The 115,343-nt window shown below is 43.3% G+C and carries 101 protein-coding genes (2 of these 101 cut by a window edge); 47 read left to right on the top strand and 54 right to left on the bottom strand.

Annotation, left to right across the window (positions count from 1 at the left end):
• From hflK to ACEN2L_RS02830, 3 genes are all read left to right on the top strand, one after another.
• Nucleotides 1–1,128, top strand: the 3' portion of a protein-coding gene (hflK, locus tag ACEN2L_RS02840) for an FtsH protease activity modulator HflK (RefSeq protein ID WP_306020350.1). It extends 24 nt beyond the left edge of the window; 1,128 of the gene's 1,152 nt are visible here — the last part of the coding sequence; its start codon lies off the left edge, out of view; the stop codon is at nucleotides 1,126–1,128.
• Nucleotides 1,129–1,131: 3 nt separating this feature from the next.
• Nucleotides 1,132–2,010 (top strand): protease modulator HflC, encoded by an 879-nt coding sequence (gene hflC, locus ACEN2L_RS02835; protein WP_441741623.1) that lies wholly within the window; start codon nucleotides 1,132–1,134, stop codon nucleotides 2,008–2,010.
• 85 nt (nucleotides 2,011–2,095) lie between these two features.
• Nucleotides 2,096–3,337, top strand: coding sequence for a leucine-rich repeat-containing protein kinase family protein (locus ACEN2L_RS02830; protein ID WP_441741622.1), 1,242 nt, complete (start codon nucleotides 2,096–2,098; stop codon nucleotides 3,335–3,337).
• Nucleotides 3,338–3,356: 19 nt separating this feature from the next.
• Here ACEN2L_RS02830 and ACEN2L_RS02825 read toward each other — a convergent pair whose 3' ends face one another.
• The gene (locus ACEN2L_RS02825) at nucleotides 3,357–4,547 is read right to left on the bottom strand and encodes a class I SAM-dependent methyltransferase (protein ID WP_441741621.1); all 1,191 of its coding nucleotides are present in this window, start codon (nucleotides 4,545–4,547) and stop codon (nucleotides 3,357–3,359) included.
• A 211-nt stretch (nucleotides 4,548–4,758) separates the two neighbouring features.
• Between ACEN2L_RS02825 and ACEN2L_RS02820 the strand changes: the two genes are divergently transcribed.
• Nucleotides 4,759–5,145, top strand: a complete 387-nt coding sequence (locus ACEN2L_RS02820; protein WP_306020343.1) for a DUF1304 domain-containing protein — start codon at nucleotides 4,759–4,761, stop codon at nucleotides 5,143–5,145.
• A 301-nt stretch (nucleotides 5,146–5,446) separates the two neighbouring features.
• Here the strand turns inward: ACEN2L_RS02820 and ACEN2L_RS02815 are convergent, their stop codons facing one another.
• The 4 genes from ACEN2L_RS02815 to ACEN2L_RS02800 are packed head-to-tail and all read right to left on the bottom strand — an operon-like array spanning nucleotide 5,447 to nucleotide 10,426.
• Nucleotides 5,447–7,600, bottom strand: a complete 2,154-nt coding sequence (locus tag ACEN2L_RS02815; protein WP_441741620.1) for an EAL domain-containing protein — start codon at nucleotides 7,598–7,600, stop codon at nucleotides 5,447–5,449.
• A gap of 1 nt (nucleotide 7,601) precedes the next feature.
• Nucleotides 7,602–8,093 (bottom strand): Rab family GTPase, encoded by a 492-nt coding sequence (locus ACEN2L_RS02810; RefSeq protein WP_306020340.1) that lies wholly within the window; start codon nucleotides 8,091–8,093, stop codon nucleotides 7,602–7,604.
• A 21-nt stretch (nucleotides 8,094–8,114) separates the two neighbouring features.
• Nucleotides 8,115–9,875, bottom strand: a complete 1,761-nt coding sequence (locus ACEN2L_RS02805; RefSeq protein WP_441741619.1) for an OmpA family protein — start codon at nucleotides 9,873–9,875, stop codon at nucleotides 8,115–8,117.
• 8 nt (nucleotides 9,876–9,883) lie between these two features.
• On the bottom strand, nucleotides 9,884–10,426 hold the full coding sequence (locus ACEN2L_RS02800; RefSeq protein ID WP_441741618.1) for a hypothetical protein: 543 nt from the start codon (nucleotides 10,424–10,426) through the stop codon (nucleotides 9,884–9,886).
• A 265-nt stretch (nucleotides 10,427–10,691) separates the two neighbouring features.
• Here ACEN2L_RS02800 and hemH point away from each other — a divergent pair, with 265 nt between their 5' ends.
• Together hemH and ACEN2L_RS02790 are read left to right on the top strand one after the other, a co-directional pair.
• Complete coding sequence (gene hemH / locus ACEN2L_RS02795) at nucleotides 10,692–11,771, top strand: ferrochelatase (protein WP_306020336.1); 1,080 nt, start codon at nucleotides 10,692–10,694, stop codon at nucleotides 11,769–11,771.
• The gene (locus tag ACEN2L_RS02790; protein WP_441741617.1) at nucleotides 11,771–12,187 is read left to right on the top strand and encodes a DUF4112 domain-containing protein; all 417 of its coding nucleotides are present in this window, start codon (nucleotides 11,771–11,773) and stop codon (nucleotides 12,185–12,187) included. The genes hemH and ACEN2L_RS02790 overlap by 1 nt, the downstream gene beginning before the upstream one ends.
• A 6-nt stretch (nucleotides 12,188–12,193) precedes the next feature.
• Here ACEN2L_RS02790 and ACEN2L_RS02785 read toward each other — a convergent pair whose 3' ends face one another.
• Nucleotides 12,194–12,562, bottom strand: coding sequence for a DUF2237 family protein (locus ACEN2L_RS02785; protein ID WP_306020334.1), 369 nt, complete (start codon nucleotides 12,560–12,562; stop codon nucleotides 12,194–12,196).
• 170 nt (nucleotides 12,563–12,732) lie between these two features.
• Between ACEN2L_RS02785 and ACEN2L_RS02780 the strand changes: the two genes are divergently transcribed.
• Nucleotides 12,733–13,341: a glutathione S-transferase family protein gene (locus ACEN2L_RS02780; protein WP_441741616.1), complete on the top strand. Its 609-nt coding sequence runs from the start codon at nucleotides 12,733–12,735 to the stop codon at nucleotides 13,339–13,341.
• A 322-nt stretch (nucleotides 13,342–13,663) separates the two neighbouring features.
• Nucleotides 13,664–14,095 (top strand): DUF3859 domain-containing protein, encoded by a 432-nt coding sequence (locus tag ACEN2L_RS02775; RefSeq protein WP_441741615.1) that lies wholly within the window; start codon nucleotides 13,664–13,666, stop codon nucleotides 14,093–14,095.
• Here the strand turns inward: ACEN2L_RS02775 and ACEN2L_RS02770 are convergent.
• The 4 genes from ACEN2L_RS02770 to ACEN2L_RS02755 all read right to left on the bottom strand — a co-directional run bounded on the left by ACEN2L_RS02770 (nucleotide 14,092) and on the right by ACEN2L_RS02755 (nucleotide 15,656).
• Entirely contained in the window at nucleotides 14,092–14,898 is an 807-nt protein-coding gene (locus ACEN2L_RS02770) for a substrate-binding periplasmic protein (RefSeq protein WP_441741614.1), read from the bottom strand. The genes ACEN2L_RS02775 and ACEN2L_RS02770 overlap by 4 nt on opposite strands.
• A gap of 88 nt (nucleotides 14,899–14,986) precedes the next feature.
• On the bottom strand, nucleotides 14,987–15,160 hold the full coding sequence (locus ACEN2L_RS02765) for a hypothetical protein (protein ID WP_441741613.1): 174 nt from the start codon (nucleotides 15,158–15,160) through the stop codon (nucleotides 14,987–14,989).
• Complete coding sequence (locus ACEN2L_RS02760; protein WP_441741612.1) at nucleotides 15,135–15,284, bottom strand: hypothetical protein; 150 nt, start codon at nucleotides 15,282–15,284, stop codon at nucleotides 15,135–15,137. The genes ACEN2L_RS02765 and ACEN2L_RS02760 overlap by 26 nt, the downstream gene beginning before the upstream one ends.
• Before the next feature lie 108 nt (nucleotides 15,285–15,392).
• Complete coding sequence (locus ACEN2L_RS02755; RefSeq protein WP_441741611.1) at nucleotides 15,393–15,656, bottom strand: MFS transporter; 264 nt, start codon at nucleotides 15,654–15,656, stop codon at nucleotides 15,393–15,395.
• A 226-nt stretch (nucleotides 15,657–15,882) separates the two neighbouring features.
• Between ACEN2L_RS02755 and ACEN2L_RS02750 the strand changes: the two genes are divergently transcribed.
• The 4 genes from ACEN2L_RS02750 (at nucleotide 15,883) to ACEN2L_RS02735 (ending at nucleotide 17,498) form a co-directional block, all read left to right on the top strand.
• Nucleotides 15,883–16,239: a DUF883 family protein gene (locus ACEN2L_RS02750; RefSeq protein WP_441741610.1), complete on the top strand. Its 357-nt coding sequence runs from the start codon at nucleotides 15,883–15,885 to the stop codon at nucleotides 16,237–16,239.
• Nucleotides 16,240–16,307: 68 nt separating this feature from the next.
• A complete protein-coding gene (locus ACEN2L_RS02745) occupies nucleotides 16,308–16,688 on the top strand; it encodes a phage holin family protein (protein WP_441741609.1) in 381 nt (126 codons plus the stop codon).
• Nucleotides 16,689–16,697: 9 nt separating this feature from the next.
• On the top strand, nucleotides 16,698–16,964 hold the full coding sequence (locus tag ACEN2L_RS02740; RefSeq protein WP_441741608.1) for a hypothetical protein: 267 nt from the start codon (nucleotides 16,698–16,700) through the stop codon (nucleotides 16,962–16,964).
• A gap of 147 nt (nucleotides 16,965–17,111) precedes the next feature.
• Entirely contained in the window at nucleotides 17,112–17,498 is a 387-nt protein-coding gene (locus ACEN2L_RS02735) for a DUF2306 domain-containing protein (protein ID WP_306021272.1), read from the top strand.
• 107 nt (nucleotides 17,499–17,605) lie between these two features.
• On the opposite strand, the gene ACEN2L_RS02730 is transcribed toward ACEN2L_RS02735, so the two are convergent.
• From ACEN2L_RS02730 to ACEN2L_RS02720, 3 genes are all read right to left on the bottom strand, one after another.
• A complete protein-coding gene (locus ACEN2L_RS02730) occupies nucleotides 17,606–18,514 on the bottom strand; it encodes a carbon-nitrogen hydrolase (RefSeq protein ID WP_306021273.1) in 909 nt (302 codons plus the stop codon).
• A complete protein-coding gene (locus ACEN2L_RS02725) occupies nucleotides 18,511–19,551 on the bottom strand; it encodes an agmatine deiminase family protein (RefSeq protein WP_441741607.1) in 1,041 nt (346 codons plus the stop codon). The genes ACEN2L_RS02730 and ACEN2L_RS02725 overlap by 4 nt, the downstream gene beginning before the upstream one ends.
• Before the next feature lie 157 nt (nucleotides 19,552–19,708).
• Nucleotides 19,709–21,739, bottom strand: a complete 2,031-nt coding sequence (locus ACEN2L_RS02720; RefSeq protein WP_441741606.1) for a TonB-dependent receptor — start codon at nucleotides 21,737–21,739, stop codon at nucleotides 19,709–19,711.
• A gap of 381 nt (nucleotides 21,740–22,120) precedes the next feature.
• Here ACEN2L_RS02720 and ACEN2L_RS02715 point away from each other — a divergent pair, with 381 nt between their 5' ends.
• Nucleotides 22,121–22,435 (top strand): hypothetical protein, encoded by a 315-nt coding sequence (locus tag ACEN2L_RS02715; RefSeq protein WP_306021276.1) that lies wholly within the window; start codon nucleotides 22,121–22,123, stop codon nucleotides 22,433–22,435.
• Between the two features lie 77 nt (nucleotides 22,436–22,512).
• Here the strand turns inward: ACEN2L_RS02715 and ACEN2L_RS02710 are convergent, their stop codons facing one another.
• The 3 genes from ACEN2L_RS02710 to ACEN2L_RS02700 form a co-directional block, all read right to left on the bottom strand.
• Nucleotides 22,513–22,917 (bottom strand): hypothetical protein, encoded by a 405-nt coding sequence (locus ACEN2L_RS02710; RefSeq protein WP_306021277.1) that lies wholly within the window; start codon nucleotides 22,915–22,917, stop codon nucleotides 22,513–22,515.
• Nucleotides 22,910–25,837 (bottom strand): reprolysin-like metallopeptidase, encoded by a 2,928-nt coding sequence (locus ACEN2L_RS02705; protein ID WP_441741605.1) that lies wholly within the window; start codon nucleotides 25,835–25,837, stop codon nucleotides 22,910–22,912. The genes ACEN2L_RS02710 and ACEN2L_RS02705 overlap by 8 nt, the downstream gene beginning before the upstream one ends.
• A gap of 134 nt (nucleotides 25,838–25,971) precedes the next feature.
• Nucleotides 25,972–26,607 carry a TetR/AcrR family transcriptional regulator gene (locus ACEN2L_RS02700; protein ID WP_441741604.1) on the bottom strand — a complete coding sequence of 212 codons (636 nt, stop codon included), beginning with the start codon at nucleotides 26,605–26,607 and terminating at the stop codon, nucleotides 25,972–25,974.
• Between the two features lie 123 nt (nucleotides 26,608–26,730).
• On the opposite strand from ACEN2L_RS02700, the gene ACEN2L_RS02695 reads away from it, so the two are divergent.
• The 4 genes from ACEN2L_RS02695 to ACEN2L_RS02680 all read left to right on the top strand — a co-directional run bounded on the left by ACEN2L_RS02695 (nucleotide 26,731) and on the right by ACEN2L_RS02680 (nucleotide 34,779).
• Nucleotides 26,731–27,888: an efflux RND transporter periplasmic adaptor subunit gene (locus ACEN2L_RS02695; RefSeq protein ID WP_441741603.1), complete on the top strand. Its 1,158-nt coding sequence runs from the start codon at nucleotides 26,731–26,733 to the stop codon at nucleotides 27,886–27,888.
• A complete protein-coding gene (locus ACEN2L_RS02690) occupies nucleotides 27,885–31,019 on the top strand; it encodes an efflux RND transporter permease subunit (protein ID WP_441741602.1) in 3,135 nt (1,044 codons plus the stop codon). The genes ACEN2L_RS02695 and ACEN2L_RS02690 overlap by 4 nt, the downstream gene beginning before the upstream one ends.
• A 156-nt stretch (nucleotides 31,020–31,175) precedes the next feature.
• Nucleotides 31,176–31,868, top strand: a complete 693-nt coding sequence (locus ACEN2L_RS02685; RefSeq protein WP_441741601.1) for a DUF2982 domain-containing protein — start codon at nucleotides 31,176–31,178, stop codon at nucleotides 31,866–31,868.
• 232 nt (nucleotides 31,869–32,100) lie between these two features.
• Nucleotides 32,101–34,779, top strand: coding sequence for a CHASE domain-containing protein (locus ACEN2L_RS02680; RefSeq protein WP_441741600.1), 2,679 nt, complete (start codon nucleotides 32,101–32,103; stop codon nucleotides 34,777–34,779).
• A gap of 36 nt (nucleotides 34,780–34,815) precedes the next feature.
• Here ACEN2L_RS02680 and ACEN2L_RS02675 read toward each other — a convergent pair whose 3' ends face one another.
• Nucleotides 34,816–37,938, bottom strand: coding sequence for a 7TM diverse intracellular signaling domain-containing protein (locus tag ACEN2L_RS02675; RefSeq protein WP_441741599.1), 3,123 nt, complete (start codon nucleotides 37,936–37,938; stop codon nucleotides 34,816–34,818).
• Between the two features lie 129 nt (nucleotides 37,939–38,067).
• On the opposite strand from ACEN2L_RS02675, the gene ACEN2L_RS02670 reads away from it, so the two are divergent.
• The 3 genes from ACEN2L_RS02670 to ACEN2L_RS02660 all read left to right on the top strand — a co-directional run bounded on the left by ACEN2L_RS02670 (nucleotide 38,068) and on the right by ACEN2L_RS02660 (nucleotide 43,330).
• Complete coding sequence (locus ACEN2L_RS02670; protein WP_441741598.1) at nucleotides 38,068–39,201, top strand: PQQ-dependent sugar dehydrogenase; 1,134 nt, start codon at nucleotides 38,068–38,070, stop codon at nucleotides 39,199–39,201.
• A 151-nt stretch (nucleotides 39,202–39,352) separates the two neighbouring features.
• Nucleotides 39,353–41,674, top strand: coding sequence for a DNA topoisomerase IV subunit A (gene parC / locus ACEN2L_RS02665; RefSeq protein WP_306021285.1), 2,322 nt, complete (start codon nucleotides 39,353–39,355; stop codon nucleotides 41,672–41,674).
• 72 nt (nucleotides 41,675–41,746) lie between these two features.
• Complete coding sequence (locus ACEN2L_RS02660) at nucleotides 41,747–43,330, top strand: carboxylesterase/lipase family protein (protein WP_441741597.1); 1,584 nt, start codon at nucleotides 41,747–41,749, stop codon at nucleotides 43,328–43,330.
• A gap of 16 nt (nucleotides 43,331–43,346) precedes the next feature.
• Here ACEN2L_RS02660 and ftsX read toward each other — a convergent pair whose 3' ends face one another.
• Genes ftsX through ftsY form a run of 3 tightly spaced genes read right to left on the bottom strand, consistent with a single transcriptional unit; the run spans nucleotide 43,347 to nucleotide 46,288 of the window.
• A complete protein-coding gene (ftsX, locus tag ACEN2L_RS02655; protein ID WP_306021287.1) occupies nucleotides 43,347–44,327 on the bottom strand; it encodes a permease-like cell division protein FtsX in 981 nt (326 codons plus the stop codon).
• Nucleotides 44,328–44,369: 42 nt separating this feature from the next.
• A complete protein-coding gene (gene ftsE, locus ACEN2L_RS02650; protein WP_306021288.1) occupies nucleotides 44,370–45,065 on the bottom strand; it encodes a cell division ATP-binding protein FtsE in 696 nt (231 codons plus the stop codon).
• A 5-nt stretch (nucleotides 45,066–45,070) separates the two neighbouring features.
• A complete protein-coding gene (gene ftsY / locus ACEN2L_RS02645) occupies nucleotides 45,071–46,288 on the bottom strand; it encodes a signal recognition particle-docking protein FtsY (protein WP_441741596.1) in 1,218 nt (405 codons plus the stop codon).
• 85 nt (nucleotides 46,289–46,373) lie between these two features.
• Here ftsY and rsmD point away from each other — a divergent pair, with 85 nt between their 5' ends.
• Nucleotides 46,374–46,958, top strand: coding sequence for a 16S rRNA (guanine(966)-N(2))-methyltransferase RsmD (rsmD, locus tag ACEN2L_RS02640; RefSeq protein ID WP_441741595.1), 585 nt, complete (start codon nucleotides 46,374–46,376; stop codon nucleotides 46,956–46,958).
• A 39-nt stretch (nucleotides 46,959–46,997) separates the two neighbouring features.
• On the opposite strand, the gene ACEN2L_RS02635 is transcribed toward rsmD, so the two are convergent.
• Together ACEN2L_RS02635 and ACEN2L_RS02630 are read right to left on the bottom strand one after the other, a co-directional pair.
• On the bottom strand, nucleotides 46,998–47,582 hold the full coding sequence (locus tag ACEN2L_RS02635; RefSeq protein WP_441741594.1) for a YjaG family protein: 585 nt from the start codon (nucleotides 47,580–47,582) through the stop codon (nucleotides 46,998–47,000).
• Between the two features lie 15 nt (nucleotides 47,583–47,597).
• Nucleotides 47,598–48,188, bottom strand: coding sequence for a YhgN family NAAT transporter (locus ACEN2L_RS02630; RefSeq protein WP_306021292.1), 591 nt, complete (start codon nucleotides 48,186–48,188; stop codon nucleotides 47,598–47,600).
• A 245-nt stretch (nucleotides 48,189–48,433) separates the two neighbouring features.
• Here ACEN2L_RS02630 and ACEN2L_RS02625 point away from each other — a divergent pair, with 245 nt between their 5' ends.
• Entirely contained in the window at nucleotides 48,434–48,616 is a 183-nt protein-coding gene (locus tag ACEN2L_RS02625) for a helix-turn-helix domain-containing protein (protein ID WP_306021293.1), read from the top strand.
• 48 nt (nucleotides 48,617–48,664) lie between these two features.
• Here ACEN2L_RS02625 and pepB read toward each other — a convergent pair whose 3' ends face one another.
• Nucleotides 48,665–49,948: an aminopeptidase PepB gene (pepB, locus tag ACEN2L_RS02620; protein ID WP_441741593.1), complete on the bottom strand. Its 1,284-nt coding sequence runs from the start codon at nucleotides 49,946–49,948 to the stop codon at nucleotides 48,665–48,667.
• Nucleotides 49,949–49,999: 51 nt separating this feature from the next.
• Between pepB and sfsA the strand changes: the two genes are divergently transcribed.
• The 7 genes from sfsA (at nucleotide 50,000) to panC (ending at nucleotide 56,005) form a co-directional block, all read left to right on the top strand.
• A complete protein-coding gene (sfsA, locus tag ACEN2L_RS02615) occupies nucleotides 50,000–50,719 on the top strand; it encodes a DNA/RNA nuclease SfsA (protein WP_306021295.1) in 720 nt (239 codons plus the stop codon).
• A 167-nt stretch (nucleotides 50,720–50,886) separates the two neighbouring features.
• Nucleotides 50,887–51,336, top strand: a complete 450-nt coding sequence (dksA, locus tag ACEN2L_RS02610) for an RNA polymerase-binding protein DksA (RefSeq protein ID WP_306021296.1) — start codon at nucleotides 50,887–50,889, stop codon at nucleotides 51,334–51,336.
• Between the two features lie 72 nt (nucleotides 51,337–51,408).
• Nucleotides 51,409–52,323 (top strand): tRNA glutamyl-Q(34) synthetase GluQRS, encoded by a 915-nt coding sequence (gluQRS, locus tag ACEN2L_RS02605; RefSeq protein ID WP_441741592.1) that lies wholly within the window; start codon nucleotides 51,409–51,411, stop codon nucleotides 52,321–52,323.
• 80 nt (nucleotides 52,324–52,403) lie between these two features.
• Nucleotides 52,404–53,774, top strand: a complete 1,371-nt coding sequence (gene pcnB, locus ACEN2L_RS02600) for a polynucleotide adenylyltransferase PcnB (RefSeq protein ID WP_441741591.1) — start codon at nucleotides 52,404–52,406, stop codon at nucleotides 53,772–53,774.
• Entirely contained in the window at nucleotides 53,771–54,268 is a 498-nt protein-coding gene (gene folK / locus ACEN2L_RS02595) for a 2-amino-4-hydroxy-6-hydroxymethyldihydropteridine diphosphokinase (RefSeq protein WP_441741590.1), read from the top strand. Before pcnB ends, folK begins: the two co-directional genes overlap by 4 nt.
• Nucleotides 54,269–54,352: 84 nt before the next feature.
• A complete protein-coding gene (gene panB, locus ACEN2L_RS02590; protein ID WP_306021299.1) occupies nucleotides 54,353–55,147 on the top strand; it encodes a 3-methyl-2-oxobutanoate hydroxymethyltransferase in 795 nt (264 codons plus the stop codon).
• A gap of 9 nt (nucleotides 55,148–55,156) precedes the next feature.
• A complete protein-coding gene (gene panC, locus ACEN2L_RS02585; RefSeq protein ID WP_441741589.1) occupies nucleotides 55,157–56,005 on the top strand; it encodes a pantoate--beta-alanine ligase in 849 nt (282 codons plus the stop codon).
• Nucleotides 56,006–56,035: 30 nt separating this feature from the next.
• On the opposite strand, the gene panP is transcribed toward panC, so the two are convergent.
• Entirely contained in the window at nucleotides 56,036–57,655 is a 1,620-nt protein-coding gene (gene panP, locus ACEN2L_RS02580; RefSeq protein WP_306021301.1) for a pyridoxal-dependent aspartate 1-decarboxylase PanP, read from the bottom strand.
• Nucleotides 57,656–57,797: 142 nt separating this feature from the next.
• Between panP and ACEN2L_RS02575 the strand changes: the two genes are divergently transcribed.
• The gene (locus ACEN2L_RS02575) at nucleotides 57,798–58,511 is read left to right on the top strand and encodes an EAL domain-containing protein (RefSeq protein ID WP_441741588.1); all 714 of its coding nucleotides are present in this window, start codon (nucleotides 57,798–57,800) and stop codon (nucleotides 58,509–58,511) included.
• Here the strand turns inward: ACEN2L_RS02575 and trmB are convergent, their stop codons facing one another.
• The 5 genes from trmB to putP form a co-directional block, all read right to left on the bottom strand.
• Nucleotides 58,512–59,177 carry a tRNA (guanine(46)-N(7))-methyltransferase TrmB gene (gene trmB / locus ACEN2L_RS02570; RefSeq protein ID WP_441741587.1) on the bottom strand — a complete coding sequence of 222 codons (666 nt, stop codon included), beginning with the start codon at nucleotides 59,175–59,177 and terminating at the stop codon, nucleotides 58,512–58,514.
• A gap of 30 nt (nucleotides 59,178–59,207) precedes the next feature.
• Nucleotides 59,208–59,978: an ABC transporter permease gene (locus ACEN2L_RS02565; protein ID WP_441741586.1), complete on the bottom strand. Its 771-nt coding sequence runs from the start codon at nucleotides 59,976–59,978 to the stop codon at nucleotides 59,208–59,210.
• Nucleotides 59,971–60,912 carry an ABC transporter ATP-binding protein gene (locus tag ACEN2L_RS02560; RefSeq protein ID WP_441741585.1) on the bottom strand — a complete coding sequence of 314 codons (942 nt, stop codon included), beginning with the start codon at nucleotides 60,910–60,912 and terminating at the stop codon, nucleotides 59,971–59,973. The genes ACEN2L_RS02565 and ACEN2L_RS02560 overlap by 8 nt, the downstream gene beginning before the upstream one ends.
• A gap of 302 nt (nucleotides 60,913–61,214) precedes the next feature.
• The gene (gene proB / locus ACEN2L_RS02555; RefSeq protein ID WP_306021306.1) at nucleotides 61,215–62,342 is read right to left on the bottom strand and encodes a glutamate 5-kinase; all 1,128 of its coding nucleotides are present in this window, start codon (nucleotides 62,340–62,342) and stop codon (nucleotides 61,215–61,217) included.
• Nucleotides 62,342–63,838, bottom strand: a complete 1,497-nt coding sequence (gene putP / locus ACEN2L_RS02550) for a sodium/proline symporter PutP (protein ID WP_441741584.1) — start codon at nucleotides 63,836–63,838, stop codon at nucleotides 62,342–62,344. Before putP ends, proB begins: the two co-directional genes overlap by 1 nt.
• A 370-nt stretch (nucleotides 63,839–64,208) precedes the next feature.
• Between putP and ACEN2L_RS02545 the strand changes: the two genes are divergently transcribed.
• Nucleotides 64,209–64,691, top strand: a complete 483-nt coding sequence (locus ACEN2L_RS02545; protein WP_306021308.1) for a MarR family winged helix-turn-helix transcriptional regulator — start codon at nucleotides 64,209–64,211, stop codon at nucleotides 64,689–64,691.
• A gap of 60 nt (nucleotides 64,692–64,751) precedes the next feature.
• A complete protein-coding gene (locus ACEN2L_RS02540; RefSeq protein WP_441741583.1) occupies nucleotides 64,752–65,357 on the top strand; it encodes a DNA-3-methyladenine glycosylase I in 606 nt (201 codons plus the stop codon).
• A 103-nt stretch (nucleotides 65,358–65,460) separates the two neighbouring features.
• Here the strand turns inward: ACEN2L_RS02540 and ACEN2L_RS02535 are convergent, their stop codons facing one another.
• From ACEN2L_RS02535 to pdsO, 4 genes are all read right to left on the bottom strand, one after another.
• Nucleotides 65,461–65,829 (bottom strand): hypothetical protein, encoded by a 369-nt coding sequence (locus tag ACEN2L_RS02535; RefSeq protein ID WP_441741582.1) that lies wholly within the window; start codon nucleotides 65,827–65,829, stop codon nucleotides 65,461–65,463.
• 240 nt (nucleotides 65,830–66,069) lie between these two features.
• Nucleotides 66,070–66,681, bottom strand: a complete 612-nt coding sequence (locus ACEN2L_RS02530) for a class GN sortase (protein ID WP_441741581.1) — start codon at nucleotides 66,679–66,681, stop codon at nucleotides 66,070–66,072.
• A complete protein-coding gene (locus ACEN2L_RS02525; RefSeq protein WP_441741580.1) occupies nucleotides 66,648–68,780 on the bottom strand; it encodes a marine proteobacterial sortase target protein in 2,133 nt (710 codons plus the stop codon). The genes ACEN2L_RS02530 and ACEN2L_RS02525 overlap by 34 nt, the downstream gene beginning before the upstream one ends.
• A 37-nt stretch (nucleotides 68,781–68,817) precedes the next feature.
• Nucleotides 68,818–69,540: a sortase-associated OmpA-like protein PdsO gene (pdsO, locus tag ACEN2L_RS02520; protein WP_441741579.1), complete on the bottom strand. Its 723-nt coding sequence runs from the start codon at nucleotides 69,538–69,540 to the stop codon at nucleotides 68,818–68,820.
• Nucleotides 69,541–69,734: 194 nt separating this feature from the next.
• On the opposite strand from pdsO, the gene pdsR reads away from it, so the two are divergent.
• Together pdsR and pdsS are read left to right on the top strand one after the other, a co-directional pair.
• Nucleotides 69,735–70,424 carry a proteobacterial dedicated sortase system response regulator gene (gene pdsR, locus ACEN2L_RS02515; protein WP_306021314.1) on the top strand — a complete coding sequence of 230 codons (690 nt, stop codon included), beginning with the start codon at nucleotides 69,735–69,737 and terminating at the stop codon, nucleotides 70,422–70,424.
• A gap of 18 nt (nucleotides 70,425–70,442) precedes the next feature.
• Nucleotides 70,443–72,617, top strand: coding sequence for a proteobacterial dedicated sortase system histidine kinase (gene pdsS / locus ACEN2L_RS02510; RefSeq protein ID WP_441741578.1), 2,175 nt, complete (start codon nucleotides 70,443–70,445; stop codon nucleotides 72,615–72,617).
• A 17-nt stretch (nucleotides 72,618–72,634) separates the two neighbouring features.
• On the opposite strand, the gene ACEN2L_RS02505 is transcribed toward pdsS, so the two are convergent.
• On the bottom strand, nucleotides 72,635–74,911 hold the full coding sequence (locus ACEN2L_RS02505; RefSeq protein WP_441741577.1) for an EAL domain-containing protein: 2,277 nt from the start codon (nucleotides 74,909–74,911) through the stop codon (nucleotides 72,635–72,637).
• A 430-nt stretch (nucleotides 74,912–75,341) separates the two neighbouring features.
• Nucleotides 75,342–75,893, bottom strand: coding sequence for an inosine/xanthosine triphosphatase (yjjX, locus tag ACEN2L_RS02500; RefSeq protein WP_441741576.1), 552 nt, complete (start codon nucleotides 75,891–75,893; stop codon nucleotides 75,342–75,344).
• Between the two features lie 165 nt (nucleotides 75,894–76,058).
• Here yjjX and ACEN2L_RS02495 point away from each other — a divergent pair, with 165 nt between their 5' ends.
• On the top strand, nucleotides 76,059–76,232 hold the full coding sequence (locus ACEN2L_RS02495; protein ID WP_306021318.1) for a hypothetical protein: 174 nt from the start codon (nucleotides 76,059–76,061) through the stop codon (nucleotides 76,230–76,232).
• A 6-nt stretch (nucleotides 76,233–76,238) separates the two neighbouring features.
• Nucleotides 76,239–76,991, top strand: a complete 753-nt coding sequence (locus tag ACEN2L_RS02490; protein WP_441741575.1) for an MBL fold metallo-hydrolase — start codon at nucleotides 76,239–76,241, stop codon at nucleotides 76,989–76,991.
• 43 nt (nucleotides 76,992–77,034) lie between these two features.
• On the opposite strand, the gene ACEN2L_RS02485 is transcribed toward ACEN2L_RS02490, so the two are convergent.
• From ACEN2L_RS02485 to ACEN2L_RS02455, 7 genes are read right to left on the bottom strand one after another with little or no spacing between them, the layout of a single operon-like run.
• Nucleotides 77,035–77,793, bottom strand: a complete 759-nt coding sequence (locus tag ACEN2L_RS02485) for a 3-keto-disaccharide hydrolase (RefSeq protein WP_441741574.1) — start codon at nucleotides 77,791–77,793, stop codon at nucleotides 77,035–77,037.
• A gap of 52 nt (nucleotides 77,794–77,845) precedes the next feature.
• Nucleotides 77,846–78,457: a gluconate 2-dehydrogenase subunit 3 family protein gene (locus tag ACEN2L_RS02480; protein ID WP_441741573.1), complete on the bottom strand. Its 612-nt coding sequence runs from the start codon at nucleotides 78,455–78,457 to the stop codon at nucleotides 77,846–77,848.
• Nucleotides 78,457–80,142 (bottom strand): GMC oxidoreductase, encoded by a 1,686-nt coding sequence (locus tag ACEN2L_RS02475; protein ID WP_441741572.1) that lies wholly within the window; start codon nucleotides 80,140–80,142, stop codon nucleotides 78,457–78,459. The genes ACEN2L_RS02480 and ACEN2L_RS02475 overlap by 1 nt, the downstream gene beginning before the upstream one ends.
• Before the next feature lie 56 nt (nucleotides 80,143–80,198).
• Nucleotides 80,199–81,137, bottom strand: a complete 939-nt coding sequence (locus ACEN2L_RS02470) for a hydroxypyruvate isomerase family protein (protein WP_441741571.1) — start codon at nucleotides 81,135–81,137, stop codon at nucleotides 80,199–80,201.
• 10 nt (nucleotides 81,138–81,147) lie between these two features.
• A complete protein-coding gene (locus tag ACEN2L_RS02465; protein WP_306021323.1) occupies nucleotides 81,148–82,383 on the bottom strand; it encodes an MFS transporter in 1,236 nt (411 codons plus the stop codon).
• Nucleotides 82,384–82,399: 16 nt separating this feature from the next.
• Nucleotides 82,400–83,452: a sugar phosphate isomerase/epimerase family protein gene (locus ACEN2L_RS02460; protein WP_441741570.1), complete on the bottom strand. Its 1,053-nt coding sequence runs from the start codon at nucleotides 83,450–83,452 to the stop codon at nucleotides 82,400–82,402.
• Between the two features lie 11 nt (nucleotides 83,453–83,463).
• Entirely contained in the window at nucleotides 83,464–84,633 is a 1,170-nt protein-coding gene (locus ACEN2L_RS02455) for a Gfo/Idh/MocA family protein (protein WP_306021325.1), read from the bottom strand.
• Between the two features lie 293 nt (nucleotides 84,634–84,926).
• Between ACEN2L_RS02455 and ACEN2L_RS02450 the strand changes: the two genes are divergently transcribed.
• The gene (locus tag ACEN2L_RS02450; RefSeq protein WP_441741569.1) at nucleotides 84,927–85,982 is read left to right on the top strand and encodes a GGDEF domain-containing protein; all 1,056 of its coding nucleotides are present in this window, start codon (nucleotides 84,927–84,929) and stop codon (nucleotides 85,980–85,982) included.
• Nucleotides 85,983–86,035: 53 nt separating this feature from the next.
• Here ACEN2L_RS02450 and ACEN2L_RS02445 read toward each other — a convergent pair whose 3' ends face one another.
• Nucleotides 86,036–87,202, bottom strand: a complete 1,167-nt coding sequence (locus tag ACEN2L_RS02445; protein WP_306021327.1) for a DcaP family trimeric outer membrane transporter — start codon at nucleotides 87,200–87,202, stop codon at nucleotides 86,036–86,038.
• Nucleotides 87,203–87,424: 222 nt separating this feature from the next.
• On the opposite strand from ACEN2L_RS02445, the gene acs reads away from it, so the two are divergent.
• A complete protein-coding gene (gene acs / locus ACEN2L_RS02440; protein WP_441741568.1) occupies nucleotides 87,425–89,365 on the top strand; it encodes an acetate--CoA ligase in 1,941 nt (646 codons plus the stop codon).
• A 133-nt stretch (nucleotides 89,366–89,498) separates the two neighbouring features.
• On the top strand, nucleotides 89,499–90,152 hold the full coding sequence (locus tag ACEN2L_RS02435) for a response regulator transcription factor (protein WP_306021329.1): 654 nt from the start codon (nucleotides 89,499–89,501) through the stop codon (nucleotides 90,150–90,152).
• Between the two features lie 9 nt (nucleotides 90,153–90,161).
• On the opposite strand, the gene ACEN2L_RS02430 is transcribed toward ACEN2L_RS02435, so the two are convergent.
• Entirely contained in the window at nucleotides 90,162–93,584 is a 3,423-nt protein-coding gene (locus ACEN2L_RS02430; RefSeq protein ID WP_441741567.1) for a hybrid sensor histidine kinase/response regulator, read from the bottom strand.
• A gap of 222 nt (nucleotides 93,585–93,806) precedes the next feature.
• Here ACEN2L_RS02430 and ACEN2L_RS02425 point away from each other — a divergent pair, with 222 nt between their 5' ends.
• The 6 genes from ACEN2L_RS02425 (at nucleotide 93,807) to ACEN2L_RS02400 (ending at nucleotide 100,507) form a co-directional block, all read left to right on the top strand.
• Entirely contained in the window at nucleotides 93,807–94,067 is a 261-nt protein-coding gene (locus ACEN2L_RS02425; RefSeq protein ID WP_306021331.1) for a DUF4212 domain-containing protein, read from the top strand.
• A 10-nt stretch (nucleotides 94,068–94,077) separates the two neighbouring features.
• Nucleotides 94,078–95,886, top strand: a complete 1,809-nt coding sequence (locus ACEN2L_RS02420) for a sodium:solute symporter family protein (RefSeq protein ID WP_441741566.1) — start codon at nucleotides 94,078–94,080, stop codon at nucleotides 95,884–95,886.
• 143 nt (nucleotides 95,887–96,029) lie between these two features.
• Nucleotides 96,030–96,395, top strand: a complete 366-nt coding sequence (locus ACEN2L_RS02415) for a hypothetical protein (protein ID WP_441741565.1) — start codon at nucleotides 96,030–96,032, stop codon at nucleotides 96,393–96,395.
• 214 nt (nucleotides 96,396–96,609) lie between these two features.
• Nucleotides 96,610–98,451, top strand: a complete 1,842-nt coding sequence (locus ACEN2L_RS02410; RefSeq protein WP_441741564.1) for a DUF294 nucleotidyltransferase-like domain-containing protein — start codon at nucleotides 96,610–96,612, stop codon at nucleotides 98,449–98,451.
• Complete coding sequence (locus tag ACEN2L_RS02405; protein WP_441741563.1) at nucleotides 98,452–99,117, top strand: 3'-5' exonuclease; 666 nt, start codon at nucleotides 98,452–98,454, stop codon at nucleotides 99,115–99,117.
• A gap of 100 nt (nucleotides 99,118–99,217) precedes the next feature.
• Nucleotides 99,218–100,507 (top strand): NAD(P)/FAD-dependent oxidoreductase, encoded by a 1,290-nt coding sequence (locus tag ACEN2L_RS02400; RefSeq protein WP_306021336.1) that lies wholly within the window; start codon nucleotides 99,218–99,220, stop codon nucleotides 100,505–100,507.
• Between the two features lie 18 nt (nucleotides 100,508–100,525).
• Here ACEN2L_RS02400 and ACEN2L_RS02395 read toward each other — a convergent pair whose 3' ends face one another.
• The 7 genes from ACEN2L_RS02395 to glmU form a co-directional block, all read right to left on the bottom strand.
• Entirely contained in the window at nucleotides 100,526–102,127 is a 1,602-nt protein-coding gene (locus tag ACEN2L_RS02395) for a diguanylate cyclase domain-containing protein (protein WP_441741562.1), read from the bottom strand.
• A complete protein-coding gene (locus ACEN2L_RS02390) occupies nucleotides 102,117–102,545 on the bottom strand; it encodes a hypothetical protein (RefSeq protein WP_306021338.1) in 429 nt (142 codons plus the stop codon). Before ACEN2L_RS02390 ends, ACEN2L_RS02395 begins: the two co-directional genes overlap by 11 nt.
• Nucleotides 102,546–102,547: 2 nt before the next feature.
• On the bottom strand, nucleotides 102,548–103,765 hold the full coding sequence (locus tag ACEN2L_RS02385) for a hypothetical protein (protein ID WP_441741561.1): 1,218 nt from the start codon (nucleotides 103,763–103,765) through the stop codon (nucleotides 102,548–102,550).
• A gap of 342 nt (nucleotides 103,766–104,107) precedes the next feature.
• Nucleotides 104,108–104,941, bottom strand: a complete 834-nt coding sequence (locus ACEN2L_RS02380) for a DUF2989 domain-containing protein (RefSeq protein ID WP_441741560.1) — start codon at nucleotides 104,939–104,941, stop codon at nucleotides 104,108–104,110.
• 560 nt (nucleotides 104,942–105,501) lie between these two features.
• Entirely contained in the window at nucleotides 105,502–107,334 is a 1,833-nt protein-coding gene (gene glmS, locus ACEN2L_RS02375; RefSeq protein ID WP_441741559.1) for a glutamine--fructose-6-phosphate transaminase (isomerizing), read from the bottom strand.
• 1 nt (nucleotide 107,335) lies between these two features.
• The gene (locus ACEN2L_RS02370) at nucleotides 107,336–108,115 is read right to left on the bottom strand and encodes a DeoR/GlpR family DNA-binding transcription regulator (RefSeq protein WP_441741558.1); all 780 of its coding nucleotides are present in this window, start codon (nucleotides 108,113–108,115) and stop codon (nucleotides 107,336–107,338) included.
• Nucleotides 108,116–108,233: 118 nt separating this feature from the next.
• Nucleotides 108,234–109,592 (bottom strand): bifunctional UDP-N-acetylglucosamine diphosphorylase/glucosamine-1-phosphate N-acetyltransferase GlmU, encoded by a 1,359-nt coding sequence (glmU, locus tag ACEN2L_RS02365; RefSeq protein ID WP_441741557.1) that lies wholly within the window; start codon nucleotides 109,590–109,592, stop codon nucleotides 108,234–108,236.
• Nucleotides 109,593–109,981: 389 nt separating this feature from the next.
• On the opposite strand from glmU, the gene ACEN2L_RS02360 reads away from it, so the two are divergent.
• The gene (locus ACEN2L_RS02360; RefSeq protein WP_441741556.1) at nucleotides 109,982–111,400 is read left to right on the top strand and encodes a sensor domain-containing diguanylate cyclase; all 1,419 of its coding nucleotides are present in this window, start codon (nucleotides 109,982–109,984) and stop codon (nucleotides 111,398–111,400) included.
• Between the two features lie 47 nt (nucleotides 111,401–111,447).
• Here ACEN2L_RS02360 and ACEN2L_RS02355 read toward each other — a convergent pair whose 3' ends face one another.
• The 3 genes from ACEN2L_RS02355 to ACEN2L_RS02345 are packed head-to-tail and all read right to left on the bottom strand — an operon-like array spanning nucleotide 111,448 to nucleotide 114,182.
• Entirely contained in the window at nucleotides 111,448–112,341 is an 894-nt protein-coding gene (locus ACEN2L_RS02355) for a DMT family transporter (RefSeq protein ID WP_441741555.1), read from the bottom strand.
• Between the two features lie 12 nt (nucleotides 112,342–112,353).
• Nucleotides 112,354–112,836: a methylated-DNA--[protein]-cysteine S-methyltransferase gene (locus ACEN2L_RS02350; protein ID WP_441741554.1), complete on the bottom strand. Its 483-nt coding sequence runs from the start codon at nucleotides 112,834–112,836 to the stop codon at nucleotides 112,354–112,356.
• Nucleotides 112,833–114,182 (bottom strand): AlkA N-terminal domain-containing protein, encoded by a 1,350-nt coding sequence (locus tag ACEN2L_RS02345; RefSeq protein ID WP_441741553.1) that lies wholly within the window; start codon nucleotides 114,180–114,182, stop codon nucleotides 112,833–112,835. The genes ACEN2L_RS02350 and ACEN2L_RS02345 overlap by 4 nt, the downstream gene beginning before the upstream one ends.
• Before the next feature lie 253 nt (nucleotides 114,183–114,435).
• Here ACEN2L_RS02345 and ACEN2L_RS02340 point away from each other — a divergent pair, with 253 nt between their 5' ends.
• A protein-coding gene (locus ACEN2L_RS02340; RefSeq protein WP_441741552.1) for a serine hydrolase domain-containing protein crosses the window boundary here: on the top strand, nucleotides 114,436–115,343 show its 5' portion. Its footprint extends 265 nt past the window's final position; 908 of the gene's 1,173 nt are visible here — the first part of the coding sequence; it begins with the start codon at nucleotides 114,436–114,438; its stop codon lies off the right edge, out of view.

Below are 115,343 nucleotides of genomic sequence, written 5' to 3'. Positions count from 1 at the left end.
AATAACAATGACCCTTGGAAAAACAAGGGTGGTAAAGATCAAGGTCCACCAGATCTAGATGAGGTGTTTAAAAACCTCATGAATAAATTTGGTAAGTTTGGCGGCGGAAAAGGCGGCTCAAGCTCTAATGGAAAAGGCTTTGGTGGTATTGGTCTAAGTGTTGTTGCGGCAATACTTGTGGCAGTTTGGGTGCTAAGCGGTTTTTACACTATTCGTGAAGCAGAACGGGGTGTTGTGCTACGTTTTGGCGAGTTTAGCCATTTTGTAGAACCTGGTTTACGTTGGAAACCCACTTTTATCGATAAAGTGGTTCCTGTTGACGTGCAAACGGTACGTTCTATGGCGTCTTCAGGCTCTATGCTAACAGAAGACGAAAACGTTGTCCGGGTTGAAATGGAAGTTCAATATCGCATTCTTGAACCTTATAAATATCAGTTTGCTGTGACCATACCTGAAGAAAGTCTAAGTCAGGCGTTCGACAGTGCGATTCGCTATGTGGTGGGGCATTCTAAAATGGACGACGTGCTAACCAGTGGTCGTGAAGTTGCCCGCCAAAGCGTGCGCGATGAACTTCAAGGTATTATCGAATCTTACGACATGGGTATTGCCATTGTTGATATGAACTTTAAAGATGCCCGTCCACCGGAAGAAGTAAAGGCCGCGTTTGATGATGCAATTGCAGCTCAAGAGGATGAACAACGTTTTATTAACGAAGCTGATGCATACGCCCGTGAAATTGAACCTCGTGCTCGTGGTCAAGTAAACCGGATGGCCCAAGAAGCACAAGCTTATAAAGAGCAAGTGACCCTTGAAGCACAAGGTGAAATTGCTCGTTTCGAAGAGCTATTACCTCAGTACAAAGCAGCACCTGATGTAACACGCAGCCGTATTTACATTGAAACCATGCAAGAAGTATATAGCTCAACCAGTAAAATTTTGGTGGATACCAAAGGCTCAGGCAACATGTTGTATTTGCCCTTGGACAAGATACTTGAACGTCAAGGGACTACGACGTCTCCTTCGACTAACCGCAGCACCTTAGAAGGTCTTCGTAACCAAGATGGCGGTGTATCTACTGAAAATTCAACAGTTACTTCTCGTAGTAACAGTCGCACTGGGAGGAACTAAGTCATGAAAAATTTTATTGCTGTTATTGTTATTTTACTTGGTTTCTTAGCCTATGGGTCGTTGTTTGTAGTCAGCGAAGGTAACAAAGCCATCGTTATCCAGTTTGGTAAAGTGCAGCGTGATGCTGAGAATCAAACCGTAGTTTTTGAACCAGGTTTGCATTTTAAATTACCAATTTTTGATCGCGTAGTGGTCCTAGACGCTCGTATTCAAACCTTGGATGAAGTGCCTAGCCGTTTTGTGACCTCAGAGAAAAAAGACTTAATAGTTGATCTGTACGTGAAATGGAAAATCAAAGACTTTGCTAAATATTATTTAGCAACAGGTGCAATTAAAGCTAACGCTGAGATTCTATTGCAACAAAAGGTCAATAATGGTTTACGTTCAGAATTTGGTACGCGAACTATTTCACAAATCGTGTCCGGTGAGCGCTCTGAATTGATGGATGAAGCCATGAATCAGGCAGCAACCAGTTCTGATGAACTGGGTATCGAAATCGTTGATGTGCGTGTAAAACAAATCAACTTACCACCTGAAGTGCGTAACTTTATCTTCGAACGTATGCGTACTGAGCGTGAAGCGGTAGCAAGAGAACACCGTTCAGAAGGTAAGAAAAAAGCGGACTTTATTAAGGCTGACGTTGATGCGCGTGTAACGGTTATGTTGGCTGATGCACAACGTAATGCACGTAAGTTAAAAGGTGAAGGGGATGCAATGGCCGCTAAAATTTATGCCGACACCTACACCAAAGATGCTGAGTTCTATCAGTTCTTACGTAGTATGGATGCCTACAAAGCCAGCTTTAACGATAAGAGTGACGTATTGGTTCTTGAGCCTGATAGCGATTTCTTCCGCTACATGAACGGCCAGAAAGGTAAATAAACCTTTTCTGATTTATTAAAAAAATCAAAAAGCGCCTTAGGGCGCTTTTTGTTGTTTAGTCTCAGTCACAATTAGGATATCTAGCATGCACACACTTGCGCAACTGCAAGCCGGCGATTTAACAGGCACAAGCCGTTTGGCCTTAGCCGCTAATCTAAGCCAATTTCCAATGGAGATTCTATCCTTGGCGGATACCTTAGAAGTGCTTGATTTATCGGACAATAATCTCAGTTCACTGCCTTGTGAGTTGGCGCAACTAACTAAATTGAAAATTATATTTGCCTCTAACAATCAGTTTACAGCCTTGCCAGAAGTATTAGGCCGGTGTCCCAATCTGGAAATGATCGGCTTTAAAGCGAATCAGATCAAAACCGTCAGTGGTGCTGCGTTGCCAGCTAAATTAAGGTGGTTAATACTCACCGATAATCTGCTTGAGACCTTACCTGATGCGCTTGGCGAACGGCCCCGTTTACAAAAGTTAGCCTTGGCGGGCAATAGGCTTACCGCATTGCCTCTGACATTAGCACAGGCCCATAATCTTGAATTGATTCGAATATCGGCTAACAACTTAGCACAATGTCCTGAGCAACTGTTAAGTCTACCTAAATTGGCGTGGTTTGCTTTCGCGGGCAACCCTTTTAGTCGTTCAACGCAAAATGTAACACAAGTTCCTTGTATTGCTCCTGATACCTACTCCTTGGGGGAAGTATTGGGCCAAGGCGCCTCTGGTGTAATTTATCGAGGCACTTGGCATCAACCAAGCCTGTCGTTCTCTGAAAATATTGCAGTTAAAGTATTCAAAGGAGAGATGACTAGTGATGGTTTTCCGCAGGATGAGCTTGAGGCCTGTTTACAAGTGGGTATACATCCATCTCTCGTAAAGCCAATTGCACAAGTGAATACACCTGAGCAACTTGCGCTAATCATGGAGTTGATCCCGTCCAATTTCACTAATCTCGGTTTGCCACCTTCATTAGATACCTGTACCCGAGACACTTTTGCCGACGGCTTTAGTTTGTCTATTCAACACATTCATAAAATAGTGATGCAAATGCAAGATGTGTTTGAGCATATGCACGATAAGAAGGTGTGTCATGGTGATCTTTATGCCCACAACACCTTGTTTGACAAAGATGCGAATATCATCTTTGGTGATTTTGGGGCCGCCAGTCAATACCATATGTTAACTGAGCCGCAACAGGCAAAAATTAAGATGATAGAGCGCCGCGCGTTTAATTACTTTATTGACGATTTATTAGGTATTTGTCAGCCACAAGACCATGAGCATTCGATGTTTAAACAATTAAGTATGATGAGCCAAGGGTAGGCTGGCTTCGTATCTTGGTCTACTGGCCCAACAAGGTTTGCAAGCAATGCTCTTTGATCCCATAAAACTGTTTGATTGCGTCGACTTGTTTTAAGACCTGAGTATTGTCTACTACTTGTTTGCGCTTGGTGGCTAAAATCATTTTATTTTTGTTGGTATGCTCTAAACTGATAAACTCAAACACCTTAGTTTGATAACCATGAGCCTCTAGCAATAAGGCCCGAAGCGAATCGGTTACCATTTCTGCTTGTTGACCCAAGTGCACACCAAACTGCAACATAGGCTGAAGTAAATCAGGACTGTGCATTTGCGGCCTAATTTGTTTGTGACAACAAGGTGAGCACATAATGATAGAAGCATTAGCCCGTATACCGTAGTGAATGGCGTAGTCGGTCGCTACATCACAGGCATGTAAGGCAATCATCACGTCAGTGTGTTGTGGGGCATGGGTTTTCACGTCGCCACACACAAAGTTTAAGCCCTTGTGTTCGAGATTTTGTGCTGCTTGTTGGCATAGTTCAGCCAATTGTGCGCGTAACTCTACCCCTGTAACCTGAGAATCTGTTGCCAAGTGATGGTGTAAGTAATCGTGAATTGCGAAGGTTAAATATCCCTTGCCCGACCCAAAATCAACAACTTGCATGGCTTTATCAACAGCCAAAGGGGATTGACTTAGCGCTTGGCTGAAAACCTCGATGAACTTATTAATTTGTTTCCACTTACGGGACATTGAAGGGATAACACGATGTTCGTTATCCGTCACACCAAGAGCCTGCAGATAGGGACGAGATAATTCTACAAAGCGATGTTTTTGTTTATTGTGCTCTTCATTAATTGGCGCGGCTCGTGGTGTTTTAACCTGATGAATGCGTATGCTGGCTTTGCCTTTTTTACTCAACTCTAATTGTATCTCTTCTTCGTTGGTATACACGTGGGCGGCTCTAAAGTCATTTTCAAGGTAAGCATGTACGACCGCCAACCCGTCACTAACGGTATAATTTTTAGTGATATCTCGCGAATTAAAACTTAGCACAAATGACAGCATGGCCTGTTCTCGAAGCAACACTGGGCGCACCACTATACGTTGCAAATCTTTATCGCTACCGCGATTTTTACTTAGCAAGAGCTTACTGACTTTCTTGTCTTCAAAAAGCTGGGTTAACGAGGTAAAAAATGCTTCTTTGCTACGAATAGGGCTATGTTGGGGCATGAGTATATTGTTTAACTGTAAAAGTGAACTTATGGGCTATTGTAACGCCTAAAGGCCGACGTGTAACAAGATCATCATGAATAAAAAACCTGAGCTAGAAAATGTACAGTATGGTATTTAGCTAGATAACCATGCAAAAAAATCAGCGTTGCAAGTTGTTACCAAATCGCCCACTATGTTTATTATCTAATTATAAAAAAAAGGACCCTGAATGAAGTTTTTTGCTGGTTTATTTACACTACTTGTTGCGCTTTTACATTTTGCCATTATGGCCGTAGAAATGTTTTTTTGGGACGCACCAATCGGTTTACGAGTGTTTAATATGACGGCAGAAGCGGCAGCAAGTTCACAAGTAATGGCTTTTAATCAAGGTTTTTACAACGGAATTCTCGCAGTAGGCCTTATGTGGGGATTATTGGCTTCTAACCATGGAGTGAAAATTTTCTTTTTACTCGCCATTATTGGAGCCGGTATTGTGGGTGGTTTGAGCGTAAAAATGACTATTGTGTATGTTCAGGCATTACCTGCTTTCATCGCCCTTATTTTTGTAATGAAAAGTAAGGGACGCAAGGCTGGCGAGCAAAGATTGTTTTCATAAACACGTTATAAATTAAACCGAAAAAGCATCTTGAGTGTAATGCCAGTCAGTTAAGCTGACTGGCATTATTGTTTTTGTTCAAAGGGAATGTCGATGGTTTTGTATTTACCCATCTACCATAAGCCCTGTCTTGGCGTCGCTGGGGCAAGTTAACATAGCCTAGTTGTACTTCAGCAATTGGAAGTGCTTGGAAAGATTCCCGGCTTACAATTTTGATCTCATTTTACCGATCATCAATAAATTTTTCTTAACTGCTCGGCTTTTCATCTTGAATGCTCTTTTTTTCACATGAATCAGGCGTTTAGATCGTTTTTTGTTGGCTGAGTAAATGTGCTAACTGCGCAAATGGCAGCGGATGACTGAACAAATAACCTTGTGCAGTATTACAATGATGCAATTGTAAAAAGTCTTTTTGTTGTTCTGTTTCAACGCCTTCTGCTATGACATCAAGATTGAGGCTATGGGCCATGGCAATCACGGCCAGAACTAGGGCTTTGTCGTTCTCATTGTTATTTAAATCTCTGACAAATGAGCGGTCAATTTTTAGATGGTCGATGGGCAATTTCTGCAGGTAACTCAACGAGCTATAGCCCGTACCGAAATCATCAATAGAGACACTTATGCCTAGTTTGCGTACTTCATTGAGTAAATGTTGCACCTTCACAAAGTTATCAACCAAAACGCCCTCAGTTAACTCGAGTTCTAACTGCTGCGCTGAAATAGCAAAGGTATCAATACAAGTGACGATGTAATCGAGTAACTGCCTGTCATTAACTTGGCGAGGCGATAGATTAATCGATAATTTAATCGCGATATTTTTGGCTTGTAACTGCGCCAATTTAGCGCAGGTTTCTTTAATGACCCATTTACCTATGGGAACAATAAGGCCGGTTTGTTCTGCTAGGGGAATAAATTCATCTGGCGGGATGATACCAAAAAGAGGTCTATTCCAGCGAATAAGGGCTTCTGCCTTAGTGATAGCGCCACTGGTTAAATCAAACATGGGTTGAAAATAAAGTTCAAATTCCTGTTTATCTAAGGCATTGCGCAAAGCGCTTTCAAGTTCAATGCGCTTATGAGACGCATCTTTGAGCGCCTTTGAATAAAACTGCAAGTTACTTTTTTGCTGTTTCTTCACCTCAAACATGGCTAAATCGGCGTATTTCATTAAATCTTCTGAGTGGTCTGCATCCATAGGATAAGCTGCTGCACCAATATTTAAACCCACTTCGCATTGATGGCCGTGTTCTGTATAGAAGGGCAAGCTGACCGCTTGAATTAACTCACTGGCCAGCTGCTGACAACGACTGCGTTCAAGTGTCGTGATGGGGCCAAAGGCGTTGTCGTTGTGCATGATTAATGCGAATTCAGTTCCCCCTATGCGTGCTATAGTATCTTCGCTACTGATGGTGGCCCTGAGGCGCAACGCAAGGTCTTTAATGACGACATCACCCACTAAGTGCCCGTGTAGTTCATTGATTCGCTTAAACTGTTTGATTTCTATGTACAGCAAATAAAACGGTCGCGCTTTTTTAATCTGCTGGTTGAGTTGCTGCCAAAAATACTGACGATTAGGCAGTTCGGTTAGCACATCAAATTGTGACAGCTTTTGATTACGTTTAAGTAAGTATTTTAACTGACTAATATCGCTGATGCTTAGCATCCAATACGTCAGTTGCTTTTCACTATGGCAAATTGGGTGAATGGACACTTTAAACCATTTACTGCCATTTGCTGCATTTAACCAATACAACTCTCCTGACCACGGACTATTGGTCGAAAATACTCGTTGATATTCAGGATACTGGCTTTCAAATAGTTGCAACAAGGTGATTTCTGGCGCTTGTTTTTGTTTTTTGTCGCCTGAGTCAAACATATGAACCAAGGCTGCGTTGCTATTTAGAAGATTGAGGTGTTCGTCTAAAATCGCCACGCCTAATTCTGTTTGTTGTAAGAGTTTCTTTAAGGGAGCCGCTGCTTGTGACGAGTCACCTGAATTAGCCACGAGAGAGGCAATTCGCTCAAAAGCATGATCATGTTGCGCAACAAGTTTATCGTTGGTAAATAAGGTTTCTCGAGCTATTTGCAAGGTTTGCTGCTGTCGTTGATATTCTTTTTCAACATTGCAAATCACCAGATAAGATACGCCCTTTACAACGGCGGCATAGGCTTCTAAATAAAGGAGTTGCTGGGCAACTTGCTCTCGCCAAATACCAGATTTAATTTTACCGGGTTGGCCATTAGCCCAAAATTTTTCTGCGTCCAGCAAAAAATCATCCAAATAAGCACAGCCATGTTGATAGGTAAATGTAGCGTTGTTACTCGCTTCAGGCATCAGTTTAGCTAACCATGTGACACCAACGAAACGCGCTTTTAATTGGCCACTTTTCAGGCGTTCAAAGACCGCACAATCAATTAAACCTAATGCGTGTAATATTGAGGGCTCGATATCCATATTAATCCACCAATAAGGCCGCTAAACTGGCAAACATGCTTTCTATACCTTCGCCAGTTTTGGCACTCGTTATACATGATAAAGCGAACTGTGACTTTATATGATCGATTTCATTCTCACTCCAATGCCAGGTAGCGGGCAGATCAGCCTTGTTGATGGCTAATACACCTGGAATGTCAGCCACTTCTTTAATCAAGGCTTGAATTTCTAAGCCTTCTGTCATGGACTGAGAGCGAGTTTGGTCAGTGACCAATATATAAGCAGATGCGCCCCGTAAATACTTAGCTTGAAAACCGCAGTATCGGTCAATGCCTTCAATGTCCCACAACATAAGTTGTACGATTTGCTCAACTACCTCGACTTCTTTTTTATCAATCTTAACCCCAATTGAAGTGAGGTATTTTTCAGAAAAAATGCCTTCTACATATTGTTTTACCAAGCTTGTTTTTCCCACTCCTGTGGCACCAAGCAGACATATTTTTTTCTGAATCATGATCGTCCTACGTTATTCAGGTTAATTGGCATCGAAATACACCACATTAAATAATACTTTTCTAGCGCCATCACCAGATGTTTTTAATTCGATAACGCCCAGTCCTATCGCATTGAGTCGGTTGCGAGCAATACCTAATTCTTGAAGCTTGTTTTGTACTGCATCCGCTCTTTTTTGACTAAGGGCTTTATTAAATGTGTTGCTACCACTTGGGTCACTGGCGCCCATTATGATCAAACCAAGAGAGAGACCTTGGCCTTGAGCAAGAGAAAGCAGGTTATTAAACTCATCCTTAAGCACAAGCAGTTTTTCTATGGCTTGTTCAGAAAGTGTACTCTGACCTTGCTCAAAGGTAATGAAATTATGTTCTAATTTTGCGATATTCAGATCTAATATCGCGCGAATGATGGTGGGATCATCTGCCGCATTCGATTCACCCCCCTTCAATCTTATCGGCTCTAGCCATTGCGGCTGAAAATTCAAGCCAACCACTTTACTGAGCTCTGTTTGCAATCTTAATTTAGCTAAATTGGTACTGGTACCACTAAAAATAGCGATCTGGCTTTGCCAATCGACTTCGATTCCTACAAAATCGCTGACTATATTGTTTACTTTTTGTTGAATAATGGCCTGATCTAACGATGCATAGGCCCGTTCACTGTGATCAATAAGGTTTTCAGGGAGCTGGTTTTGGCTTAACCACTTATCGATTGTGATAGCGCTTGGGTCGCGTAATATCGAAAATTTAACCCTCGAAAAATCATGAATATAAGCATCAAGTAATACAATGCCTGGCTGCTGATCAATTTCTTTAATGGCAGCTAGTAATTCATGTGCTTGCCAGCGTTTTACGCACAGGTAAGTAGTAAATAACGTCAGGAATATCAACAAGCCCCAAGCTAACCAAGGACGCTTCTTGGCTTGTTGGGTTTGAGGCTTTAGTTCAGCTAATAAACAGGCCCTAAGTTGGTGCTCAGTATCAATGAATACGCTTGCATCACCTTTAAACTGTGTTAACTGACGGCCAAATAAACGGTGAATTTCCTCTAAACTGAGCTGCATTTGATTCGCCACTTTTTGCGGCACATTACCGCTAATGGCTGCTACTAATATTGCGCTCGGACCTTGGGTTAACAGCAACGTAAAGTCATCGGTTTTCACTACATCGAGTTGTTGTTCACCCTTATCCGATCGTGGTGTAAAGGAGTCAGCTACAAAGTCGTTGATCGCGGTGAGCATAGCAGACACTAAATCAGCGTCTGCGGTTGCCTGTAAACCGGATGAGATAGTGTTGAGGAGTAAGCCGGTCTCACGGTGGATTAAAAATACCTGCTCAACCCGAAAAGCAAAAGTTTGGCTAGCGACGTATTGTGAAAAACTAACACCCGCTTGGCGTGCTTTAAAGCGCCACTTGATGCCTTTGAGCGTAAAACTGTTTTCAATTAAAGAGTTAGTTTTTTCGAGTAAGTCAGTGATAAATGCCGTGACTGATTTACGTACCAAGCTACCTACTAAGGGGTATAAGGCGCCCACCATTTGTTCACTATGATTGGCAACTGAATGTTCAACTGACTTTTCAACCAGTGGAAGAATGACGTTGTTGACGGAACCGTCTCGTTGCTGGCGATCATACAATGCTTCAGAAAATACATCGCTGACGACTTCGCGAGCGTTAGCTTTTAACGCTTGTTTGACGTAGTGATCGCCAAGCAACAAATCACGTAATACCCGCATTTGTTGTTCGTCGTCAGATAGGTCCTTATCATCAGATGCGTTGGACATTTGAAACCTTATTCACCTTCATCCGCTTCTAAATTAGTTGCCACGGTATTAAGCAGTTTTGCTAAGGTTTTACGGTCGGTTTTGCTCGTATTGAGTTCACTGGATACTTGGTTGAGTTTAGTTAATGCTTGCTGCAACTGCTCATTAAAGTTACTACTCAACAAGGCCATTTCCTTATCGAGTCGTTGATGTAATTCATCGTTTTCTTGTTTACTATTGGCTTCTGCCATTTCTAATTCAGAGGAGATTTTATCGGCATAGGCGTTCAATTCGTCTGAACGCTTGTCTTGGTTTTGATCCGCTACTGCAAGCTGTTGTTCTAGTCGGTGCAGGCCGTCTTCCATAGTCGTTTGCAATTGTTGCATCTGCTGAGACATTTGCTGTTCTAACTTTTGAAAATGCAGGCTGGTGAGTTCACTTAATTCACTCAAACCTCGTTCTAAGTCTGCCTTAGCGGCACCAAAAATGATGTGCCTTAATGTATCCAATTCACTTGCTGGGGCGTGAGTATTCTCTTGGTCTTGCGATTGGCTACTGTGCTTGTTTGCCATGCGGCATTCCTCTGCTGACAATGGGTAGAATTCAATTTCTGAAGTTTGGTTATCATTTCACAGAATCGGTTGAGATTTAAGCGCTTTGTGATGCTTGTGGTGTTTTATTGTATATAAACCATGCTGAAGTCAGTCATGAGCTTGCAATTGATTGGCACGCTGGGCACCATTTCTATACAGAAAATCGAAGTGTTTGTAATTCGCTAGTCTAAAAGTCAAAAAATCGCGTACCATATCAACTAGTTAATTTTGTTAGAGTTCAATTATGAAATATCGCGGCAGCCCTAATTTCACCCACCATCAAGAAGATAAAATTGGTGTCATTATTACCAACTTAGGTACGCCTGATGCGCCCAATAAAGTGGCTTTAAAACGCTATCTAAAAGAGTTTTTGTCAGACCCAAGAGTGGTAGAAGTACCGCGACTCATTTGGTGGATGATCCTTAATTTAGTGATTTTGAATATTCGCCCTAAACGTTCAGCAAAAGCCTATTCGACGGTGTGGACCGAACAAGGCTCGCCGTTATTAGTGCATACTAAAAACCAAGCTGCAGCCTTAGCAGAGACCATTTTGCAACAATACGGCGGCAAAGTGATTGTTGATTATGCCATGCGGTACGGCTCTCCATCCGTTGAGGGTTGCGTAGACAAGCTTTTACAGGCGGGCGTGAGAAAATTACTGGTGTTACCGCTTTATCCGCAATATTGCGCGTCTACGACGGGGTCAACTTTTGATGCACTAAGCCAAAGCATGGTAAACAGAAGATGGTTGCCAGATATACGTTTTGTCAGCCACTACCATGACGACGCCGACTATATTCAAGCCGTGGCAGATAAAATTCGGGCTCATTGGCAGTTGCATGGCAAGGCGGACAAGTTACTGTTTTCATATCATGGTATTCCAAAGCGATATTTATTGAATGGCGACCCCTACCATTGTGAGTGTTATAAAACGTCTCGATTAATCGCTGAAAACTTGGGACTCACGAAAGATGAATGTTTAACGACTTTTCAGTCTCGCTTTGGCCGTGAAGAGTGGTTAAAACCTTATACAGACGAAACCTTAAAAAGCTTGCCTCAACAAGGCGTAAAGTCTATTCAAGTGGTATGTCCGGGATTTTCTTCAGATTGTTTAGAAACAATTGAAGAAATAGGCGAAGAAAATCGTGAGTACTTTATGCATGCCGGCGGTGAGCGCTATGAATATATCGAAGCCTTAAACAGTGATCCCCAGCACATTGCTTTGCTGGCAAAACTAGTGGCGCAAAATATTCAGGGATGGTCAGTAGATGAAGATACCTTGCAACGAGAGCAATTAGCCCAACGTTTAGGGGCGCAACGATAATGAGTCTGTCTTCGATAAAGGCGCCAGCTAGTTTACTCAAAGCACAAAAGTTAGCTAACTTACTGGATAATGCCATTACCATACCCTTTACCAAATTTAAATTTGGTCTGGACTTTTTAATCGGCCTGCTACCTTTCGCAGGAGACCTTGTTTCTTTGTTGTTGTCGTTAAAAATAGTGCATTACGCCAAGCAGTTGGGTTTACCAAGGCTGGTGCAGGCACAGATGCTTAAAAATGTCGCCTTAGACTTCATCATTGGTTTGATTCCGTTTTTAGGCGACATTGCCGATGTGTTTTATCGGGCCAATCAGAAAAATGTCAGAATAATGGAACGTTGGTGGGTGAGCCAGCAACATGGAGCTATTAAAGCCAATAGCCAACAACAGTTACAAGATTGGCAAGATAAACAACTGTAAGGCTGATTAATTGGTTTCAATAACGCCATGGGCTTGCAAATCAGCAAGTTTGACGGTGTTTAAACACGCTTGATTAGTGGCTGACAATATCACTTGAGGCGCCTTGCCCGCATTAAAGGCTTCTTGCCAACGCGCGGCACACAAACACCACTTATCACCAGCCTTTAGGCCTGCAAATTGGTACTGTGGTATTGGCGTACTTAAATCATTCCCTCGACTTTTTGAAAAAAGAAGAAAGTCATCCGTCATAATTGCGCAGACGCTGTGGTTTCCATGATCACTTGCCGGTACATAACAAAACCCTTCTCGGGTAAAACCACCATTACCACAACAGAGTTTAAGTGGCCCACCTAATACGTTTTTCTCATTAGCCATGATTGTTGCTCACTGTGATTTCAAGGGGCGTACTAAATCAGGTTGTTTGGCTCGAGTCAATTCTCTCTTGTTTTGCAAAGGCTAAATCATTGGTTGGCAAAGCGCATTGCTATGGATAGAGTATTGTTTAAAATCAAAGCAAAACCTTGACCAGTTATTTAGGACGCATAATGAAAATTTATGAAACCCACACTGCACCCTCACCTAGAAGAGTAAGAATATTTCTCGCTGAAAAAAATATTCCAATGGAATACGTCCAAGTGGATATAGCAAAAGGTGAAAACTTATCTGCTCAGATGCGCGCTAAAAATCCCATGGTTAAGATTCCGATTCTTGAACTGGATGATGGTACGTGTATCAGTGAAACCCATTCCATTTGCCGTTATTTTGAAGAAGTACAGCCTGAGCCACCGCTGCTGGGACGTACGGCGCTAGAAAAAGCGCAGATTGACATGTGGCAGCGCTTTGTTGAGTTACATCTATTTATGCAGGTTGGCATGTGTTTTCAGCACACTACCGGGTATTTCAAAGACAGGATGAATCCCATCAACGAGTATGGCGTTGAGGCGGGTAAGCAAGCACAGTCGTTTTTAGCCGTGTTAGAAGAACGATTAGCCATCCATACCTATATTGCCGGAGACCACTTTAGTGTGGCGGATATTACCGCAGTGTGTGCAATTGATTTTGCGCGGGTAGTCAAAATAAAAGTCCTTGATGAACAAATTCATATAAAGCGTTGGTACGCCTTAGTGAATGAGCGCCCCAGTATGCAAGCCTAATTCTTACTTTAGCGAGTGTTGAACAAGGCGCCACCTAAGTGTTTTTGAAACCTTCGGTCTCATTACCTTAGCGCTGGGTGTTTTCAAGTCTATTCAAGCCCTCATATGCTGGTAAAGTAGTGTTTTGTTGGTTGAGTGGTTGTTGCATACCGCTGTGCTTGATGTGTTGAAACGCATTCACACTGAGACAGACAAAACACGCAATAAAGCCATAAAAACACCCTTACGTTTCAATGAGGAATTTTGAGGATTGAAAATAAGTTTTTTTCTACCTTATATGGTCATAGCTTGCTTAAATTTTTTATCGAAGGCGGGTGACTAAATGTCAAAATTAAAAGCAAGCTTCAGTGTGAGTAGTTTTGGAATTTACAAAGAATGGAACGAAAAATCCAAACAACTACCAGTGATTAAAGACTTTACCCTTAAAATTCCAGCAGTGCTTAATATTGAGTTCGGCTTTATTTTAAGGGTGATGAAAGGTAAGGGCTTAAAGCTCGATTACACCATTTATCATCCTGATATTCCTGATAAAAAAGGGCAAGTCATGGCGCCTTTTACGGGGGATGTTTATGTACGAAATAATGATTGGGAGTTTTACTTAGGCGACACCTTGTGGGAGCCCATTGAAGATAAAACAGGCGATTGGCACATGGTTATTGAATGTGATGGCAAGGTGATTGCTGAGCACACTTTCAGTGTTTTGGCAGAGTATGCCGATGGTGAAATTCAATTTTGGAAAAGACGCGGCTATTAATCATTTTCTAAATCAAAAATCCGTCGTTTGTTCAAAAGTGCTAAGGCTTCAATATGGCCAGGGTAGTCTTTGAAATACGCATCAAAGCAGCCATCTTGCATAATTTTGTGCAGTCCAAGGGTCATTCTTTGCGCTAATACGGTATTGTCTTTACTGACAAAAAAATAATTCAGCAAGTCATATTTTAAAAGCAGATCAGCTTCGATGCTCAGCTGTGGATTATTCAGCGCCTTTAATTCATCACTTACCTCTAATACCGAACGTGGGTAATAATCCACAATACCGTCACTCACTAGTTTATGTAAGTTAGGCTGCCAATCCATGGTTTCAACGGTTAATCCGGCATGCCGCATTTTGGCCACGTCGGGCCAGCCCGTGCCTTGAATGGCTGTTAGCTTGGCTAATTCGTGTAGATCTTTTATGGAAGAAAAACGGCTTTGATCCTGTCTGCGAATAACGAAAACCCGTTTACCTAACATGCCTTTTAGTAGAGGGACTTTAATGGCTAATGCTTGCGCTTCTCGGGCTGGCGTTGTGGTGGTCCACATGATGTCTGTTAAGCCGGATGTCAAGCTAGCAAACTTGCGATCGGTTGACATTGAAACAGGTAAAGTAACAAAGGTAACACTGCCATACTCATCAACGGTGTGTTCAATCACCAGTTTGAGTAAGCCTACAAAATAAGGTGAATAAGACTTAACCGATTGTGAATTGTCTTGGTAACGGATAAGCGTCTCGGCCTGAGCGACAGGAAGCGTTACGACCAATATGTATAAGAGCGCTGACAACAAATTAATTAGCACAGGTTTTCCTATTTAAGACAAAACAGCAGCAAAGTGCTTAGCCTGACTGCTATTTGAGTGTTAAGTAATCACAATCACTATAGTCGTTTTATCGCTGACTGAACATATCAGCACAGGGCATTGCACTTCTTTTTTGAGCTTGCACCTTAAACAGAAAAATAAGTGGTAATGCAGCTAAGGTAAAACACAGCATAATACGAGAGTCTTGCAGATAAACGAGGGTGGCGGCTTGTTGATTAACCAAGGTGTTTATAGTTTGCATACCAGCTGGGGTGCATACCAGCTGGGCTATCCGTATTTAAACCGCCTACTCCCCACATGTCCATGGCAGAACCGTGTTTTTCTTTCGGGTACGTATCCAGTAAAACCGATCGTGGTAAAGGCACTTAACTGGCGCCAAACTCCCCTTGTAATATACGAAATAGTACAATTTCTGTCAGATTTTGTGCGGCACCACACATCATCGATGCAACGGGAAACCCCACCACCGACCATTAAAACAGGCGTTTACGACCAAAGCGCGCCGATAAAAAAACGGTCAAAGGCATAATAATAGCTGCAGTAGCGATGTAAGAAGTCAGCACCCACGATATTGGCACTTGAGTAGCACCCATTGAACCCTGCATGTGGGGCAGGGCTACATTGGCAATGGTGGTATCAAGGGGCTGCATGTTGTTGGAGAGCACCACTGATACCGTGATTAAACTGCGGTTTGCTGGTGTTTCATTTGATAAGTTAGCGCTGTGTGCATGACTCATAAACTAGCGTTTGAAAGCAAAGCGTTCTCGTTGAATGCCCGTATTGATTTCGGTTTCGACACTTCATCGGGGCTGAGGTATTAGCGCAAAATGACGACATCAGATGTTCGTTGCCGAACAGATGAAGCAGCTTTAGCGCGCTAAGCTATAAATGAAACGCGTGTTCTGCCGATGTGTTTAGCATTGTCGGCCTGACAATTCATTTAACCTCCTTAAAGGATCTATTATGCAAAGCGCACCCAGTAACGTAAGTCAAAATGGCAAAGATCTTGATTCAGCAGCTGACACAGTGAAGTCAAACCTTTCACAAGAGTTTCATCGCTTTATTGCCGATGTTGAAGATTTAGTTAAAGCAACCACGGGTCTTAAAGGGGACGAATTACACCAAGCAAAGCAAAAAATGCAGCAGCGAATAGTCAGCGCAAAAGAGTCAATGGAACAAGCGGGAGAAAGTATTTCAACCCGCACTCGCAAAGCCGCTGAGACCACTAATCATTACGTACATGAACGGCCATGGAATGCCATTGGTGCAAGTGCCGCTATTGGTTTGCTAATGGGGTTTTTATTAGCTCGTCGTCACTAACATGAACGTGACTAACGACGCGATAGTTCAGTTAAAACAGGCCCTGCATAAACCTCAATTTTGTGTTTATGCTTGATGTATTAGGCCTTGTCGAGCGCCTTGGCGGGCTGGCAAAGGCCACGTTTAGTCAACTCGAATTGCATAGCCGCTTGGCCAAGATTGAGTGGGCCGAAGAAAAGAGTCGCCTACAAAGAATGTGTGTTTTTATCCTTGTTGCTGTGATTTTGTTGCTGTGCTTTTTATTGCTGACAAGTACGCTGATCATCGTATTGGTATGGAACACAGAGTATCGCCTTGGGATCATAGCAGGCTTATGTGTGTGTTACGCTCTAGGCTTTTTAATTTGTCTTTACGGGTTTATCAAATTGAGCGCCCAAAGCTCCAAAAGATTTGCTGCAACTCGACAAGAAATTGCTGCAGATATTGCCCTTATTGAGCGATATTTATGAGGGCCCGCTATGCGAAACACTGAACACATCTCTCTCGCCATGCAGCGTCAGTTGATACAACAAAAATTGCAGCGCAAACGTGCCGATATTGTTAATTTAATTGCCCCTCGGTCTTCACAACCTAGTCATTTTCCGCGAAGTTTCACCCTGTCTGTATTGAGTGGTAAAGCAGATGTTGGTTTAGTAGGAAGGTTTGCACAACAGCAATTGGCTGCGCAGTGTCCGCGTCTTATGGCGCTCAGTCACAGCCTATTCAGGCTGTTATTTCGCTACTGAAGACCCCGCGGTAAATGTTTAGCAACGCTACGCGGTTTAATTAACGGTTAAAGGTCGGAAAAATTAATACTTTGTTTTTAATCCGCTTTGTGGAAGTATCCGTCACACTTTTTAATGCCTCTGTGACTCAATTCGGATACATAAGCAATGAGCTATTTGCAACTCAGCTATTTACACTTAATCACTATCTTTCCAGCATTTATACTAGGTACGTATTTACTAATAAGCCGCAAGGGGAGTGCTCTTCATAAACAGTTAGGCAAAATATACATGTCGCTGATGTTGATTAGTGCAGTGATTACCTTATTTATGACCGCCACAATTGGGCCTTTATTTTTAGGGCACTTTGGTTACATCCACCTATTTAGTGTTTTGGTTTTGTATAGCGTACCTAGCGCATATTTTGCGGTGCGCAGCGGCAACATTAAACGTCATAAAATTAATATGATAGCTCTCTACGTAGGGGGCTTATTGATTGCGGGAAGTTTTACCTTTGCGCCAGGTCGGATGCTTCATACGTGGTTGTTTGCCTAAAAGAGCTTATAGGGAAAAGCGTTTTGCACCTTAAATCGTCGCCCAGTGATCAGGTCGTTCAACGAGTATAAAAAAGGGCAGCTATGCTGCCCTAAAAAGACGAGTATTTAATCTCTCCAGCGTTTGGTTAAGTCTTCGTAAGCGTCTATGCGGCGATCACGAAAATAAGGCCAAATGCGTTTGATTTTTTCCGTGCGTGCCAAATCTACATCAACCACCAGGTTCTCTTCTTTATCACTGCTGGCTTGCGCCAGTATCTCGCCTTGTGGGCCAGCGATAAAGCTTTGCCCCCAAAATTGAATACCTGCATCACCTTCAATCGGCGAGGCTTCAAAGCCGGTGCGGTTAGCCACTATAACCGGCACTGAGTTAGCAACTGCATGGGCGCGCTGAATAGTTTGCCATGCGCCATGTTGACGTTCTTGTTCTTCTTTAGTATCGAGCGGATCCCAACCAATGGCGGTAGGATAAAACAGCATGTCAGCCCCTTTCATGGCCATTAATCGAGCGGCTTCTGGATACCATTGATCCCAACATACAAGAACGCCTAGTTTACCAACACTAGTTTGAATAGGTTCGAAGCCTAAATCGCCAGGGGTAAAGTAAAACTTCTCGTAAAACGCAGGATCGTCCGGAATATGCATTTTTCGGTATTTGCCTACCATGCCCTCTTTACGGTCAAACACCACGGCGGTGTTGTGATACAAACCAGATCCACGCTTTTCAAATAAAGAGGTTACTAACACAATATTTAGTTCTGCCGCCAATGCAGCAAAAAAGTCAGTGGCAGGGCCTGGGATAGGTTCAGCTAAGTCAAAAAAATCGGTATTTTCGATTTGGCAAAAATACAAGGTACTGTGCAGCTCTTGCAGCATGACAAGCTCACAACCTTGCTCTGCCAGTGCTGTAATTTGCTCTTTACTGCGTTGCCAACTTAGCTGTTTATCGTTATTGGCGACGGCTTGCTGAACTAAACCAACTCGTAAGGTGGTTTTTTTATCGGTACCTCTGCTCATAGTTGGCTTACTCCCTCATTTAAGCGACTGATAATCTCAGGTTTTAACGTGTTAACGGGCACTTGCATGCTGATGCAATGCAAACTGCCAAATTGTTGCACTAAGGGCAAACAGTTAATCGGCACAATCTTAAAATCTGGGTAAGCTTGCTGCATAATGGTCATGGCAAGCGTATCTTCAGGCTGTTGATAGACCGGACACAGCACATGTTGATTGCAAATCAGATAATTTGCGTACGAAGCGGGTAAGCGGTCCCCCTCAGCGTTGTATATTGCCGGTAAGGGTAATTCAAATACCTGATGCTGGGGGAGTGCCGCTTTGCATTCATCTACTAAGGCCGCTAAACCAGCAAAATGTCCGTCATCAGGACGATTAAATGCTGATTGAATTACAAGCCCTTGCTGTAAGGTAAAGCGCACCAAGGTATCGATGTGGCCATCCGTATCATCACCTTCTAAATGCCCATGTTCAAAAATACTGACTTTCGTTGCGCCAAGTGCTTGTTTGAAAATGTCAGTATAACGCTCGAAAGATAGATCGCCATTGCGCTTCGGATTGCTTAAACAAAATTGTGTGGACAACAAATGGCCATTGTCATCTATTTCTAATGCACCACCTTCTGCGATGAGATCCACTGAAATTAAAGGCAGCCGGCACAAAGGCGCTAACGTTGTTCGGTTCACTTCATTGTCTTTGCGCGCATCGAACTTTTGTCCCCAGCCGTTGAAGTGAAACTCTACCGGTTGCATGCCTTGTTCACTTTGACAGCTCAGAAAACCGTAATCACGGACCCAGGTATCATTGTATTCAGTGGCAATAAGCAATACTTTGCCATCTTGGGGTAATAAGGCTTTACACGCCGCCAGTTCATGTTCTTTTACCAACAACAGCACACCAGTATTTGCGGCGTTTAACGCTGCGATAATATTGATGTAAACCTCGCGAACTGTGCTGAGCCAAGGGTGCCAATCAGTATCTGCGTCAGGCCACGCAAGTATGACTGCCTCTTGTTTTGCCCACTCTGGTAATAATCGCATTGCACTAGTCATTAAATGTTAATCCATCCAATTCAAAAAAATAGGGTTTGTGTCTTTAGTATAAAGTTTTGCAATGTAAAGTGACACTGCGATCACCCTATTGGTTCAAAACAATGACGATCTCAATTAGCTTGCTCGCTTTGTGGTTATCCGCTGCTTATTCAAATAAATAGGCAAGGGATACGAAAACACTGCGCGGCTCGCCTACAAAGTAGCGATAGTTTCCAAAGGCAATATCAGCCCTCTCGGCATAATATGTATTGGTTAGATTTAATAAGCGTAAGCTGAGTTTGAGTTCTGGGCTCAAGTAGGTACTCGCCCTAAGGTTAAGCAGTTTATGGCCCGCATAGGTGGCGGTGTTTTCAGGATCTAAGTAATACTTACCCATCGTTAGCCATTCTAGTTCTATTTGGGTTTGCTCCGATTGCCAGCCAAGCTGGGCACTGTCAAGTTGTTTGGGGGCGGTATCGATATCATTCCCTGCAATGTCTTCGCGACTGATGGTCATAGCTGTATCATAACGATGTCGTGCATAGGTACCCGCAGCCGCGATATACCACATAGGGCTCAATTGTTGGCGAAAAGTCAGTTCGATACCACGGTGGGAGGTACTGCCATTATTGATCACCTGTCTTTGGGTATCTTGCAAGATGACCTGGTCTTTTTCTAAATAAAATGCCCGTAAATCCAAATAGGTAGTGGCAGTGACAACGCGACCTCCCACCTCGAATGACTGACTTTCTTCAATGTCTAGGTCGGCGAGTTGTTGGTCATTTTGCAAGCGAAACAGTTCACTGGTTTGCGGGACTCGATGGCCTTCATTCCATTGGCTATATAAAGTGAAATCAGCATTTAATTGGTGTTGGATCGCCACTTTATGTGACCAATTGTTGTAACTCAAGTCCTGGTCGGCAGGGCGCACAAATCGGCAGTTTGTAATCGCCTCAGCACAGACACTTCCATCGCTTAATTGGTTGTTGTAATTCATACTCGTATGCTCAAAACGTAAGCCAGCAGTAAGGTGTGTGCGTGTACTCATTTGCCAACTTAATTCAGCATAAGGCGAATAAACGCCACTATTGACCTGATACTGGTAATGCATACCTTGTGGAATTGCGTCTGAAAATGGCTCTGCTTGGTACTCTGATGATTTTCCCCAAGTTTGGTCCCAATCAAAACCACTGAGTAGGCTAAAGTGATCATACTGTTGAATAAATTGACTGTGCAAGCCAACACTGTTATGAGAATTATCCTCTAAGGCTTGCCAGGGCAGGTAATGCTGTAAAAAAGCCATTTGATTACCACGAATATAGGGCGTGATGCTAAATTGGCTGTTGCTATCTACTTCATAGGTCCACCGACTATATGCTCTTAAAGAACGTGCATTCCTAAATGCTTCGGGGTTGGCATTTATGCGTCGAAGACTTGGGTCTTTATACACCTCAAACCCTTCAACAAAACCGGCAGTTTGCTGATTTAAATTACTCAGGGCGAGAACAGACTTCACTTGCCATTTTTCAAACTGACTTTGCTGGACCACATTTACTTTTTGTTGCTCATAGCCGCTCTCGTTCTGGTAGCCTCCATCTGTTGTGGCATTTCCATATACGAGCCACGCCTGATGATTGTTTTGGGTGCCCAGCTTAAACTTACCGCGGTAGTAATCGTGGGGACCTACTTCAAGGGATAATAAATTAGCGGTGATGTTAAAGGCATCAGGGCTGATGACATTGATTACGCCATGAACGGCATTACTGCCGTATAGCGCACTGTTTGAGCCAAGGACCACTTCAATCTGAGCTGCTTGTTCGCTATTGACATCGAATAATTGATTGGCGTTACAAAAGCCTGGAGCACGCAAAGCTATACCATCCTCAGCCATAAAAAAAGCACCACAACTTCCGGATCCTGTTAGTACCGGAGAGCGCAGGGCGGTCAGATGTTCTTGGCCATTACCGCGACTTATCCAAGCGCCGGCAACTCTAGCAAGCGCCTGTTGAATATGCTGTGGTTCAAGCAGGGCTAATTCATTTTCATCTAGCCACGCGATATTACCACTGAGTTGACCAAGCGTTTGGCTTTGCCGATTGGCTGTAACTGTAATGGTATCGATGTTTTGAGTCTCTGCTAAGGCGGGAGGAAGGATCCCGGCGCAAGCGAATAACATCAGCAATGAGTTGATTTTCATGTCGGTTAATTACGGCCAGTAACAAAAACGCGATCATACACAAGGCGCAGGCTTTACCCAATAAGCATTCACAACATGATGTTACTGCTTGTTAATGGCCCACTAATCAACAGCCGCAAACGACTGGTTTAGCGCTGGTTAACAGAATAGTTCGAAATATAAACAAGCAAAATTAGATTGATTACTTATAGGGCCTTTCTAAAACAGCTTGCGTTTCAAACGCTTAGCGCCTTCACAAAACTGCAACTTATTGTTTTACATGGTTTTTACTGATTTAGCACAATAAAAATACAGAAAGTTTGAGCAAACTACGTCATTACTATATTGCGGTTCAGCCCTTGAGGCGCCGTAAATGAATGTCATTAATCTGGAGATGCGAAAATGAAAAAACTGGTATTTATGGTATTTGCGTTAAGTGCGTTTGCAGCTAATGCAGGGATGAAAGGGTCTGAAGGTTATAAATTTGCAGGTGAAATCGCCTACGCAGATTTTTGTAAAGCAGTCGTGACCGATGATCTCAATTTACTGAAGCGAACTATCCGCAGTAAAGTGGGTGAAATTGCCCACTCAAGTAACCATGTATTGCGCAAGCTCATGTCAGAGGATGGCATGAAATGTAACAATACTGACTTACTTGAATTTTCAAAACAGCGTGAGGCAAAAGATGTTCAAGCATTCCTCAGTAGGGCTTTATAGTTTGCTTATGCCTCCTTATAAAATAGCCTGTCGAGCAGGCTATTTTTTTCTACCTACATTAGGGTAGTAATGCTGCCTTATTTATCTTGCTGTAAACAAGCAGGCAGCAGCGTTTTATTATAAATTAAGGCATAAGCAAATTGCTCTTGGCGCAGCGTTAGCTCGCTTTGATTCAACACTACATCCCCACTGTTTTGCATAAATATTAATCCGCACTGTTGTTCTATTAGGCTTAACTCATCGCGTTGTAAATCAATGCCTGGCAGTGTTGTGCCTTTGTTGCGTAAGGCAAGTAAGCGAAAATCTTGTCGCTTGATTGCTAACAGTGCGTCTGCTTTGGCCTCAGATTGAGTTTGCTGTTTGCGATTTTGCGAAGAATTTATGCTTACCTCATCGCCCTTCGGCGAAACAGAGCTTTGCTCACAAGCAGTAAGCCCTAAGCACAATAATACCGCTGCTACATCTATTCGCCCTTTACACACTCGATTTAACCTGCCTTGATATTCTAAAAAATACCAAACTGCTCAGTAAAGCAAGTAGCTGCCAATGCACGCTACCGCCACCGCTGCTGGATGTCGGTGTAATTGGAGTGGTCACTGGCAGAGGCGTAACGGTAACAGTTAGGTTGGCACTGCTGCTTAATTCACCATCACTGATGGTGTAGTTGATACTTTCCGTGCCAGAAAACCCATTCGCCGCTTGGTAACTGATTTGCTGATTACTGATACTTACCACGCCTTGACCACTGTAGCTAATATTTGTGATTATCAGAGGGGCATCCTCGATGTCAGAGTCATTTGCCAGCACATCAATCAAACTCGCCGTTGAATTTTGACTAACACTTACACTGTCGTTCTGCGCCACTGGTGCATCATTTACCGGCGTAACATTGATGCTCAGTGCAAAGTTTGCACTACTCGCGCTTCCATCACTCACGCTCACCGGAACAGTCAGTTCCCCGTTAAAGTTAAGATCAGGAATAAGCGAATTTCCATTTAAAGAATAGTTATTCCCGTTATTGACGGTCAAGCTGAAATCAGAGGGAAAGTTGGAATCTGGGTCGGATACCACGATATTGCTCAGACTTAACACGACGGTTGTATCTTCAGCGGTGCTAATACTCGATTGAGCCACTATTTCGGGCGCGTCATTCACTGGGATAACGGTTAACAGCAAAGCAAAGACTTCACTGTTACTACTACCATCATTGACTGTAAGGGGAACAGTGAGTTGCCCATTAAAGTCAGGATCTGGTATCACTTGGTTATCAACTAAAGAATAATCATTCCCGTTTTGTAAACTGAGTCTGAAGTCATCAGGATAAACAGAATCCGTATCTTCAACACTCAGGTCGGCAAGGGTTATCGTGCGACTTTCATCTTCATTTACGCTGAGGGCGTTTTGCCCTATCACAATTGGCGGTGAATTCGCTTCTACGGCGCTAATACTTAGATTGGCATTATTAACGGTGTAAAACACATTATCACTGCACTTAAGCATTAGCCTTGCACTGTTAGTTGATACATTAGGCACGGTAATCATTTGCTCGCCGCTGTTAGCCACCTCTACCGCAAGGGGGATATCAAAGTCACTATTGCTGCTGGTCCTCATTAAGATATCTACTGAAGTACAGCTAAAAGGGCTTAGGTGAGTGTCAGCAACATTCCAACGTAAGGTTTGCTGCGATAAGCCAAGCCAGGATTCACCAATATCGGGGGAGGTGATGGCAAAGCGTTGTGAGTTGTTCACCACATTTACCGTTACATCACTGCTGTTCACACCGCCTTTATTGTCTTTCACAGTAAGACGTAGAGTGAGAGTGCGATCAGTGCTTGGGTAGACTTCACCGGTGACCAATTGGTTATTCACCACGCTATTTAATTGCGGAAAGTAACGAGCAGAGCTCGTTGAATCAGGAAAAGAGCGAAATAAGGGATTGGTGCCATTGTCGGTGCGCATTGCTGTGCCATTAACTGTGCCACCATCCGCCCCGCCAGGGTTGACTTGGTCCCAATTAAAAAGCAGCGCATCGTTGTCGTCGTCAGATGCTTGGGCATCAAGCATAAAAGGGGTATTTGCCGGTATAGTGTAACTGCTTGGCCCCGTTGTAATTTGTGGGATAGCATTGTCTTGTGTCACAACAGTTCCACAGGAACGTCCGTTAAAGCCGTCCACATAATCTCGAATTTCTTCGATGGAGCCTCCGTGAAAATACGGGTCGGTGTCATTTTGGATATTTTGACCGCTACACAATCCCGCGTAAGACATGATGGTAGATCCACTGCCAGGTTCAAAAGCACTTTGGTCAGCACGTTGGCTTGCGTCACAGTTACTTTGATCTAGGGCATTAAACGTGTGCCTGGCGCCTAATTGATGGCCCATCTCATGAATAACTAAGTCAATATAAAAGCGTTCACCAGTGGGGTTATTAGAGCCCGTTGTGCCCCACGCTTTAAAGCTACTTTTGCACACCACACCTATTCCAGCCAAGCCACCACCAGTGGTGGTGAGTAAATGGCCAATGTCATAGTTACTTGAGCCAATTAAATTGTCGAGGGTGGTTTGGTTACTTTCAATATCACTAGCGGCGTTATTATTGGTATAAGGGTCGGTACTTGCATTGGTAAAAATTACCGCTTCGCTGTCGACTAATTCAAACTGCACAGCCAAATCGGTAAGTAAAATTTGGTTAATTCGATTCACTAAAATCATCGATTCGGCCACCACATTAGCGACACTACCGCCAAACTTTTGGGTGTATTCACCTGTGGCACTGATGGCTAGTCGGTAGGTGCGAATTTGGTCGCCGGTTGGCGCGGCTTTTTGCGCTAGTTCGGGGGCATCATTGGTTTGCTCAAGGCTTAAAAAGTCAGCACCCTTTTGAGCCAGTTCGCTGGCAGATTCATCAATGGCGTCCTTGTAGGCATACACCATATAGTCGTCAGTTGAGCTTTTTAATTGTGGCGATAGCAACAGCCACTCATTATCAACGCGGTAAAAGCCAAAAAAACCTTGTGGACTGAGACTGAAGCGGCCGTAATTATTCGCATTGTCGACTTGCTGGCCGCTATAAGTCATTAGCTCGGGGTATTTATTGGCCAAAGTCGTAGACAAAATAGGCGAGGGGCTTAATGAAAATTCGACCGATTCGCCATTGGGTAAAGGGACAGACAAGGTATGATTTTTATTGAGACTGGTGCGCATCTGCGTCAAGTTTTCGCGATTAATAATAAGATAGCGAGCGTTAAGTGCGGTGGCTCGTAACTCAGAAACGTGATGATCGATTTGACGATTGTTAGCCGATTGATCATGCCAAAGGGTATTCTGTGCTGTGGCTAACTGGCTCGAACACAAGGCGTAAATTGATAAAAAAGTAGCAATAGGCTGGGTTAATCTCATCATAAACTCATTTTAATTTGCCAAAACACTGTTTATTTATACTTGGCACAAGGTGAAATGTATTACATGTTCGCTTTACACCCGGTTAATATGAGTGTTGCTCTGCATGTATTTGGCTGGTAAAAGCTCAATAAGTTTCACTGCATCAGCCTTTTTATAAAATCTTGCAATGCGGCGATGGCTTCCTCAACATGTTGCTGCTGCTGTTCTTGATTAAGCGCAAAATCTAGTCCCAAAACGCTTTTGGTATGAAACTCGCCTTTTAATGCGTTAAAAAATACCAGTGCACTTTGCATGGCTTGTGATTCAGTAAGTGCGCCTTGGTGAAAACGTAAAAAGCATTGGGCTAACATTGTCATATTGTGTTGAGGGCCCGCTTGATAAAATAATTCAGCGGCTCGTGGGTTGCTGCTCACTTCACCAATGACAATGCGATACAATGCAATCACTTGACTGTCGTGTAATAAGCGAATGATTTGCAAGCCAATTTGTTGCAAGATGTCTTCAAAACGTCCGCTTTCATGTTCTAGCTGTTGACTATCTAATTGATAATCTTTGCACTTGGCATTAATCACGGCCGTAAACAGGGCTTCTTTATTGCTAAAGTGAGAATATACCGTTTGTTTTGACACCGCTGAGTGTTTGGCTACCATGTCCATGGAACAGCCGCTAAATCCCTGCTCTAAAAATAGCTCACCCGCAGCCACTAAAATCTGCTTACGTTTTTGGACACTTTTAGGGCGTCCAGCCTTACCGACAACAAGCTCTGTCAAAATCTTCTCCATCTGCTTAAAAAACTTCTTCGCAGTTTTATGATTAATCTGTATTCTATTATCAAACTAGACGGTCTAGTATTTATTTTGCTTTTACTATACTTGCTTTGACATGAGAATTTTATGAATTCGTTTTACAGCACACCACTTAAGACCAATAAATTGGTTTTTTTACTCATCGTTAGCGCGTTTTTTATCGCACTGATTATTCTCTTATGGTTCTCAGGTAGAGGCCAGGTTGCGGTAATGCCAAGCTCATATTCCGTGCCTGTGGTAGATGTTATGTCAATCCCTCTCACGCAACAATACTCAGAACGTCGAATTGCGGTGGGTCAGGTTGAGGCAAATCAGCTTTCAGCCTTGGGTTTTGATCGTGGCGGTAAACTTGTGCAAGCCCTAGTGGATGAGGGGCAAAGAGTTGAATCCGGCCAGTTAATGGCCCAATTAGACGATAAACGAATGGGGGTCAACCTAAGTGAAATCAATGCCACTTTGGCCAGAGTGGAGGCAGATTTACGCCTAGCGAAGTTGTCTGAAAATCGAGTAGCAGACTTGGTCAGTAAGAAGTTGGAGTCTAGCCAGCGGCTCGACGAGGTACGTGAAGCAACAGCCGCAGCATCGGCTTTGGTGAAAGAAGTGCAAGCACGTAAATCGACGGTAAAACTAGAGCTAGATAAAACCCGCTTGTATGCCCCTTTTACTGGTGTTGTTATCAGCCGTGTTGCAGACATTGGCACGGTGGTCAATGCCAGTCAGCCAGTTTTTATGCTCCAGCAAGAAAACCAATTACAGGTTCGCTTTGCGTTGCCAAGCACTGATGTCCAGGACTATTCCATTGGGCAAAATGTCGAATTATTTTGGGGTGACGTAACACTGCAGGCCCAAGTTAAAGCGATTGGGTCTCAACGTCACTCACGTACCCGAACTGTTGATGTGTTGTTTACGCTACAAAACGAACACCGGCTATTAAAGGGTGATTTAGTAAGCTTGATACAGCAAAGGCAGGTTAAACAACGTGGCAGTTGGGTCCCCAGAACCGCTTTAATCAGCGGTGTTCGAGGCCTATGGAGTCTTTTTGTGGTAGAGACTAATGCTCAGGGTCTCAGCGTGTTGGTGTCAAAGCTGGTGGAAGTACATTACACCGATGAGCAAAAAGCCTATGTTAGCGGCGCGCTAACTCAGCCTGCCCAAGTTGTTGTTGATGGTGTGCACAAATTGGTGCCTGGTCAACAGGTTCAGATCCAAGATTTCATGCAGCAAAGCCATGAGGCTGCGTTATGAGTGTGCCAAAAACCGCACCTTGGTACAGCTTGTTTTATCGCAATAAACATTTATTAGTGCTGAGTATTTTGGTGTTGTTAGTGGCAGGTTTGTCTGCCGTTATGAATTTACCACGTTTAGAAGATCCGCGCATCGATACGCGTAACGCCTTAGTCATCACGGCTTATCCTGGGGCTTCAGCAGAACGCGTTGAAGCCTTGGTAACTGATGTCATTGAAGATGAACTGCGTCAGCTTTTTGAAATCCATGAGATCAAATCCACGTCGCGAGCGGGTATTTCAATTATTGTTCTAGAACTACAGGCATGGGTTGACAACTCGTCAAATGAGCAGATTTTTTCAAAAATACGCCAGGCGCTAAGCGACGCCCAAAAAGCGTTTCCGGCAGGGGTATCAGAGCCAGTTTTAGATGAGCGCCGCGGTGCTACCTCATTTACCTTGTTGCTGGGGTTAAAACCTACGGCAGACCTTGCAACATCAATGACGATTGTCAGTCGTATGGCTGATGAACTCGCCGATCGTCTACGCAATGTTAGTGGCACTGAGTTAGTCAGGACTTATGGCGAATTAAATGAAGAAATTAAGGTCATGATCGATCCCCATGAATTACATGCTGCCGGTTTGACTATAGCGCAGGCTAGCAACGCGGTAAGTCATGCCGATCCAAAGGTGCCCGCAGGTGTGTTGCGGGGCAGTGTGCAAGACGTGCGCTTACAAATTGCCGATGAACTCGACAGCGTAGAAAGAATAAGGCAGCTTCCACTTAAGGCAAATCCACAGGGAGGGTTGTTGCGTGTGGGAGATATTGCCACCGTGGAGCGCGGGTGGCGTACCCCAGTTGACGACATTGGCCTCGTCAATGGCGAAAAAGTGGTGTTTGTCGCGGTGCGCATGCAAACCACCGTAAGGGTGGATACATGGACGAAAAATGCCAAGGCAGCAGTCGAGGAGTTTAATCAACAATTTGGCGCAACGGTGAGCGCAGATATTGTTTTTGAACAAAACATCTATACCGATGCCCGCTTGTCGCAATTAGTGCAAAACTTGCTGATGGGCTGTGTGGTAGTGATGGTCGTGGTGTTATTTTTTATGGGCGTACGCGCTTCTTGGATCGTCGGCTTATCGTTGCCATTGTGTGCCAGTTTTGTGCTGTTTTCATTGAGTTTTTTTGACGAACAAATTCACCAGATGTCTATTTTTGGGATCATCATCGCTATCGGCTTATTGATTGACAATGCCATTGTTATTACCGATGAGATCCGAGCAAAATTGGCCCATAATAATGTGTCGCGGCTTGAAGCCTTAGTCAGCAGCATTCGCCATTTGTTTGTTCCCTTATTGGCTTCTACACTGACTACCATTTTGGGTTTTATGCCTATTTTTCTCTTGCCGGGCAATATCGGAGATTTTATCGGCTCTATTGCTATTAGCGTAGTCATGGCGTTGCTAGGCTCGCTATTTATTTCATTGACTATTATTGCCGCGCTGGCAGCCAGATTGTTACCCAAAGGAAAAGTCAGCACAAGTCGCCATTGGTACCACCAAGGCGCGCAATTGCCTCATGTAAGCCAACGTTTTAGACAAATTTTAGAAAAAGCCCTAAGACGTCCTTTACTAGGGATTAGTCTTAGCACCCTGATTGCGGTATCAGGCTTTGTTTTAGCAAGCCAGCTGGGCAACGTGTTTTTTCCTAGCGCTGATCGTGATCAGTTTGAAGTGTATTTGTGGATGCCTGAGGGCACGGCCATTGAACAAACCGAAAAGCTGGCCTTGCAAGCTGATGAATTTATCAGACGTCAAAGCGGGGTGCGGCAAGTCACGTGGTTGGTGGGTGGCTCAAGCCCATCTGTGTATTATAACCAAGTGATGAATCGTGATAATTCTCCCCACTTTGCCAATGCGGTCGTGACGGTTGAGAGTGTTGGGCGCGCTAAAAGGTTAATAGGCGAATTGCAACACTTGTTGGACGAGCAGTTTACAGAGGTGAAATTTGTGGTGCGGGCCTTTGGCCAAGGCCCTCCCATCAGCGCGCCGGTGGGCTTTAAAATTCTGGGGCCAGATCTTGATATGCTTAATCAACTAGGCGAGCAAGTCCGTTTTGCGATGTCTCAGGTCCCGGGTATCAATCAAACTATCGCCTCTATTACCCTCGGTGAGTCTGAATTAGTGCTTGATACTAATCGAGATACCAGCCAACTTGCTGGTTTGTCTTTAGTCAATATCGCTGAGCAGTTACAAATGGCCCTTGATGGTAAACTCGGTGGCTCAATTTTAGAGGGCACCGAAGAAGTGCCTATTCGGATTAGGGTCGCTCAGCAGCACCGTAATACAGTGTCTGCTATTCAAGCCCTGCCTCTGTATCAAGGTAATCAAGCGGAGTCTGAGACATATGCACGTTTGACCGTCGCCGCTTTGGGGGAGTTTACCTTACGCCCCAGTGTTGCTGCAATAACGCGCTTAAATGGAGTTCGAGTCAATAATGTTGAAGCGTTTCTACTGCCAGGCGCCACTGCAATTGATGTAAGTCGCAAGGTGCAACAAAAACTTGTTGAATTAAATTTCACCTTACCTAAGGGCTACGAATTTAAATTGGCGGGTGATGCCGATAAACAAAAAGAGGCCTTAGGGCAGTTAGCGACCTATGCTCCTGTTCTTCTTGTATTGATGATAACAACGTTAATTCTGTCCTTCAGTAGCGTGCGTTTAGCATTGTTAATTGGCGTCGTGGCGGTGTTGTCAGTTGGTTTAGGTATGCTAAGTCTTTGGCTGTCTGGTTTACCGCTGGGGTTTAATCCGCTTTTAGCTTGTGCAGGTCTGATTGGTGTGGCCATTAATGGTTCAATTGTAGTGATTGCCGCGATCAATGCTAATCCCCTTGCTAAAGCGGGCAATGTGCAGCACATTGTGCAAGAAGTGATGGGCTGTAGTCGGCATATTCTATCAACGACAGTTACCACAGTGGGTGGCTTTGTTCCTTTATTATTGTTTAGTGACGGGACGTTTTGGCCGCCTTTAGCGGTGGTGTTGGCTGGCGGGGTAGGGTTTTCTATTATATTGTCACTCATTTTCACACCACTTGTGGTGGCAGTGATGTACCGAGCAAAGCAAACCAAGATGCCACTTGCTGCGTAACCCTTATTGATAGGTTAGCTAGGCCTAATGTTAGACAAACATAAACATAAAAAACCGTGGTGGCAGACAGACTGTAGATACTGTCAACGCTGGCGCATGGTCATCCTATGGGGCATTATTATGTACTTTGTATTCACCTACTTTTGGCTGTAAACAATGCAAGAGCTAATAGAAATTCGCCGTGCAGCTAAACGCAATGTGTTCACGACCACAATAATCGGTGTGTTTGGTTTGTTGGTCGCTAGCCAGTTGCTTATTTGGTTGCCCAAGAGCGCCTATTTAATTGGTATATTGTTAACCAGTTTTTCTATTGTTACTTTACTGGTGGCTTTTTTTAAATTTCGCGAACCCTTGCACAGTTTTGTTTTATCACGAAAAACGTTGTACTTTCAGCATAAAAGTGGCCGATGGCAACTAGACTGGAATAATGTACAGCGCATGGGCGTCCCCCGTGTTACTAAAGGTTTAGACTACCAAGAGTTGTCTATGGTGGGCATTAAACTGAAGTCTTATCAGCCGTTTCTAGCCCATATCTCTCCTCGTTTGATAAGCCATATTTTGATGGAACAGCGACCATTGCTGCTTTACGGTCAAGACCGTGAGCAATGTAATACAGGCAACTGCTACGGGGCTGATTTATTAGAGGATGATTATTACAAAGACGCCGAAGGTAACACTTACAAAGGTATTCAAGCGATGTTGGCTAATCGGATGCAAAAGTTACGCATGCGTTTGGGTTTTGATATTTTTATCGCGGCAGGTGAGTTAGATCGCAGTGAACATGAATTTGTTAAACTGCTCAAACAATGTCAGCAACATGTTTTGGTAGACCATACAAGCCATATCTGAGCGCATTAGTTGGGTAACATAATGGGCTTTGCATGCACCTTATTAAACACGGCTAAGCCATAGGTTGTGCAACAAGCTACCACCTCAGAGTGAATTAACTTAATATGGTTAGCAGAGCTAAGATGGCTATCCTTTGGTTAGGTAAGTTAATTCAATCAAGGGTTTGCGGCCATGCATATGCAAAATCCTGTAGCTTGGAATAAAGTGAACTATGCAAAGCCAAGAGTCGCCAATGACAAGACGCATTAAAATAAATCAAAAGTTACTCTATTTGCTTTTGAGTATTTTTATTGTTGGGCTATTGGTTGCTGGTTATGCCGATAAACGTCAATCAGCGGATAATCAGCAGCACATACAGCAACAGTTACAATCACGCCTTGAGCTTCTTAGTGAAACAGTCAGTGATTGGATAACGCTGTATCAGTATGGATTACGTGGCTTGCGAGGAGCCGTGGTAACCACTGGCATGGAGCAATTTAACTACGCGAATATGCAAGCCTACAGTGCTTCTCGGGATGTTGGCAAAGAGTTTCCTGGTGCCAATGGCTTTGGGGTGATTCGCTATATTGACCCCAGTGAGCAAGAAAATTTTATTGCTTTTGCCAGACAAGACCGCCCCGACGGTATCTTCAACATACGGCAATTGCAACGTCATACCGACACGCTATTTATCGTTCAATATATAGAGCCTGAGGCAAAGAATAAAGCGGCTTTGGGCTTGGATATTGGCTCAGAATCCAACCGTCGCCATGCTGCGCTGCAAGCCGCCATTCATAATGACGTTCGGCTAACTGCCCCAATCAAATTGGTACAGGCAAATGACGAAACCGCCTATGGTTTTTTAATTTTAATGCCTATTTACGCAGCAAATGCCGGAGAGCTCACTGAATCACAGCGTTTGGCGAATATTCAGGGGTGGTCTTATGCCCCCATTTTTGCTGATGATGTATTAAACAGTTATATCGCCACTCAAAATGATGTTGCCCTGAGCATTAAAGACATCACGGATGGCGAATCAAAGCTGTTTTATCAATTTGGCAAGATGGATGATGAGACTGCGCAGGCCGCTTTAGTGACTCAAACCATTGGGCTTTATGGGCGTCAGTGGCTATTAGAACTGAGAGCTCAACCCGAATTTGTTGAATCTTTACTTTTGCCAGCCCCACATCAGGCGTTTTTTACGGTCATGGGGTTAAGCATTTTAGTGATTTTGCTGGTGTTAACCTTGTATTTAGTTACTGCTCGTATCAGGCAATCTGCTGAGCATAAAACCGAACTCTCTCGGGTAAAACAACATACCTTGCAAGAAGCTAATATTGCGCTTGAAAAAGAAGTAGCCAATAGAATGAGGGAGATTTCTCAGGCTAACGTTTTGCAGCGCAGTATTCTCGAAAGTGCCGCTTACGCTATCATCACCACTGATGTAGATGGGCTTATTACCGGGTTTAATCCTGCAGCAGAGTCCTTGTTGGGGTATGCAGCACAAGAGTTAGTCAATACCCATACCGCCGCTCTGCTTCATATTAGTGAAGAAGTCGTTACTAAGGCGCAACAGTTAAGTGAAGAATTTGGCTATCCAGTTGAACCAGGCTTTGAAGTCTTCGTAACTAAAGCCCGTCGTGGCGGGCCAGATGTGAACAAATGGACTTATGTTCATAAAAGTGGTCGCCATATTCCCGTGCGCTTAACAGTGACAAGTTTATTTGACCACCAACAACAATTATTTGGCTTTTTGGGCATTGCGTATGACCTGACAGAGCAATTAGAACATGAGCGAGTGTTGGCTCAAGCAAGGGAGCAAGCTGAGCAAGCTAATCAAGCAAAATCGAAATTTTTAGCCAATATGAGCCATGAAATTCGTACGCCTCTGAACGGTATTTATGGCACTTTGCAAGTTCTTAATAAAGATGTTGTTAGTCTTCAAGGTAAAGCCTTACTAAAAAAGGCCATGTATTCCATTAAGGGACTCAACATTATAATTAATGACATTCTCGATTTTTCTAAAATAGAGGCGAATAAGTTGGTGTTGGAACAAGGTGGGTTTGATCTGCACGAACTGCTTGAATATCTTCAATCCGACTTATCTATGCTGGCAAATACAAAGCATATCGAGTTTGCGATTTTGAACCAAGTTGATCATCCCTATTGGTTAGGCGACCCCACGCGAATAAAACAAATATTATTAAACTTAGCGGCGAATGCGATTAAATTTACTGAGGCGGGCAAGGTGCAATTAAGTGTTTGTCACGATGCCGTTAAAGCAACACTGGTGTTTGAAATTCGCGATACGGGTATCGGGATTAATGCAGAACAATTACAGCGATTATTTCAACGTTTTGAGCAAGCCGATAGCTCAACCACCCGTAAATTTGGTGGGACAGGGCTAGGTTTGTCGATTACCTACTCCTTAGTCAATTTGATGGGGGGAACGATAACGGTTGCAAGTGAAGTTGGCAGGGGCTCTGTATTTACTGTGACTTTACCGTTACAGCAGGTTTTAGAGCCTGTTGCACAGCCTCAGGATATTGAGGCTGAAGCCTTTGATTTCAGCGGTAAGATCATACTCGTTGCTGAGGATAATGAAATAAATCAGATGGTTGTTCAAGCTATGTTGGAGCCTACTCAAGCGACGTTAATCTTTGTTGGCAACGGGCTTGAGGCTATCAACATAGTACAAAAGCAGCACATTGATATGGTGTTGATGGATATCCACATGCCGCTGATGGACGGAAGGGAAGCCTGTAGAGCAATTAAAGTGGAGTATCCGGCCTTACCGATTATTGCGCTCACTGCCAATGCGATGAGTGAAGACATTGATGCGTATGAGCAACTAGGCTTTGATGGTTACCTTGCCAAGCCTGTCGAGCTAAGGCTGTTACTCATAAAGTTACAACAAATTTTATTCCCTTAGGCTAAATGAATTCGCTAATGTTTGTTAGCTTGAGTATTAACGCAAATAATGGCCCTGCTCGACGCTGTGTAAAATGCCGTCGCAGGCCCCTGCAAATAAGGGCATTTTTTTAATTACTTTATCAAATTGCCCTAATTTTAAAGCACTTTCTAGCTCTTCACACAGCTTGTGCAGTTTGGGCACACCGGTGTAACAGCATGCACCGTGTAACTGATGCACAAAAGCTTGCATTTCCATAAAATTTTGGCTTTTAAAACATTGTTCTATATTGGACTGTAGGCCGGGTAACTGTTTAACAAATTGCTCAAGAATTTCTACTGCTGCTTCTTCATTGTGATTGGTGCGTTTTAATGCCGATGTCCATTCAAAATGAGCCAACTCTGGTGGTGTTTCTTCAACTTGCTGGCACCACCTTATGATTAAGTCGACTAAGTCAGAGATATTGATGGGTTTAGGTAAATAGTCGTCCATACCTGAAGCAAGTAGACGATCTTGCTCTTCTTTAAAGGCATGAGCCGTGACCGCGATAATAGGCGTGCCAAAATTCAACTCTGTTTGACGAATGCGTTTGGTGGTTGCAATACCATCCATATTCGGCATTTGCACATCCATTAATATGAGGTCAAATTCATTTTCATAGCATTGTTTTACGGCTTCTTTACCGCTATAGGCTAAGGTCAATTGCAGGTCAGTATTTCTGAACCAAGTGGCGAGCAGACGCAAATTAATTTCCATGTCATCAACGGCTAACACGCGTGCCTTGGGCAAGTTTATTAGTCTTTGCTGAACTTGGTCTGCGGCGCTGACTGGGGGTAAGTGCAATAGGTTGCCTAAACGGCTGAAGGTCAGAGGTAAACGGAGTTTATGATCAAAAGACTCAATGAGATCACTATGTTGAATTAATGAATCGATTCCTGAGTACAGTAAGATTGATTGGTCAAAGGAGAGCTGCCGACTGATGGCAAAAATAGCCGGCAAGTCATTTTCTCTGTGACTCGGCACTGAGATAAAAATCATATCGTAATGATGGGTTAACTCACTAAGCACATTTAAGGATTCGACTCCTGTTACCGAAGCTCCAACATTTTTTAGTAACTTTACTGCACTATAGCGTGAGTAAGGAACAGGGTCGAAGTACAGGATATTTTTGCCTTGCCACTCACTGTCTTTGCGTAAACTTAATTTTTTATTTAGTAGATTGGTTCTAAGGGTAACAGTAAAGGTACTTCCCAAGCCTGGCGTGCTTTGGAGAGTGAGTTCGCCGCGCATTAAATTTACCAGCTCTTGGCAAATGACCAATCCGAGCCCCGTTCCTTGATATGAGCGGCTGAGGGCGTCATCTACTTGAGAAAAGGCTGCAAACAGTTTTCGTCTGTCTTCGCGACTAATGCCTATTCCGGTATCTTCTATCTTAAACTCCAACTCGTATATGCCATGGTCTAAAAACGAGCCTTTTACTGCTAAGCCAATGTGACCTTGATCGGTAAATTTAAGAGCATTACCCAATAGGTTATTCAAAATTTGCTTTATGCGGTAACTGTCGCCAATCAGTTTTTCAGGTAAAGGCGACAAATCATAATTAAACCCTAAGTGTTTTAAATGGGCAGACTTAGCCATCACACTTACTAAATCTTCGATCATTTGGGTAGGTGAAAACGGGTTATTGTTTATTCGTAGCTTGCCGGCTTCAATTTTAGAAAAATCCAATACGTCATTGACGATAGTCAGTAAATTATCGGCAGCGGCATTAATAATACTGACCTGTTCTTGTTTTTCCGGGCTCAAATCTGATGAATGCAGTTCTTTACTAAAACCCAATATGGCATTGAGTGGGGTACGTATCTCGTGGCTCATATTAGCCAGAAACTGTGATTTTACGTTACTGGCATTGATAGCTTCTTTGCGGGCGATATCTAAACGGGCATTTTGCTCTTCAACTAATTCGATATTATTGCGCAAGTCATTAGTGGCTTGTGCTATCTCTAATTCTAGTTGATGGCGACTTTTATCCATTAAGGCGAGTGAAAACAAGCCTGCTTCTAAAAATACGCCGAATTGAAAGCAATAAGTGGTAAAGAAATTTGAGGGAAATATTCCTGCTAAGCTAAGCATGCCAATAATGGCTGCAGTGGCCAGAATACTCCAAGCGAAGATAAAGTAACGTGCTGCATAAAACTGATTGCTGTAGCTTTCAAAACCCGCAACGGTGTAACTGGTAATGGCTATTAGACTGACCAAATACACTAAACTTGATTGCCACAATGGTGGGAACAGATTAATGACAGAGCAAAAACCAAGGACAATAAGTAAGATAAGGCTCGATCGCACTACAACAAAGGTTTTTGGCGCTGTTACTTTGATATCCAAAAATACGCAGGTAAATAGGCCAGAAAAAACGCCAATAATGATGAAGATAAGATCGGTGTGTTCATTTTCCCAGCGTGAAAACGCCTCTGGCATAATTAAATGCGAGTGCCCGCTCCAAACAAACTGCCACACAATGACAGCAGCAATATATCCCACATATGCAATTAGACTTTTTTCTTTAATTCCTATAAACAAAATGAGATTGTAAATCGCTAAAATCAGCAGGCCGCCATAAAACAAACCCCATAATAGATTGTCGTAAAAGTTTGTTCTTTCATGGGAGGCGTGGGTTTGAATATCAACCGGCGCAATTAGGCTAGCGTGAGGGCTTTGAATGCGAATAAATAAAGATAGAGTTTGGGCATAGGGCAGTTCAGTTTTAAGGGTAGGTAAACGATAGTGTTGGCCAAAGCGCGCCTTACCTTGTTGCGCTTGGGCGATGACTTTGTCATCCATCAATAAGTAGATGTCCACTTTTTCTAACTGACTAAATGCTACATCTATGACCCAGTCTTCAACATCAGTGACGTTACTTATGGTGGTATATAACCAAGCGCCTTTGTCAGTTAAACCGTAATTAGGATTATCGCCAGATTGCCAGTTAAATTTATCGATTAATTGTGCCGCTTGTTGAACGGTCAATTGCTGCTCTTCTTCAAACATTATCTTGAGCTGGCCAGACAAACGAATGGTGTTTTCCGTTTCAAGCAATTGGATGGTGCTTTGAGAATAAGCAAGACTCGGAATGAGTAGCAGTAAAATAACAATGAAACGACGAATAGGCAGTGGCATGTCAAATCTAACTGGGAAAAGTCTATAGCCTATTTAACCATTTGCAGCTTGCCTTAGGCAATCTCTACCGCTCGACTCTTAGATAACGTATGATAAAAATAGAAAATTTCATTAAAAATAGAAGCTTATATGTTAACTACAAGATCTTTAATTACTCTGACAGCAATGTTTATATGCCATGTGAGTAGTGCCGCACAAACGTCATTACCAATAGAAAAACTCACTTTACCCGAAGGTTATCACATCAGTATTTTTGCCAATGAAGTGAAAAATGCACGGCAAATGGCGATCAGTGAAAGCGGCATTGTGTTTGTTGGAAGCCGTGAAGCGGGTGTGGTGCATGCCGTTATTGATAGCGATAAAGACGGTGTAGCAGATAGGGTGATTAACATTGCTCAGAATCTGAACATGCCCTCTGGTTTAGCCATACGAGATGGCGATTTATATGTGGCAGAGGTGGATCGTATTCTAAAATATACAGACATCGAGGCCCACTATACTCACTTACCTGCACCTGAAGTTGTGGTGAGCGGCTTACCAACAGAAAAGCACCATGGCTGGAAATATATTGATTTTGGTCCAGATGGTTGGCTATACGTGCCTATTGGTGCTCCTTGTAATATATGCGAAACCACCGGCACAGCGCGTTTTGATGATCCTAGATTTGCATCGATTTTACGCTTTAACCTCAGCACCGGTGAAAAACAATGGGTAGCTAAAGGCGTGCGTAACAGTGTCGGTTTTGACTGGCATCCACAAACGCAACAGTTTTGGTTTAGCGACAATGGTCGGGATATGTTAGGTGATGATATCCCTCCTTGTGAGATAAATGCAGTAGAGACGCTAGGAGAGCATTTTGGCTATCCGTATTTTCATGGTGGCAGTATTGCTGACCCTGAGTTTGGAGAAAATAAAAATATGGCTGACTATACTGTGCCTAAGCTAAATTTGATGGCGCACGTTGCCCCACTTGGTGTGCACTTTTATGCTGGCTCAATGTTTGAAAATACCATGAATAATCGCCTGTTTGTGGCAGAACATGGTTCATGGAATCGCACTCAAAAGTCAGGTTATCGGGTGATGATGGCGTCCGTAAAAGCGGGCCAGGTCATAGCTTATGAGCCTTTTGTACAAGGATGGTTAAATGATGATAATACAGCGTGGGGCCGCCCCGCTGCTATTACCACAATGGCTGACGGTAGTATGTTAATCGCAGATGATTTCGCCAATGTGATTTATAGGGTAACCTACCAAAAGCCTTAAAACAGGTTGTAGCGGTGTAAGGCTTGTATTAGATTTTCATTATGGCGTATTGTGCAACACGAAGGTGAGCACAAATATGCGACAAACGGCTGAAAAAAGCCTACGACCCTACTCAATAGAAAATAACAATACATAGCGAACCCAGTTTTATATGAGTCAAGATACGATAATCAACAAAGACGGCATCGAACAGTTGGCGATGCGTCACTTCACTGAGCAGTCTTACCTAAACTACTCAATGTACGTCATTATGGACCGAGCGTTACCGCATATCGGTGACGGTTTGAAACCTGTGCAGCGCCGTATTGTTTATGCCATGTCTGAGCTTGGTTTAAGTAATAACGCCAAATACAAAAAGTCTGCCCGTACTGTGGGTGACGTATTAGGTAAGTTTCATCCTCATGGTGACTCAGCGTGTTACGAAGCCATGGTTTTAATGGCACAACCTTTTTCTTATCGATATCCTTTGGTTGATGGACAAGGAAACTGGGGAGCACCTGACGATCCAAAATCTTTTGCAGCCATGCGTTATACCGAATCTCGCTTGTCTAAATTCAGTGAAGTGCTGCTGACTGAACTCGGCCAAGGTACAGTCGATTGGCAACCAAACTTTGATGGCACCCTTGACGAACCCAAAGTATTACCTGCACGTTTACCTCATATATTGTTAAATGGTATTACCGGTATCGCAGTTGGTATGGCTACCGATATACCACCGCACAACGTGCGTGAAGTGGCCAATGCTTGTGCCTTGTTATTGGACAACAGTAAAGCTGAGTTGAGTGAGTTATTAGCCTTTGTACAAGGGCCAGATTACCCCACTGAAGCAGAAATCATCACGCCAAAAGACGAAATTGCTAAGATTTATGAAACGGGTCGCGGCTCTATTAAAATGCGTGCGGTATATCATGAGGACAATGGCGATATTATTATTACTTCTTTGCCCCATCAAGCGTCCGGCGGGAAAATTTTAGAGCAAATAGCGGCGCAGATGCAGGCTAAAAAATTGCCAATGGTCAGTGACTTACGTGATGAGTCCGACCATGAAAACCCGACTCGTTTGCTGATTACCCCACGCTCGAATCGCATCGATGTAGAGCAATTGATGCAACACTTGTTTGCCACCACTGATTTAGAAAAAAGCTATCGCGTTAATATCAATATGATTGGCTTGGATGGCCGTCCTCAAGTGAAAAACTTGCGGCAAATATTAAGTGAATGGTTGGTGTTTAGAAAAGACACTGTGGTGCGCCGCTTACAGTACCGTTTAGATAAAGTACTAGCAAGACTGCATATTCTTGAAGGTTTAATGATTGCCTTTTTGAATATTGACGAAGTTATTCGAATTATTCGTTACGAAGAGCACCCCAAACAAGAGTTGATGAGTCATTTTGCTTTATCTGATATTCAGGCCGAAGCAATCCTTGATCTTAAATTACGCCATTTGGCCAAATTAGAAGAGATGAAAATAAAAGGCGAGCAGGATGAACTCGCCTTAGAACGCGATCAATTACAACTATTACTGGGTTCTGATCAGCGTTTGAAAACCCTTATCAAAAAAGAAATTCTTGCTGCAGCTGAACTGTACGGGGATGATCGACGTTCACCTATTGTGGCCCGTGGTGAATCCAAAGCCTTAAGTGAAAAAGAGCTCATGCCTTCAGAGTCAGTGACCGTGGTGTTATCTGAAAAAGGCTGGGCACGCTGTGCTAAAGGGCATGATGTGGATGTGAAAGGCTTAAGTTACAAAGCCGGTGACAGTTATTTAACCAGCGCTAAAGGTCGAAGTAATCAACAAGCCGTATTTGTTGATTCATCTGGTCGTACTTTTTCTTGTGACGCTCACAGTTTGGCGTCAGCCAGAAGTCAAGGAGAGCCATTAACGGGACGTTTCAACATTGTAGGCGGTGAAACCGTTGAACATGTGGTGATGGGCAAAGATGAGCAGCAATATTTAATGGCTTCAGATGCGGGTTATGGTTTTGTGGGTCAATTCAGTGACATGGTAAGCAAAAACAAAGCGGGTAAAGCGTATTTGTCTTTGTCTAGTGGCGCGAAGGTGATAACGCCACAAGCCCTTCACAACTTAGAATCCGATTGGTGTTTGGCTATTTCCAGCGAAGGACGCATGTTGATGTTTCCCCTTCGCGATCTTCCCATCCTAGGCAAAGGGAAGGGCAATAAATTGATCAGTATCCCCTCGGCTAGAGCTGCTTCGCGAGAAGAGTATGTCAAGGTGCTGACTGTGGTACCTGACGGTGCCAGTATTAAAATATTGTCTGGTAAACGGGGTATGAGTTTATCTGCCGCTGATTTAAGTCACTATCAAGGCGAGCGAGGGCGTCGAGGAAATAAGCTTCCACGAGGTTTACAGCGAGTGGATGGGGTTGAAGTTGAATTAAGTAAAACAGCGCCAAACCCAGCAGATATGTCTGAAGAACATTCGGTATCAAGGGGTGATAACACTGAATAAGTGTTTTGACTTTACGGTTTATCACGTTTTAGAACGCCTACGTGTTAAGACCGATTAATAGGGAAAACAGGTATGCGTCAAGTTGCTAGAATTTTTATTATGTTAGCTGCGGTGTGTTTATCCGCCTGCGAACAGAGCCATAACGAAGTTGAAGTCAACTTTATCGAAATCAATCAAGGACGAGTGAAAGGGCATTTCATTCCTCAACTGGAAGTGGTGTCTTTTAAAGGGATCCCTTATGCACAAGCGCCAGTTGGTGACAGGCGGTGGCAAGCCCCTCTCCCCGCTACGAAGTGGCGGGGTGTGCTAAACGCTGACGACTTCGCTCACAAATGTATGCAAAACCCCCTGTTTAGCGATATGCAATTTCGTGCGTCGGGTATGAGTGAAGATTGCTTATTCTTGAATATTTGGGCGCCTCAGGAGCGCACAGAGCAAAAATTCCCTGTGTTGGTGTACTTTTATGGCGGTGGTTTTATTGCCGGTGATGGCTCTGAAAATCGTTATGACGGCGCAGATATGGCATCAAATGGCATTCTCACAGTAACAGTCAATTATCGTCTTGGTGTGTTTGGTTTTATGGCTCATCCACAGCTGAGCAGCGAAAGTGCTTATGCTGGCTCAGGCAATTATGGTTTACTCGATCAACAAGCGGCCCTCATCTGGGTCGCACAGAATATTGCGGCGTTTGGCGGCGATCCGAAACGGATTACCATTGCAGGCGAGTCTGCGGGTTCAATTTCTGCTAGCGCTCAAACCCTTTCTGCAAAGTCTATCCCGCATATTCATGGTGTCATCGGAGAAAGTGGCTCTATTATGGGGCGTTTTGTGTCATCTTTAGCCCAAAGTGAAAGTCAAGGTTTAGCGCTTGCGGAAGCGGTACTCGAGGGTGAGGATCTGAGTATTGCCGCGTTGCGCGCCTTGCCCGCAGATGAGTTATTAAAGCGCGCAACTCAAGCCGGATATCAACAGTTGCTGCCCACAATAGACGGTAAATTCCTCACTGATACCCCACAAAAATTGTTCGAAACCAAAAAATTTGCTGATGTGCCAGTGTTGGCTGGGGTCAATTCTCAAGAAGGTAGTTATCAACAATTATTTGGCGAAGAAGAAGTGACTCAAGAAAACTACCTGCTGGCCTTACAAAAACTTTATCCCGATAATTTTAGGAAGATTGCCGCCTTGTATTCAGGTGAAAGCACAGAAGAGCTTAAACGGGCAGCGCAAGACTTGATGAGTGATCGCTTCATCAGCGAGTCTACGTGGAAGTGGATTAATGCAGCAACCACTTATGGCTCTGCTGACTCGTACTACTACCTTTATGACCATATACGACCGGCCATGAAATCAATTTACAATAGAGGTCAGCGTCAGGAAATATCTGATATGGGGGCGGTGCATTCTGCTGAAATTGAGTACGTATTAGGAAACTTAGATACCAACCCCATTTACGAGTGGGAAAAAGAAGACTTTGAGGTATCTACTATGGCGCAGCAGTATTTCATTAATTTTATTAAATCCGGTAATCCCAACGGAGAACATTTACTCCCTTGGCCCAAATTTAATACTCAGCAACAGCTTGTTATCAAATTAGAGCCCTTTATTACTGATCTGAAAAAAGTAGAAGAGCGCTATTTGGGCTTATCGGGTCTATAAATAACATTCTTATGCTTTATTTGGGCTCAATAGCACTTACATACCGTTTAACTGAGAGCAATGAGCCGCTTAGACCTAAGAAAACCGAAACAGACAACATAATTAACAAGGTGCCACCGTCTATGCCGGTCAGATTAAAGTTTTTCTGATAGAGTTCACTCACTGCTGAAATGCTGCTGCTCATCCACCATAATAAGAGTATCACTGCCATCCAAGCCAATACGCCCCCCAATAATCCGTACCAAAATCCAGTATATAAGAAAGGACGCTGAATAAATGCATCCGTTGCGCCGACTAATTTCATAACTAAAATCTCGTCTTTTTTATTAAGAATATTCAATCTTATTGTATTGCCAATGATTAATACCACTGCTAAAAACAGTAAGATGGCAATGACTGTAACAAGTTCTTGTGCCACGTTTAGTAGGGCGTGCAGACGTTCTAGCCATTCGATATCGAGTTTGCCAATATCGACTTCTCTTTCTTTGCGAAGTTTTTCTAGCAGCAAACGGGCCGCCGTAGGGCCCGCATGTCTTTCAGTCGGTATGACTAAAACAACATTAGGTAAAGGGTTTTTATCTAAATACGCAATGGCATCTCCAAAGCCTGATAGCTGCTTAAATTCCTGTAAAGCCTCATCGGCCGGAATAAAATGAATGGTGTCTATTTCGGGCCAAAGCTGAATGCGCTTCAATAATTGGTTGATATCACTTTGATTAATATCTTGCTTTAAAAACAAAGATATTTCAGAGGCTTGTTGCCAGCCAGAGCTGATATTTTCGGCATTCTTTACCATCACATAGAGCGTGCTAGGTAGGGTAATGCTCAGGCCTAACACGCCTATTGTCATGATTGACGAAATTCTTGAACGCCATAACTCACCCAAGCTACCTAAGGCTTGGCGCAGATGACTCACAAAAAACATTAAAAACCGTTGTATGGCAGAAACGTGTGATATTTGAGCACCTTGAGCGCGTCCTTTGAATAAGATACTCATGGTTAGCTTCTCTCCTGTTTTAATCTGTTGTGTTGCTGACACTTAGCCATAAAAATCATTTTCAGGCATCTCTTCAGTCAACCCGTCGGTAATCATCTGACCATTTTTCAGGGTCAATGTGCGGTATTTCATGCGTGCTATGAGGCCCAAGTCATGGGTAGCAATAAATACGGATACACCCGCCTGATTAAAATTTTCAAACAGTTTAATGATCTCCATTGATAGCTTAGGATCTAAGTTACCAGTAGGCTCATCCGCTAATAATAGAGGGGGTTTATTGACAATGGCACGGGCTATTCCAACTCTTTGTTGTTCACCGCCGGACAAGGTGATGGGAATATTCTTAATCTTGTCTCGCAAACCGACTAATTCCAAAGAGGCATGCACACGTTTGGTGATTTCTTTGTGTGAATAACCTTCGATGACCAATGGCAAGGCAACGTTATCGTAAACCGACTTATCCATCAAAAGTTGGTGGCTTTGAAATATCATCCCAATGTCGCGTCTGATGTAGGCAATTTGCTTGCGGGAAATATTGCTCAGGTCGTGGCCATTAATTAGCACCTTGCCCACAGTTGGACGTTCCATAATGCTAATTAATTTCAGGATAGTACTTTTACCTGCGCCAGAGTGACCCGTTAAAAAAGCCATTTCTCCAGGCTCAATATGAAAGTCAACTTTGCGTAAGGCTTGCTGACCCCCAGCGTATGTTTTGCTAACCTGCTCAAATTTAATCATAGTGTTTAATGGTGTTTCTGTTTTGATTGTGTTTTTTCATTACCTGAAAAAAGTGCTTCAACAAACTCTTTACTGTTGAAGGGGCGCAGATCTTCTATACCTTCACCCACACCAATGTAACGAATGGGTATTGGAAACTGATCAGCAATCGCAAAAATGACTCCGCCCTTTGCTGTGCCATCAAGTTTTGTTAGTGTCAAACCGCTTAAGCCAACCGCTTCATTGAAAAGCTTGGTTTGACTGAGTGCATTTTGCCCTGTACCAGCATCTAAGGTCAGCATGATTTCATGAGGCGCTTGTGGATCAATTTTCTTCATGACACGAACCACTTTTTTGAGCTCTTCCATTAAGTGGTCTTTATTTTGAAGACGGCCGGCGGTGTCGGCAATAAGCACATCAATATTTTTGGCCTTTGCTGATTGAAAAGCATCAAAGATAACAGATGCACTGTCTGCGCCGCTTTGCTGCGCAACCACAGGGATATTATTGCGCTCCCCCCATACTTGCAATTGCTCTACGGCCGCTGCACGAAAGGTATCCCCAGCGGCAAGCATGACCTTTTTGCCTTGCTGTTGAAATTGTTTAGCCATTTTGCCTATAGTCGTTGTTTTACCTACACCGTTTACACCTACCATTAAAATGACATAAGGCTTTTTATCGGCATCAATAGTGAGTGGGTTATCAACCGCGCTTAAAATGTCGACCATTTGCTGTTTGAGCAATTGAAACAAGGCATCGGCATCTTTAAGTTGTTTGCGGTCCGCGCTCTCTGTTAATTTGGCGACCATTTTACGTGTGGTGGTTATGCCAACGTCAGCGATAAGCAGTTGAGTTTCTAATTCTTCAAACAGCTCGTCATCAATGGTTTTACCGCGAAATAAATTAGCCAAGCCACTACCAATACTTTCAGTAGTGCGTGATAAACCCTTTTTTAAACGCGCAAATAAACTTAATTCCTCAGGGGCTTTTGCTACAACCTCAGTTTTTATCACGCCCTCAGTCGACTCTGGCGGCATCTCTTCAACCACTGGCAGGGTTCTTTCACTGCTGCCTATCACTGGATCATCGGAAACTTGCGCCGCAGCCTTTTGAATTTCAGCTAGCTCAGGGGCTTCTTCAGGTTCATTTTTTGTCGCCGTATCGTCGGTGGAAATTGGCTCGACGGGCTGTGACGTCTCTTCTTTCTTTTTGTCTTTACTTAGCCAGCTAAAAAACTTTGACATATTTTTACTAAATCCTTGGGAAATTCGTGGGTTATTTGAGATAAACTACTACTCAGTGTGGGCAATAATAGCATTTCAAAGACCAATGAAGCGAGGCGTAAAACCATCAAAGCAGCCATCAGGCTCAATCCGGATTATTAGCGGCCGGTGGCGCGGCAGTAAATTACCTGTTGCAAACGTGCAAGGACTCAGACCTACAACGGATCGTAACAAAGAGACCTTATTCAATTGGCTAATGCCTTATGTGCAAAATGCCAGGTGCCTTGATGTTTTTGCGGGCAGTGGCGGCCTAGGATTTGAAGCTTTGTCTCGTTATGCAAAACATGTGGATTTTATAGAGTTAGACAAGGCGGCGGTGACCAACATTCAGCAAAACTTAGTCAAATTAAAAGTGGAAAACGAGCTTGCAAAGGTCATAACAGGCAATGCCTTGCAAGTGTTACCAGGTCTAAAACAGCAATTTGATATTATTTTTCTTGATCCGCCTTTTTACCAAAATTTACTTCCTGAAACTTTGCGCCTCATTCATGAGCATCAAGTATTAGCGCCTTCTGGCATTATTTACATCGAGTGCGAGCAACAAGCTGCCGACTATGTAGTGCCCGTTCACTGGCTGCTCCTTAAAGAGCGGCAGGGCGGTCAGCTTTGCGCCCGGCTTTATCAAAACTAACGTTTTTTAAATACAACTAGTTATGCTTATATTGACTAACTAATTGATTTCAATGCCAATATTACTTATTCCTGGTTCGGTTGCAAAGGTTTTTAAAAGTTTGCATGTTGAGGCATTATGCGGATGTTTTTTTATCAAGACTAGAAGTTCTTTTTGAACTTCAATTTCCCACTGCATCAGAGGATGGGCTTTAATTTCAGCATCTGATATTTCGCCATCAGCGGTTGCCTCGATAAATGCTTCAACGCCACCTTGAGACAGTTTACTCACGACGACAGCCCCTTGTGGATCCTCACCTTGAATCAATAAAATAATAGCTGTCATCGACATGGCGACATCGAGTGCGGGGTATACACCATAGTTATCAAAATCAGCGGTATCAGGAACGGCAGTTTCGATTTTTTCTAATTGTGCTGTAAAGTTTATTTTAGCCTTTGGTGATGCCAGCCAATCCCAAATGGCATCTAAGCTATTACGGTAGAGACTTGGATCGGCAAATTCGGTTACTTCACAAAATAGCGTATAGTTAGGCAGCATTCTTTCAAGTAAGGTTGCAGCATAAGCAACCGCTTGCCATCCCTCCAAATCTCTGACTTCTTGAAATACGGTTAATTTTTTTAACAAGGGTGAATCCTTCATTTAGGGTAGTTGGTAATATTGGCCAACGCCATCGAGTAACATTTGAATCGAAATCATGATTAATATCATGCCCATCAAACGCTCAATCGCGGTTAAACCGCGTTCTCCAAGTAATTTATGAAACAATCCAGAGAACATCAAAATAGTAGCAGATATAAACCAAGCCAGACCAAGAGCAATCGTCCAGTCCATCATGCGATTGTGATCTTGATTGGCCAATAAAATCAGTGCAGCAAGTATAGAAGGGCCTGCAATCATTGGGATAGCCAATGGAACGATGAATGGCTCTTCTCCCGGTGGCAAACCGGTAACACCTCCTGGCTGAGGAAATATCATTTTCAGGGCAATCAGAAACAAAATGATCCCTCCGGCAATACTAACCGTTTCTTGTTTAACGCTTAAAAAATTAAGCACTGCCTGCCCACTGTACAAGAATATCATCATGATAATGAGGGAAAATATAAGCTCTCGAACTAATACAATTCGCCTTCTTTTTGGCTCAATGGATTTCAATACAGACATAAAAATAGGGAGATTACCCAAAGGATCCATAATAAGAAATAATGTGATGGCAGCCGACCATGTATCCATTTTTTTTACCCTAAGTGTGTGTAGAACAGCCGTAGTTTAACGTATCTCAAGATCACTACCCAGTTATTCATAAAAAATAGTTTTAATTTCAAAGGCTTGATGCTTTAATTCAATTTACATTGCGTTTCGTCATCAGACATTATTCTACTTCGCAATAATCTTCACTAGCAAAACTAAACATTTACGCTTTAATTGTTTAGATTACTTTGCTGAAAATAACTAAAAAGAGATAGAGGAAAACAAAGATGAGTCTAATGACCGTGGCGCAAGTAGCAGAATTTCTTGGTGTGCAAGAAGTGCGAGTTGAACGTCTTGAACGTGAAAGTTTGTTAATTGCCCAAGAAAAAGACGCAGATGGAAAACCATTATTTGATTCTACTGCCGTTGAACGTTACAAAGTGTTGGCTGAACGTTTGGGCGGTTTATAAAACACAGCGAATGAAGTGGCATACACACCACTCACTGTGTTGTTTCATTTAGCAGTCAGTTAGTGCTCGGGCAATGGTTCTGAAGCCCTGTGCACTGGCTCCTGCAGGCATTTGGTTACTCCCGTTTGAATGATATGCTGCCGCTAAATCTATGTGTAACCAACCTGTGCCATCCTCATTAACAAACCGTGATAAAAAACCCGCGGCGTTTGAAGCACCACCTGCGCCTCCCCCTTTTTGTACCCGACTGTTCGCCGTATCGGCAAAATTAGAAGGGCATTTTTCGCGATGCCATTTTTCTAGTGGAAGACTCCAAGCTAATTCTTTCTCTTGTTCTGACCACGCTAATGCCCGTTGTAGCAGTGTTTTGTCTAAAGCAAAAAGCGCATTATATTCATTGCCTAATGCGACCTGAGCTGCGCCGGTCAAAGTTGCAGCGTCGATAATTAAGGGCGCTGAGGTTTCACTGGCAGCAATCAACCCATCCGCTAGCACTAAACGGCCCTCTGCATCTGTATTAACGATTTCTACCGACGTTCCATTTTTATAGGTTATAACGTCGCCGAGTTTAAAAGCATGGCCACTGACTAAGTTTTCTGCACAACACAAAAATACCTTAACCCGTTTACTGAGCCCGCGCATGATGGCTAAACCTAAGCCGCCTATTACGGTTGCTGCGCCGCCCATGTCGCACTTCATATGTAACATGCCTTCACTTGATTTCAGGCTGTAACCACCGCTGTCAAAGGTAATACCCTTGCCAACCAGACAGGCTGCGACGGGTAAACTGCTATCACCACTGGGATTAAAGTCGATTTCAGCTAATACCGGAGGACGGGAGCTACCTCGGCCTACTTGATAAATGCCATGCCATCCTTGTTGATGAAGTTCTTCACCCACAACAAGACGACTACTGATTGCATGGGGGGCAATGGAGCTTAACCAAGCAATACTTTGTTCGGCTAATAGCACCGGAGAAAGTGCCTCTGGGGTGGCATTGATTATTGCACGGGTAAACTGCATGGCGTCAAACCGGTTTTGTAATTCGACTTTATCTGCATTACTTAACCATTCAATCTGGGTTGGCTTTTTCGCCGAGGCAAAGCTTTGAGCAAAGGCCCACTGTTGTTCTATATACCAGTTACCAACAAATTTTACCTGTAATATGCCCATTGCATCGATAAGGCGTGCGGCCCTTTGAATTAAACCACAATCAGCCAATGGGTTTTGTAGATGAATTTTTACCTGATTACTTGCTGTTGAAACCAGGGCGCCAGGGGCATAATAGGCAGGAATAGGATCGGTAGTTAAAGAGATGTCACAGAACGTCATATTAGCTCCAGTAGAGTCAGAGGGCTAAATACTATCAGGTCTTTAGTCACTGTGGAGAAAAGCTTAGTGTTGTACGGTAAAAAATTAATCAAAGGTAGGTTAGTCAAACGGTATAAACGTTTTTTAGCGGATGTGAAGTTAGATGACGGGAGCGTGGTCACTGCTCACTGCGCCAATACGGGTGCAATGACCGGATGTGCAGAGCCTGGTTGGCAAGTGTGGCTATCGCATAGTGATAATCCAAAACGAAAACTGGCTTACAGTTGGGAACTAGTCAAGACCGATCAAGCGCATTGGATTGGTATTAATACACATAAGGCTAATGATCTCGTCGCTGAGGCCTTGGCAGACAATAGAATACCTGAGCTTAAGGGTTATACCCATATAAAAAGAGAAGCAAAATATGGCGTAGAAAACAGCCGAGCTGATTTTTTGTTATACGATGAGCAGCGGCAAGATTGCTATGTCGAAGTCAAGTCAGTCACATTATTGCAAGATCAACAAGGGTATTTTCCTGACACTGTGACAGTGCGTGGTCAAAAGCATTTACGTGAATTAGCCCAATTAGTCAGTGAAGGTAAACGCTCAGTTTTACTCTTTTGTGTGCAACATAGTGGCATTGATTCAGTAAAAGTCGCGCGCCATATTGATGCTGCCTATGCAAGGGAATTTATTAAGGCTAAAGCAAAAGGAGTAGAAATATTGGTTTATAGCGTCAGTATGTCGCCAGAAAAAATCTTTATAAATCAATCCATCCCCTTTAAATGTTAAATTAGCGGTTGATTTTTCTCGCCGGATCGCCATATTGCGCAGCTTACTTTGATTTTCGCGTGTGTTGCTTAAGGTAAAAGCGCAAAAAATTGCCTGTGCAAGGGCTTTCTGATATACATAGCCGCCTGCATATTTCAACTCGTGCAGTAGTTTAGGAGAATTGGCAAATGCCAACAGAAAAAACAACAAAAACACTTGGTTTACTCGCGCTTGCAGGTCTTACTCCTTATATAGAGAAAGACGGCGAAGAGTATATGAACGATAAGCAAATGGAGCATTTTCGTTTATTGTTGAAAGCTTGGCGTGATCAACTACGTCAGGAAGTCGACCGTACTGTTCATCATATGCAAGATGAAGCGGCTAATTTCCCCGATCCTGTGGATAGAGCAGCACAAGAAGAAGAATTCAGCTTAGAACTACGCACCCGTGATAGAGAGCGTAAGTTGATTAAAAAAATCGAAAAAACCTTAAAACGTATTGAAGAAGACGATTTTGGTTTTTGCGATGCTTGCGGAATCGAAATCGGCGTACGCCGCTTAGAAGCGAGACCTACAGCTGATTTATGCATCGATTGCAAAACAATGGCTGAAATTAAAGAAAAACAGCTGCAAGGTTAATCCTGCCGCCGGTAGTGTCCGTGTTGCAAGACGGCAGCACGGCCACCACTACATAACTTCTGTGCATCTTATATGCCTACTTTGCCCCATCAACACACGTCTAATTATGTAGGACGTTTTGCGCCTTCGCCATCCGGCCCATTACACTTTGGTTCTTTAGTTACCGCCTTAGGCAGTTATTTACAGGCTAAACAATCACAAGGTAAATGGCTTGTTCGTATAGAAGATATTGACCCACCCAGAGAAGTCGCTGGTGCCAGTGAGCAAATTCTAAATACCTTGGCGCAACACGGTCTGAATTGGGACGATGAGCCTGTTTTTCAAAGTCAGCGTTCGGCGTTATATCGCCAAAAAATCGCCTGGTTGCTTGAGCATAACTATACCTACTTTTGTGATTGTACTCGTGCTGAGTTGGCAGCGCTTGCACCAAAAACCTTGTGCTGTTGTGCGACACAGTCAAATTTTAAAAAGCATGCCGCTATACGCTTCAAAAATAGTAAGCATATTAAGACCTACTTTGATGAAATACAGCAAGAGGTAAGCCATCGCGATAGCGAGGTGCAATTTGCCATTAAACGCAAGGACGGTTTATTTGCCTATCAACTAGCAGTCGTAGCAGATGATATTGCTCAGGGCATCACCCAGGTCGTACGTGGTGCTGACTTATTGCACGCCACCTTTTATCAACTTGCCTTGTACCAGGCGTTTGGTCATAAGCCACCGTCATTTGCCCATTTACCCCTTGTACTAAGCCCAAATGGTAGCAAGCTCAGCAAGCAAAATCATGCGCCCGCTATTGATAACCAGCAAGTTGAGTTGAATCTATTTCATGCTATGTGCTTTTTGGGTTTATCACCGCCAAAATCTTTGCAAACTACAACAGTTAAAGAGATCTTAAATTGGGGCATAAACGCGTGGCAACTCAGTGCAGTACCGCCTGAAGTTGCCTGCAATGACAATAGAATTAAGGCGTTATACAGTATATGATTAGCGCCGATTTTTCGACTTAACTCAGTCAAGGAGTACAGATCATTATTTCTCGAGTCATCGACAAGGTAAAAGATGCTTTGCGCGGCAAAGCTGTGGTTCAACCAGCCAAGCTAAGTGTTGCGATAGTGCCTCGTGCCGATCACCCCATTTCCCGCGACGATATTAGCGAAAACGCACTTAAAGTATTGTATCGCCTGCACAACGCTGGATATCAGGCTTATCTGGTGGGGGGGTGTGTGAGAGATTTACTTTTAGGTAAAGAGCCAAAAGATTTTGATGTCACCACTAATGCTACGCCCGAACAGATCAAAGGTTTGTTTCGTAATTGTCGTTTAATCGGCCGCCGTTTTCGTTTGGCACACATTGTTTATGGTAGAGAAGTGATAGAGGTTGCGACATTTCGTGGCCATCATCAAGACAGCGACGATACAAATGATGAAGACAGTGCCGACACTTCTGATTTGAGTAAACAAAGTGACCATGGTCAGTTATTACGTGATAACGTTTTTGGTAGCATTGAAGAAGATGCCCAGCGCCGAGATTTCACTATAAACGCCATGTATTACAACATTGCTGACTTCTCGATCAGCGATTTTGCAGGTGGTATGGCGGCGATAAAAGCCAAAGAAATTGCTCTCATTGGTGACCCAGAAACCCGTTACCGTGAAGACCCAGTGCGCATGCTGCGTGCAGTGCGATTTGCAGTTAAATTGAATATGCGTATCAGTGATAAGAGCGCCAAGCCTATTAAAGAGCTCGCGCCCTTATTAGGCAATATTCCAGCAGCACGACTGTTTGAAGAAGTGCTGAAGTTATTGCTTTCAGGCCAAGGTTTGGCGACCTATCGTTTGCTGGACACTTATGATCTATTTGAGCCTTTGTTTCCGCAACTTGGCCCACTGCTAAGTGATAAAAATAGCCGAGAAGTGCGCTTTGTTGAACAAGTGCTGACCAACACGGATAATCGAATTAACACCGGCCAACGGGTCACCCCTGCGTTTATTTTTGCCGCTTTTTTATGGTATCCCCTAGAAGAACGTTGTCAGCAGTTGATGGTTGAAGGGGGCTTAACTCATTTTGATGCCTTCAACTTGGCATTAAATGACGTACTGCATAAACAAATTCAGCGCATCATGATTCCTAAACGGTTTAGCATGCCCATTCGCGAAATTTGGCAGTTGCAGCTCCGATTATCCAAACGTTTTGGTCGTCGTGCTTATCAGATGCTCGAAAATCCTAAGTTTCGTGCGGCCTATGACTTTTTGTTGTTACGGGCTGATGTAGAAGGCGGCGCCTTACTTGAACTAGCTGAATGGTGGACAGAATTTCAATCTGCCGACGAACAAGGGCGTAAAAATTTACTGGCAGACTTACGGAAAGCGGAAGGTTCAGCCCCAGCAACTAAACGTAAACGTCGCTATCGCGCAAAGCCGAAGAAAGCTGAATGATAGACGTATACCTTGGCTTAGGCAGTAATCTTGCTGAGCCTAGTCTGCAAATTAGTCGTGCTTTAGAAGCTTTGGCGCATCTTGGTCAAACTACGGTTCTGCGCTGTTCTAGTTTGTACGCCAGTCGTCCCATGGGGCCGTCAGATCAACCAGATTATGTGAATGCTGTTGTGCACCTACAAACTTTGTTGACGCCAGTGAGCCTATTGGCGGCTACGCAGAAGATTGAATTACAGCAAGGTAGAGTGCGTAAAAATGAGCAATGGGGGCCGCGCACACTGGACATTGATATATTATTGTACGGCAATGAAATTATTAATTTACCGCAATTGGTGGTGCCACACTATGGTATGAAAGTACGAGAGTTCGTGCTTTATCCTTTGCTTGAGATTAGCCCAAATCTGCGATTGCCTGATGGCGAAAATGTCACAGATGTCATTAAAAACTGTTCTCTTAACGGTCTCTGTGTTTTGTCTTGTGCCCCCCCTTTCTAGATATTCACAGAAAAGTCAGTATAGTTTCATGCATAAATTTCTTATAAAACCCAGATTGTACGCCCTAAGATTGGAGCAAATTTTATGAAAAAGGTCACGACTTCAAGCTTATTGAAGATGAAGCAAGATAAGCAACGTATCAGTGCCTTGACGGCTTATGATGCAAGCTTTGCTAAATTGTTTGATGAGCAAGGTATAGACATTATGTTAATCGGTGACTCCTTGGGCATGGTCTTGCAAGGTGGTGATGATACCTTAGGCGTTACTATCGCTGATATTGCTTATCACACAAAAGCGGTGCGCCAAGGCACGCAGCGCGCCTTTGTTATTGCAGATATGCCTTTTATGTCTTATGCCTGTGCCGAGCAAACTTATATGAATGCAGCACAGTTAATGGCAGCAGGTGCAAGCATGGTTAAGCTTGAAGGTGGAACGTGGTTACTTGACACCATCAAAGGTTTGGTTGAGCGTGGTGTTCCTGTCTGTGGTCATCTGGGTTTAACGCCGCAGTCAGTGCACGTTTTTGGTGGTTTTAAAGTGCAGGGCCGTGAAGACTTACAAGCTGAAAAAATATGTGATCAAGCCAAAGAATTAGAGCGAGCTGGTATACAATTATTAGTCCTTGAATGTGTGCCATCAAGTTTGGCTGAACTTATTGCTAGCAGTCTTAGTATACCTGTTATTGGCATAGGTGCTGGCAACCTAACTGATGGGCAGATACTGGTTATGCATGACATGCTAGGGATCAGCGCCAATTACATGCCTAAGTTTTCAAAAAATTATTTACAGTCAAGCGGGGATATTCGCCAAGCTGTCAGTGATTATATACGTGAAGTACAGGAGGGTGTTTTCCCCTCTAGCGAGCATAGTTTTAATTAGGAAAGGTTGATGCAGATTATTAGTGATATTCCGGTTTTAAGAGAACAACGAAGGGAATGGCAAGCCAGTGCTAAAGTCATTGCCTTTGTACCCACCATGGGAAACTTACACCAGGGGCATCTAAATTTAGTACGAGAAGCTAAAAAACACGCTGATATCGTTGTGGTTTCAATCTTTGTTAATCCCATGCAGTTTGGACCTGATGAGGACTTAGATGCATACCCGCGGACACTCAATGATGATGCGGCAAAGCTAGAAGCCTTAGACGTCAGTGTTTTGTTTGTACCAAAGGTCAGTGATATTTATGCCCGAGGACTAGAGCAACAAACCTTTGTTGAAGTACCGGGTATTTCATACATGATCTGTGGGGCAAGCCGTCCTGGACATTTTCGTGGTGTGGCTACCATCGTGTGTAAATTATTTAATATGGTGCAACCGAACTTGGCCTTTTTCGGTGAAAAAGACTTTCAACAATTGCAAGTTATCAAAGCCATGGTCACTGACTTATCAATGAACCTACAAGTGATTGGTGTGGCTACCACCAGAGAATCAGATGGTTTAGCGATGAGCTCAAGAAATCAATATCTAAATGCCGAGCAACGTGCTTTAGCACCAATATTGTACGAGCAACTAACTATGATTGCTTCTGCAATTGAACAGGGCCGTAGAGATTTTTCAATGCTGGTTAGTCTGGGTAAACAACATCTTGCTGAGCTGGGTTTTAATCCTGACTATATTGAAATTCGCAATGCAGAAAACCTACTGCCACCTGGGCATGAAGACACTCAATTAGTGATTTTGGCCGCGGCATTTTTAGGCAAAACCCGTCTTATCGATAACATCCAAATCCAACTATAAAGCCCATTCATCAAGTAAAAAAGCAGGTAATTAACCTGCTTTTTGATGTTTAGCGCAAAGCTTATTCCAAATTTTAGTTTTGCTGGCTAAGGCGAGTTGCTCATCCAAGATATTTTGTAAATCTAGCTCGGTGGTTAAAGGGTTGGCAATCACAACCCTAAATACCGTAATCGCTTGAGTATTGTATTTTTCTGTTTGCAAACGGGTGCGTGATACAAAGGATTTACCTGCCTCACGCTGCTGTTTTTGAATCACAACGTTGAGTTGATCAAGTTCAAGATTTACGGCGCTGGCCAATTGCGGCATACGATTTAACTTATCTTGTAGCGCTTCTGGATTCAGACGATAGGTTAATAAAGACAGGGTGGGAGCAGTGATAAGCTCAAAATCAGGATTTGATTGGATCATGCGAGCAAAGGTTTTAGCTTTTTCAATACTCTGGTCAATTAATAACTCGTAGCCTTTACGTCCAAAAATATGCAAAGAAGCGTAAACCATCATTGCCATACCATTGCGTGACCCTTCAAGGGTTGTTGCCCCTAAGTCTTTCGAACCCGCACGAAGAATGTACTGGGCATGATGGCGCACAGCATTGCTATCGTTTGGATCTTTAAATAACACCATGCCGGCGCCCATAGGCACATACATTTGTTTATGCGCGTCTATCGTAACTGAATCAGCGCGCTCAATCCCTTTTAATAAGGTGCGATAGGTGCGAGAGAACAGTGTTGCGCCACCCCAGGCGGCGTCTACATGAAAGTGACAACCTAATTCGGCAGCGACATCGGCTAATTCGTCTAATGGATCAATGTGACCTGTTTCAGTAGTGCCTGCAATACCGACAATAGATAATATTTTATTGCCTTCAGCTTGATACTGTTTGCCCACCGCTAATGCTTTTTCAGCGGATAAGCGCTGGGTAGGACAATCTATAGTCAGTAATTGTTCACGACCTAAACCAAGCAAATCAACAGACTTAGACAGCGAGTAGTGGCCCCGTCTTGATGACAATACGCCCATCTTTTTAATGCCGTAATGTTGCAAGCCTGCTGCTAAGCCTTCATAAGCGACACCACGAAATTGCGGAGTAGCGGGTAGCGCTTTGTTTCTAGCCACCCAAAGTGCAGTAACGTTTGCAATCGTGCCGCCAGAACAAAAGGCGCCTAAAGCGTGATTAGCACTGTGTAAATAAGTTCGATAAAAGTCACTCGATTGGCCATAAACCAACTCATGCATCATGCCCAAGACTTGACGTTCAAGAGGCGTAAAGGCTTTAGAGGTTTCAATTTTTACGAGGTTTTGATTAAGGCCCACCAGTAACTTTGCCAATGGCAGATGAAAATAAGGTAGGGCGGAGGTCATATGGCCAATGAAGGTCGGAGAGTAAGTATTAACAGAATTAGCCACCAATTTATCTAACAAATTGGCCGCATGCTCAGATACAAATTCTGGTTGTTCAGGTACCGCATATTCGGCAAAGTTTTTTTCTATTTGCTCTAGCGATTTTACTGATGTAACAACGTGCTGAGACAAAAAACCGGCAAGGTTGTCTGACAGATGCTGTTCAATTTGGGCTAACTTAGAACTCTTACCTTCAGGCATAGTAAAAACCTTGTAAAGGTGTTCTAAACTGACTTCGGCTTCACCCACACTTGTAACCCTAACTGAAAATTTTCAAGGGGCGAACTTTACCTCAAAATCCTTCACAGACCAATAGTCCGCCCGCCAAATAGACGCTTGGCTAATCAGGAAGTCCTGCTATATTGTAGGAAAAACAACAATTAAGGTCAGTATGCAAGTATCTCATGTTATTAGAGATTTTAGTTTGGAGCAGGTCGTTCCGTATTTTCAGCCCATTCTTGACTTACATAACAATACCGTGTGGCGCTATGAATGTTTAGCCCGCTTTATCAACATAGAACAGCAATCTTTTGTGCCTACTGAGCTTTTATACTTGGTCGAGCGTCGTCATTCAAAAGCAAAATTGACCTATAACATTTTTAATGGCAGTGCTAATTACTTTCGTTACATCAACATGGCGTGGAGCATTAATCTTAGCTTGCAGGATATGCTCGACCCTGAGATGGCTGAGTTTGTTCAAAATCAATTACAGGACTATCCCAATCCTACGCGCATTTCGATTGAAATAGCCGCCAAAAACGCAGTTGAAAACCCAAATTTGTTCAATGAATTTGCGGGCTTATTTAAAGCCTTAAATATTAGCCTTACCTTGGATCAGCTAGATCCTTTTGATGTAGATCTGACGCACTTACTCAATTTACCTGTAGAGGCCATTAAAATTTCAGTGAGAGACATTAAAAAATCACAGACGGATGGTGGGCTATCACAGGCCTTGCAGGCTTTTATTTTGCTGGCGGAACAAAAACAGATTACTTTAATTGCTGAACATCTTGAGCAACAAAATGAGCTCGAGTTAATTCAGCAATGGGGTTTTCAGTACGCTCAAGGGTTTTATATCAGCCTCCCCAAATCTGAAATAGAATAGTTAATCTTGTATTAAATTGGCGACTAATTGCCAACTAGATTGACCACTGTGCCAATACTTTCGTTCGAAAGGGGTCATTGGGGTGTCAGCTTTATATGCTTGGGCGGATGCTTTGATTCCTGCGACTTTTAGGGCCAATCTAAACTCTTCAATGTATAGCTGCCAATTACTTCGTACTTCAAGTTGACCTGCTAATTTAAGGATGTCAGGAAAAGCTGAGGAAGCATACCAACGATTCTGCAATTGGGAGGATTTAGGGTAGGGATTAGGGTACAAAATAAAGTGTTTGGATAACTGCCAACCTTCAAGAACCGCTAGTCTCCAAAAATCATGTAAATCCGCTCTCACTAATAAATAATTACTGCTATCTCCGGCATAGGAGTGATGTTTGTCGATTCTGGCGGCGGATTTATCTATGCCGATAATTTTTGCATGAGGGTGGGCGCTAGCGATCAGACTCGTACTTTCACCTACACCACAGCAAGAATCAAATATCAAATCGCCTTGCCACGGGCCCAACCACTCTTTGGTAGTCATAAACGCTGTCTGCGTATGAGCAGACAGCGGCTTGAGTGAGTGGCTATTTAAATATTTCTCTACTACTTTTTGCAGATTTTGGTGCACACCTTCTTGATTGGTGTCGATACTGCGAGCTAGTTTTTGCATAACTACAACTATTGTGACCGTAAAATGATATTAACTGCGAATGCCCACACCGCGATTGATTAATGAATAAGCGACACTTAGTAGTATGACATTAAAGCCTATTAGTAAACCCAGCGACACGTATTGATTCACGTCAGATACGCCTAAAAATCCGTATCTAAAACCATTCACCATATACACAATGGGATTGGCTTTACTTACCCATTGCCAAAATTCAGGCAACATAGACAACGAATAAAACACGCCGCCAAGGTAGGTGAGCGGGGTTAAAATAAAGGTTGGTATAATACTAATGTCGTCAAAGCTATTGGCAAAAATCGCGTTGATAAGCCCTGCCGTAGCAAACAGCACTGCGGTTAATATCAGGGTGATAATGATAAAGGCCAAGTTATGTATTTTGATATCGACAAAAAATAAAGATACTGATGTGACAATAATGCCGATTAGCAAGGCTCTGGCTACACCACCACCGACAAATCCCGCAATGATGACCCAGTTAGGCACTGGCGCTACCAGCATTTCCTCAATATTATGTTGAAACTTGGCACTATAAAACGACGAGCATACATTGGAATATGAGTTTGTAATGACCGCCATCATGATGAGACCAGGCACAATAAACTCCATGTAACTAAACCCGCCCATTTGACCGATGCGGCTGCCAATGAGGTTACCAAAAATAACAAAATACAGGCTCATTGTAATCGCAGGGGGTAGCAGGGTTTGTACCCAAATACGTAGGAAACGCGTACATTCTTTAATCCAAATAGTGCGTAAAGCGACAAAATTACGATTAGCCATTTGCGATTTCTCCTGTGACTGGGTTGCGGCCTGATTCGACTAAGCGAACAAAAAGCTCTTCTAGGCGGTTTGATTTATTACGCATACTCAGCACATGAATGCGCTGTTCAGTTAATTGTTCAAAAACCGTATTAAGGTTGGCTTCCTTGTGCACGTCGACTTCTAAGGTGTGATCATCAATCAAACGATAATCAAAGCCAGATAAGTTTAAAGAATTTACGTTCTCTGAAAGGTCAAATACGAAGGTCTCTACATTTAAGGTAGCTAATAAAGATTTCATGCTGGTATTTTTAACTATGACACCTTTATCAATGATAGCGATGTTTCGGCACAGCATTTCCGCTTCTTCGAGATAATGTGTCGTCAAAATTATGGTGACGCCTTGCTCATTAATGGCTTTTAAAAAGGTCCACATAGAACGGCGTATTTCGATGTCGACACCAGCGGTTGGTTCATCAAGAATGAGCATTCTGGGTTCATGCATTAGGGCCCGAGCTATCATTAAGCGTCGTTTCATCCCACCAGAAAGTGTTCTTGCTGCTGAGTGGCGTTTTTCCCACAAGTCTAATTGTTTTAGGTATTTTTCAGCCCGTGGTTTTGCCACGCTGCGTGGCACGCCGTAATAACCAGCTTGATTCAACATAATCTGCAGTAGAGTTTCAAACTGGTTAAAGTTGAACTCTTGCGGTACCAAACCTATACATGCTTTGGCTGATTCCATTTGGCTAGCAAGAGAATACTCGAATATATTAACCTCGCCGCTAGTTTTGTTTACCAGTGAGCTAATAATGCCTATGGTAGTAGATTTACCCGCACCATTGGGGCCGAGTAGAGCAAAGAAGTCACCTTGTTTCACTTGCAGGTCGATGCCATGCAAGGCTTTTGTGCCACTTTTATAGGTTTTAGTTAACCCTTTTATATCGAGTGCAAACATTGTTTTTGCCTATGCGTGATGAAGATGGTGCAGAAGATGAATAGCGTAAATAGCCATCATAGGCTATCACTAGCATGCTATATGCCGTTTACTTTTAATTAATCAAGGTTATCTGCAAAAATTATACACTCCATGGTATCTTTGGAATGAATACAAATCACTACTTTGTGCTGATTTATCCCTTGCTCAGGATGAATCAACAGGCTGCAGTCGCCTTAAAATAAAGGCGGGCCTCATTTGAGGTCCGCCTAAGTAATGGCTAGTAGTCAGGTGTTCACTTAACCAAACCCTAAACTGACGCGTTAAACGGTCTTATTTACCAGCATTGCCATGTTCTTAGACGATATTATTGAGCCGGTATTTGATTGAAAATCAGTGGCAAAACTATCGTCTTCTTGATCAGCAATAAAGCTCAGTAGACAGCTACTGTAATTGGAGGCTGCTTTAGCCAATTTAGTCCCATCTTTTTTAGTGATAAGTACTGTGTCGCCTACGGTAAATTGGCCTCTTACTTCGGCAATCGCTTCACTGGTTAGTAACTCACTTTGAATGTCAGAGCCAAATTCAAAATCATTTTCAACCACGACTTCACCCTGTGCGTCAGAGGTGTAAGTCATCCAATGCACAAGCTCTTTCATGGGCTTTGGTACGGATAAAAAGTGAGTGCCAGGATTTTGTCCGGCTAACAACTGGTTAAATGCGGTCTCAGAAAAACCATTAATTATAAAGGTGTCAATACCGTGTGAAGTGGCTTTTTCTGCCGCTTCGACTTTAGTTCGCATACCGCCGGTTCCCAATAAACCTGCTTCTGAGCCTGCCATGGCATAGGTATGTTTGTTAATTTCATTAATTACCGGTACAAGCACCGCATCACTGTTGGTCCGTGGGTTTTTATCATATAGACCATTAATGTCTGAACAAATGATAAGCACATCAGCATCAGATGCGGCGGCAACCATTGCAGATAAATTGTCGTTATCGCCTACCCGTAATTTGTCAGTTGTTACCGTATCGTTTTCATTGATGATAGGTAAAATTCCATTATCGAGAAGGTTCACGATGGTATTTTTTACACTCACATAGCGCTCTCTGTCTCGCAGATCGCCATGAGTCATAAGAATTTGCGCCGTAGGAAAATCAAATAGATTGTTCCAGATTCCGATCATTTCTGTTTGACCCGCTGCCGCCATCGCCTTTTTAACGGTCACGCTAGGTTTGTCAATGTTGGGGAATAGATGAGAGCCCGCAGCCACTGAGCCAGAAGAGACCAACACGACTTGCACGCCCATCTCACGGCAGCGCACAATAAATTGTGCAATGCCCAATAAATATCGGCTACTTACGCCTTTTCGGTCGGGTGCTATTAATGCACTGCCGACTTTAATGACGACTCGTTGCCATTTAAAATTAGTGCTTTTAATATCAACCATTACTTTTGCTCCGCTAAAATTTGATTTGTTTTATTGAATAAAGTGATTGTGTCTTGGCTTGGCGCTGCACTGAATTGGCTAATCAGCCAGATCACTATGCTGCTCAAGATAAAGCCGGGAATAATTTCATACACAACACTGCTTAAGGTACTGCCATCACTGAATATCGGTGCGTAGATCCAGAATAGAACCGTCAGAGCACCAGTGATAATGCCCCATACGGCAGCCGTATGGCTCAGGTCTCTTTTATACAAACTGAATAACACCAAAGGACCAAACGCCGCGCCAAAACCGGCCCATGCGTTACTAACCAACGACAAAATACTATTAGAACTATCAAGTGCTAATAGCATCGCTATTATCGCCACACCTGCGACCCCGTAGCGCCCGATTCTTACTGATTCTTTTTCAGTGGCCTCTTTGCCCGCTTTGAGTCTATAAATATCTTCAGTTAAAGAGCTGGCAGAGACCAATAACTGCGAAGAAATTGTGCTCATGATGGCGGCAAGGATGGCTGCCATCAAAAATCCACTAATCAGGGGATGAAAGAGTAAGTTAGAAAATAAAATGAAGATGGTCTCTGGATCCTCTACCGTTAGATTAAATTTATTGGCGTAAGCAACGCCAACTAATCCAGTAGCAAGGGCGCCTATTATGGTCACGCTCATCCAACTCATACCGATAAGACGCGCCACTTTAATATCAGCCACCGAGCGAATCGCCATAAATCTTACGATGATATGAGGCTGGCCAAAGTAACCTAGCCCCCAGGCTAAACTCGACACCAAAGCCCAGAAGCCTAGGTCGCTCATAGACGCTGAAAAAGTAGGAATAGACATTTGAGCAAAGTGATTTAATTCGGTTACGCCATCGAACTTTAAATATGCCACGACGGGTACCAAAATCAGCGCAAGAAACATAATGCAGCCTTGCACAAAATCGGTCATGCTCACGGCTAAAAAGCCTCCTAATAGGGTATATGAAACCACCACACCTAAGGTGATAACGAGGCCAAGGTGGTAGCTTAAGCCAAATGCAGATTCAAATAATTTGCCACCAGCCACTAATCCAGCTGAGGTATATAGGGTGAAAAAGAGCACGATAATAGCCGCAGAAATGATTCTGATTGAGCCCTTAGGATTATCAAAACGTTTCGCGAAAAATTCGGGTAGGGTAAGCGCGTCATTAGCGACCTCGGTATAAACTCTAAGTTTAGGTGCGACGATGATATAGTTGATTAAAGCACCAAGGGTTAAACCAATAGCGATGTAAATGGTTTCATACCCCACCGCGAACATGGCACCTGGTAGGCCCATCAACATCCATCCGCTCATATCAGAAGCACCGGCTGATAAAGCCGTTACTTGGGGGCTCACTTTTCGGCCACCTAATAAATAACCAGACATATCGCTGGTAGAATTCTTGTAAGCAAACAAGCCTATGCCTAACATTGCTAAAAAATACAGTGCTAGGGTGATGTAACTCATATTGTCCATTTTGTTCCTTATATTTTGTTACGCCCACGACTAGAAGTCAGTTTCATTTAGTCATTCGTTTTTGCATGGAGTAAGGTTTTATTCACGAAATATGCACTTTTAGTGCATGAATGTTGAGCATTATAAACTAAAACGATTAAAAATGTTTAGTGTTCTAACTTTTTATATATACAGAGGATTTATATAAAAAGTTTTGAGTCTGTCGTTAAAGCGCTTTTAGGCATTTAGAATGAATTATATTACGTACAATTTATGCCTTAGTTTTATTGTGAATATTTATATTAGTTAGAGGTCAAACTAAATTTATCTTCATTCGAATAAGGTTTATAATTGTCAGCAGTAGTTTGAAAATTGAAGTAGATAAAGTGATATGAAGAAATATGAAGAACTGTTGATCTCGCTGCGAAAAGTTATCCGAGCGATTGATATGTATTCAAAAAAGCTCAACAAAGATACCGGGCTGACCAGCCCACAACTGTTAGTACTGCAACAAATTGCTTTACGCGAAGACGTGATGGTCAAAGATATTGCACAAAGCATTAATCTCAGTTCGGCTACTGTTACCAGTATCTTAGACAGACTAGAGCCGCGGGGCTTAGTAATTAGGCAGCGTTCCACGGTTGATAAACGCAAAGTCGGTTTATACGTTACCCCCAAGGGGCTCGATGCCATAAGCGGTGCGCCCACGCCCTTGCAAGAGCATTTTATTAAACGCTTTGAAACGCTAGCTGAATGGGAGCAAACTCAGTTGGTGGCCACCATGCAGCGATTGGCCTCCATGATGGATGCCCAAGACATTGATGCAGCGCCCCTACTAGAACTTGATAGTTTGCAAAATCTGTCTGCTAAATAAGGACTGTTAAAGCTCCTTCGCGAGCAGTTCTTTATTTAGACAACGCAAGAGGAATGGTAAATGAACAACTCCACTCTGGGTTCAGATGGCGTTATACGCTGTGGCTGGTGTGCGCAGACAGATGTGTTTATTCCCTATCATGATCAAGAATGGGGCATGCCAGTGAAAGATGATCGAGGTTTATTTGAAAAACTCTGCCTAGAAAGTTTTCAGTCAGGCTTAAGTTGGCGCACCATTCTTACAAAACGAGAAAACTTTCGTAACGCCTTTGCGCACTTTGATTTTAACCAAGTGGCACTGTTTGATGGAAAAGATGTCACACGCTTGATGGAAGACCCCGGCATTGTGCGTCACTCAGGAAAGATCGCTGCGGTTATTCATAATGCTCAGCGTGCCAAAGAACTGCTTGCTGAATTTGGCTCATTAGCCAACTTTTTCTGGCGTTTCGAGGTTGCCGATAATCGTTATTCACCTCAAAGCATGACTGCCTCGGCTGAATCTATCACCATGGCGGCGGAACTTAAAAAGCGTGGCTGGAAGTTTGTGGGCCCCACCACTTTATTTGCGTTTATGCAGGCTGTGGGTTTGATTAATGATCACGCACAAGATTGTGCTATTCGAGGTGTTGTTCAAGAAGCGAAGCAAAATTTTACTCGACCCACTTAAGCTTAGTATTGCTTAATCAAGGGGTAAATCTAGGCAAATAAAAAGGCAGCTAAGCTGCCTTTTTTGAATCCATACAACTGTCTGTTTTAAGAGACGGCTGTATTTATTCGCAATCTGCAGGATCGCCACCCATTTTTTTCTTGGTTGCAATACAGGCTTCTTTTAACTTTTCAGCTGCGCTGTCTTTTAACTCAGCAGCTTTCTCTTTGCTCGCATCAACCATGTCTTCAGCTTTGTCTTTCGCTTCATCATAGGTTTCAGAGGCTGAATCTTTAGCGTCTTCATACATGTCACCGGCTTCGTCAGAAGCGTCTTCTGCCATTTCTACCGTTTTATCTTTGGTTTTTTCTAGTTCAACTAAGGCTTCTTGTTTAGTTTCTGCCGCTGATTCTTTTTGATTTTCTGTACACGCGACTGTTCCTAGAAGTGAAGCTAATAACAATACGGCGATTTTATTTTTAGTGATTTTCATATGTGTTCCTTGTGGTTTGATTTATCTATCGTGCGTATCCAGTGTAAGCGACTTTGCCTTACGAAAAAGTTTTTTCTTAAAACTATCACTTAACAATCGATAAAATGAAAGATTTGAGCAGCTTAGCGAAAATCATTCCATGTTTATAGCTTATTGATAACGTTACATTAATTTAGTTTATTTAAAAATAAACCTGCATTTATTAATGAAGATGTCTGTTTTAGAAGACAGGGCTATTTACTAATCGCCTATTTTTACCGCATTGACCACAAACCGCAGGCTAGGATTAGGCGTAATACTGTCGAACGGATAACAAGTAATCAGGGTCAGGCTTGGCTGGATAAATTGTTCTTGATTTAGCAATGTCGATGTACCGAGCAACGCCGCTGGGATGATCTGCCGATCGGTGACTTGATAGGTTGTACTGCCATTTAAGTGGGCCACCTTAATAGTATCTTTGTTTTTTAACGTTTTTAGACTGTTAAATTGGGTATCTCTGTGCCCCACTATTACAGTGTTGCCCGGTTCTCCAGGTAAAGGGCTAGCACTTAAATGTGTGGGGCCAAAGGCTAAGTTTCGCCCATTTGCCCCAGCCAGCACATACCAATGCTGCGCACCAATTGACAGCTCAGCAACCGGATAGGTATCTGCCCACGACCAGGGGCGATGGGCTTGCTGATCAAGCAATGTCGCCTGCCATGCCGAAGCAATTAGATATTGCGCTACATGCGCTTTAACAAATATCCACAGCCCTGAGGTCAATTGATAGAGGCCTACCCCCCCTAAAATAGCAAACAGATAGCTACGCTGTTTAGGATTTATACGGATTTGCGGCAAAACACCAGTAAACATAGGGCGCCTCCTATTAAAAGACTACCAAGCAGGATGTTAAGCTCAGCCGTGGTGGCAGTCTGAGGTAGCTGGGCAAGTGAAGCGCTTAATGTGCTATTTTTAGGCACGTGATTATGCGTTTGCATGTCATGGGCAGGTATATGAGTGGGTTTAGAGGGGCTGATATCCACTGCAACCAGGCTGGTATATTGACTTACCAGATGATGTTCTAAGGCGGTTTGTGTGAGCTCTTGCTCAATTTTATCCAGCTGCTCTTGGCTGGCGTTATCTAACATTGCAGATCGTTGATTACGGCTTAATTGTGCTATTTTTTGCCTTGCCCACAATACATTTAAACCCGCTTGTGGTTGAGCTGTTGTCGTGATTAACTCACTTTTCCATGGTTCATTAGCAAAGCGCCCCAGCAAGCTCATAGTTTGAAGCGCACCGGCTTGTGCTTCATTTGGGTCTTGGCGATAGCTGAGAATTAAAGGCTCGCCAAGATACAGGTCAGTAATGACATTCGGGTAAAGCTCGATTGACGACGCTTCAACCAACATATTGTCGCCAACTAAAAGATGAATATCCGTTAGCGCGGGATGAGCAAGCTTGCTTAACAAAGTCAACATTTGACTTTTTACTTGTTCAATAGAGCCAATATAGGTGTAAGTGCCTTTACCCATCTTAGCGGCTTCAGTCATAAAATAGCTATTGGGTGCACTGCCGATCCCCACAGTAAATAAACGTGAGCTTTGCAGGTTTTCAGAAATTAATTGCATGAGGCTTTCTTCATTGCCCACACTTCCGTCGGTAATAAACACAATTTGCCTTAGCCTTTTTGATTGTTGCTGATTCACAAAAGCCAATTCCAGCGCACTGGCAATCTCCGTACCTCCATCGGCACTGAGATTGACAATAAAATTTCGAGCTTGAGTTATTGCTGCAAGTTCTGCTGGTTTGGATTGCTCCCACAATTTGTGCGCAAAGCTATTAAATTCAATAATGTTGAAGTGATCTTCAGGCTTTAAGTCACTTAAGGCCAATAGCAGCGCTTGTTGAGCTTGGGTTAACGACGCACCCGACATAGAGCCTGAGGTGTCTAGAACAAAGATAAGCTCTCTACTGATTAATGTAGTTGAACTATCTGCCGAATCTTTTAGTGGAGGATAAACCATCACCAAGCCATATTGTTTGCCGTTCACGCTCTGCTGAAAATGTGCCACTTGTGGCTGGGGGTGTAATTCAGGTTGCCACCGTAGTACAAAGTCTTGATTTGCTATGATGCGTTTGTCTAAGCGGATACGGTATTCCCCCTCAGCGATTTTCTGGGTTGTTACCTTGTGAAAGTCACTGCTTATGTTTTTAACTGCGACACCAGAATCCAGCCTTATGTCTATATCAATGTCTTCCACTAGGTTTTTTGGCGCTTGATAGTGAGCGTGTTCAAGTTCAGTCGCTTGACTCACGTCATGGGTTTTGGGTGCCGGCAAATAACGTGGCGTAATTGTCAGTGGAAGGCGCAATTGATAAGCATCGTGCTCGTAAGCGATGGTTTGTTGATATTCAATACTGATTACTATTTTTTCATTTGGGCCAATATTTGCGATGGAATTTGTAAATAAATTAGGCCGCTGTTGGCTTATTAAACTGGCTTTTTTTCCTTCTTTTTTAGCTTGTTCGAATATCTGTTTAGCCTGTTGTATGGGTTTTATTTGGCCCTCTATGATGCGTTCGCCTATTTGCATCTGTAGATGGTCAAGCGCCGCATTTTCAGGTAACGGAAAGACATATAAGCCGTTGACCCATTCATTACTGCTATTATGAAATGTTTGGCTTATTTGCGTCCTAGCGACGACACCGCTGACCTTAATGGTGGCTTTTGTGCTTAGGCTAGGGCTCAGTCGCAGACCACTTTCTTGGGTATTATCTGAGTCAAAAAATAAGCTGCCTCGTTGAGCCTCTTGATAATTTGCAACCTGCCAACTGCCGGTGTTGGCAGGTAATTCAATAAGTTCGGGATGTTTCAAATTTTCTGGGTTGAAGGAGGGCACTGCTATTTGCAGTGCCCCAAGTGCCAGTGCAACTAACAAAATGCTGGCAAATTTAGTGACTGGCGCCATGGGCTACCTCTTAAGGTTTATGCTGTGATTGATAGGCTTAGGGTTGGGCAGCAGTCATAATATTGATGTCATCTGACACCGTTAAGCTAACGCGGCGATCAAAAAAATTATCCTCTACTTCAGTACCGCGGCTAACTAATTGGGACTCACCATAAGCGTGTGAAATGAGTTGTTTCTCAGCCACTCCTTGGCTAAGTAAATAGTTTTTTACTGATAAAGCGCGTTGTTCTGAGAGGACTTGGTTAAATTCAGAGTCTCCGCGTTGGTCGGCATAACCTGAAAGCTTCACCGTCAATTTAGGATTTTGTCGTAAACTTGCAGCGAGTAAATCGAGTTCGCTTTTATAGTGTTGCTCGAGCTCAGAAGAAGCCGTTTTAAATTGAATACTGGTGGCAATGTCTGGATTCGCTTGCTCTAAGGTTTTATCTAAGGTTGCCATTAAAATAGCGGCTCGGGCGTCAGCTTCATCTACTTGTTGTTGCAGTACAAATAGGGCTTGCTGTTTTTGTGCAATCAGGTGTCTAGAAGCTGCTAGCTTTTTATCTGAGTTCACATCATCAGCAATCAATAAGCCGAAGATGCCTGCCACCATCCCCCCTAAAGGACCTGCTACGGCAGTTCCCACTAATACACCTGAACCTAAACCAATTAACTCATTATTTTTCTCCTCAGTTGCATCTACTGAACTTGCTGATGCTTGCGCGCAAAGCAATACACTTATGGCGACTGAAATACCTGTTTTTACTGCTGTGTTTTTCATCTTGTGTTTCCTTATGACTTGTGGGGATTCCTAAGTAGTAAAGCGCGTTTAGTTGGCTAATTAGGGGAGAGAAAGTGGCAATGTTGAGGGCAATTGTGGCGAAAAAATGGCTTTTGCGTGTGGGAGGCGTTGCACTACTAACAAATACGTTTTTTTACGATATAGTGCGAGCAAGCCGTTAACTGAGAGAGTTCATGTCAAAACGTATTGCTTTGGTTGAAGACGACCAAGCCCTTCGAGAAAACTATGTAGCCGCCCTAAATAAACAGGGATATGAAGTGCTTGCCTACGCTAATCGTAAGGTGGCAGAACAAGCTTTTGCGAGCAGACTGCCTGATTTAGCCTTGATTGATATTGGCTTGCAAGATGAGTTAGATGGCGGTTTTGCTGTTTGCCAACAATTGCGTTCTATGTCTAAAACACTGCCTATCATCTTTTTTACCGCCAGAGACAATGACTACGATACTATTTGCGGTTTGCGTATGGGGGCCGATGACTACCTAACCAAAGATATTAGTTTTCCTCACCTATTGGCCCGTATTGCCGCGTTATTTAGACGGACCGAACTGCTCAATCAACCGCAAAGTGCCACCGATCTTATTCAGTGTGGTGACTTGAGCATGGATAGCAAAAGGATGACGGTGCGATGGAAAAATCAGCTTATTGAATTGACGGTCACAGAATTTTGGATGCTCCACGCCATTGCCAAATATTCTGGTCACGTGAAAAGTCGTCAGCAACTGATGGACGAATCTAAAATGGTGGTTGATGACACGACCATTACCTCCCACATCAAACGTATTCGTAAAAAATTCATGCTAATCGATGCTGATTTCGATCGGGTTGAAACGGTTTACGGCATGGGGTACCGGTGGAAAAGTTAGTTATAAAAGGCTATATCGATGGCTAAACTTCGTATTGGTATCCGCCTTAAGTTGGTCTTTTTTTCTTCCTTCTTATTTGCGATTCCCTGGTTGGGTTATCAATATGTTTGGGAGCTAGAAAGCTACTTGCGCATTGGCCAAGAACAAACCATGGTGGGTACTGCTCGAGCAGTGGCTACAGCATTACATGAAAGACCTGCCTTATTTGACGCACAATCAGCCTATTTGACCGATGTTAAAGCTGGCACCGACTTATATGCTTACAAGATTGCGTATCCTATCCAGCTTGATGGACAACTTGATGATTGGCAAGATTATCAACATCTAATGTTGGAATATGGCGCCGCATACTTAATTGACCCAGTGCAAACGTATCAACCTGCTAGCCTGAGTTTTACCCATATGGTAGGCCAGTATGATCGTTATTTGTATGCCATGTTTAAGGTTGTAGATGATCAAGTGGTGATGCGCCCTTCTAACAGTTTGCGTATTGATCGCAATGATCATTTACAAATCGCCATGACAGACGAACTCGGCCAGTTTCAACGTTACATTGTGGCTCCATTTAAAGCGGGTTGGGTAAATGCTTACTTACTCAAAGATGCCTCAGAATCATTGCTTCCTGATAAATTAGAGACTCGTATTCAAGGGCAATGGCGGAATACATCTGACGGATATGTCATTGAGCTGCGTTTTCCGCTAGAAATGATGTCGAGTAAAATTGCTTTTGCTATTGTCGATGTAGATGATTCTGTGACTCGTAAAGTGCAAAACATGATAGGGACGGCCAATACCACGCAAGTGGATTCCTTAGGTACCGTATTAGTGCCCTCTCCGGAAATAGAAAATATTTTAAAAGGCTTGCAGTACGCTAATGCTCGAGTGTGGGTAGTAGACAATCACATGCGTGTACTCGCTCGTTCCGGACAAATTCAACGGTCGTCGGGTGTGCAAAGCAATGCCGACACTGGAGGCAAAAAAAGTGTGTGGGCCTATATTGAAAGTGAGTGGTTGCTTCCACTTTACTATCAGGTTTTAACCAAGCCGCCAGCTGATTTTGTAGATGATTTACAAGATGCGTATGCCTTAAAAGGACAAGATATCAGTCAAGCATTAGCCGGCACCCCCAGTTCGTTGTGGCGTTTGAGTGCTGATAGTAAAGCGGTAATTTTATCTGCTGCTCATCCCATCTTTATTGATAAGAAAGTCATGGGAGCGGTTGTGGTGGAGCAAACCACCAACGGCATACGAACCCTGCGAAATAAGGCACTAGAAAAGCAGTTTCACTACTTTTTAGCCGTTATCTTAATTGGCACCTTCGCTTTATTTTTAATGGCCTCGCGTATTTCTTGGCGTATCCGTAAATTGCGTGATGAAACCGAAGGTGCCATTGATAACCATGGTAAAATTGTGGGACAAATTGTGCCATCACTCGCCCACGATGAAATCGGGGATTTGTCGCGCACATTTACCCATGTGTTAAGCAAATTGGGTCAATACAATGCCTACTTAGAAAACATGGCTGCGCGTTTATCTCATGAGTTACGCACACCCGTGGCCATCGTTAATTCATCACTAGAAAATCTCAGCTCTGAATCCTTAGGTAGAGAGAGTCAGCAATACTTAGATAGAGCGAAAGAGGGGATCACGCGATTAAGTAAAATTCTAACAAATATGAGTGAGGCAAGCCGCTTAGAGCAAGCAATTCAAAGCGATGAGCGAGAAGCTTTTGATGTGCAGCTCGTTTTGCAGGGATGTGTACAAGGCTATGAGTATATTTACCCAGAACGACAATTTAGCTTTGAGCTTGAAAACAAAAGTAAGCTGCCCACTTTGTTGTCAGGTTCAGCGGAACTGTTCGCCCAAATGCTCGATAAAATCATTGCGAATGCCTGTGATTTCAGTCAACCAGAGAGCTTAATTGCTGTTAAGTTGAGTTGCTCAGATAGATCTCTACACCTAAGTATTACCAATCTAGGGCAAAGCTTGCCTGAAAAGATGCAGGACCAACTGTTCGATTCAATGGTTTCTATTCGCGCTAAACAACATAGCGACCAGACTCATCTTGGTCTGGGTTTGTATATTGCAAAAATCATCGCTAATTACCATGGTGGCGATATAGAAATCAGTAATTTAGCTGATGGTCGTGGCGTGTCCGTTAGTCTTAACTTTAACGGGCTTTTTAAGCCTTAAGCCAGACAAAAAGTCTTTTAGGGCTTAGACACAGTTTGGCTTTGTTTAAAGGCAAACACATTACCTACGGTTAGTAAATGACTCGCTTGCTCAACCGCTAAAGGTTTAGCAAACACATAACCTTGAAAAGTAGTGCATCCCAAGTAGAGCAGCTTATCTACCTCTTCAAATTCTTCGACACCTTCAGCTAATATGTCGATATTAAATACTTTACACATGGCCATGATCGCTTCAACCACCTTGGCTTTGCGTTCATCTACATGGATCTGTTTGATAAATTGTCGGTCAATTTTCACTCGTTTAACAGGGTATGAAACCAGTTTAGATAAGCCAGAATAGCCAATACCAAAATCATCCAAAGTAATACAAAAGCCCCAGTTAGATAAATAACGGGCTGTGGCTAAAGCTTTGCTGTTATCTAAGCTGCGCGCTGATTCTGTTAACTCAAGTTCTAATAACTGTGGCTGGATCCGATGTTCGACGAGCGTATTAACGAGATGTTCATGGAAGTATTCTTGATCAAGGTCTGGCCCTGAAATATTAATGGCAATGGGCACAACATTTAGCCCCGCCTTTTGCCAAGTTGCAATTTGTCGGCAAACATCGGTAATTAACCACTGCGTAATTAAGGCGACCAGTCCTGACTTTTCTGCGATAGGAATAAACACTGAAGGAGAGACAAATCCGAGTATAGGAGAATGCCAGCGCAGTAAGGCTTCCATACCGACTAATCGACCATCGCCTTTTACTTTAGGCTGATATACCACACTCAGTTCGTTATTAATAATCGCTTCGTTTAGAAGTATATTGATCTCTTGATGTTCAATAAATCGTTCTAAGCTGGTGGTTTCATACAAACTGATTTGAGCCGTGCTTGATGTGACAGCATAGAGCGCGTTATTAATTAATTTTTCAGGATTTCGCTCATTAATATCAGAAAAAGCCATGCCCACTTTAAAGTCTAAAGGAAGTTTATGCTCACTAACTAAAATGTTTTTGGGCAATAACTCGACAAAAGATCGCATAAAACTATGAGCGTCAACCATGGATAGTTCAGTGATAATAGTTAAGTTATCTTTTTCTACTGAGCCTATCGATGCACTAATGTGCGTTTTCGCTTTCCAATGTTCGGCGAGTTTTTTCACCAGCAAGGCCAAATATTGCACACCAAATTTTTGTTCGATAAATTGCGCGTTATTAATTTTAAATGCCGCGATACAAATATTAGTTTGAGGATTATCTAACTGCTGTTTGAGTTTGTTTTCAAGCCAAGTACGATTCGCCAGCCCTCCATTATCTTTTACACTTTGCTGACGGCTCAAGAGGGCCTGTGCTGTCAATGTTTTGTGCAACATAACAGATGCCGTCACGTCTTGAATCGTCAAAAAATAGTAGCTGTCTTGCAGTAATACACTGCGAGACACCTTGAAGGTCTTCATTCTGCCATTGGTTGTTCTATTGATGACGCATTCATTTTTATCATTCAGAGCTAGGTCGGGCAAAATAGTTGAGAGTGAAACCGGGGCTCGTAGCGATGTAAACTGGCAAAACAGTAGTTTTTCAGCTGCCTGATTCATTTCAGTGACCACACTCGTATTCGACACCACAAGTTGCGCGACTTCGGTATCAATAAATAGGGTGCGATACAGTTCTTTCTCTCGTTGCAAGTTTCGATTTTGTACGCTGATTTTTGCATTTAGGCGCTTAGCGGCAACACTGGCTCTGGCCACGGCAAGAGGAGAACAAATATTAAAAAATACAAAAATGATTGAAACGATATAGGCATTGGCATAATCGAGCAAAACGTGATTGTCGATAAATTGATTTAACTGAAAGCCACTCAATAGGCCAATAAATGGAATAATGTTTAGCACCATGCAAATCATTCCAGCCTTAGTTCCTAATAAAATAAAGGCGGCCAAGGGCAATGAAAAAACAAAAACAGGACCTAGCATGGCAAGGATGGGAATTTTTACTATGGTATTGATGGCAATGGCTGCGGCAACAATACTAAATAACAGGCTATACGCGCTGATATGGTAGTGCCGTTTTGACAACCAGAGCTGTAAGCCAGCCATGACATAAAAGGCAAGAGTGAGAGGCAAAACAACATAAAATCCAACTTGTTGGGCACTGATGCTGCTGTGAATAGCCACAAGGCTATACAAGGAATAGCCTACTATTATCATGATGCGAAGTGCACTGACTCGCCACTTTTCAATACCGTGTTCGGTATCTGCGTCATCAGTTAACAGCAAATAATTCAGAAACGTTTCTTTTGCTAATTTAAACATGGTAATTGATACTTCGCTCTAACTGCCTTCAACGCACATGGATAATAATTTATTATTTTATTCAATACGAATAGAAATAATAATTATCAGCTTTTTATAAGCCTATCATTTTGTTTCTTATTAAAAAAATTGTAAAGATGGGTAATTAATTTTCTTGTAAGTATGTGTGCTTATTCACCTCAAGTATCCATAACAAATTGCCCATTTAAACGCGTATTACTGCAGAATTTACCTCATTTTGTTCTTAAATGTGTCTCTTTTTTGAAACGCACTGCCATATTTTGACCATATTCCTTTTTGCTGAAAAGTTCAAATATGAAATTTATAGTTAACGACAGAAACGGTATCGCCATTGACTCACGTAGTAGTGCATTTTGTAGCTGTTTCTGTTGCCCCATTTTGCTGCGATGTAAATAAGTTTAGGGGACAATTACGTATTATCGTTAGGAAAAAGTTCTGGGTGTAAAAATGGTGCCAAGGCGAGTGTTATTGCTTGGGTATAATTTCCCTCACGAGTTGCTAATCCTCGAGTTAATAAGCCTATAGCGCCGCCTTTTTGTTTAATATTGTGAGTATTAAATAGACGGTCCATTACAGGGCCAAGCTCTTCACCCGCTGCTAAGGCTTGATACACTATGGGCGGTAATGGCAACATTGCACTGCGCCCTACAGACATTCGCTGTTGGTCAGCAATGGCGATATAAGCAAAGGTAACGGGACCATCTTCTAACTTATCTGCACCCCCCTCAATAGCAACATAATAATCGGCCTGATGATGCAATTGACAGTAGCTAAGCCGGTTAATTGCACCTAAACGCGTTTCTGCCGCACTCATGGGTTGAGCAGCTACGTTTGAGGGTGCGTTAATGCCTAGGCAATCAAGCTGTTCTAATTCAAAAAACTGCATAATAGCCTGTTTCGCTGCATTAATTTTCACTGGATTGAGTGAACCGACAACGACTTTTATATTTTCTGTTTTCATAAGATGAAGTGTGCTTATCCCTTAATTAAAATAAATGCTCAAATTGGGCGTAATTATTACCCAAGTGATTGAATTTATTAAAAAGTGTACTCGAATGACCTGGGTGTACATTATATAATGGCGCCTTAGAATCACTTTTGTCACCTATCTACGTGGGAAGTCATTATGCATAAAATACCGCCTGAGTCATTGATACGAACATGGGTTTGGATGATGTCCGAAAAAGATAATCCAGAATTAATGCAAAAGGGACGTCAAAATCTAATTAATGCTTTTGGAAGTTTGCAAAAAGCCATAGAGTACATTGAAAAGCAAGCTAACGTTACTGAGAGTCGATAATACCTTTTGAAATTACATCAGCTACAAGGCTACATACAGTGTGTGTATTTAGTCGAATATCCTGAAGGGCTGTTGCTTCTTGATGGCTGTTGCCGAGCTGATATTGACATGCTTAAACTTTTTATTACTGAAGAGTTGTCCCGTCCATTTAATGACTTGAAATTGGTTGTTGTCACTCATATGCATCCTGACCATGCAGGTGCTGCACATAAGTTACGGGCGTTGACAGGCTGTAAAATTGCGTCGGCGAAAACCACTACACATTGGTATCGGGGCGTGGGGGGCCGTTTATTGCATCTGACTGACTTGTTATTAGCGGGTTGGGTTGCAGGTCGCTTGGGTAAGCCAAGGAAGAATTTGTGGTATTCACCATTCTTGTACCCTGATTTTGAGTTGAATGATGGTGAGGTCTTACCTTACTTTGCTGAGTGGCGAACGGTCACAACACCAGGTCATACCGATAGAGATATCTCTTTATTGCATATACCGAGTAATCGTATGTATGTAGCAGATTTAATTGTTAAGGTAAAAAATCGCTTTATTCCGCCCTTTCCTGTATTCCATCCCAATCAATATCGCGCTTCATTACAAAAGGTCATCGGTATGCAGCTCGATGCGTTGTGGTTAGCCCACTCTGGTGAAGTAAATTTAAGTACTAGTGAGTATGAACACCTTACTACGGTTGCTCCGCGTCTTCCGCAAACACCGTGGCGCGCAACAAAAATTAAAGCCAAGTTGTGGCTCAGAAGTAGAAAATAAACCGCCAGTTTAGCCACTGGCGATTATTTTTCTGCTCGCTTAATTACAATTCACGAACCCACATATTGCGGAAGCTGACTAAGTTGCCATGATCTTGCAATTGCAAAGGGGCACAACCATGGGCCACGTATTTAGGCGCACCAATCCATTCAGTACTACCTTGAATTTCCGTATGATTTTGCACAACTACCCCATTATGAATCACGGTCACATAACCGGGCGTGCTGAGCTTTTCCCCTTCAAACCGTGGTGCTTTATAGATGATGTCATACACCTGCCACGTTTGCGGCGGGCGCATTGCGTTGGCTAAAGGAATGGTTTGCTTATAAACCGACGCTGCTTGGCCATTGGAATAAGTAGGATTGTTATAAGAATCTAATACTTGGATTTCATAACGTTGTTGAAAAAAAATGCCGCTGTTATTACGTTGCTGGCCCTTCATGTCAGCTGAGGGTTGCGGTACTTGCCATTCCATATGCAATTGCACGTCACAAAATGCTTGTTTGCTTTTAATGTCACCGGTTCCGGGTTTGACGGTAACTTTGCCATTATCAATGGTCCACTCTGGCACACCACCGTCTAGCGTTTCCCATTGATCTAAGTTTTGGCTATCAATCAATACGATAGCATCTGAAGGGACTTGACCGGGCAGGGTACTCACAATTGGAGGAACAGGGCTCCAGACTTCAGTTTTTTCCGCTTCTTGCCAGGGTTCTAGGGCCTTTTCTTCCGCGTAAACTGTTATATAACTTGTGCTAGCAAGCAAACCGACTGTTGCTACTGCTATGGGTAATTTTTTCATGTTTTCACCTTTACTTTATATATTTGGCTCGTCATATAGCGTCATCTGTAGATTACGTTGCCCAGGCTCGATCACCTTTTTTGTAATCTAATTCTCCATTGTATTTACCCGGAATAGCCTCAAAACGCAGCACTTCGGTAGCGCCTAACTTTGAGGTAAAAAAGCTAAACAGGGTTAGTTGTTTTATCAAAGTGAAAAAATGTGGCGTTGCGGCGTTTTCATCACGATCCTTATCGTAGGGTTTAGACGACAAATAGAACAACTCTTGCTGGTTATTAGCTAGCTTAGCGTCCTCATCTAACTGCGTTACGTATTGCAGCTTTTGCGCAGTGTCGAGCAATAAATAGGGCTTACCAAAACGCTGCTGAGCCTGCTGATCAATAGTCACTAAACCCTGAACTAGAGCGCTACGTTCCTCTTGGGTGTAACAATCATTGGCTAAGATGAGTGCCATCAAACCGACATTGGCATCTTTAGCTCCTGGGGTATCAGTGCGAGGGATAATTACGTCGGCCACCTCATTAAATAACATCACATCATCTGATGAAAATACTGTTGAAGATAAAGGCACAGGGCTGTGAAGTTCATAGGCAAAAGCTCTACCGCCTACCATCGCAACCCCAGTGGCCGCTGCGATCATTTTGAGTAGATTACGTCTCTCCATTATAGATTCCTCTTTTTCAATTCTTCTACCGCAAAATGCGTCGCTCGTGCGGTCATTGCCATATAAGTCAAAGATGGATTAACGCATGATGCTGAAGTCATACAGGCTCCATCGGTAACAAATACGTTGGGTGCGTCCCACACTTGGTTGTGCTTATTGAGTACGGAGGTTTTTGGATCGTTGCCCATCCGAGCAGTACCCATTTCATGAATGCCTTTACCAATGGGGGATTCACCATCCCATCCGCGAATGTTTTTAACCCCAGCCGCCTCTAACATATCCATGGCATCTTGTTTCATGTCTTTACGCATGCGCAATTCGTTTGCTTGTAGCTCCGCATCCATCGACAGCACTGGCAAGCCCCATTTGTCTTTTACGGATTTGTCTAAGCTCACTTTATTTTTGTGATCGGGTAAAATTTCGCCAAAACCGCCCATGCCGATATTCCATGCACCTGGCTCGGCCAAGGCATTTTTAAAGTCAGCACCCACGCCTAATTCAGCCACATTACTCTGCCAATTCGAACGAGATGCTGAGCCTTGGTAGCCAAAACCACGTACATAATCACGTTTGTCACTCCCCCAATTGCGGTACCTTGGAATATAAAAGCCACAAGGCCGACGACCGGAGTAATACTTGTCTTCAAATCCTTCTACGGTGCCTTGCGCGCCTACTGATAAATGATGATCCATCACATTGTGGCCGAGTTCGCCAGAGCTTGAACCTAAGCCGTCTTGCCACACATCGGTAGCGGAATTCATCATGATCCAAGTGGAATTCAAGGTAGAGGCATTCAAGAAAATAATTTTACTGGTAAAAACATAAGTTTGATTCGTTTGGGCATCGAGAACTTCAACGCCCGTCGCTTTTTTACTGTCCTTGTCATACAGCACTTGGGTGACTATGGAAAATGGACGAACGGTTAAATTTCCGGTAGCCATGGCAGCAGGAAGCGTAGAAGACTGTGTACTGAAATACCCGCCAAACGGACACCCTAGCCAGCATTTATTGCGATACTGACAGCCTACGCGGTTTTGTTCAGGCATGGCTTGAGTAATATTGGCGGTGCGGCTGTGGATCATATGACGCATGCCTTTGTAGGCTTTTTCGATGCGTTTGGCCACGTCTTTTTCAACCATATTTAATGGTACAGGTGGTAAAAACTGACCATCAGGTAGAACGTCTAAACCTTCTCTAGTGCCTGCAATGCCGGCAAATTTTTCAACATAGTCATACCACGGCGCCAAGTCTTCGTAGCGAATTGGCCAATCAATAGCAATGCCGTCTTTCGCGTTGGCAGTAAAGTCTTCTGCATTCCAGCGGTAGCTTTGACGTCCCCATAACAAAGAGCGCCCACCCATGTGATAACCTCTAAACCAGTCAAAGCGTTTCACCTCTGTATAAGGATGTTCTTTGTCCGTTGCCCACATACCTTGCGTTGGCTCGTTGAGGGTATATTCGCGAGCGAGTTTAGGAAAATCAGCCTTCATTTGCTGGGTTGCTAAACCTCGGTGAGGATAATCCCACGCCTCATGAAAGGCATTGGTGTAATCCTTAATATGTTCAATGTTACGGCCTCGTTCGAGCATCAATACCTTAAGGCCTTTTTCTGCTAATTCTTTTGCCGCCCAACCGCCACTGATGCCAGAGCCGACAACGATTGCATCATAGTTATTATTTGCCATAAATTTTCTCAGTTAATCTGCTAGTTTCATTTGATGAATGTGTAATTCAGACATGTTTACACATCGCAAATATGAATAGCCTGACGCAGTGACTCAATTTTGCCTGCTTTGTCGGCTGGGGTTGGAATAAACTCTTGAGCTAGATAGCCCTTGAAGCCTGTCGCGACAATTGCGCGAGCAATCGCGGGGTAAAACAGCTCTTGTGAATCATCGATTTCATGTCGACCAGGCACGCCCGCGGTGTGGTAATGGCCAAAATATTGATGGTTTTCATTGATGGTGCGAATGATGTCACCTTCATTGATTTGCATATGATAAATGTCGTACAACAACTTAAAGTGGTCTGACCCTAATTGCTTACATAGCTCAATACCCCAAGCAGAATTGTCGGCAAAATAGTCGGGATGATCGACTTTGCTGTTGAACAGTTCCATTTGGATAACAACACCACGCTTTTCAGCGTGAGGCATAATGTGTTTTAGCCCTTTGACAGCATTTTGCAAGCCGACCTGTGGATCAATACCCCGTTTATTGCCACTGAAGCAAATCAAGTTGGTGTAACCCGCATCGGCCACCAAATCAATATGGCGCTGATAACGTTCAATAAGCTGGGCATGGAATTGTGAATCGCCCCAACCATCGGTCAAATTCAGTTCTGCGCCATTACACATAGAAGAGTCGATGCCAAATTCTTTAAGCGTGGGCCAGTCTTCTGGGCCAACTAAATCGATGGCGTTAAAACCCAAGGTTTTAACGGTTTGGCATAATTCTGCGATCGATAAATCACCGTAAGTCCAGCGACTAACAGAGTGAAGTACATTGCCCTTAAGCGGGGTATCAGTTGATGTTGATGACGTCATTTCTAGCGCGTTTGAAAAAGATGTGTGAGACAGCAATCCAGCGCCCGCCGCACTGACTGCAATATTTTTTAATAATTGACGCCGTGAAGCAGGCAGCGACATATTCTGAATGACTTTATCTTGATGCGTTGACATAAGGTTTTCCTTATTCATGGTGTGCAGATAGGGGCTGTTTGTTACGCATAAACCAATAGAACCCACCAAAAGCTACAATTAACACCAGAGGGAATACAATTAAATTGTTTAAGGCTGCATGGCCTGATGCTAACACTAATTCATTACCAGTAAGGCCCGCCGCTTGCGCTTCTGTCGTGGCTGAATCTATCCAACCGCCAATGATAGGGTTCCAAATGCCCATAGCAAACATACCTGCACCACCCATTAGTGACATACCTAGGGCCCCTGTTTTGGGCGTGTATTCGCTGGTACAACCAATCATGGTTGGCCAGAAGTAAGTAATGCCTAAGGCAAACACAACCGCGGCAAAATACACGGCCGTACCTTGTAACTGGGTCATTAAGAAAAGGCCTAAACTTGCTAATATTGCTGACACAAACAACACCCCGGGAGGACTAAGTTTATGGACTAAGGGACCTGCGTAAAATCGACCCAAGGCCATGATCCCAGTAATTAGCGCCAAAATAAGCATAGGGGTGGCACCTGATGCACTGAGTATTTGATTAATCCACTGCCCCGGACCAAATTCGCTGACTGCAGTCATGGTCATGCATACTGCTAAAAAGATGTAGATTGGATTAACCAAGGCTTTTAAATTGCCGCTGGTGGAGTCTACTTCGCTCTCTAGCTCAGGAAACTCAAAACCAAGCATCAAGAAACCGTAAATTGCGGTAGGGATTAACATGGTGGCGACTTGCGCTTCCCAGCCTAAACCTAATTGCGTCATACCGGCGGAAACTAATGAGCCAATTACGATACCCCCTGGGAACCAAACGTGAAACTTGTTCAACATGGTGGTTTTATTATCAGGAAATAACTGGGCAATAATAGGGTTACAGCCTGCTTCGACCAAACCATTGGCAAACCCCACTAAAAAGGTTGAAATCATCAAACCCCAAAAGCCATCGGCCACAATGGTTAAGATCAAACCTAAGGCATGACCAATGAATGCTAACCAAACGATAAGTTTGGCACCTATGGCATTATACAAAGCCCCACCAAACATCATTGCCAAAGGAAAACCTAAAAAGGCCATGCTGGCAATCCAGCCCAGCTCTTTGCCGCTTAAGCCGTATTGTTGGCCTAACTCTCCTAAAATGCCTGCGCGAATAGCAAAGGTCATGGCAGTAACGATAAGCGCTATACAACTAATGTTAAAAACCCGTTTAGCCGTTTTATCTGAAATGGTATGTGTGGCGTTCATTATTATTTCTCTTATGTTAAAGGCCGAGTATTTTGTTGTTTAATGCAAGGTCTTCACCTTGACCCGCAAAATCGTCAAAGGCTTTTTCAGTGGGACGAATAAGGTGTTCAGCAATAAATTTAGCGCCTTCTGCTGCGCCATCTAAGGGGTGCTTGATACAGCATTCCCATTCCATCACAGCCCAGCCGCTATAGTCATATTGGGTCAGTTTGCTAAAAATACTTTTGAAATTAATTTGACCGTCGCCCAAAGAACGAAAACGTCCTGGCCGGTCAATCCATGATTGATAACCACCGTACACACCTGCACGACCAGAAGGCGTAAACTCTGCATCTTTGACATGAAAAGCTTTGATGCGTTCATGATAGATATCGATAAACGCAAGGTAGTCAAGTTGCTGCAATACAAAGTGGCTTGGGTCATAGAGTATATTGGCGCGGCTATGCTGCCCCACATTGTCTAAAAAGCGTTCAAAGGTCACACCATCATGTAAATCTTCACCAGGGTGGAGTTCGTAACAGACATCCACACCTGCTTCATCAAAGGCGTTTAAGATGGGCAACCAGCGTTTGCCAAGTTCGGCAAAACCTTGCTCAACTAAACCAGCAGGTCGCTGCGGCCAAGGGTAAAACGTGTGCCATAACAATGCGCCAGAAAAACTTGCGTGGCTAGTCAAGCTCAATCGCTGACTGGCTTTAGCCGCGTATTTCATTTGTTGAATCGCCCATTCTGTGCGCGTCTTCGGGTTGTTGTGTACCTCGACTGGAGCAAAACCATCAAACATCGTGTCATAGGCAGGGTTCACGGCCACTAACTGCCCCTGTAAATGGGTCGATAGTTCTGTTATCACTAGGCCATAGCTTGCGGCAATACCTTTAATCTCATCACAATAGGTTTGGCTTTCAGCTGCTTTTTTTAAGTCAAATAGACGTCCGTCCCAAGAAGGGATCTGAATCCCTTTAAAACCAATACTCGCGGCCCATTGGCAAATTTCGGGGAAACTATTGAAGGGGCTGTCATCGCCGGCAAATTGCGCTAAAAATATGCCTGGGCCTTGAATTTTCTGCATGATATGAGTCCTTAAACTTTTGCTGTCGTGGTGAAGCGTAGCCATTTTTCAGAAGATTCACTGGCTAGCACGCTGTTTTCAATAAATGCCATGCCTCGAATGGCTTCATCAATACCTGGCACATCAAATAAGGCATTAGTGGCAGTTTGCTTGTTTTCAAAGGCACGAATTTGGTTTACAAAATTGAGGTAAATATTGGCAAATGCTTCTAAATAACCCTCTGGATGACCGGCAGGGGTGCGCGTGGCGGCTTGCGCTTCAGCACACATTTCGCCTACTCCGGTGCGAATTAATTGAGTGGGGGCACTATTAGATTTGAGCCATAAGCTGTTTGGCTCAAGTTGCGACCATTCTAGGCTGGCTTTGTCGCCATAAACTCGCAAACGTAAGTTATTTTCGTCACCGCTTGATATTTGACTGGCCAACAGCACACCTCGGGCCTTGTTATCAAATCTTAGTAAGATACTGCCGTCATCGTCTAACAACCGGCCAGGCACTACCGAACCTAAATCAGCGCACATTTCGGTGATTTTTGCACCTGTTACATACTCTGCAAGATTCGCTGCATGCACGCCAATATCACCCATACAGCAACTGATACCCGCTTGCTTAGGGTCGATGCGCCACGCAGCTTGCTTGCCGCCATCATTGTCTTTGTTGGCTAGCCACCCTTGACTATATTCCACTACAATTTTGGTGATTTTGCCTAGAGCACCACTGGTGGCTAAATGTTTTGCTTGTTTAATTAAAGGGTAACCGTTGTAGGTATGAGTTAAGCCGTAAAGCTTGCCTGATTCTTTCACAACATCGGCCAGTGCTAGCGCTTGGTTTAAATCAAAGGTGGCTGGTTTGTCACTGAGTACATGAAAGCCAGCTTCTAACGCCGCTTTTGCGACCGGAAAATGCAGATGATTGGGCGTAACGATTACTACAAATTGCATGCGTTGCTCGGCAGGGAGCTTGGCTTCTTCATTCATCATCTGTTGATAGGATGGATAACAACGCTGTGGCTGAATAAATAACTCAGCACCTGACTGGGCACTTTTTAGCGGATCTGAACTGAAGGCTCCACAAACTAACTCAATCTGGCCATCTAAATTGGCCGCCATGCGATGCACTGCGCCAATAAAAGCGCCTTGGCCGCCACCAACCATGCCCATGCGTACTTTGCTTGTTGCCATATAAAACCACCGTCCGTTTATTCACTTACACAAAAGTTAACACAATGTTAATGATGTTAACCCACGCTGCTTCAGAAAAGCTAAGATAAATTCGGCATTTCAATGCAACAAAATCGGCGTTGTTGATTTTTAAATTCTATGATGGTTTGATGCTTTATCCTTATATAACAAGGTTGTTAGCCTTAGTCTTAGGTTAAAAAAACAGAGGTGTTTGGTACAAAAAGACTAAAAACTGTTTTTTATATAATTAATTAGTACAATCGATTTATGTATGGTTAAGGTTTTAGGAAAACGTGCAAACACTTGATTTACGCCATCAAATGGTGAAAGCGACCTTACTGATTTTATTTGTGGTCGTTCTTTTTGCCACCATTTTTGTACCTCTGGTGGTTAAGCAAAATGATTATTTTACCTATATGGGCCTGTTTAATTCTGCTCTTTATGGGGTGATGTATGCAGTGGTTAGCCGCACTAAACCGGCACGCTGGCATGCGCTTTTAGTCTGTGTCGGCTGTTTTACTACCCTTGTCCCTTTAGTGGTCATTTCGGGTGGCGTGAACAGCCAGTTTGTCGTGTTGTTTCCTATGATCCCCATCCCCTTGGCGCTAATGTCAAACAGTAAAGTGTCGTGGTGGATAAGTGCGTTCATGATTGTGTTGATTTTTAGCCTATTACTGTTGAAAGACGCTTTGCCAGATTTGACCAATGAAGTGGTGTCTTTACAGAAAAGTCGTTCGAGAGCTATTTGGGTGTCGTTTGCCATCATTATTAGTGCGACTTTTGTGATGTATTTTGACCGCATCAATCGCTTGTTGAGACACAGACTTATTCAGCAGGCATTTGAAGATGACTTAACCACGATCGCTAACAGGCGCAGCATTATGCAAATACTGCAAAGTAAACTTGCTGCTGCACATACACAGCCCATTGCGGTTTTGATGATTGATGTGGATTACTTTAAGCAATTTAATGATAAATATGGGCATTTATTAGGAGATGAATGCTTAAAAGCCGTTGCCCAGAGTATTAAGCGCAGTATACGACAAGGGGTTGATGATGTTGGGCGGTATGGCGGAGAGGAGTTTTTGGTCATATTAGATAATGTAGCCGCTGACAACGCCCTCAACATTGCTGAAAAAATAAGAGCGAATATTGCTTTGCTGCGTATTGCGGGCCCAGATGGCAGTGCCATCACGGTCACGGTAACAATTGGTTTGTGCTGTGTGACAGTGCCCAAGCGAAAAAGTGCACAGACAATACTGCAACAAGCCGACCAAGCTTTGTATCAAGGCAAGTTAACTGGGCGTAATCGAGTGGAAATATATAATGAGGGGCCTGTACTCAACTAATTGCTGCATCATAACAACATGCCACTCGTTGCTGGCATGTTGTTACCTTTAGTTTAAAAACTGTACATGGCAGAAAATTGTAAGCGGTCCATATCACCATCAGCACCGCTTTCTAATTCACGAGTGGCTTTGCTGTATTCACCACCGAAGGTGAGCTCTTTAGTAGGTGAATAGAGTAAGTTCAGACGAACACTCGATGTTTTTTGGGTGGTATTTACGCCCGTTAAACTCACATCATTATCCGCGTCAAGGGCAGAGTAAGTTAGGTTACTGCGCCATTGTTCGTTCCAAAGATGGCGATAGGCCACTGCAATGCCAGTTACATCAATAGTTTGTAGTTTATTATTGCTGTCTAGTACCGCGCCATTCACGGTATTTAAGCCAATATATCGGCCTAAACCTTTGCCACTATTGAGCATAAAACGAATGTCGTCTTGGCCTAACATGACTTTGCCGGTTAAGCTAATGCCGTAACTTGCGGTACTGGTGTCAATATCAGCGCCATTTTGTTGGTCAACGTAGCTCAGTTCACGTAATAAACCTGATACTTGCACATAGCCCCAATCTTGCTTCATGGTGTAGCTGGCAGCTAAATCAGGCACAGTACTGTCGTCGCTCACGATGCGCGCGCCGCCGCCAAAAGGAGTAATCGTGGACTCGGGGTTTTCTAATGCAATGGCAAACCCCTTGTTTGAATAACGCACCATGGTTTGCCGACCAAAAATAGTACCATCAGTCGCCCCGATGAAATCCAGAGTTTCTGGTAAGGCTTTCACATCTTGAAAGGTTGACCACGTTTGACCGATTAACCAATTGTTGTATTGAATATAGGCATGGCGAATACGCGGCTCGTAGGAATTACTGACTCTTTCATTCCCATCTGGGGTGGTTTGAAAATCAAACTCTAATACACCTACCAGCTTGTCTCCTGAGCTTAAGGCGGTATTGGTAGTGAAACGAAAACGAGACTGTCGAATATGCGCATCAAATTGGGCATTTTCTTTGACGCCGCCAACCGGTGTTAAGCCAGGAATATAGAAGTCTCGGCCAACGTTACCTGAGCCAAGTGTTCCATCGCTGTAGTCGCTGACGATAGCGTCAGCCTTAAGGTAGCCACTAAAACCTACGTCAGTGGATTCTAAAACAGAAGCAGTGGTAAAGGCTGAAAAACTGAGGCTTGATAGGCAAGCAGCGTAATAAATGGAAGCGGACTTATTCATGTAAATTTCTCACTGTTGAATTGAACATGACAGATAATGACCCACTTAAAAGCAATTAAGTATTAGCAAATAGTCTATTAGACTTAAGTCTTAGGTGGGCTAAGTGCTTGAGATGATTTGAACGGACGAATCTCGTTGGGGGAGCTAAGACCAAAGTCTGATTTTATCTTAGTGGTTTCGCGGTATAGTACAGCGAAAATATTATGGAAATAGAGGAACATTATGGTAGCTACACTTTATCCAGTGCCTGAGCAGGCCAAGTTAAACTCACATCTTACGCCCGCAGAATTTCAGCGTATGTATAAGCAATCAGTGGAACAACCCGATATTTTTTGGGCAGAGCAAGCAAAGATGCTTGATTGGTACAAACAGCCAACACGCATTAAAAATACCTCTTTTGATAGTCATAATGTACATATTAATTGGTTTGAAGACGGTGAGTTGAATCTTAGCTACAACTGTATCGACAGACATTTAGCGAGTCGCGGTAATGTCACAGCGATTATTTGGGAAGGCGACGACCCACAATCCCATAGTTTAATTAGCTACCAAAAATTGCATGACGAAGTATGTAAAATTGCCAATGGTTTAAAAAAGCTCGGCGTTAAAAAAGGCGATAGAGTCGCGATTTACATGCCGATGATCCCTGAAGCGGCATACGCCATGTTGGCGTGTGCCAGAATTGGTGCGGTTCACTCTGTTATTTTTGCGGGATTTTCACCGAATGCCATTGCAGACCGAGTTGAAAATTGCGATGCCAAAGTGTTGATCACAGCAGATGAAGGTCTACGGGCAGGCAAAGTTGTGCCCTTAAAAACCAATGTGGACGAGGCCTTCACTACCCATGATTGTCCCTCGATTGAACATGTTGTGGTTTTTAAACACACAGGCGGGGCCGTTAAATGGCAAGCAAATGATGTGTGGTGGCATGACTTAGTGTCTGACTGCGAAGCAACATGTGAACCCACAGTAATGAATGCTGAAGATCCGCTATTTATTTTGTACACATCAGGCTCGACCGGCAAGCCCAAAGGGGTAGTGCACACAACGGGGGGCTATCTGCTATATACCGCGATGACTCATAAATATGTGTTTGACTACCACCTTGGCGAAATCTATTGGTGTGCGGCGGATGTAGGTTGGATCACCGGTCACAGTTATATGGTTTATGGTCCTTTGGCCAATGGTGCAACAACCTTATTGTTTGAAGGGGTGCCTACTTATCCCGATGTAAGACGGATAGGGCAGATCATTGACAAGCACAAGGTCAATATATTGTATACCGCCCCAACGGCTATTCGCGCTTTGATGGCACACGGCACATTCCCAGCCGAAGGTATTAGTGGCGAATCTTTGCGTTTATTAGGTTCAGTGGGCGAGCCCATTAATCCTGAAGCATGGCAATGGTACCACTCAGTGGTGGGTAAGGGGCGGTGTCCTATTGTGGATACGTGGTGGCAAACTGAAACGGGTGGCATGATGATTTCACCCTTACCCAGTGTGACAGATTTAAAACCGGGCTCCGCCACACAGCCTTTATTTGGTATACAAGCCGCCTTGGTGGATAACGAAGGTAACGAAATTGATGGGGCCTGTGAAGGAAACTTAATCATCAAAGACAGCTGGCCAGCGCAAGCTCGCACGGTGTATGGCGATCATGAACGGTTTGTACAAACTTATTTTAGTACTTATCCGGGGAGTTATTTTACGGGTGACGGTGCCAGACGTGATGAAGACGGGTATTTTTGGATCACGGGACGCGTAGACGATGTACTCAATGTCTCAGGGCATCGCTTAGGTACCGCTGAAATTGAAAGTGCCTTGGTTTCTCATCCTGCGGTCGCTGAAGCTGCGGTAGTCGGTTATCCTCATGATTTAAAAGGTCAGGGTATTTATGTTTACATAAGCCCCGTTGAAGGAATAGAAGTGACCGAGCAACTGACTCTTGAAGTCCGAAATTGGGTTCGTAAAGAGTTAAGTCCCATTGCAACACCTGATCTAATTCATTGGACAAGTGGCTTGCCTAAAACACGCTCTGGAAAAATTATGCGCCGTATCCTGCGCAAAATTGCTGCTAATGAACATCAAAACTTGGGTGATACCTCTACACTTGCGGATCCGTCAGTGGTCGAAGCACTAATTGAAAAACGCCTAAATCGATAGATTCAGCAGGCCCTTTAACGCAAAAAGGAATGTTTTGGCATTCCTTTTTTATTTTTGCCATACAACGATAGGCACTGAGCGACACTCTTGTTAACATGGCTAATCGCTATGTTTGTAACAATTAGGTAACAGTATGATCACATTGTTGGTAGCCGATGACCATCCGCTTTATCGTGATGCGTTGCGCGGCGCATTATCCAAGAATATCGATGAATTAAACTTACTCGAAGCAAGTAACTTAGATGAAACCGTTAACTGTTTAACGACCACCGAAGTGGATTTACTCTTGTTTGACTTACATATGCCAGGCAGTAGCGATTTGTTTGGTTTGATCCATATTCGTAAGTTATTCCCAGATTTGCCGGTCGCCGTTATTTCCGGTCTGGAAGACATCAACATCGTGGCTAAGGTAATGCAAGCGGGCGCCTTAGGATTTGTACCTAAAACCAGTAGTGCTGAACAATTGGCTCAGGCGGTGCGCACTATGCTAGCAGGTGACCTATGGCTACCTGATTCGATGCCCTCTGGTGTTACTGAAATGAACGAAGCCTTCAGTCAGTTGGCTCAACAAGTATCAAGTTTGACACCTGCCCAGTATAAGGTTTTGTGTTTGTTACGTGATGGCTTGTTAAACAAACAAATTGGTTACGAACTTGAAATAGCAGAAGCAACGGTGAAAGCGCATATCACGGCCGTCTTCAAAAAGCTCAATATTAATAATCGTACCCAAGCGGTCTTAATTGCCTCACAGTTACAGCTTAATTCATCCAGTTTACAACATAGCTGAGCCTTGTTGTCAGTTGCTCACCACGCTGGATAGAAAAGCCCGTAAACGTGCAGGTTTAATAGGTTTACTGAGATACACAATGTCCATGTCTAAACATAATTGCTTGATGTCATCCTCTTGATTGGCACTGAGCAACAGCGCTGGAATAGTCGTGCCGCTGTGTTGGCGCAATAAACCAATAAGCTCAATACCATTGAGGGTATCTTCTAACTGATAATCAACCAGTAATACGTGTGGTTTAGCATGGTCAAACTGCTGTTTTGCACGTTCAACGTTGTTGGCTATGAGTGACTTAATTTGCCATTTAGACAATAAGGTTTGCATGGCATCTAAGTTTTCTTGTTTATCATCAATACACAGCGCCACCAAATTACTAAAACTACTAATTGAGCGAGGTGCGCTGCTCACCGACTTGTGTTGTGCAGTGCCTAAGGGCAAAGAAAAACCAAACACACTGCCTTTACCCAGTTCTGAGCTCAGCGTGATGTTGGCATCAATTTTTTCAGCAAGACGCGATACCACGCCTAGACCCAGACCAACGCCGCGTTCCTTATTATTACTTACGCGATAAAAGTCATTGAACACCTGTTTTTGCTGTTCATCAGAGATGCCCAAACCACTGTCCCAAACTTGCACCAACAACTGGCCATTGCGCTTGCGTGCACTAAACAGTATGTGCCCCGAATCGGTATATTTAACGGCGTTTGATAATAAATTTTGGACGATGCGGAATAGGTAGGTGCGGTCGGTATTCACCCATACATCGGCGACTCTGACTCTAAGCCTCAGATTCTTTTTAGCGGCCATCATTCTGGTTTCATCTATCAATGGACTGACTATTTCGACAAATGAATGCAGCCCCATTTGGGCTTGTAAGCCACCTTGATCAAGCCGAGCAATATCTAACAAGGTGCCAATCAAGGTTTCGCTTGAGTCAATGCTTTCACTGAGCTTTTCTATGATGGCGTCGACTTCATCAGGTTTAGCCATTTCATTAAGGGCTGATAAATATAATTTTGCGGCGTTTAGGGGCTGCAAAATATCGTGACTGGCCATAGCTAAAAAATGCGTTTTACTGCGATTTGCTTGCTCCGCTATTTTCATTGCCTTGGTCAGTTTCACCTCTAATTCAGCTCGTCGGGCAATTTCTTTGTGTAGCTCTGCGTTGATAGCTTGCACTTCTTCACTGCGTTTTTGCACGCGAATTTGCAGGTCGATATTGGCGTCTTTTAATGCCTTTTGAATTTCGACATGTTCAGTCACATCACTAAAGCTGGTAACAAAACCGCCACCGGGTAGCGGGTTGCCAACCATTTCAATCATCTTGCCATCGCTGCGTTGACGAATGAAGCGGTGTGCATGACCTAAACGCATATGTTCTAAGCGTTTATTAACCAAATCATCGATATCGCCTACACCACATTCACCCCGCAAGGCGTTGTAACGCACCAGTTTTTCGATAGGCGTGCCAATGGTGATAAGCTCGTCTGGATAGTCAAATAAGTCCATGTAGCGTTTGTTCCAGGCCACCAGATTGAGCTCCTTGTCCACCACACTAATACCTTGATCGATGCTTTCCAACGAAACAAGCAAAGCGCTCATATTAAATTGCATGGCTTGAGTGGTTTCATCGAATACATTAGCCATTTCTTCGAAATCTAATTTTCGCCCGTTTAATGCACTGTCTAACAGCGCTTTTGCGGTAGAGGCGCCGAGTACCCCACCTAAGGCTCGCTCACAGAAGGCCAAAAATTCTTGATCCGGTGGTTCATATGGCTCGACCTTGGTTGCAAAATTTAACTCATAATCACAAAGCAAATGTTGGCAACGGCTCTCTCCTAAAAAAGTATTCATTAAGGTCAGTAAATCAATGGCTTGGGTTTTTCCTAAACGTCTTTTGGTTCGAGGGGTGAGCGCTTCTTTAGGCGCAACAAAGGCTAAGGCTTGAATTTTGTCTGCTAGGCGCTGATTGGCAAGAAGGGAAAAAACAATGTAGGCAATGGTATTAAAGGCCAAGCTAAGCATCGCACCTTGGGTGATGTCGTCCGATTGCAAAACATTAGTCTTGGCCACTCCAGAATCAAGCCAGGGGACAATCAACCATAAAATCCACGAGCCGATACCCGCGATAAAACCCGCATACACGCCGTGGGCATGGCCTCGTTTCCAATACAAGCCGCCAACTATAGAAGGCAGCAGTTGCACCACTAAGGAAAATGCCAGTAAACCGAGAGAAGAAAGAGGGCTGGCATCAGCGATTTGTTGTTGGTAAAAAAACGCCAGCAATAAAATGGCGCCAATCACCAACCGGCGAATATGCAATATCTTGTTGGTGTAATCGACACTGTTTTTGTCAAAGTGAGTGTTTGCTAACAATTTGGGCATAATCACATCATTGGTTAGCATAGTACTCAAGGTAAGCGTCGCCACAATGATCATGGCGGTGGCAGCAGATAAACCACCAATAAACACTAAGCACTGCATGACAAAGCTATCGGATAAAACGGCAATACTCAGGACAAAGGTATCTGGCTCGATAGTCGTGTGCGCAAATAGATTTTGCCCCGCCAATGAGATAATGGGGATAGTAATAGCAATAATGGTTAAATACAGCGGAAACAGCCAGCGCGCGGTTTTAAGATGATCCAAACTTAAATTATCAACAATAGCGACGTGGAATTGCCGGGGTAAACATATCACCGCTGCCGCCGCCATAAGCGTTTGTCCCCAAAAGGAACTGGTGTGAAAGGTGGCTAAAGCGTCGTTGTTGGTCAGCGAGCTTAGTACAAAGTCGCTAGTCTGTTGCTTCCATAACACCACCCCAACGATTGCCACAACCACTAAGGCGAGTAGCTTGATCGTTGATTCAAACGCAATGGCCAACATCAACCCTCGGCGATACTCAGTTACATCGGTGTTTTTAGTACCAAAAAATATAGAAAAGATAGCAATAGCGATCGCAGACAAAAAGATAACTAACTGGCCGTTTACTTGTCCTGACAAGATGATAAACGCAGAGCCAATGGCTTTAAGTTGTAAGGCGATATAGGGAATGGTGGCCAACAGGGCAATAAGGGTCACCATTAAAGCAACGGTTTGTCTTTTGCCGTAACGAGAAGAAATAAAGTCTGAAATGGTTGTGATGTGCTGCTTTTTGCTGACTAAAGCCAATTTATAAATAAACCGATATCCAAACAGGTACAGCAAAATAGGGCCAAGTAATATGGGTAAATAATTCCAATTGGTGCGCGTTGCTTCACCTACAGAGCCATAAAAGGTCCACGCGGTGCAATAGATAGCTAAGGCTAATGAATAGATTGCAGGATGATTACTCAAGCGTTTAGCTTGGGTGCTGTTTTTTTCACCCCAACGCGCCAGTGCGAACAGTCCTAACAAATACGTCAAGGCGATGACAACCCATGCTATTCCCATCAAAAACGTCCTCTGTTAGCAGTATTAGTCTTTTTCATTTATTGGTGATTAATCTTTTTAACCTGTTTTGTCGTGCCACTAATTTTAACATCATTAACTATTTTGCAACCTACGACCATGGTCGCATTTCATCATCCATTATAAAAGTCTAGAGTTGAGCGCAATAGCAACACTTAGATGGAAAACACCTGTGTCAATTAACATCATTTTTAGGAGGTTTATATGAAAGATGACCAAAGTAGTCATGCATATTGGAGTGCAACACTCGCTCTGCTAGGCAAAATACTGGTTATTTGGTTCCTTGCGTCGTTTGGTGCCGGCATTTTGTTTGCCGATTTTCTGAATAACTTTAGCCTTGGGGGTTACCCCTTAGGATTTTGGTTTGCACAACAGGGTTCAATATACATTTTTATTGCGTTGATTTTCTATTACAAAAAGAAAATGAACGAGCTAGATGTGCGCTTTGACGTGCACGAAGACTAAGGACTAAACCATGGAACTTCAAACAACTATTTACATCGGTGTTGCCCTTAGCTTTCTGCTGTATATCGGCATCGCAATTTGGGCAAGAGCTGGCTCTACTAGTGAATTTTACGTAGCCGGAGGCAGTGTGCATCCTGTTGCCAATGGCATGGCTACCGCCGCAGATTGGATGTCAGCCGCTTCGTTCATCTCAATGGCCGGTTTGATATCGAGCATGGGCTACGGAGGCGGTTTATTCTTAATGGGCTGGACGGGTGGTTATGTCTTGTTAGCCATGTTGCTCGCGCCTTATTTGCGAAAATTTGGCAAATTTACCGTGCCGCAATTCATTGGCGACAGATTCTATTCTAAGAGTGCCAGCACCGTGGCGGTGGTATGTCTGTTAACCGCATCGTTGACTTACATTATTGGCCAAATGACGGGAGTGGGGGTGGCCTTCTCGCGCTTCTTAGGCGTAACCAGTGAAATGGGTATTTACATCGGTATGGGCATAGTATTTATGTACGCGGTATTTGGCGGCATGAAAGGCATCACTTACACCCAAGTAGCACAATATATTGTGCTGATTTTGGCCTATACGGTGCCAGCTGTGTTTATTTCTTTTCAACTCACCGGAAATCCTATTCCACAACTTGGTTTAGGCTCAGATTTAGTCGGTCAGGATGTGTCTTTGTTGGCTAAGTTAGACAGTGTCGTGACTGAGCTTGGCTTTGGGCAATACACCACGTCAGTACCTGGTAGTACACTGAATATGTTTATGTACACCTTATCGTTAATGATAGGTACAGCGGGTTTGCCCCACGTCATTATGCGCTTCTTTACTGTACCCACAGTGAAAGATGCGCGTTCTTCTGCCGGTTGGGCCCTAGTTTTCATTGCAATTTTATACACCACAGCACCAGCAGTGGCAGCAATGGCTAAAATGAACTTACTCAATACCGTCACGCCAGGCGTTGTGAGTGGTGACGTGGATGTCTTTGCTAAAGATGCGAGTTTGGAATTTGAAAAGCGCCCTGACTGGATGAAACGCTGGGAAAAAACCGGCTTACTATCGTTTGAAGACAAAAATGCTGATGGTCGTATCCAGTATTATAATGATAAAACCACTGACGAAGCCGTCAAAGCGAAGGTTGATGAAGCCGGGTGGCAAGGTAATGAGCTGACAGTGAATGCAGACATCATTGTACTGGCCAACCCAGAAATAGCGTTATTACCAAACTGGGTGATTGCCTTGATTGCAGCGGGTGGATTAGCCGCCGCGTTATCGACGGCAGCGGGTTTGTTAATGGCGATTTCATCAGCGGTATCACACGATTTAATTAAGAATATCTTTGTGCCCAATATCAGCGACAAAAATGAGCTGTTAACCGGTAAGGTCTCTATGGCGGTGGCAATTTTAATTGCTGGCTGGTTGGGTCTCAATCCGCCGGGATTTGCCGCGGGTACGGTCGCTCTAGCCTTTGGTATTGCGGCGAGTTCGTTGTTCCCTGCCATTATGATGGGCATCTTTAGTAAAAAGATGAACAAAGAAGGTGCGATTGCGGGGATGTTAGCTGGTCTGCTTATTACCCTGTTTTATGTGTTTGCTCACAAAGGGTTGTTCTTTGTTAAAGGCACAGACTACTTAGATATGATTGGTGGCGCTAACAGCTTCTTTGGCATTACACCGGAAGCCTTTGGTGCGGTGGGAGCAATGGTCAACTTTGCAGTGGCCTTTGTGGTCGATAAGTTCACTAAAGAGCCGCCAGAGCACATTCAAGCAATGGTAGAGGCGGTGCGTATACCACGTGGATCTAAATCTGTGGATGGTGCACACTAAGTAAAGTGACTTTGGATTGATTCTGCATGGATGCTGTCAAATCACGTAAGTAGATAAACACGAAAGCCTTGTTGCTCGCTTAGCAAGGCTGCTAATTAAACCGCTTGCCATGGGCTTGCGTCAGTCGATTTAAGGGGAATTATATGGGTTTTGATGTCAGTGTTGCATTAACGTGGATCTTATTTTTAGCGCTGTTTCCCATGTCTTTTTTCTGGTTAAGAAGAGCATGGCGGATAGGGTTTAAAAGAGATTTCTCTGAAGTGGCACTAAAACACGGTCAATCTCCAGCAGCGCCCGAAAAATTTGCTACCGTCGAATTATTAATCAATGCTTTAGCGGGTGGGATGTTGGTTTACGTTATATATCTGGTGGTAACGGGTTCTGCTGAATACAGTACTTGGAGTGCTGTTGCAGGTACGACTATTTGGTGTAAGTTGTTTGCTGGTTTTGGCCTTTCAAGGCATGCCCACATGAAGGTTGGGGCGAAAACTGTGACTCGTGCCAGTTAGAGTTAAAGATAGTGTAAACTCGCTTCAAAGCCAAAGCCTGATGTGAATCAGGCTTTTTTATAGCACACACTTTAGTGTCAAAATGATTTACTGGGGCCGAAATGGCGCAGGTAATCGTAGCAAAAGCCTCATCGCCTATGTAAAACTACCGCTTAATTTAGTGATAGACCACCTTGGTTAAGTCGCTGCAAAGTAAGAAAAAAGGTCAAAGTCCATGCACGCCGTACCTCAACAAGTCATTAGTTTTTTAACTTCATCGGCACCCTTTGATAAATTAAAACTGGATCGTTTAGCGCACTTAGCCAAACATTGTTCAGTGATTTATCTCACGGTGCAAAATGCTAAAGCATTACTGGCTGATAACCCGCACAGTGTGTTTTTGATTCAATCAGGCCAATTTAGTGTTCAAGAGCCCGATGGTGTGCAAAGTTACTTAAGCGAAGGTGACTATTTTGGTGAGGCAGTAGCTAGGCAAGGCATATTTAACCTTGAGTTTTTGACCATAAACCACCCTGGTTTAGTGTATGTTATTCCTCAGGCTATTTTTCAACACTACGTGGACGAACACCAAGAACTGCGAATATTTTTTCAAGCCTACAAAGAGCAAACACTGCATAACCAAGCCATTGATGATTCTAATTCTATTTGGTTACACAAACCTTTATCTGAAGTGCTAAGTGATAAACTCGTTAGTGCGCGTCAAGATACGCCTATCTTATTAGCCGTGCAGCAAATGGCTCAGCAACAAGTATCCACTTTGATGATCACTGATTTTATTGATGACTCAGAGCAGCTGGTGGGCATACTTACCGACCGTGATATTCGTAATCGGGTTGTTGCCGTTAGCTCTGATACCCAAGAGCCAGTATCTAAAGTGATGACCCCTAACCCTTGTTTTATTGAGCAACAGCACAGCTTATTTGATGCATTGTGTTTAATGACTGAAAGAAACATTCATCATTTGCCAATAGTCGAACGCAATAAACAAATTCCCATTGGTTTAGTGACCGCCACCGATATGCTGCGTTATCAGCGAGCAAACGTATTGTTTATTATCGGTGAGTTAATGAAAGCGCAAAGTTTATACGAACTCAGTCGCTTGTCGTGGCAGTTACCGCAGTATTTTTCAACCCATGCTAAACGTTTGGGGGACTTTGATGTGGCAGGTAAAATACTGTCACAAGCCACCGATATCATGACCCGTAAGCTCATTGATTTTTATCAGCAGAAAAAGGGCCAAGCGCCTTTTGACTATTGTTGGCTGGTGTATGGTTCGCAAGCTCGAGAAGACCAAACCATGGGCTCAGATCAAGATAACGGTTTGCTGTTAGCCAGAACACCGAATGAGCAAGAGTCAGAGTACTTTGCTGATTTGTCTGATTATGTGTGTAAGGGCTTAAATAAATGCGGTATTGCCTTATGTACAGGCAATATTATGGCCAGCAATCCAGAGTTGCGTTTATCCTTAGAACAGGCCATTAACGAGGCACATACTTGGGTTAATTCACCTACGCCTAAGGCGCTGTTGAGTTTTAATATTTTTCTTGATGTTCGTCCGGTGGCAGGTAACGTTAGTTTGTACAAACAATTACAACAAGCCCGAAGCCCTCTCTTTAAACAAAGCCGTTTTTTAGCCATGTTAGCTAGGCAAGTGAATGATTTGCATGTGCCCTTATCGGTGTTTAAACGTTTCTCCTATGATAAGGGGTCTGAAGAGGCGATTAACTTAAAAAGAGGTGCGGTGGTTATTATTAACTCTTTGGTACGCATCTATGCCTTAGGTGCCCAGCTAAGTATGCCTAGCACCTTAAGCCGCTTAGCTAATTTACCCGAAGACGGCGGATTAACCAAAAAGGATGCGGATAATTTACGAGATATTTGGTTATTTCTAAATCGCTTACGTTGGCGCCATCAAGTCAGTAATAAGGTGACCGACAGTAGTATTTTAATCAAAGATCTTTCTGCTATCGAAAAACATCAACTCAAGGCCGCTTTTCAAGCTATTCAGGTAGCCCAGCAAGGGGCCTTGCTGAAATTTTGTGGAGAAATGAGTTAGATGGGCTGGTGGAACCAACACAAACATTGGTTGGGCATGGGTAGGCGCGTCCCTGCGCACTGGCAAAATCGCCTGTGGCAAGATATTCCACTATTGGCTATTGATTTAGAGCTCACTTCTCTTGACACCAACGTAGCAGCCATTACTTCTATTGGCTGGGTGGCCGGCATCAATGGGCAAATAGACCTAAATAGTGCATTTTATCAAGTGGTAAATACCCCAGCAGACTTACAGCAAAGCCCAGTTATCCATGGCCTTACGGCGGAACATATCGCTCAGGGAAACGAACTAGGGCCAGCGCTTGAACAGCTTTACTCGATGTTACATTCACATCTTTGGGTGTTTCATCATGCGCCCTTAGACATGCAGATATTGTCGCGTGAACTGACGCAGCGGCAGATGGATTACAATGGCCTGTTAACCTTGGACACCTTAGGACTTGAAAAATACATCATGGAACGTTCTCAGGCGGTGTTTAGTCGCCATAGTTTTACTTTGCCTGATTGTCGCCATCGTTATCAATTTCCCCCAGCGCCAGTGCACAATGCATTGGATGACGCGATGGCTACCTTAGAGCTGGTTTATGCGCAATTAAACCAACTAAAAGCCATGCCTCATCAAGTAGAAGATTTGTTTCACACTCGCAGTTTGCAGGCCTACTTTTGAGTCAGAGGCGCAGCAGGACTTTCAGTAGGACTTGCAGTAATTTACCAATATTGCATTATATAAACATTAACATTCACGGCCAAATGGGAAGGAGTACCTAGTGAAGCGTATTGTAGTGGTTGGCGGTGGAGCGGGTGGCCTAGAATTAGTAGCCAAATTGAGTAAGTTTGCCAAAAAACGTAAGTCACTTGAAATCATCTTAGTTGACAAACAACGGACCCATGTATGGAAACCCTTACTGCATGAAGTCGCAGCGGGCGTCATTGACAAAAACTCTGATGGTGTGGATTATCGAATTCATGCTAGTAGTCATCACTATGAGTTTCAACAAGGCGAGATGGTCGCCCTTGATATCGAAGCAAGACGTTTAACCTTAGCCCAATTGCTTGATGAAGAAGGCAATGAAATATTGCCGCAACGAGATATTGAGTACGATAATTTAGTGATGGCGCTGGGCAGTGTGAGCAATGACTTTAGAACGCCTGGCGTGAGGGAGTATAGCTTCTTTTTAGACTCGCTAGCCCAAGCCGAACAATTTCATAAAGCCCTCATTAATCAGTTTTTACGATTGAATTACGTGAGTGAAACCCAGGCCCCACTCAGAGTAAGTATTGTAGGCGGCGGGGCGACCGGTACGGAACTCGCGGCGCAACTGCATCATGTAGCAAATTTAGCGAATGCCTATGGCATGACAAGTCTCTCTGCTAAAAGGTTACAACTGAGTATTATTGAAGCAGGGCCGCGTATTTTACCTGCCTTGCCTGAACGAATTGCCGCTTCGGCGAAACAAGCATTAGAAAAAATTGGGGTTCAAGTTTTGGAAAATACGCGAGTTATTCGCGCAGAAAAAACAGGATTTGTGACTCAAGATGAACATCTAATCGAGGCCGACCTAATGGTGTGGGCTGCAGGCATTAAAGCGCCTGATGCAGTTTTGTCGTGGGGCTTTGAAACCAATAAACTGCAACAAATTATGGTTAATCAACAATTACAAAGCACAGTCGATGAGCGTATTTACGTGCTTGGCGATTGTTGCGCGTGTTTACAACCCGATGGACGTTGGGTGCCACCCAGAGCCCAATCTGCCCATCAAATGGCTAATACGGTGTATAACAATATATTGGCGTGTATGACTGGAAAATCATTGAAAGCCTATGTTTACAATGATTACGGCTCTCTCATTCATTTGAGCAAATACAGCACTGTAGGCAGTTTAATGGGTAATTTGTCGAACAGTAGTATGTTTATTGAAGGGCATATGGCACGTTTTGTTTATAACTCTCTGTACAGCATGCATCAGTTTGCTGTTAACGGTTATATTAAAGGCTCTGTGGGCATGTTAAGTCGTCAGGTGAGCAAATTTGTTGGCAGTAAACTTAAATTACATTAGGCTGAGACAAGGCCAAATTTAATAGGGCTTTTGGTAGAAGGCCACTTGCCCTCTACCCTTGTCTTTTACCTGATACATGGTGTTATCAGCATTAACCATCAGTTCGTGTAGTACTTTGCCATGTTGGGGGCCAACGACAATGCCAATGCTGGCGCCAATCTCACATTGTTCGTATTCAGTAATATAAATCGGCTTCATGATATCGCTAAGAACGTCATTGGCTTGTTGCTTGACGAGTTCGTGATCGAACTCATCGAATTGTCGTCCTACAATAAACTCATCTCCTCCCCAGCGGATACAAATATCTGATACCCGATTGAAGCGGGATGTGAGGCGACGCGATACTTCAATTAATACTTTATCACCTGCCTCGTGACCAAAGGTATCGTTGACTGGTTTAAACTTATCAAGATCAATCATCATTAAAACGAGATGGTGTTGTTTTTTTAAGCTGTCAAATAAAGCCTTATGCAGCTTTTTTTCACCAGAGCGTCGATTTAACAAGTGGGTTAGTGCGTCGTGGTCCGCTTCAAAACGAGTTTGAAACTCACGTTCAGCTCGCTCTGTGACATCGTGTAAAATCACTTCAACTAAATTACTTTGGCTATCCCGACCAATGGCTCTTTGATCTGTTAGTTTTGCAAACAAGCAGTGCAGCCACATTGATTTATCGCCAACGCGACATTCAATATCAAGGGTAATTTGTGAGCTAGTAGAATCAAGTCGAATGCTGTGTAACAACTCTTGCAGTTTCTCAACATCATTTAAAAGGGTAGGAAAGTGCAGTGAAGCTAAGCGTTGTTGCGCTGGCGCAGTAAAATAACGCTCAAAAGCAGGGTTGAAGGTTGTAATCATATTTTGCTCATCTAACAAGCAAATCCCCGCACTGGCTTGTTCAAAGATAAGCCTAAATTTACTTTCTAATTCCTGAGTTTTTTCGCGCAAAGCACGTTCATTACTGATAGTGAGATGTAACTCTTGCATCAATGAGTTAATGCCTACTGTCAATTTGCCAATTTCATCATGCTTTCCAGATCTCACTTTTAGCATCTGCATTGTCTCAGGCACGCTGGGATCTATCATGGCAAAACTGTCAGTGAGGTTTTGAATTGGTCGAGTTAGCCATCGATGCACGACAAGAGAAACAAAAAAAGCAATAATGATAGAATGACTGAGCATAATACCTATTTCTTTTTTAACTGATTTTTGCGCTTGATGCTGGATATAAACATCGTCTGGAAAAAGTGTCAGGGTACCGACCGAACTGTCGGGGATGAAAGGATGAAAAAGATTAATCACTATGCTGTCTTGTTGACCGTTAACAATGCCCTCCTCGATAAGCATTGCGGCTTCACCCTTGAGTATGGCGCCTTTCACTAGATCGTTGCTGACTAAACCATTTACTATCTCTTGACCAAGTTCAATATCCACAACATAGGCCGATATGGCGGCCCCTTTTGCGATGGTTTGTCCTAGCTGTTGGACCAGTAAGTAATTAGTGTTCTTTTTCTCTTGTAGCCCGGTGTAATAAGAAAAAACAGAGGAGATCATCGACACCAGCACGGCAACAAATGCAATGGACAGTGCAACTCGAACGTATAAATTTCGACTAATTTTCATTGAGCCGGTAAACCACTTTTACATCATCAGTCAGCTGATCTTCGGGTAAGTAAGCAATTGAATACTGCGAATTTTGGATTTTATTTAAGGCATCTTCAATTGATGTAGCCGCTTCCGGCGGTTTGGCTCTACCTGAAAAGAGGAGTCTGGCCCAATAAGCATTAATTTTTTGCTCATCGCGGTTAACCAATTGCAGATAAAAATCACTCTTGAGTGCAGTCGCGGCAGGCAAATCAACAGGTTGCGCTGTTTCTCCATCAGGAAAGGTTAAATAACGGCCCATAAAAATATCGATGACTTCTCGTTTAGACAAGGCTTCAATGGCATTATTTTTATTAACCACAACAACTAATTGCGGGCTTCTGGCTTCACTAAAGCTGATAAACAATAAACTGAATAGTAAGATGAGTATTTTCATAATTAAAATACCAAACTCGTGCTGAGGCTAAATACATTAACCCGATGCCCTATTTTTACATCTTCTGGTTTGCTTCTACTCCAAAGGCCGCCACCATAGGGCTGAATATTAAAATGGTCTATTTGTGCCTTTATCACAACAGTATCTGAAAAGTGCCATTTCGCCCCAATATTAATTGAATGCTGATGTACAACAGGTAGTTCAACGGCATCTTGCGCAATGACAGCTAATTGTTGAATAGGGAGGGTAATTTGCTCAGGTATACCAGGCGGAAATTGTGGCACTGGAATATTGGTCACATCATTACGGTTTTCTGATATCGATACACCAGAATATACAGTGACGTCGCCAAACCGATAACCCACGCTTACATAGGCATTGAGATTAGAGGGAGAAACCAACCACTGTGATTCAGAAATCCCCACTTCTGATTGAATTAACCAATTGTCGTAGTCGTAGGTAACACCAAAAGCCGCGTATGACACTGTCTTTCCTTCGGTGTCATAAGACTGAGCCAAACTTTGTGCTTGTGGCCACAAGCTTGTGGGAACCGCCCTGAAAGCAGCGATAAGCTGAGCCATTGAATCTAATTTATAGCCGCCAATGTCGGTTCTGGATGCTGAAAACCTTAAGGTCCAAGCTTCTAAAGAATAGGTTGCACTAAAGGTAATCAGGTTATCAAAATCAATATAAAATTTATCACCTGCTGAGGTGAGTTTGGTTGTTGTTTGCCCCGCTGCCAGTTTTAAGCGCAAAAAACCGTCGAAAACGCTTTGGGTGTATTCAACATCTAGTCCATCAAAATGACCGCCGGCGCTAGCAAAAGAATAAAACTCATGAGGTGGACGCGCCCATAAATACGCGTAACCGACATAGGGATATTCGGATAATAAGTACAGGTCACTGTTTAATCGACCTGCGCGTATTGCCCAATCTCTACTGGGGCGATAACGCAAGAAGGCTAACTCTAGAAAACCATCGAATTCTTCATTAGCGTGGTCTTGCAGTACCACTTGTGCCACAGCATCCCAGTTTCTATTTAGTGACAAATTAACTTGGCCGCCTAAAATAGATTCACGACTTAAAGAGAAACCAGCACGATTTTTATTTATATAATTTGAGCCAAATCCCATATCAGGATCGTCACTGTAGCTTGCTGCGAGTGTTGCGAATCCACTGAAGTCAGCTTTAATTTCATCTGCAGCTACGTGGTTTACCACACAATTTGCCAGCAAGATAAATGCATAAAATAAACGCAAAAGCATGTCGTACCTCAAAGCTTTTTGTCAGTTGATAAAATAAGAATGGCACATAAATCACGTTATGACAGCGTATGCCCACATTGCAAACCTTACAATTTTCAACATGAGAGAATTTGATATTTCTAATGTGTTTATAACCTGCAACTGTGACATCGCTGTGATACACACTATGTTACATCTTGTTAGTTCGAATCATACTATAAACTCTCTTTGTGTGAGCACAGTTAATTCAAAAAAACGCAAATAAAGGGATTAAAAATTATATTTTTCATGCATTTAACAGAGTCACTTAAGGGGACCTCAAAGAAGACCGTTGGGGATATCTTTTATTTTTAAGCCTGTCCAGTTGGTCTTCAGCACCAGAGCATCAACAATATCTTGTGCCTTCTTTATTCTGTTTACCTTCATTTTTAAATGACGGCCATAGTATTCACTATTGATCCCCGGATTTTGTTTAATATATTCAGCAAACAAGCCGTACCAAATAGCCGATTTAAAGTTGTCACCGCTATCGAGGTAATAGTAAACATAAAATTCATACACTTCAGGACTGAGGTCGTTCAAAAAATCGGTTCGGCTCAACATTAAATCAGCTATTTCTTTGGCTTTGTCCATACTGCGTGGCGCCACATCAGCCATCATCACGGTGTAAACGTCTGGATGTACTTTGTCAGCCATGTCAACGCCGTTTACCATTGATTCCCAATAATCCGGATTACCAGTTTTTTGATAAAGCCACAAATTGATTTCAGGCCTCACACCTTTTGTGTCTCTGACGATTTTATCTTGATATGAAGATATATTGGCCAAGGTGGTAAACCGAGAAATTTCATCGTCTTTTCGTTTTACATTTTGCGCAATAACCGAGTTTTCTAAACACCCCTTATATTTATCCAGTTCTTTCAGTGCAAGATAGGCACTGCCTACGTCTTGTTCATTTTTTTGAATAATGAGCGCACGGGTTGCGTTGGCTCTTTGAATGCTACACATAGCACCATCATGGGTAAGGTCACATATCTCTTCATTTTTCTTGTCACTGCATAACATCACCAAAGAGCCCGTAACAGGATTAACAGCGTTGTCAGAGCAAGATAGTAAAAATAAAACAAAAAATAAGAGTAGAGCTCTTGGCATAGTGATTCCATGTAGATTAGATAATTGTCTTAGTGTGGTAAATTCTTTCAAAATTGCACGCCTTCCATCGGTCGTTGCAGCTTTATGAGCGCGTGGCGAAGTGTAAACATTTCAAGCTAATCAAACAAATCAACCTATCCCTTATTTTATTTTACTTTTCTTATCGTTTGGTGAAATTTTGAGCTATAGATGACGGAGCCATTGAGAGCTTGAATACTGCCATGAACCGATGAGTTCAATCCTTTCAACTAGACATTTATGAATTCACTAACATAGACACAGCTTGCACTGGTGCTTTGCCCTCGAGTGCTTTAATCATTTCCGCGTTGATTGGTTTTTGTTTCGCGCTTTGTGACAGTTCACTCAAAGTAGAAAATGTATTCTCAACTCTCTGGTTGCTCGCGACATGTTAACGCCAAAAAGGAGTTTTGTAGCGCGAAAGTGTGAGTGATTATTGATGCTGTTTAAAAAACAAAACCCGCTTTGATAGCGGGTTTCAATATCCTAAGCCAGTTTCAAACTTTAAAATACGCGCACAAAAAAGGGGCCGAAGCCCTTTACTATTCAACCGTGACGGATTTGGCTAAATTTCTGGGTTGGTCGACGTCGGTACCCTTAATTATGGCCACGTAATAAGACAGTAACTGCAGTGGTATGGTGTAGATAATTGGGGCAATAGCAGCATCACAATGAGGAACATTAATAACACGCATGGTCTTATCGCTTTTAAAATTGGCCTGCTTATCAGCAAAAACATACATAATGCCACCACGAGCGCGGACTTCTTCTACGTTTGATTTGAGCTTTTCAAGTAGTTCGTTATTAGGTGCCACTACAATAACGGGCATTTCTTCATCGATTAAAGCCAAGGGGCCATGTTTTAATTCACCGGACGCGTAGGCTTCTGCATGAATATAAGAAATCTCTTTAAGCTTTAACGCACCTTCCATCGCAATGGGGTACTGATCGCCACGGCCTAAAAATAAACTATGCTGTTTATCGGCAAATTCTTCGGCTAACTCTTTAATGCCCTTAGTCAGTTCGAGGGTTTCTTCTAATTTAGCAGGCAGACTGTGTAAGGCTTTAACAATGTGTTGGTGATCTGCCTGACTCATTCCGTTATGTTGCCCTAGCGCGAGGGTTAACATTAATAAACCCGTTAATTGCGTAGTAAACGCTTTAGTCGACGCAACGCCGATTTCAGCACCTGCAAGGGTCATAAAGGCTAAATCAGATTCACGTACTAATGAAGAGCCGGGCACGTTGCATATGGTTAAGCTTGCGGCATAACCTTGCTCTTTGGCTAAGCGAAGTGCGGCTAAGGTATCAGCAGTTTCACCTGATTGAGAGATAGTTACAATCAGACTGTTAGGGTGAACAAAGGATTTTCGGTAGCGAAATTCTGAGGCTATTTCAACATTACATGACACATTAGCGTACTGCTCTAACCAATAACGAGCGGTCATGCCAGAATGATAGCTGGTACCACAAGCGATGATTTGTACGTGTTTTATGGTCGCTAACAGAGCATCTGCATCTTGGCCAAAAATATTAGGGCTAATGCCCGTTTCGTTTAAACGACCCAGTAAGGTGTTACGAACGACATTAGGTTGTTCATGGATTTCTTTTAACATGTAATGGCGATATCCGGCTTTGTCGCCCGCATCATGCTCAATATCAGATTCGTTAACCGCTCTTTCTACCTGCTCGCCTTGGTCGTTGTATACCGTGATCGAGGTACGAGTGATTTCGGCCACATCCCCCTCTTCCAAATACATAAAGCGACGCGTAACTGGAAGGAGTGCCATTTGGTCAGACGCAATAAAGTTTTCTCCGATGCCCAAGCCGATCACTAATGGACTGCCAGAACGGGCCACAATCATGCGCTGTGGATCATTTTTATCGATGATGACAGTGCCGTAGGCCCCATGAAACTTAGCGACAGCTCTTTGAACAGCAGTTAGTAAGTCTTTACACTGGTCTATTTCCCAATGGACTTGGTGAGCAATTGTTTCGGTATCAGTGTCAGAGGTAAAGCCGTAACCCTTGGCTGTCAATTCTTGACGCAATTGTTGGTAGTTTTCGATAATACCATTATGTACGACTGCAATACGTTCGCTTGAAAAATGAGGGTGGGCATTGGCCTCAGTTACGCCACCATGGGTGGCCCAGCGGGTATGCGCAATACCTGTCGAGCCTTTGACAGGATGTTGATGAAGGGCATCTGCCAATTCTTTTACTTTTCCGATACGTCGCGTACGAGTTAATTGGCCATCGGCATCTAACAACGCAACGCCTGCTGAGTCATATCCGCGATATTCTAAGCGCTTGAGGCCTTCTATGAGGATTTCAACGACATTTCTTTCTGCTATAGCTCCAACAATTCCACACATTCTATGACTCCGTTTTAAGAGGTTTGGCGCAAATCACCTTTACACCATGTTGTTCAATACGCTGTTTGGCCCCGGAACTGATTAAATCATCGGTAACCAGGATCGAGATGGATTGCCAAGGCAATTCCACATTCGGTATTTTTCGTTGTAATTTTTCTGACTCTGCCATGACAATCACTTGACCTGACACTTCTGCCATGACCTTACTAAGCTGCGTTAATTCGTTGAAGGTTGTTGTGCCATGTTCCAAATCTAAGCCCGCTGCTCCCAAAAAAGCTTGGTCAAAATTGTAAGAGCGTAGTACTAACTCGGCCATTTTGCCTTGAAAAGAATGGGACTGCGTATCCCAACTACCGCCAGTCATCAAAATCTTAGGTTCGTTTTCTTGTTCAAGTAAGTAATTACTTACTTGTAATGAATTAGTCATTACAACAAGGCCAAGTTTACCCCTTAATAAGGGGAGGAGGGCTGAGGTTGTGCTGCCACTATCAATAATTATGCGATTGTGATCGTTGATCAGTTCTGCAGCGGCGTAAGCTATTGCCATCTTACGGCTCGATAACTTTTCACTCGATAATTCAGAGGCGTCTTTTGGCAATAATACGGCACCACCAAACTTGCGTAACAGTAAGCCGTTGTTTTCCAATTCGGCTAGATCTTTGCGAATCGTGACTTCTGAGGTTGAAAATTGACGAGACAGTTCATCAACGAGCACTTCCCCCTTGGCATTTAAGCATTCTATGATGGCGCGACGACGTTGTTGAGTGTTGCGTTTTTGCAAGAGAGTAGACTCTGTACTGAGATTAGCCTGTAGTGTAATAGCTAAGTTACAAAATGCAATATTAACTTTCGAATTGAAAGTTATAATATTGCATTCGTAAGTATAATATTTTAAAAGCTTACTTTTTTACCGGCCGTTGCCAACCTTCGATATTGCGCTGCTTCGCTCGTGCTATGGCCAGTTCGGCATCGTCGACTGACTTAGTAATAACTGAACCCGCACCCACTGTGGCATTTTTACCAATTGATATAGGTGCCACGATTGAACTGTTTGAGCCAATAAAGGCGCCATCGCCAATTTCGGTTCGAAACTTATTTACGCCGTCATAATTGCAAGTGATGGTACCTGCACCAATATTTACTTTATCACCAACAGTAGTATCACCAAGATAAGTGAAGTGATTGGCCTTTGAACCTACCCCCAAAACTGTTTTTTTCAACTCGACAAAGTTGCCTACTTTGGCGTTTTCACGCATTTCAGTGCCAGGGCGTAAGCGAGCAAAGGGACCCACTTGGCAGTTTTCTGCCACTTGTGCCTGTTCAATAATCGAATTGGCTTCGATCACACAGCCATCGGCTATGGAGCAATCAATTAAAAGGCAATTGGGACCAATTTTGACATTTGAGCCAATGCTGACGGTTCCTTCGATGACCACATTAACGTCTATGACAATGTCTTGACCAACAACTAAGTCACCACGCAAGTCAAAGCGCTGCGGATCCAATAAAGTCACGCCTTTGCTCATTAAGTCGTTTGCTTGCTCAGTTTGAAAGGCTCGCTCAATTTTAGCTAACTGCATGCGGTTATTGATGCCTTCTACTTCTGTGGCTGAAGTAGGGTGCGACGCTCTAATGATCTTGCCTTCGTTGGCCGCCATTTCAATCACATCGGTCAGGTAAAATTCACCCTGAGCGTTCTGGTTATTCAACTGGCTTAACCAACGCTTCAAATCTTTGCCGTTCATGATCATCATGCCGGTATTAATTTCAGTGATTTTGCGTTGAGCTGGTGTCGCATCTTTGTGTTCAACAATCGCGCTGACGTTGTCGCCTTGGCGAATAATCCGGCCCATTCCGCTAGGGTCATCTAAATGCACAGTGAGTAAGGCTAGATCTGCCTGCTGCTTGGTACTGAATAATTCACTCAAGGTTGAGGCTTTTATCAATGGCGCATCACCCACTAAGATCAGCACATCTTCTTCGTCTGATAAAAAAGGAGCGGCTTGTTGGACGGCATGCCCAGTGCCCAATTGCTCTGCCTGCAAACACCAATTCAATTCGTTGTGCGCTAAGGCTTGTTGCAGTTGATCTGCTCCGTGCCCGTAGACTAAATTAATATTCGTGGCACCAACCTGTTTAACAGTATCGATAATGTGTTGGACCATAGGCTTGCCGCCAATGGGATGCAACACCTTGGGTAAGGTAGATTTCATTCTGGTCCCTTTTCCAGCAGCCAGAATGACCACAGAACATGTCATATATTTTCCTTATTAATGCTTATTTAAAACTCAGGTGACTATACCAAATTTAGATTATATGTTTATTAAGATTGTAGGATGCTGTCTATCTCCGTTCTCAGGCCATGGAGAGCGGCCAGAATTCTAGTTCGTCTGTTAGGTGAGCGATCATGCTATGATAATTGAGGTAAGCAGGTCACGAATATTTTGTAAATTCTAATTAAGGTGTCTGAGATAAAATACAGTGTGGCTGATTTTTGTTCAATCGCGCTTATGTTTGAACTAAAGCGCGATTAATTTTGTATAAACAGTGTGCAGAACTTGATTTTAACACTGAGCTACTGTGGAATACCGCCTAGCCAACGAGACCACTGGCGATAAAAAATAACTTTACATAAGCAAGGCAGCCTGTGAATATTTTTAGAACGTTACACCGTAGTATTTTGATGTTATTTGTCATCGTAGTTATCTCCATTGTGACGTTAGTCCATTTTAGTATTTCTAAAATTGTTGCTGAGCAAAGCAGAGCTCAACAACAGTCGCATTCTCCCGCAGTTCAATTGATCGTAGAAGAGCTGATGAAGCCGCTACATATCTCACAAACGTTGGTCAAGGCCCGAGAATTACTTGATTTAATGTCGGCTGAAAATATTAATGAAGCTCAGGTGTATGCGACGCTTGCGCGTATGCACACAGAGTTTGATCTTAACTTTTTCATTGCCAGTGAAAGTAGCCGAGTTCAGTATAATTCTGATGGCAGTAAAATTGATTTGCTTGAAGGAAAGGTCGATTGGTATTTCAGATATAAAGCGCAGCCAACAACCGCGATGGCTGATATTGGACAATGGCAAAATCCGCAATTTTATATCGACCTGAAGGTTTACGACGAAAATCATCGATTTTTAGGCGTATTTGGTGTGGGTAAAAGTTTAAAGGCATTCACTGAAATCTTTAACGAGTATAAAAAAACCTATGGTTATGATTTTATTTTTGTCGACCAAAACAAAGACATAACACTGACTTCAAATCCAGAATTGCTTGTTCAAGGTGCAACATTCAAAAGCCTAAACGACTTAAGTTGGTACGCTGATTTATCCGAAGAAAAACAACTTTCCCTAAATAATCAGTTGTTGCCCATTGATGGCGTTGAGTCACTGATTGCAGAAATTAAGATACAAGCCTTTGATTGGACGCTCTACTTGATAACGCCCTTAGAATCTCGTCAGATTGACATAAGCCGCGGATTTATTATTAGCATTGTGACCTTGTTGGCGTTTATTTTCGGTCTATTTTTACTGATTTATAATCTGTTGTATTACTTCAAAAAAGATATTCAGAAAATAAAGCAAATTGATATTTTAACTGAGCTACCCAACCGCAGTAATACAACGTTAAAATACGAAGAGTTTATGTATCAAAAACAATCGGTCAGCTTGGTGTTGGTTGATTTAGATAATTTTGCGCCGATCAATGAGACCCATGGGCGCAAGGCCGGCGATATTGTGTTGCGCCAAGTCACTAAGATGTTGCTGTCTGAAGTGCGCGATAAAGACGTGTTGGGCCGCTGGTCTGGCGGAGAATTTATAATTTTGATGCCTGATACAGGGCCTCATGAAGCCGCTGAAATATGTCAAAAATTGTGTAATAAACTAGCGGCAATGACGATTACTACCGGTACCACATCAATCCAGATTACTGGCAGCTTTGGTATTTCGTTTACTGCGATTGCCCGTACGATGTCAGAAGTGGTCTCCGCGGCTGACGATGCGCTTTTCTCGGCAAAACGCGATGGGCGTAATGTGGTAAGAATGCAGCTTATTGAATCATAAGCTGCGTTTATTCCGCTCTTATCCTGACAGTCACTGTACTGTTAAATTCAAGCTTTGGGTGCGCTTTCAATGTAGCGGAAACGGGTAAATAAGCCCGATGTGAGTGCTACGCCCAACAGTATTAAGCTCGCTCCAATCCACATACCTAGATTTAATCGTTCAGCTAGAAATATTATTCCCCACAGTACACCAAATACAGGCACTAAATACGCGACAGTAATGGCTTTTGCAGAGCCAATATTGGCAATAAGCCTAAAATATAAGATGTAGGCCAATGCGGTGCATAAGACGCCTAAGGCCACTACCTGCCACCAACTGTTGGAGCTAGGCATCTCATTAGGCCAAAAAAATAGACTCAGAGGGGCTAAGGTTATTGCCGCGACTACTTGGCTGCCGGTTGTAATGGCCAGGGCATTTACTCCTTGCAAATAGCGCTTTGCTACGCAGGCGGCAAGTCCGTACAAACTGGTTGCAGCCAATGCTGCCAAGATGGGTAGCCACGCTGTTGCAGTGCCACTGTGCTGCCTCGACAAACTAAGCACTACCACCCCAACAAAACCGATGACTAAACCAACTACTGCGATACGTAGTAAGCGGTCTTTTAACCAATAAAAAGCAATGAGTGCACCAAACATTGGTGCGGTTGCATTGAGTACCGAGGCATAGCCCGCCCCTAAATAGAGGGTACTGTAACTGAACAAACAAAAAGGGATGGCAGTATTGGTTAAACCTATAACGGAGATAATTCGCCAGTTTTTTACTACCGTGTTTAATTGTCGCTTGGCTAGTAACACGGGTAATAACACCAGCGCAGCAATACCGGTGCGCAAAGTGATCAACAAGACAGGGCCGAATTCTGCAGAGGTAGTACGCATAAATAAAAATGATGCGCCCCAAATTGCAGCTAAAAAGACGAGCTCAAAAGCAAATTTAACCGGCACGACAATGTCCTATTATGATTGAATTATTTTGTATTTTTGTTCGTGTGCCAACAAACTCGCTTTGATGGATGTGCCCCACGCATAGCCTGTTAAACTGCCATTTGCGCCGATAACTCGGTGGCAAGGGACAATAATCGACATTCTGTTTCGTCCATTTGCCGCCCCAACTGCTCGTACCGCTTTGGGGCGATGAATGCTGCTGGCAATTTCACCATAACTACAGGTTGCCCCGTAAGGAATACGGTTTAACTGCCGCCAGACTTCTTGTTGAAAGGGCGTGCCATCGGTGGCTAATGGTAAATCAAACGTATGTCTGTAGCCTAAAAAATATTCAGTTAACTGGCGGATTGTTTTTTCTAGTATTTCATTGTTATTAGTTGGATGTGAACGCTCACTTTTAAAACGTACGATACATAGATTTTCGTCAGTAGCAGCGATTTCTAGTTGCCCGAAAGGGCTGGGCATATATTGATAATTCAGAGTGCGGATGCTCATGCTAGTGTCCAAAGTTGAAGGGTTAAATAACTGCGCCAAGGGCGTGCTGCTTCAGCAGAAATTGAATATTTCTTGAGTTGATTTTTTATCACCAGATCGGTGTTTAACCATACATCTGGCATCGATAAGGCACGCAGTTGCACATACGCAATAGTCCATGGACCAATCCCTTTTAACTTAAGCCATTCGCCGACATCCGCGTTCGGATTGTACGAATACCAATTTGCAAAGTTACGTAGTGTGGCTCTGCGGCTGGCAGGGATTTTTAAAAAGGCCAGATCGCTTGCAGCAATGCGCTCTGAGCTTGGGAAATAAAGCGCATCATCACTGCTATCTCCCAAAGTATGGCTCAATAGAGTAAGCAATTTAATTGCTGCTTTCACGGATATCTGCTGACCTAAAATTGCACGACAACCGGCTTCAAAGGTATTCCATATGCCTGGAATGCGAATGCCTCGATTCACTTGTTCTGAACGTATCCCGCTAGCAAGCAAGCTTTTTTCGATATTGATGGCGTCAGCGTTAACATCGAGTTGCCGCTCTATATTGGCTATAATTTTCGGTAGTAGTGTGATGGTATTCAGTTTTATCTGGAGTTGAAACTGACGTTTGCTCTCATCATACGTTGCTTTAAACCACCCTTTTTCATTTTCAAAGGTAAAAAAACGTGCATAACTGTCGCTAGTCACAAGTTCAATTCTCTCAATGGCCCTTAATGCTAAAAAGTCCCTAACTTGACGCCAATCATAGGGCGGGCGAAAACTCATACTGAGCTGAATATTTTGCTCAATTCTAGGAGGCTTTTTTCGTAACTGACTTGGTGTTAAGTTGCATTGTTTTTTCATTTGAAGTTGTAAGCGTCTAGCGCTATTGAACCCACAGCTTTGCGCAATGTGTTCGACTGATAGATTACTGTGGTGCAGGAGTTTTTTGGCCAACAAGATTTGATCGTACAATTGATATTGCTTCGGACTTAATCCAATTTGGCTTTTGAATAAATGGCGAAAGTATCGCTCGCCAATACCAAGTTTTTCAGCAATATCACCTATAGTCAGTTCAAGATGAGAATGTAACAACTGACTTGCGCGCATCACTGTGGTACTTACTCCTTGCCATGCGTAAGACTTTGGCGCACTGTCAGGGCGGCAGCGTAAACAGGGGCGATAACCGTGTTGCATTGCTTGTTGCGCCAGTAAGAAGTATTCAACGTTTTTCTCGAGAGGTAAATTAGCAGGGCAGATAGAACGGCAAAATATGTGAGTTGTTTTTACCGCAATGAAAAATTGGCCGTCGAATCTTGGATCGCGACTTAAACGGGCTTGTTGATAGATGTTAAGGTTTGACATTGCGGGGCGCTAATTAAACAACATATGGCTATACTAGCGTTTTTATTCTTTGGAGTGCGACAAAAACGGAGTTTAATGGGCCAATTGCCGTGGCTCATAAATAAGAAAAGCATGGCCTAAACATGAGACTTTGCTATCAGCGGTTGATTGTGAACTCAGTCTAAGTGGATAATACAAGTCTGAAAGCGGTTCAATAAGGTAGCAACCTTGTCTCGGCAATGTTGTCCGATAATTTTTACGTATTAAGGGTGTGATGTTTATAAGGTTGCTGTATCTGAGTGTGCTTGTGGTCATTAGCACAAGTGTTGTTAGGGCCGCAGATAATATTGAGCTACCTGCTTGGCTTGAAGCCCACTCGCAGCAAATTCAACAACAAGCCATCGATAAAAACATACCAGGCTATGTTTTTGCGTATATCGAAAAAGGCCAAGTTGCTAAGGTCTTTGTCTATGGCAAAGAGAGTAAACATGGCGACGCTATCACCGCTGATACGGTGTTCCGTTTAGCATCAGTATCGAAAACTTTTACTGCGATGTTAATGGCTAAATATGTTGAACAACATCGCGTGCAATGGCAGCAGCCCATTGCTCAACTTGTGCCAAACTATGCTTTTTCAGCTGTGGGTGAAAACGTCTTACAACTGCAACATATTGTGGGTCAATCAAGCGGCTTTACACCTAATGCCTACGATAATCTAATTGAAGCAAATTACCCCCTTCCTAGGGTATTAAATATGCTTTCGGAGCTTAAGCCGCTGTGTGCACCCGGAAAATGTTATACCTATCAGAATACGTTGTTTGGTGTATTAGAAGAATATTTTAAACAACATCACAGCACCTTTGGCCAAGCCATTGACCAAACACTCTTTAAACCATTACAAATGCCCCATGCCAGTGTCGGTAAAAATAGCCTGCTAGCGTCAGAAAATTGGGCTAAGCCTCATGTCGCTATTGGCAAAAAAACATGGCGAGCGGTCAGTGTTAGAGATGATTATTACCAGTATTCACCTGCAGCAGGGGTAAATGCCAGTATGCGCGATATGGTGTTATGGGTAAGAGCGCTACTAGGAGAGTTTCCTCAGGTTATGAATCAACAGCTTATTGATACCGTAACTGAGCCTTTGACTGAAAGTAAAAAAGAAACCTATCGCAGAGAATGGCG

Source organism: Flavobacterium sp. W21_SRS_FM6 (assembly GCF_052119645.1).
Classification (GTDB): domain Bacteria; phylum Pseudomonadota; class Gammaproteobacteria; order Enterobacterales; family Alteromonadaceae; genus Paraglaciecola.
This window is presented reverse-complemented; position numbering and strand designations above follow the sequence as displayed.

Bases quoted from the DNA above. Each gene is read 5' to 3' on its own strand.
- ACEN2L_RS02695 (WP_441741603.1), top strand. From the start codon at position 26,731: ATGAATTCGTTTTACAGCACACCACTTAAGACCAATAAATTGGTTTTT.
- ACEN2L_RS02415 (WP_441741565.1), top strand. From the start codon at position 96,030: ATGGGTTTTGATGTCAGTGTTGCATTAACGTGGATCTTATTTTTAGCG.
- ACEN2L_RS02780 (WP_441741616.1), top strand. From the start codon at position 12,733: ATGAAAATTTATGAAACCCACACTGCACCCTCACCTAGAAGAGTAAGA.
- ACEN2L_RS02725 (WP_441741607.1), bottom strand. From the start codon at position 19,551: ATGCGATTATTACCAGAGTGGGCAAAACAAGAGGCAGTCATACTTGCG.
- ACEN2L_RS02425 (WP_306021331.1), top strand. From the start codon at position 93,807: ATGAAAGATGACCAAAGTAGTCATGCATATTGGAGTGCAACACTCGCT.
- ACEN2L_RS02435 (WP_306021329.1), top strand. From the start codon at position 89,499: ATGATCACATTGTTGGTAGCCGATGACCATCCGCTTTATCGTGATGCG.
- ACEN2L_RS02740 (WP_441741608.1), top strand. From the start codon at position 16,698: ATGCGAAACACTGAACACATCTCTCTCGCCATGCAGCGTCAGTTGATA.
- hflC (WP_441741623.1), top strand. From the start codon at position 1,132: ATGAAAAATTTTATTGCTGTTATTGTTATTTTACTTGGTTTCTTAGCC.
- ACEN2L_RS02480 (WP_441741573.1), bottom strand. From the start codon at position 78,457: ATGGAGAGACGTAATCTACTCAAAATGATCGCAGCGGCCACTGGGGTT.
- ACEN2L_RS02735 (WP_306021272.1), top strand. From the start codon at position 17,112: ATGAGCTATTTGCAACTCAGCTATTTACACTTAATCACTATCTTTCCA.
- parC (WP_306021285.1), top strand. From the start codon at position 39,353: ATGAGTCAAGATACGATAATCAACAAAGACGGCATCGAACAGTTGGCG.
- ACEN2L_RS02535 (WP_441741582.1), bottom strand. From the start codon at position 65,829: ATGAAAATCACTAAAAATAAAATCGCCGTATTGTTATTAGCTTCACTT.
- ACEN2L_RS02470 (WP_441741571.1), bottom strand. From the start codon at position 81,137: ATGTCAACGCATCAAGATAAAGTCATTCAGAATATGTCGCTGCCTGCT.
- ACEN2L_RS02750 (WP_441741610.1), top strand. From the start codon at position 15,883: ATGCAAAGCGCACCCAGTAACGTAAGTCAAAATGGCAAAGATCTTGAT.
- ACEN2L_RS02530 (WP_441741581.1), bottom strand. From the start codon at position 66,681: ATGTTTACTGGTGTTTTGCCGCAAATCCGTATAAATCCTAAACAGCGT.
- ACEN2L_RS02745 (WP_441741609.1), top strand. From the start codon at position 16,308: ATGCTTGATGTATTAGGCCTTGTCGAGCGCCTTGGCGGGCTGGCAAAG.
- ACEN2L_RS02730 (WP_306021273.1), bottom strand. From the start codon at position 18,514: ATGAGCAGAGGTACCGATAAAAAAACCACCTTACGAGTTGGTTTAGTT.
- rsmD (WP_441741595.1), top strand. From the start codon at position 46,374: ATGAAGCGAGGCGTAAAACCATCAAAGCAGCCATCAGGCTCAATCCGG.
- ACEN2L_RS02815 (WP_441741620.1), bottom strand. From the start codon at position 7,600: ATGGATATCGAGCCCTCAATATTACACGCATTAGGTTTAATTGATTGT.
- ACEN2L_RS02345 (WP_441741553.1), bottom strand. From the start codon at position 114,182: ATGTCAAACCTTAACATCTATCAACAAGCCCGTTTAAGTCGCGATCCA.
- ACEN2L_RS02455 (WP_306021325.1), bottom strand. From the start codon at position 84,633: ATGGCAACAAGCAAAGTACGCATGGGCATGGTTGGTGGCGGCCAAGGC.
- yjjX (WP_441741576.1), bottom strand. From the start codon at position 75,893: ATGAAAACAGAAAATATAAAAGTCGTTGTCGGTTCACTCAATCCAGTG.
- ACEN2L_RS02670 (WP_441741598.1), top strand. From the start codon at position 38,068: ATGTTAACTACAAGATCTTTAATTACTCTGACAGCAATGTTTATATGC.
- ACEN2L_RS02525 (WP_441741580.1), bottom strand. From the start codon at position 68,780: ATGGCGCCAGTCACTAAATTTGCCAGCATTTTGTTAGTTGCACTGGCA.
- ACEN2L_RS02805 (WP_441741619.1), bottom strand. From the start codon at position 9,875: ATGTCCAACGCATCTGATGATAAGGACCTATCTGACGACGAACAACAA.
- ACEN2L_RS02790 (WP_441741617.1), top strand. From the start codon at position 11,771: ATGAGTCTGTCTTCGATAAAGGCGCCAGCTAGTTTACTCAAAGCACAA.
- ACEN2L_RS02705 (WP_441741605.1), bottom strand. From the start codon at position 25,837: ATGATGAGATTAACCCAGCCTATTGCTACTTTTTTATCAATTTACGCC.
- hemH (WP_306020336.1), top strand. From the start codon at position 10,692: ATGAAATATCGCGGCAGCCCTAATTTCACCCACCATCAAGAAGATAAA.
- ACEN2L_RS02540 (WP_441741583.1), top strand. From the start codon at position 64,752: ATGAACAACTCCACTCTGGGTTCAGATGGCGTTATACGCTGTGGCTGG.
- folK (WP_441741590.1), top strand. From the start codon at position 53,771: ATGATAGACGTATACCTTGGCTTAGGCAGTAATCTTGCTGAGCCTAGT.
- ACEN2L_RS02660 (WP_441741597.1), top strand. From the start codon at position 41,747: ATGCGTCAAGTTGCTAGAATTTTTATTATGTTAGCTGCGGTGTGTTTA.
- ACEN2L_RS02420 (WP_441741566.1), top strand. From the start codon at position 94,078: ATGGAACTTCAAACAACTATTTACATCGGTGTTGCCCTTAGCTTTCTG.
- ACEN2L_RS02775 (WP_441741615.1), top strand. From the start codon at position 13,664: ATGTCAAAATTAAAAGCAAGCTTCAGTGTGAGTAGTTTTGGAATTTAC.
- ACEN2L_RS02625 (WP_306021293.1), top strand. From the start codon at position 48,434: ATGAGTCTAATGACCGTGGCGCAAGTAGCAGAATTTCTTGGTGTGCAA.
- pdsO (WP_441741579.1), bottom strand. From the start codon at position 69,540: ATGAAAAACACAGCAGTAAAAACAGGTATTTCAGTCGCCATAAGTGTA.
- ACEN2L_RS02505 (WP_441741577.1), bottom strand. From the start codon at position 74,911: ATGTTTAAATTAGCAAAAGAAACGTTTCTGAATTATTTGCTGTTAACT.
- panC (WP_441741589.1), top strand. From the start codon at position 55,157: ATGCAGATTATTAGTGATATTCCGGTTTTAAGAGAACAACGAAGGGAA.
- ACEN2L_RS02405 (WP_441741563.1), top strand. From the start codon at position 98,452: ATGGGCTGGTGGAACCAACACAAACATTGGTTGGGCATGGGTAGGCGC.
- ACEN2L_RS02485 (WP_441741574.1), bottom strand. From the start codon at position 77,793: ATGAAAAAATTACCCATAGCAGTAGCAACAGTCGGTTTGCTTGCTAGC.
- ftsE (WP_306021288.1), bottom strand. From the start codon at position 45,065: ATGATTAAATTTGAGCAGGTTAGCAAAACATACGCTGGGGGTCAGCAA.
- ftsY (WP_441741596.1), bottom strand. From the start codon at position 46,288: ATGTCAAAGTTTTTTAGCTGGCTAAGTAAAGACAAAAAGAAAGAAGAG.
- ACEN2L_RS02395 (WP_441741562.1), bottom strand. From the start codon at position 102,127: ATGAAAATTAGTCGAAATTTATACGTTCGAGTTGCACTGTCCATTGCA.
- pdsS (WP_441741578.1), top strand. From the start codon at position 70,443: ATGGCTAAACTTCGTATTGGTATCCGCCTTAAGTTGGTCTTTTTTTCT.
- ACEN2L_RS02715 (WP_306021276.1), top strand. From the start codon at position 22,121: ATGAAAAAACTGGTATTTATGGTATTTGCGTTAAGTGCGTTTGCAGCT.
- ACEN2L_RS02410 (WP_441741564.1), top strand. From the start codon at position 96,610: ATGCACGCCGTACCTCAACAAGTCATTAGTTTTTTAACTTCATCGGCA.
- ACEN2L_RS02430 (WP_441741567.1), bottom strand. From the start codon at position 93,584: ATGGGAATAGCATGGGTTGTCATCGCCTTGACGTATTTGTTAGGACTG.
- ACEN2L_RS02685 (WP_441741601.1), top strand. From the start codon at position 31,176: ATGCAAGAGCTAATAGAAATTCGCCGTGCAGCTAAACGCAATGTGTTC.
- glmS (WP_441741559.1), bottom strand. From the start codon at position 107,334: ATGTGTGGAATTGTTGGAGCTATAGCAGAAAGAAATGTCGTTGAAATC.
- ACEN2L_RS02460 (WP_441741570.1), bottom strand. From the start codon at position 83,452: ATGCAGAAAATTCAAGGCCCAGGCATATTTTTAGCGCAATTTGCCGGC.
- dksA (WP_306021296.1), top strand. From the start codon at position 50,887: ATGCCAACAGAAAAAACAACAAAAACACTTGGTTTACTCGCGCTTGCA.
- ACEN2L_RS02800 (WP_441741618.1), bottom strand. From the start codon at position 10,426: ATGGCAAACAAGCACAGTAGCCAATCGCAAGACCAAGAGAATACTCAC.
- ACEN2L_RS02675 (WP_441741599.1), bottom strand. From the start codon at position 37,938: ATGCCACTGCCTATTCGTCGTTTCATTGTTATTTTACTGCTACTCATT.
- ftsX (WP_306021287.1), bottom strand. From the start codon at position 44,327: ATGAGTATCTTATTCAAAGGACGCGCTCAAGGTGCTCAAATATCACAC.
- ACEN2L_RS02830 (WP_441741622.1), top strand. From the start codon at position 2,096: ATGCACACACTTGCGCAACTGCAAGCCGGCGATTTAACAGGCACAAGC.
- ACEN2L_RS02380 (WP_441741560.1), bottom strand. From the start codon at position 104,941: ATGCCAAGAGCTCTACTCTTATTTTTTGTTTTATTTTTACTATCTTGC.
- ACEN2L_RS02575 (WP_441741588.1), top strand. From the start codon at position 57,798: ATGCAAGTATCTCATGTTATTAGAGATTTTAGTTTGGAGCAGGTCGTT.
- trmB (WP_441741587.1), bottom strand. From the start codon at position 59,177: ATGCAAAAACTAGCTCGCAGTATCGACACCAATCAAGAAGGTGTGCAC.
- acs (WP_441741568.1), top strand. From the start codon at position 87,425: ATGGTAGCTACACTTTATCCAGTGCCTGAGCAGGCCAAGTTAAACTCA.
- ACEN2L_RS02755 (WP_441741611.1), bottom strand. From the start codon at position 15,656: ATGAGTCATGCACACAGCGCTAACTTATCAAATGAAACACCAGCAAAC.
- ACEN2L_RS02495 (WP_306021318.1), top strand. From the start codon at position 76,059: ATGCATAAAATACCGCCTGAGTCATTGATACGAACATGGGTTTGGATG.
- glmU (WP_441741557.1), bottom strand. From the start codon at position 109,592: ATGACATGTTCTGTGGTCATTCTGGCTGCTGGAAAAGGGACCAGAATG.
- ACEN2L_RS02820 (WP_306020343.1), top strand. From the start codon at position 4,759: ATGAAGTTTTTTGCTGGTTTATTTACACTACTTGTTGCGCTTTTACAT.
- ACEN2L_RS02810 (WP_306020340.1), bottom strand. From the start codon at position 8,093: ATGATTCAGAAAAAAATATGTCTGCTTGGTGCCACAGGAGTGGGAAAA.
- ACEN2L_RS02630 (WP_306021292.1), bottom strand. From the start codon at position 48,188: ATGGATACATGGTCGGCTGCCATCACATTATTTCTTATTATGGATCCT.
- pepB (WP_441741593.1), bottom strand. From the start codon at position 49,948: ATGACGTTCTGTGACATCTCTTTAACTACCGATCCTATTCCTGCCTAT.
- ACEN2L_RS02390 (WP_306021338.1), bottom strand. From the start codon at position 102,545: ATGAAAATACTCATCTTACTATTCAGTTTATTGTTTATCAGCTTTAGT.
- ACEN2L_RS02825 (WP_441741621.1), bottom strand. From the start codon at position 4,547: ATGCCCCAACATAGCCCTATTCGTAGCAAAGAAGCATTTTTTACCTCG.
- proB (WP_306021306.1), bottom strand. From the start codon at position 62,342: ATGGTTGATATTAAAAGCACTAATTTTAAATGGCAACGAGTCGTCATT.
- ACEN2L_RS02565 (WP_441741586.1), bottom strand. From the start codon at position 59,978: ATGGCTAATCGTAATTTTGTCGCTTTACGCACTATTTGGATTAAAGAA.
- panB (WP_306021299.1), top strand. From the start codon at position 54,353: ATGAAAAAGGTCACGACTTCAAGCTTATTGAAGATGAAGCAAGATAAG.
- ACEN2L_RS02545 (WP_306021308.1), top strand. From the start codon at position 64,209: ATGAAGAAATATGAAGAACTGTTGATCTCGCTGCGAAAAGTTATCCGA.
- ACEN2L_RS02445 (WP_306021327.1), bottom strand. From the start codon at position 87,202: ATGAATAAGTCCGCTTCCATTTATTACGCTGCTTGCCTATCAAGCCTC.
- gluQRS (WP_441741592.1), top strand. From the start codon at position 51,409: ATGCCTACTTTGCCCCATCAACACACGTCTAATTATGTAGGACGTTTT.
- pdsR (WP_306021314.1), top strand. From the start codon at position 69,735: ATGTCAAAACGTATTGCTTTGGTTGAAGACGACCAAGCCCTTCGAGAA.
- putP (WP_441741584.1), bottom strand. From the start codon at position 63,838: ATGGACAATATGAGTTACATCACCCTAGCACTGTATTTTTTAGCAATG.
- ACEN2L_RS02350 (WP_441741554.1), bottom strand. From the start codon at position 112,836: ATGAGCATCCGCACTCTGAATTATCAATATATGCCCAGCCCTTTCGGG.
- ACEN2L_RS02785 (WP_306020334.1), bottom strand. From the start codon at position 12,562: ATGGCTAATGAGAAAAACGTATTAGGTGGGCCACTTAAACTCTGTTGT.
- ACEN2L_RS02465 (WP_306021323.1), bottom strand. From the start codon at position 82,383: ATGAACGCCACACATACCATTTCAGATAAAACGGCTAAACGGGTTTTT.
- ACEN2L_RS02765 (WP_441741613.1), bottom strand. From the start codon at position 15,160: ATGCAAACTATAAACACCTTGGTTAATCAACAAGCCGCCACCCTCGTT.
- ACEN2L_RS02680 (WP_441741600.1), top strand. From the start codon at position 32,101: ATGACAAGACGCATTAAAATAAATCAAAAGTTACTCTATTTGCTTTTG.
- ACEN2L_RS02475 (WP_441741572.1), bottom strand. From the start codon at position 80,142: ATGGCAAATAATAACTATGATGCAATCGTTGTCGGCTCTGGCATCAGT.
- ACEN2L_RS02690 (WP_441741602.1), top strand. From the start codon at position 27,885: ATGAGTGTGCCAAAAACCGCACCTTGGTACAGCTTGTTTTATCGCAAT.
- ACEN2L_RS02720 (WP_441741606.1), bottom strand. From the start codon at position 21,739: ATGAAAATCAACTCATTGCTGATGTTATTCGCTTGCGCCGGGATCCTT.
- ACEN2L_RS02560 (WP_441741585.1), bottom strand. From the start codon at position 60,912: ATGTTTGCACTCGATATAAAAGGGTTAACTAAAACCTATAAAAGTGGC.